The following is a 115,343-nucleotide window of genomic DNA, read 5'->3' on the forward strand; positions in this document are numbered from 1 at the left end:
TCCGCATATAAAGGCGCGGCTTCAGGAACGGTATATAAAGGCAGCAGATCGCTGCCAATTCGCATCATCCTCAGCGCGGGTGGCAGTTGCGCCAGCTGCTTAAACGTGGCTCCAAGCTGAGTTAAGTTGAGCCTGGCTATCTCAGAGATCAGTTTGGTTTTATCTTCATTATTCAGGCTGAGAAATCTCTTGCGCGTCGTGGCCCTGAACGGCAGAGGTTGCTCTAATGCTTCATTTAAAAATTTGCATGCAAAGCCTAATTTCATACTGCCTCCTGTTAAGCTCAATCCCTGAGTTTAACAGCTGACAGTGAAAAATCACTGACGGGCCAGTTCTAATTTGCTTTTCTCCGCATTGAATGAAATTTCCGCACCCACCTCTTTCTTTAGTCTGCGCGACTGATAATAAACTGATTTCCAGTAGGGATTATCAAGAGAAGAGCGCATCACTCCTTTACTGTAGGAAGCGTGCAAAAAATGATCTTTGGTATCATAAAAACCTACGTGGAGTTGTTTGTGGATGCGGAAAAAGACCAGATCGCCGGTCCTGAGCTGCTTTTTATCTACCCTGGTGCCCATTTTTATCAGCTCGGTGGTCGTCAACCTGCTCACAGGAAGATTAAAACGATCTTTCAGCGTTCGCCAGACGAAGCCAGAGCAGTCAACCCCTTTCAGGTTGGTTCCGCCCCAGTGATAGGGTGTTCCCTGCCAGGAGTGCATTTGATCGTGCAGTGCCGCCAGAACCGGAATAAGGTCCGGTTGCGCAGTCTGATCTGAAGAGGGTTGCGTTATATTCTGGAGATCCTGGCGTGCAGAGTCCGGTTCAGAAGCACACCCTGCAATAACGAGAAAGATAAGCGGGAACAGGGATTTTATAACGGCATATTGCTTCATTGGATACAGCCAGGAAGTAAATTTAAAGGGATGAAACTTATACCTTATTCACTCGCGCGTCTGAATCACGTAAAGCTATCATTACCTATCTTTACATCATATGTAATAACAGAAATATTTCTGGCGTGACATTTTTAGGCTGAAACTACATTATCACGCCAGAATATTTTCGCCCTTTATCTCCTCTCCCGATCTATTTATGAGGGGACTTTCCCGCTCTTATTTGCTGCGTAGAGGGGATTCCGGTAAAAACCAGGCTAAAATAAACGCCAAAACCATCACGCCGGTTGCCATTATAAAGGCAGCATGAATCGCGTCGCTGAAGGCCAGCAGGTAGTCATGGTGCAGGGCGGCGGGCAAATTCTGTATCGCCGCGGGATTCATACTGCGCGGCAGTTCGCTCCCGGCGGGGATCAGCCGCTCCAGCCCCCTTTCAAGCACCTGACTGAACACTGCACCAAATAACGCTACACCGATTGAACCGCCGACCGAACGGAACAGCGTCACCGCGGACGTGGCGACCCCAAGCAGATTTGGCGCTACCGTATTCTGCACCGCCAGCACCAGTACCTGCATTACCATGCCCAGCCCCATTCCCATGACGCAGGTAAAAAGATAGAGATGCCAGGTGGGCGAGTCGGTGGTAATGGTCGTCAGTAAGGCCATTCCCACGCTGGCGAAGAGAGTGCCCGCTATCGGGAAAAGACGATAGCGCCCTGTCCGGCTGATAATCCGTCCACTGACGATGGACGTTGTCAGTAAGCCCCCCATTAACGGCAGCAGCTGCATCCCCGCCTGCGTAGGCGTGGCCGCCTTGACCACCTGTAAATAGAGCGGCAGGAAGGTGACGCTGCCAAATAGCGACATGCCAATAATAAAACCGATCAGGCTGCTTAGCAGAAAGCTGCGGTCGCGAAACAGCGTCAGCGGAATAATGGGCTCAGCCGCCTGACGCTCTTCATGAATAAAACCAATCAGGCCCACCACGCCAAACGCGAGAATGCACCACAGCAGCGGATCCGACCACGCTTTTACGCTGCCGCCTTCGCTGGTAAACAGCGTAATACCCACCAGTGCCATACAGAGATAAAAGGCGCCAAGATAGTCGATCTCGTGCTGCGTTCTTTTCCCGCCCGGTTTCAGTACCGCACCAATCACTAACAGCGCAAAAAGCCCGAGCGGAATGTTGATGTAGAAGATCCAGCGCCATGATGCGTGCTGAACAATAAAGCCGCCTGTGAGCGGGCCGATGACCGTTGCCAGGCCAAACACGCCGCCAAACAGCCCCTGATAGCGTCCACGTTCGGCGGGCGGCACCACATCGGCAATAGCGGCCATGCTGACCACCATCAATCCCCCGCCGCCCAGCCCCTGCAGCGCACGGGTCAGCACCAGTTGATCCATATTCTGTGCGACGCCACACAGCGCAGAGCCAAGCAGGAAAAGCACAATCGAGATCTGCAGAACCTTTTTGCGGCCAAACAGATCGCCAAATTTGCCATATAACGGCACCACGATAGTAGAGGCTAAGGTGTAGGCGATAACCACCCATGAGAGCTGATTTAGTCCCCCCAACTCACCCACGATAGTGGGCAGCGCTGTGGAGACAATAGTCTGGTCAAGTGCCGCAAGCAGCATAACCAGTAACAGGGCGCTGAATAGCAGCCTTAACGGCGGGGCTTCCTGCAACGGCTGCTTTGAAGTAGTGCGTTCTGGCTCCATAAAGATACTCGCTTGTTAATATCTGAATACGCCATGGATAGTAAGGAGATAGCGGGAATGGCGCAACATAACGGCTGTGATGTTTTGCTAAAGGGGCAGGAAGAGTTGATGCAGTAACTGGATGATGAGGAAATTATCGCTCAGGAGGTCATTAAGCAGAGACAAAGAAGGCGGCTTGCGCCGCCTTCAGGGTTAATTCAGTACCGGTTTACCCACCGGCTGCCTGACGCCATCGGCAAGAGCAAACAACGCCTCTACCCGCGCCTTCTCTTCAGCCGATGATTTAATCATCACACCGCAAACAATAAATACCAGCACATTTCCGGCCAGACCAACGATGCCGCTGGTAAGCGATCCCAGCGCCGGGATGTCATCCGGGTAGAATACCGTCAGCACAATGGCGATAACGATCCCGGTCAGCATCCCCATCAGTGCGCCCTGCTTGTTGCCAAAGCGGCTGAAGATACCAAAGAACAGCGGCACCGCAAGCTGGATAATTCCCTGGTAAGAGATCTGCGCCAGCAGTTGCAGACGCGAATAGTTAAAGGTCAGGTAAGCCAGCACCGCCGCCGCGACGATAAACACCACCATGCCCGACTTCGCCAGCAAAGTGAGCTGGCGATCGCTGCGAGGTTTATTCCAGGTCGCCAGGTCGTTTGCAAACTGTGTACCGCATACCTGTACGCAGCCATCAACATGACCGATGCTTGCAGCCAGCACAATGACCAGCGCCAGACCAAGCAACCACGGACCGCCCTGGGTAAACAGGGCAGTAAAGAATCCCTGCTGAGGATTAGCCTGCACGCCCGGATCCTGACTGATGGCGGTGGCAAACAGCATCAGAATGGCATAGAACCCACCTACCAGCAGAATGGTCAGCAGCGTACCCTTCTTTACTGAACGAATGCCGCTGGCGGTATAAATGCGCTGGAAACTCATCGGCCAGCACATCGACCCCACCACGCCGGTGAAGATCAGGCTGAACATATACCAGCTGCCATAGTGGCTGCCCGCCGAACCCGGAATTTGCAGCATGGCGGGCGGGAGGCTGGCCAGCTGGCTGAATCCCTGTTCGCCGCCGCTGAACAGCAGCCAGAGGCAGACCAGCGAACCCAGGCCGTAGGCGACAATTCCCTGATACATATCGGTCATAATCAGCCCGCGCATCCCCATGCTGACGGTCCAATACTGACGCACCAGAATGAGTACCACGCCTGCAATCAGACAGGTAGTCACACTCCAGCGGCCAAAACTGGCGAACTCCACCAGCAGCGCCAGCGCCTGGATCCCCATCACCACCCATGGGAAGACGCAGATAATGCCGATAATCGACGCGACCCTTTTCACCGCCGGGCTGTTAAAACGCATTCCCAGCAGATCGGGCTGGGTGGTCAGGTTGAAATGCTGGCCCCACTTCCAGGCACGCCGCGCCATCAGGTACATGGCCGTTACGCCCAGCGTGGAGTAGACGGCACCATAAAATCCGATCACGCCGCTTACGGAGAGCGCAAAAAAGGCGGTAAAGGTTGCCCCTGGCCACCATGAGTTGGTGTAGCTCATGGCGATGTACCACGGACCATAAGAGCGTCCGCCAACAGCATAATCAGAAAAAGAGGTGCTTTTCTGATTGGTGAGGTAAAGTACGGCGATCATGATTGCCAGAAACAGGCCGATCAGACCAAAGGTAATAAAATAGTGGGGTTCAACGGCGGACATATTCATGCTATTTCCTCATCTTCAGGAATTTCCCCGAATGCACATTCAGCGAGATACATCACCCAAAGCCCGATACCCAGAAAAATGGCAATCGCAAGCCAGTAAATAATTGGCAAGGGAATGCCCATAATTAACGCGCGGCTGCCGCTGACGCTTAAATAAAGCGGCGGAAACAGAGCAAACAGCGCCAGAACCAGCAGGTACAGGGTAAAGATCTTATTTTTTAAACTGATCAGAGAGCGCTTATGCGGCGCAATAGTTATCGAACTCATCACCACCTCCTGAAATGATTAATATGGATTTAGCACTCCTTTACCTGCTGATAATCAGCGATTCCCCGGAATTGACGGACACACACATTCGTGGCGATGCTGCCACTTATTTAGTAAACAGGATTGGTTATTAAACCGCGCGTAACCAGTTTTCCCAGTCGGGATGATTAAGCACGCTTCGTGCACGCTGCGTTTTCCATGCACCATATTTTGAAAAGTCGAAATCGATATCCGCAACCTGATGTTGAATAATTGCCCATGTGGACCATTTCATATCAGCCAGAAATTTATGCAACTGCACGCGGGCAAAACTGGCGTTATCTACCTTGCCGAAATAGGCTTCCAGCAATTCCCGTTCAATTTCTGGCGTAAAGAACATTTCGCCAAACCATAAAGCCAGTTCGTAGCAACGGTCGTTATTTGAGGCATATTCAAAATCAACCAGCCGGATATCTCCGCTGGCATTAAGCATAAAATTACCCGCCAGCGTATCGTTCATGCATGGAACTATATCCAGCCCTGAAGCCCGAAGGGCTGCCTGCGCACGCTGGCCCTGTTTATGCAGCCAGGCGGCATCGGCAGAAAAGGTGCCGCCGAGACCAGTCACCTGGTCAATATGTTCATCCAGCATATCGAACACGGTTTTGCTTTCGGCCAGCAGCGACTTATCGTTAAAACTCTTCAGAGCATGAAGTGCCTTATGGCGCACGTCGCGTTGCTGAAAATCGTGATTTGAAGAGGTTCGCCACCCTTCCATAAATTCAAAAATCTCTACGCCCTGGTCACGCAAATAGGCCACCACCTGCGCACCATAGCCCGTTTCTGCGGCTTTCAGGCTGGCTTCATGGGCGGTATCGCGATTAATAAAACGCTCTGTGCCCTCACCGGGGATCTTCACAAAATAGGCACAGGGAGCGCCAGCAATCTCTACCCGCCAGTTGGCATTTGAGATCCCCCCACCCACCGGCTGGTAACGACTCTCAGCAGCCTGCCACGCCGGCACGGCTGCAATAGCCTTTTCAACACGCTGTTCCTGCCAGCTGACGGCTTCTCCCAGACGTTTGCTCATGCTGCTCTCCCCGCCACAAGGGCTAACCAACGTTCAAGACGCGGGTCACTGGCACTCTGGCGACAGCGCAGCAGCGTCCACTGACCAATCTTAGTAAATTCAAGCCCCCGTGGGCTGGTCTGGCCGCTCCAGAAGCCCCACAGCGTCCAGTAATAGTCGTCGGCCAGCGCATAGAGACGGCAGCGGGCAAAGTCCGCTTCACTGCATGACCCGTACCAGTTACGGATCGCTTCACGCCACTGGTCATCAAAAGAGAGTGTTTCATTCAGCAGCACAGCGGTGTCATACCAGGGGTCATCAAGCGCAGCGGAATCGAAGTCCAGCAGTTGCCACTCACCGCGTTCGTTAACCAGCCAGTTGCTGGCAATCGGATCGCCGTGGATCAGCACCGACGGTTTCGCCTGCACTGCAAGCGCCTCCCAGGCAAGGTCCACACACTCTCCCAGCCACAGCAGCTCATCAGGAAGCGTCACGCTGTCAGTTTCACAACGCTGACGCAGCTTCAGCATGGCGTCGTGTCGCCCCGGCAGAGGCAGTGAGATCTGATGCAGCCGATCAAGCATTTGCGTGATCTTCTGCAGGTTCTGCGGCCGGGTGAGCTGATCCAGCGTCGCCCAATGCCACCCCTCTTCCAGCGCGCTGTAGAGAGCCACACCCTGCTCGCTGTCAGTATGAAGAAGAGGCGGCGTCAGCCCCTGCTCTGCGGCGGCACGAGCGGCGGCAAAGACATTTTCAGCATCAATCAACGGCTTCTGATCGTCATGCAGAACCTTGGCATAATAGTGCCGCTCGCCCTGAGCAACCCGAAATCCTGCCCATTCGGTAGCTACGCGATGGGGTGACGCCACGCCTGCTGTACCTGGCTCAATGGACCAGAGAGCTTCCGGCTGCCAGGCGCTAAGGACCTGCTGTAAACGGGTTATCATGCTGTTTCCTCCACGTCCGGAAACAGGCAAATATCGGCCAGCAGCGCCAGCAGCAGATCCAACCCACGGTGCAACTCTTCCTGCGCGGTAAACTCGCGCTCGTTGTGCGACAGGCCGTCGCGGCTTGGCACAAACAACAGGCAGCTTGGACAGCTGGCGCTCAGGCTGACCGCATCGTGCCCCGCAACCGTTTGCATTTTTAGCGAGCTTAATCCCAGCTCATGCGCCAGCTTCTGCGCCCGTTGCGCCAGCCTTGCGTCAAGCTGCTGGCGCTGCCTGAACAGCGAAGAGATCAGGCTGACATCAGTAGCGGTCTCCTGCGCAATAGTTTGCAGCTTGTGGGAAAATAGCTCGCCGGTTGCTCTGAGTAACGCCTCATCTGCCGATCGAAACTCAATGTAAAGCGTCGCCTCAGAAGTCACCACATTAGGCGAGTTGGGCGAGGTTTCCAGACGTCCGACCGAGGTATGCAGTGCCAGTCCGTGCCTGTCGGCCTCTTCCCGTACCGCAACGATGGTTTTTGCCGCAGCCAGCAGCGCATCACGTCGGCTCGCCATCAGCGAAGGGCCGGTGTGGTTCTGTTCTCCCCGAAAGGCTACCTGCCACTTGAGTGCAGCCCAGGTTTCGCTTACCACACCCACCTGCTTCTGCTGTTGTTCAAGGTGCGGGCCCTGCTCAATGTGTATTTCAACATAGGCCGCCAGCGTCATAGGCGGTAACGGTTCGCCACGATAGCCGATCATCTCAAGAGCTTCCCCAAGCGTAATGCCCTCAGCATCCTTACAGGCGAGCGCTTTTTCCAGTGTGGTTGCGCCGGTAAACACCGCGCTGCCGATCAGGCTTGGCTGGAAGCGTGCGCCCTCTTCGTTGGTCCAGCTCACCACGGCGAGATTCAGCCTGGCGTCTTCATCGCGCTCTTTCAGCTGACGGGCCAGGCTGCTCAATGCTGTCGCCCCTGCCGTTACGCCATAGGCACCGTCGAAACGGCCTCCGGCGGGCTGGCTGTCGAGGTGAGAGCCGCAAAGCAGCCAGGGCGCTCCGGGGCATAGAGTCAGCAGACCAAAAACGTTGCCAATCTCATCGACGTGGACGCTGAAGCCCTGCTGGCGTAGCCAGTGGCAGAAAGCGTCGCGCATTGCGCCATCTTCTGCACTGGCCGTGAGCCGATGCAGCCCGCCTGCGGGCGTGGCACCAATATCACAACTCTGTGCAAACAGCGCGTCAAAGGCCTGATAATCGTTTTGCGTCATCCGCAGCGACGCCGGGATGGAGGATAGTGACATGGGCTTTCTCCAGACTCTCTACAAAATTCGGCGGAGGGGGCATGTTCGTCACCAGCGTATTCACAGCATTGAAAGGCAGCGTGTTAACAAAGGTGCGCAGGCCAAATTTCCCCTCATCGGCCAGAATCACGCTCCGACGACAATGTTGCGTCAGCACGCGGCGCAGCAGCGCTTCCGGCTCTTCGTAATCCATAAATCCGTGTTCTGCATCCACCGCCCCAATTCCCATAAAAGCGATGTCATAATGAAACTGCCGCGCAAACGCCAGCGCGTGAGGACCCGTCAGAGCGTTATCATTGCGCCGCACGCGGCCTGGCACCAGCGTGACTGCATTGTCACTTTGCTGTGTCAGCAGCCCGGCAATATCCAGCGAATTAGTAAAAACCTTCAGTCTGGAAAACGAGGTCAGCTGTTGCGCCAGCGCCAGCGTGGAGGTGCCGGTATCCAGAAACAGCGCCATTCCCTCTTCAACCAGATCGCTGGCCAGCTGTGCTATCCGCACTTTGGCTCGCGGCTTAATGCGGCTGCGGATTTGCAGCGGCTGCTCCTCACTCGGCACTGGCAAAATGGCTCCGCCGTGGACGCGACGCAGTACGCCGTGCTCTTCAAGATATTTCAGGTCCCGGCGAATGGTCTCTTCCGACACCACAAAACGCTGAGCCAGTTCGGTAACGCGCACCCGCTTTTCACTGCCCAGCACCCGTTTGATTTCATCCAGTCGCGGTTGATTGATCATGACTCCCCTTTTGATCTCTGAATAGTCGGCAAAAGAGCAGTATACCCGTGGCGATCATGCCTGTGGCGGAAGATGCTGCGACCAGGGCATCAGCGCTTCCAGCGCGGCGCAGAATTGCAGAACATCGCCTTCGGCATAGCGTCTGCCAATCACCTGCATGCCTACCGGTAAGCCCTCAGGAGTGAAACCGCACGGTATGGTGGCCGCCGGATTGCCGCTGAGGTTGAAGGGCCAGGTAAAGGGCGTCCAGCGGGCCCACTCTACGCCACTGTTCCCTTCCTGCTGCTCAGGTGGCGTCTGGCGATCGGCCGCAAATGGCAGCACCGGCAGAGTCGGCATCACCAGTAAATCAACTTCATCAAACAGTGCATGAACCTGCGTGGCAAAGGCGGCACGCTCTTTCTGAGCGCCGAGATAGTCAGCCAGGCCGATCTCTTTTGAACGGGCGATCAGCGTGGCGAATCCCGGGTCGAGTTTATCCAGCTGATCCTGCAACGCGGAACCATAGGCCACGCCCCGACCGCCGGTCCAGAGCGTATCAAACGCCTGAAACGGACTTTCCCAGTCAAGCTGGCGTGGCTGAAGATCAATGGGCAGTTGCTGCATCTTCTCCACCGCCTGCTCCACCAGGGATGCAATTTTTGGGTCAACCGGGACATTGAAAAGCGTGCTGGCATAAGCCACACGGAAGCGAGGCAGCGGAGTGTCGCAGCGAGCCAGCCAGGATTCCCCCTTTTCTGGCAGGGCCTGGTGGTCGCGCGCATCGGGACCCGAAAGCAGGTCGAACAGTAAGGCGCTGTCCCGGACGGTACGCGTTATCGGTCCGGCATGGCTCAACATTTCCGTGGCTGACCAGGGCCAGGTCGGGATGCGGCCCAGCGAGGCTTTCAGCGCAAAAAGACCGCAAAACGCGCCGGGTATGCGCACCGAACCGCCGCCATCCGATCCCAGAGATCCCGGCACCAGATGCGCCGCCACGCTGATTGCTGAACCAGAGCTGGAACCCCCACTGGTTAAGTCGCTGTTCCAGGGATTACGGCCATGGCCGAAAAGGCGGGAATAGCTGGAGCCGGTCCAGCCGAATTCAGTAGTGGCGGTTTTACCTAACAGAATGGCACCCGCTGCTTTCAGGCGAGCAATAATCGGCGCATCGCTCTCTGGCACATTCTCCAGCGCCGTAAGGGAACCTTTAGTGGTACGTAACCCAGCAGTAGAAAACAGATCTTTAATGCCAAACGGCACGCCATGCAGCGGGCCTCGCCACTGACCTTGTGCCGCTTCGCTGTCGCATGCCTCCGCTTCTTTAAGCGCTGAGGTTTCAAAGAGATCGCCGAAAGCGTGCAATGTGGGATTGTGGGTTTTTATGCGCTGAAGACAGAGGTTGACCAGCGAGACGCTGCTGCGTTTTTTGCTGCGTATCTGCTCCGCAGCCGTCAGAACATCTGGCATGATTTCTCTGTTTAACCGTTCATCCTGCTGCATGTTTTACACCTGATGCGGTGGACTCTGATGGCCTCATAGTGACCCTTGCATCCATACCGCGCAAGACGGATTTTTGTTGTTAATGTGGGATATGTGGTTTTGATGGCGTGTCAGTGATAGGAAAAAATGATGTGATAATTAAGAGTATTGTGCTGCAAGGGTTATATAAGCCAGAATAAAAAATCAGCAAAACCGAAATTTCACAGGCTTTTCCGGCGCCCCTGAAGATGAGTAAATGGGATTGGCCTCTGCCTGATAAGCCCGCGTTTATGGCTGCGGCGTCAGACTGTAATAATAAAGTCATATACATGCCTTTCGCGTTTTATTTCGCCACCGCTGTTGCTTTTTACTATCTTAAGATATAAAAATAGCACTATCTTACGATACTGTCGTAAGATATTAACCCCTACAGGAGAGTGCTATGTTTAAAGAAATGTTCCATGAACGCATGCATCGTCATGCCGAAAATCCGCGAGGCCACCATCACTGTTCCGCTCATCGTGGCGGTCACTCTGACGGTCATCGGGGGCATCGCGGCGGCCGTGATGATGCCGGACACCGCGATCGCCCTTCTTTCCTGCGCGGCCGTAAATTTGGCGCGGATGAGCTACAGCTGCTGTTACTGACGCTGCTGAAGGAGCAGGCCAGCTACGGCTATGAGCTGATCAAAATCCTCAGCGAGAAAAGCGGCGGATTCTATACCCCAAGCCCTGGCGTGATTTACCCGGCACTGACTTATCTTGAGGATGTCGGCCATGTTACCGTCCAGCCTGAAGGTAACCGTAAGCGTTTTGCGATCAACGCCGAAGGTGAGGCTTATCTGACTCAGAATCAGGAGGTGGCAGAGGCGTTAATGGCGAAGCTGGCGCTGTTTGCCAGTCAGAGCGACTCGGTCAATCAGGCAATGTCCGAGCACCGCCAGGCTTTCGCGCCGGCATTGATGGAGGCGATCCATTCGCTCCGGAGCGAGCTGCACCAGTTCCATAACAGTGATGAAGAGAGCCAGAGCAAAGCCGCCAAAATTATTCAGCAGGCGCTGGCAGAGCTTAAAGCATTAAAAGAGTAGTCGGACACGCTAACCACTGAGAACAGATTTTACAGGAGGAATACCATGAACGAGTCCCTTGTCCGTTTTACTCTCAGCCCTATTCCGCCCCCAAAGACCTTCTCCAACGTCAAAAGTACCGTAATCAGTGATGAGGTGATGGCGCATCGTCTGCAAAAAATTCTTACCGCCATGCAGCAGCACAATTTTGATGTGCTGGTCATTTATGCCGACAAAGAGCATGGGGGGAATTTCGAATATCTGTCAGGCTTTATTCCCCGCTTTGAAGAGGCGCTGCTGGTGGTGACGGCGCAGGGCAAGCTGACCTATATCATGGGCAATGAGAACCTCAAACTGGTGCCTCATGCCAGAAACCCGGGCGCCTGCCTTCATGCTCCGGCTTTTTCATTGCCCAATCAGCCAATGGATAATGACGCCCCGCTTGCCACGCTGCTAGCTAAGGCTGGCGTGACGCGGGCAAGCAAGACCGGGATTGCAGGCTGGAAGTTATTTACCTCTCAGCAGCAGAATAATGCTTACCGTTTTGATATTCCTGCTTTTATTCTGGATGAGGTGATTGATGCCGCTGGCGACAGGCAGCATGTGACTAACGCCACCGGCCTGTTTATCTCGCCGGACTATGGCGTGCGTTGTCTGAACAGCGCCAGCGAGATCGCCTGCTATGAGTATGGCGCAAACCTGGCCTCCACCCATATTCTCAGGGCACTGGATACGCTTGAGGTGGGCAAAAGCGAAAAAGAAATTGGCCAGCTGTTAGCGGGTGACGGCCAGCCTGGCAATGTGGTGACCATCGCGTCGACTGGTGAAAGATTTGCCCATGCCGGACTTTATCCTACCGACAAACAGATCCAGCGGGGAGATAAGTTTTCGCTGACCGGGGGCTACAAAGGTGGCCTGAGCAGCAGAGCGGCATGATTTTCCAGATCGATATCATCCCTTCGCTGCCGGGCTATGGCGGATGCAGCATCGAAGATACGGTCGCGCTGGCTGATAAAGCGCTGCGGGAAGAGCTGGCAGCCAGCTATCCGGAAGTGTGGCAGAGAATGGAAATCCGCAAGGCATATCTGCAGGATATATTGAATCTGCGGGTATCCGACGATCTGATCCTGCTCTCCAACACGGTTGGCTATCTGCGCCCTTTCCTGCTGGATAAACAGCGCGCTCTGGTTCGTCAGCTTTAAAGCTTCAATACGCTCTCCCATGCTGACTGTTTATCTGGCACGGCATACGCTAAGCACAAGCTTACGCAGCCAGCGATGTGCTGCATCGGCTTCCATTCTGGGGTGCCATAGCATGGATACCGTGATCGTCTGGGTTGCGACCGGCAGTTGAAACATGTGCAGCACTGTCTCTGCACCTCTGTCAGCCATTGCCGGGTTTTTCTTCAGGCAGGACAAAGGAACCAGTGCCACCAGGTCAGAAGCTTGAGCCACTGCTAACGCAGCGGAGAAGCCCGGCACTACGCCTGCAATTTTTCGCTCCAACCCCTTCCCGGCCAGTGCCTGATCAACCGGGCCACGAATTTTGCCTCTACGCGAGGTCACGACGTGGCCCCAGGAGACATACTCTTCAGCCGTTACCTGTTTCTTCTTCGCTAGTGGATGACCTTTCCTGACCACGCCAACAAATTTATCCCTGAATAACGCCTGCAGGCGAACTTCAGGCCCCATTTCACCGGCCACACCAATCTCAAGATCAATGATCCCCTCCCTTAACGGCGTACTGCTTTTCTCGGGTTTTGGAGCAAAACGCAGGAAAACATCCGGTGCGACGGCAGAAGCCGCTGCAATCAGCGCTGCGCCGTAGATTTCCACAAAGTCGTCGTTAGTACGGAGGATAAAGGTGCGGGACAGTGTAGCGAGGTTAAGTTCATTCAACACAGGCGTCAGCAACGAACGTGCCTCAATCAGGGCATGCGGAGTGCGCTCACGAAGTGTTTCCGCATAGGGTGTCAGCACCATTTTACGCCCAGCCCGAACCAGTAACGGGTCACCAGTTGAATTTCTCAACCGCGTCAATGTCCGGCTCATGGCGGAGGCACTTAATCCCAGACGGCGTGCAGCGCCAGCAACGCTGACTTCAGCCAGCAGCACATTCAACGCAATAAGGAGGTTCAGATCGGGTTCGTTCATGTCTCATCTTAGCCTCCGCCACGGTTTATGGGAAGGCGTCTGATGCAGATTAGTAATGCAATTGCTGCGTCTTCCGCCTCCTCTCCTTCCAGATTATATTTTCCTCATTCACAGGTTCAAACCTGTACCGACGCAAAATGGTGTTTCAACCCGGAGATTAAATTTATGCAATCGACTGCAACAGCGAAAACCGTCCTGCTTATTGGCGCTTCCCGTGGCCTGGGTTTTGCCATGGTGGAACAGTATCTCCAGCGAGGCTGGCAGGTCATCGCCACTGGCCGGACTTCCTCTACCACACCACTTAACAGGCTTGTGGAAAAATATCCCGACAGGCTGGAAGTGGAAACGGTAGATATCACCGAACCAGAAGAGGTAGCAGCACTTCATGCCCGACTAAAAAACCACCGTACTGACCTGCTGTTCGTAAATGCAGGCGTGAAAAACAGGGATGGCGAAACTATCGCCGACGTTTCTACAGAGGAATTTTTCAGGGTGATGCTGACCAATTCGCTTAGCCCAATGCGGGTCATTGAGACTTTTCAGGATCTGGTATTGCCGACAGGGACTATTGGCGTAATGTCTTCCGGCCAGGGGAGTCTGACTAACAATATCAATGGTAACTATGAACTTTATCGTGGCAGCAAAGCAGCGCTGAACATGTTTATGCGCAGTTTTGCTGCGCGGCATGCTAAAGGGAAAAAAACTTTGCTGCTGATGGCCCCAGGCTGGGTGCGTACGGATATGGGTGGGCCGGAAGCCCGCCTGAGCATTGGCGAAAGCATTCCTGCATTAATCAACACCATGGAAAATTATTCCGGACGCACGGGGCTTCACTATCTGGACTATCAGGGAAAGGTTTTGCCATGGTAAGCCGAAGGGGGGAAATGGCTCCTGAAAGGAGCCATTAACGTTATCAGAACTGATAGCTGGCGGTCAGCGAGAAGTTACGCGGCTCGCCGTAGACGGTATAGATGTTGTCCACCGTGGTGTCATATTCCTTGTCGAACAGGTTGTTGAGGTTAGCCTGCAGGGAGAGCTGTTTGGTGACCTGATAACGGCTGAAGAGGTTCACCAGCGCATAGCTACCCTGCTCTGCGCGAAGCGTGCCGTTGCCATCCGGGCCGGCAATATCGCTCCAGACGTGCGTCTGCCAGTTAACCCCACCGCCCACGGTGATCTCCTCAAGCATCGGCAAGCGGTAGCTGGTAAAGAGCTTAAGCTGGGTGCGGGGCAGCTGTGGATTCACCGCCGTACCATCCCGCTCTTCAGCAATATAGCGGGTGCCGCCAAAGGTCATCTGCCAGTTATCGGTAATGGCGCCGTTGATTTCAAACTCAACGCCGCGGCTGACGGTACCGTCCGTGGCTCTGTAGGCATCTTCGCCCGCCGTACCCGGTATTTTCTGGCCGGTAAGTTGCGCGACATTATCCAGCTCCGCACGGAAAACGGAGACGGAAGTGGTCAGGCGGCTGTTGAACCAGTCTGATTTAACACCAGCCTCGTAGTTCTTGCCGATAACCGGTGACAGGAAGCTGCGGTTGATATCGCGCTGAGTCTGCGGCTGGAAGACCGAAGTATAGCTGGCGTAGGTTGACCAGTTCTCATTGATATCAAACACCAGGCCCGCATAGGGCGAAACGTTATTTTTCTCAAACTCCTGAGTAAGGGAATGGGAGTTGTAGTTGGTATAACGTGCGCCCAGGATCAGGTGCAGCGGGTCGGCCAGCGAGAGGCGTGTTGCCATGTAGGCGGACTTCTTACGAATGATATCTTCCTGAGCCAGCGTGCGTGGCCCCCAGTCTGTTTCAGGGAAGCTGCTGTTATAGTTGTTGAAGTTCCCCAGCTCTGCAGAGGATATATTGGCAAAGGAGCTGTAATAGGTGTTTTTCTGTTTGGTGTAGCTCAGCCCCATCATCAGCTCATGCTGACGGCCAAGCAGCTCAAACGGACCGCTGGCATAGGCATCAACAGCATTAACCTTGCGCTTGCCGGAGTTGTAACCCGTTCCCGCCACTACATCGTAATCCTGATAGCGGGAAACGCCCAAACCGGTGGTTTTATCGAAATAGCCATCAATGTACATCTGTTTACTGTTGATCAGCGTTTCGTTGTGGGTGCCGGTAAGGTTCGCCTGCCAGCCGTTATCGAAGCTCTGCTTCAGATTAGCAAAGACTTTATTATTCTGTTTGTCGTTGTAAGCCCAGTCCGGCGCGGTGTTAAAGCCGCGACGATAGTCTGTTTTGCTACCGTCGGTATACCAGCGGGGAGCGCCACCCCAGGCCGGGCGGTTGGCGTTGGTCTCCTGATATTCATACCCCACGGTCAGCGTGGTGGAGTCTGTCAGGTCAGCATCGACAACGCCATAGAGGAATTTTTTCTCTGCGCTGTAGCGCTCGACAAAGCTGTCGCCATCCTGATAACCGGCGACAATCCGGCCACGCACGTTGCCAGACTCACTCAGCGGTGCAGAAAGATCGGCAACATAGCGCTGTTTATTCCAGCTGCCGTAAGAAGCGGAAACATTACCGGCAAATTCACGGCTGTCGGCATGTTTGTGGATCATATTGATCGAAGCGGAAGGATTGCCGGTGCCGGTCATCAGCCCTGACGCGCCGCGAACCACCTCAATACGCTCAAACATCGCCGTATCAGACTGGGAGTCGCCCAGGTTCCAGCGTGTCTCGAACACGGTTGGAATGCCATCTACCATGTAGTTATCGATCAGAAAACCGCGTGAATAGTAGGTACGACGATCCATATCCGCTACCCCTTCCTGGATAGCGGTGGTGTTATACAGCACCTGGCCCAGCGACTGCAGCTGCTGGTCCTCCATCCGTTGCTTGCTGATAATGCTGACCGATTGCGGAATATCGCGCGCAATCATCGACATTTTTGTGCCAGCGCTGGTCACCGGCACGCTGTAATCGGTCGCCGCGCTGCCGGTTGCGCTCTCTGCGGTTGCTTCTACCGTCAGCGTCTGTTCGTTAGCAGCAGGTACTGCCGTCTGTTCGGCAGCAAAAGTATGGGGGACCTGCAGGGCGACCGCGACCAGCACAGCCAGCGCGGAATAACGGGGAGCGTGAGCATATCCAGCTTCATGGCTGAAGCCCTTTTCTCTGGTACGGCCTGGTGCAAAAAACATCGTACTACCTCAGAAGATTATTTTATTTTTATGCCACTGATTCGCTGGCAACCCAAATGCGAATGAGAACTATAATTTTTTTTATTTCTTCTGTAAAAGATTATCAGGGAACTTTTCAGGATTTTGTAAGGACGGGGGAAAGTGTTTCAGGACGGGGGGAATGGCTAAAAATTTTCAGGGTGTGAAGAAAACTCCCTTTGCGGCAGAGAAGATCGCCTCTGCCTTACTCTTTCAGGCATCCACTACTCAGTGATAGCTACTCTTTCTTTTTCCAGTTTGCCCACGGACTCTCTGCCGGAACCTCAGGCTCTGCGGCACGCGGTTCCTCCAGCGAAGCGAGATAAAGCTCTTCCACCTCTTTACGCGCCCAGGGCGTGCGGCGGAGAAATTTCAGGCTCGATTTAACGCTGGGATCGCTCTTAAAACAGTTGATATTGATACGCCTGGCCAACTCTTCCCAGCCATATTGGGCCTGCAATGCGTTGAGCAGTGCTTCCAGCGTCACCCCATGCAGAGGATCTTTCGAGGTATGGTTTGTCATAATGCTTTCCGGTAACAAGACTGATGGCCGACAAGATACCTGAATGCCCGGCAAAAGTGCAATCAGCAAGGCTATATGTGACGTTGTCACCTGAAACGTTGTTGTACTACGGCGTCCGAAGACGCCGTAGAGTCACCAGGGCTGTTTACCGCAGTGCGCCATCCGTCTCCTCAACAGGCATTTCACATTTCTCCATATCTACCGGAATGTTTTTGTAAGCCGGAATACCGCTTCGCGTGTCATAACTGTCGAGCGGGATCATGACGTTTGCCTCCGGGTAATAAGCCCCAAGTGAGCCAGGCGCCATGTCCAGCACCACAATCGTCAGCTTATCCATACGGCGATCGGTACGCTTACCTTCAGGATCAAGGGCGATGATATTCACCTTATCCCCCACGCGCAGCTCCCGTTTCTCCGCCTCTTCCGCATTCATAAACAGCACATCCCTGCGGCCCGTTACGCCGCGATAACGGTCGTTAAGTCCGTACAACGTGGTGTTGTACTGATCGTGGCTGCGCAGCGTGGTCAGCACCAGGTCATGACATTTCAGCGAACGGGGATCTTCGTTGATGCCCTCCATAATCTTAAACTGCGCAAGGCCAGAAGGGGTATTCCAGACGCGTTCGCTGGCGCCGTTATAGAGACGGAAACCGCCAGGCTGTTTAATACGCTCGTTGTAATCTTTAAAGGCCGGGAAAACCGCCTCAATACTGTCGCGGATAAAACTGTAATCGCGGATCATTTTATCCCAGTCCACGCGGGTATTCGGCAGCGTAGCTTTCGCCAGCCCGGCAACAATGGCCGGTTCTGATTTCAGCCAGGGTGAAGCAGGCTTCAGCGATCCGCGAGAAGCGTGAACCATCGACATTGAGTCTTCCACGGTAATGCTCTGCGCGCCGGAAGCCTGTATGTCCTCTTCAGTGCGGCCTATAACCGGAAGGATATAGTTATGCTTGCCCAGCAGCAGATGAGAGCGGTTGAGTTTGGTGGCCATATGGACGACCAGATCGAGCTTGCGCATGGCGGCGAAAGTCGCCTGAGGATCGGAAATCGCTTCAGCCAGGTTCCCACCCAGACAGAGCAAGGCTTTTGCCTGCCCGTCACGCATCGCCTGGATCGCCGCAACGGCACCGTGGCCATGCTCCTGTGGCGGTTTAAAGCCAAACACATTCTCAATGCTGTCCAGCAGCGACTGTGGCGGGATCTCCGTGATGCCAACGGTGCGATCGCCCTGCACGTTGGAGTGCCCACGCAGCGGACAGATACCGGCGCCAGGTTTCCCCATGTTGCCGCGCATCAGCAGTAAATTAGCAATCTGCTGCACATTCTGCGTGCCGTACTGGTGCTGGGTAATGCCCATACCGTAGCAGATAATGGTTTTTTCCGAGTCGGCATAAAGCCGGGCAATATGCAAGATATCCTGATAATCGAGTCCAGAGACTTTCAGGATATGCTCCCACTCGGTGGCATCAAGATCGGCCTTCAGCTCTTCGAAGCCCTGGGTATGTTCATCAATAAACGCCTGGTCAATCACCCCCGGCTGCCCTTCCCGGATCGCCGTCTCATGCATTTTAAGCAGTAATTTCATCACCCCTTTCAGCAGTGCTGCGTCTCCGCCCACCCGAACCTTATAGTAGGTTGAAGCCAGCTCGGTTGAGCCCAGGGAGAGCATCTCAATCGGACTTTGCGGCGAAGTGAAACGCTCCAGTCCGCGCTCGCGTAGCGGATTGATTGCCACAATTTTTGCTCCCCGTTTCGCCACCTCTCTGAGGGTGCCGAGCATGCGGGGATGGTTGGTTCCGGGGTTATGGCCGATACAGATCACTAGATCACATTCGTCAAAATCATCCAGTTCAACCGTTCCTTTGCCAATGCCGATAGACTCCGGCAACCCTATGCTGGTAGGTTCGTGGCACATGTTTGAGCAGTCCGGGAAATTGTTGGTGCCATATTCGCGGGCAAAAAGCTGATAGAGGAAAGCAGCCTCGTTGGAAGCGCGTCCTGAAGTATAAAATTCGACGCTGTTGGGATCTTCATAACTTTGCAGCCGTTCGCCGATCTCCCTGAACGCGGTCTCCCACTCTACGGGCTGATAGGTATCGGTAGCGGCATCATATTTCATCGGGTGGGTCAGCCGCCCCTCTCCTTCAAGCTCAAACGCATTACGCTGCCACAGTTCAGTGACGGTATGCGCGGCAAAAAACTCCGGCGTGGTACGTTTACTGGTCGCTTCCCAGGAAACCGCTTTTGCACCATTTTCACAAAATTCAAAGGAGGAGCCATGACGGGGATCGGGCCATGCACAGCCGGGGCAGTCGAACCCCTGCGGTTGGTTAACCTTGAAAAGCGCAATGACATCCTGTTTAACCGACATTTGACCGCGAATTGCATCGGCAACCGCTTTTAGTGCTCCCCAGCCTCCTGCCGATCCGCCATAAGGTGCGATGCCTATTGTGCTGTTATTTTTTTTCATGAGTTCCTCGCATAGCAATATATTACTGAACTCAAAGCTTAGAATATCTGGCTGGAGGTGGCGGCGGAAAACCTGGCAAATGTTCAGGTATTTCGCTGCTAAATGTTACGGCGTAACAAATTTTGAGGGGGCTGTGCGTATTTTTTATTCGATTTTAAAAAGTGTAAGTCAGTGAACAGAAATAAGTTTATGTCAGGCGCAATCCATAAATGCTCTGGCGCAAATGCGCCAGAGCAGACAGCCACATCAGAAATCGGCTTTTAATACCACGCGGAAATTGGCCTTGCCGGCACGTACATGATCCAGCGCTTCATTGATTTTCGACATCGGGAAGAACTCAACCTGCGGGGCGATATTGGCCCGTGAAGCCAGTTTCAGCAGTGAACGCAGCTGGCCCGGAGAACCGGTAGAAGAGCCGGTCACCGCTTTATCACCCAGAATCAGGTCGAATGCATTGACCTCAATAGGTTTCAATACCGCGCCCACGGTGTGGAATTTGCCATGAGGAGCCAGCGCATCAAAGTAGGGTTTCCAGTCGAGATCCACAGCTACGGTACTGAGAATCAGGTCGAACCGCCCCGCCTGCGCTTTCAACGCTTCAGCATCGCGGCTGTTGACTACTTCATCGGCACCCATATCCAGAATGGACTGCTTTTTGTTCGGCGTGGAGCTGAACGCCACCACCTCTGCGCCCATAGCACGCAGAATTTTGATCGCAATGTGGCCCAGACCGCCAATGCCGATGACGCCTACGCGGCTCATTGCCGTGATGTTGCTCATCAGCAGAGGTTTGAATACGGTAATACCGCCACAGAGCAGCGGCCCGGCACTGGCAACATCAAGATTTTCCGGCAGCGGGATCACCCATTGCCAGTCAGCACGCAGTTTCTCGGCAAAGCCGCCTTTATTGAGAATAGTTGGCGTGGAACCCTGCTGACAGTTTACCTGCTCGCCATTGATGCAGGCATCGCAGTGCTGGCAGCTTTTAGCGGTCCAGCCAATACCGACGCGCTGTCCCACTTTCAGGCCTTTAGCTCCGGCAGCATCGCCAAGCGCAGAGACACGGCCAATAACTTCATGGCCAGCGATAGTTGGGTAGCTGGAGATGCCCCATTCGTTATCGATCATCGACAGGTCAGAATGGCAGACACCGCAGTACTCAACCTCAACTTCCACTTCTTCCGTGCCCAGCTCTCCTGCTTCATATTCATACAGTTCCAGCGCCTGGCCGGCTTGCATCGCTGCGTAGCTTTTGATTTTCACTCTTCACCTCGTTTCAGAATTGACCTGAGAGAGTTTAGCAAAGCCTGGCATTCAGCTATGAAGCGAAACGAGGTGAAGGCCAGCCTTCCTTTGTATCTGCATGTAAATATTGCTGTTTTTACGCTCATAATTAACCTGAGCGTAACAAAGCAGAGAACGAGGCAAAGCACACCCAGGTGACAACGTCACTTAAAGTGCGCCCTTTTTGCGGGTTACTGTGATGCTAACTGGTGAGATTTTGCTGAACGTGCCCAATCGCTTCAACAACTTGTGTCGAATTAGTCTGGATGTCCACAATGACATTTCCCGCTTCCCGTACCAGATGCACGCCTTCGTCGGCCCGCACCAGGTTCGCAGTAATATTTTTCTGCGCTGTCGCGGCCAGCTCATGATTGCGTTCTACCACACCGGTAATCTCCTGGCTGGCTGAATGGATATGGGCGGCAAGGCTACGAACTTCATTGGCCACGACGGCAAAACTTCGGCCGTGTGTTCCCGCGCGGGCCGCCTCTACCGCAGCATTAAGCGCCAGCAGATTGGTCTGACTGGCGATGGAGCGTATCGTCTCCACAATGATGCCGATCTGGGCAGACTGCGAGCTTAATCCATTAATGTCATCGGAGACTTTACGCAGCTCGCCCGCGATTTCATTCACCTTCGTGACGCTGTTTTCAATCACGCGAACCCCCGTCCGGGTGTTTTCGCTGGTCTCAAGCGCAGCCTGGAAAGCCTGCTCAGCGGCTTCGCGTTCCAGCTGGTTTTTCTGCACCTGTGCCGTGACATCAGTGGCAAATTTCACCACCTCATATAACTGATTATTCTCATCAAACACCGGGTTATAAGTAGCGCGTAACCAGATGGTTCTGCCCTGCTTGTTAACGCGTGGAAACTGGCCGGAAACAAAATCGCCGTGGCGTAGCTTTTTCCAGAACTCACTATATTCTTTGCTTGCAGCAAGTTCTGGTGTGCAGAACATGCTGTGATGTTGACCGATAATTTCGGCTGCCTGATAGCCCGTTGTTTTCAAGAAATTGTCATTAGCACGCAGGACCTGCCCGTTAAGGTTAAAGGCTATCACCGCCATTGAGCGATTAATCGCATTGGTCATAGCGCGCTGCTCCTGAGCATCCAGGATACGGTCAGTGATATCTGATGCCAGCTTAACAATTTTCACTACCCTGCCGCTGCGGTCCTGCACCGGGACATAGTTTGCTTCCAGCCAGATGGGGCGGCTGTTTTTTGCCACGCGCAGGAATTTATTGCTGAAGCTTTCGCCACGGCGCAGCCGTTGCCAGAAATGGCTGTACTCTGCCGAGCTGACTAACGCAGGCGGACAAAAGAGGCTGTGGTGTTTACCGACAATCTCAGAGAGCTCATAACCCATTTTTTCAAGGAAAAGCGCGTTGGCACCTAAAATTATGCCTTCAGCGGTAAATTCAATCATGGCTATCGCTCTGTTCATCGCACTGAGGGTTGCCGGCGATCGTCGGGAACGGTGTGAAAAGAGATGAGATAAAATCCCGGGTTTAGTGGTGCCATTCATGGTGTAACCTTTTTGTCATATTTATGGTATTTGTCACAAATACACTATCGGCATTTTGCAGCGAAAATTGAGCTGTACTTGAAAAGCAACTTTGTAAAAAAATGCTTTTAAATAAAAGGGCATCCGTTTGATTCTTCCGGTATCTCATGGTTATACTTTGCTCACCGAATAACCTTTAATGAAATCAAGGAGGCCCCATGCAGTATTGTGAAATGACCCATTTTTCACGTACTTTTGGTATTTGGCTTAGCTCAGGCATTTCCGGTATCGTGCTGCGATAACCTGAGCTTGAGCGAAGCTTTCTCACAGACTTTTTCTTCCCTCCGGCTTTCCGGGTTGTCGTCAGCGTTTAATGACGACGGGCATTCTCGTGCCTGTAACTCTGGATTAAGCAATGAGCACATTACTTTCTGCACATTCACTCTCTTTTGATAACGCCTTTGGTCCACTCTTTGAGCAACTCTCGTTCACGCTTTCACGAGGTGACCGGATTGGCCTGATTGGTCATAACGGCTGTGGTAAAAGCACTCTTCTCCGCCTGCTCTCCGGCGAGCTTGCGTCTGTTGCAGGAACCGTTACCCTGGCGAACCACTGCATAATGGCCCATATCGAGCAGCACCTTCCCGCCGCACTAATGCACTCCACGCTTATTGATGCCGTGATCGCCAGACTGCCAGTTTCAGAGCAGCAGAGTGATGGCTGGCAGGCTGAAATAATGCTGGATCAACTGGGGTTTGATCAGGCCACATGGCAGCAGCCTGTCAATACGCTGAGCGGAGGCGAACATACCCGCCTTCTGCTGGCCAGGGCACTGATACTTCAGCCCGACCTGCTGCTGCTGGACGAACCGAGTAATCATCTGGATCTTCCCACGCTGCTCTGGCTGGAGCAGTTTCTGGCGCAGTGGCACGGCAGTTTTGTGCTGGTCTCTCATGACCGCTATCTGCTGGACCGTGTGACGCAACGAAGCTGGATCCTGCGTGACAGAACGTTGCACAGCTTCCAGCTCCCCTGTTCACACGCCCTGGAAGCGCTGGATCGCCGTGATGAGACCGATGCGCTGCGTAATCAGGCAGAACAGCGTGAAATTGAACGTATCGCAAAGAGTGCTAAACGTCTTGCGGTCTGGGGAGCGGTTTACGACAACGAAGATCTCTCCCGTAAAGCCAAACAGATGGAGAAACGGATAGACAAGCTGAAGGATGAACAAACCGCCCTGACCGCAGGCGTTAAGTGGCGGCTGACGTTGCAGGGGGAACCCCTGCCTGCGGATCGCCTGCTTGAAGTGAATAATGCAGCGATATCGGCAGAGGTAAAAGGTCCGGCTCTGTTTACCCTCAACAGCCTCAAAGTGAAAAGCGGCGATCGCCTGGCCATTATCGGCGCTAATGGCGGCGGCAAATCTTCACTGTTGCGTGCGGTCTGGCGGGCTTTTCAGCAACCCCAGCCGGATATCCTTTTTCATCCTCGCGTCGAACCGGGCTATTACGATCAGCAACTGATGCAGCTTGAAGAGCAGGATACGCTGAGTGATGCGCTCTCCCGCTTTGCTCAGGTGAGCAGCGAGCAGCGTAAAATGGCGTTGATTAGCGCCGGTTTTGCCTGGGCCAGACATCAGCAACGGGTCAGCACATTGAGCGGCGGCGAGCGTTCACGGCTATTGTTCGTGGGGCTTTCCCTGGGCCGCTACTCGCTGCTGCTGCTTGATGAGCCTACCAATCATCTCGATCTTGATGGCAAGGAGCAGCTGGCACAAACCCTTAACCTCTACCCGGGAGCCGCCTTGATAGTCAGCCATGACCGCGATCTGATCGCCTCCAGCTGCAATCGTTTCCTGCTGATTAACGATCGCAAAATTGAAGAGTGGCACGATCCTGAAAAGCTCTATGCTGCATTAGGAGGCCTGAACGGGAAATAAATTTATGGCACTGAATATCCCTGTGCGGCTTTAAACACCGTAAATATCCTGATTCAAGAAGCAAACTTCCCCCGCACTCTGCTGTGCGGGGGGTTCAGATGGCGGCTACAGCGAATAACCGGGGGCGGAAGGCGTGCCAGACAGACAATTTTTTCCTGCTTTAACAGTTACTCACGACCATTACCCCTGACTTTCTGCAAACTCATTGCCAAAGTAATCGCCTCTTTACCCCCTTATTTCCGCCTTTGCTTTAAGTCAAATTGCGCTAAAGTATCGGCCAATCTGGAGAATTATTTACTTTCCACTTCTGAACTCTGACTAAAAGGTCTTTTTTGCGTGGCAAAATCATTCTTACGCAGCGGAAGTTTGGACGCGGTTCTGCCTCTTGGCGAGAACGGTCAGCCCGTTTATCTCTCGGCTCTGCAGCTGCGCGAAACGCTTCGCCTGAGAAAGCAGCAGCAAATTGCCGACTGCCTGGCGATCCCTCAGCCCAATGATGCGGGCGACCGGCTCGACTGGTATTCCCCCGTCACGGGTAAAGTCACCTCCTGGGCTGCAGCCAGCGACAGCGCCCGCAGCCACGCGTTAAACCAGCTTATTGCCTGCCAGCAGGCGGTGGCGGATATGTGCCAGAAGGCGCAACAGTCAGAGAAAACCAGCCAGAAGCTGTTTGGCGCCCTGCTCGCCAAGGCCCTGCAATTCCCCGATCAAAACTTTGTCTATCTGGTGGGTGGCAAACCGGTCCTGACCTTCTGGGGCTTTGTCTCGCTGGATAAAAAGTCCCGCCAGGACGCACTGGATTGTCTGCGCGCCACGGAAGAGGATGAGCCGCCGCTGAATTTATCAAAGCTGGCCGCCCCGGTTATTCCTGCTGTTCCTCCAGCCGCACCGGTTATCGCCTCTGCTCCGGTTAACGCCGCAGCGCTGCCGGAGCCGGATGCGCCGGTCGTTGTTGAGGCTCAGCCTGTGGCCGCAGCAGAACCCGTTGCTGCAGCGGTCCCGCCTGCTCCTGAAACAGCCGCCGCGGCGCCCTCGCCTGCGGCAAAAAATAAGCTGGTTCGCTATGGCTGGATGCTGCCGGCAGCAGCGCTGCTGATTGCTTTTGGCATCCAGCTCAAAGGCTGCGTTTCACAGCCAGAAAAACCGTCTGAAGAGAAAGCAACGCCGGCGCCCGCTAAAACTGTTGCCCCTGCGGTTAATGCTCCGGCGCCTGAGGTTAAAGCTCCCGCTGCGGTTGCTGAGGTTAAACCAACAGAACCGGCTGCCCCAGTACAGAATCACGATGCCGCATTACCTGTTGCACCAGCCAGCGTGAATCCTCCACAGGCGGAAGCTGCCCCTGCTGCCGCAGAAACCGCACCAGAAGTACCAGCGCCAGAGCCTGCTCCGGTCACCAAAGAAGATCTGGTGATGCCTGCCGATGCCGTCAAGCTGGGTTCGACCAAATTCCTGAACGGCAACTGGCGCGTTATTGTCGGCGGGAAAAACCCGATTACCGGCAAGCCGCCAAGCCTGCGTTACCAGCTTAAAAATGGCAAAGGTGTGGCCAAAATCACCCAGGGCGACGGCATCAGCTGCCGTGTGGATGTCTATGCCGGCCTGATGAGCTCGGGCAACCTGGTGATCAACAGCCGCACCAAAGCGAAATGCAGCGATGGCTCCCGCTATCAGATGCCGGAGCTGGTATGTAAGCAAGGCGCCACCGGCGCTGCAGAGTGTAGTGGCCAGTACGATGCCAATACGGTGTTACCGATGACGATGAAGCGTGAGAGTAAATAATGATGCTGGCGACCATAGCTGACTTTAAACCCAATATGACGCTGATTCAGAACAGTGGCATTCAGTTCCTCGACTTTGCGCTGACGCCAGAACTGGACGACAGCCTGCCGGGGAAATTTGTCCGGCAGACCGCTAACGGCCCGCTGCTGCGGCTGAATTTCAACGAACAGAACGGCAAATATCTGCTGCCCGTTAATGCTGGCACTACGCCAGAAGTGGTAAAGCCGGAATTCAGTTTCCCGCTCTCGCAGTCGCTTGATCTACTTAACGGCATCTGGCTGCCGCTGCCCTTTTTCCGCTTTAATCCGCCACGCACCTTTATTGGTGGGCCGGATAACTGGGCGCGCGTGCAGATTATCAAACTGGACAAGCCTGACCAGAACGGCAATTCCCACCGCATCTGTCTGGCATTTGAAACCCGCGTCTGGGCTGAAGGTGAAGATGAGTCGCTGGCGCTGAATGAGAGCGACGTGAAAAACGGCGTCAGCTTTGCGCTCGCGCACCGCAGCAACGAGCTGGGCGAGTTTCTTGACCACACCTGGATCGATGGCTGGCTGCGTGAAGTTTTCAGCCAGCAGGCGACCCTCGTTGAACAGCGCCCACAGGTAAACATCCGCACCGCGCTGCGCGAATTTGAGTATCAGGCACACTACCTGAATATTCTGCATATGCTCGGTCATCAGCTGGCGTTGCCGGAACTGAAGATCAGTACCGCCACGCTGTCGGCCCCTGCTATTCCGGTAGATTTGATTCTGGACGTGGGTAACTCACACACCTGCGGCATTATGGTGGAAGATCACGTTGACGATCATCATGGCCTGAAGCACACCTATGAACTGCATCTTCGCAACCTGAGCGAGCCTCACCAGCTGTTCAATGAACTGTTTGAAAGCCGCGTGGAGTTTGCGCAGGCTACATTTGGCAAGCAAAACTTCTCGGTGGAGAGCGGTCGTGATGACGCCTTTATCTGGCCTTCTATTACCCGCGTGGGCCGCGAGGCAAGCCATCTGGCGTTGCAACGTCTGGGTACTGAAGGCGCAACCGGCATCTCCAGCCCGCGTCGTTATCTGTGGGATGAGGAAGGCTACACGCCGGGCTGGCGCTTCAGCCGCACGCCGGGCAACGCCGCACAGGAGCCGCTGGCGACAGCCGCACCGATGACCAACCTGGTAAACGATGAAGGCCAGCCGCTCTATAACCAGCCGCTGGACGAACGTTTACCGGTGTTTTCTCCGCACTACAGCCGGAGTTCGGTGATGAGCTTTATGCTCTCTGAGCTGCTGGCCCAGGCGCTGATGCAGATGAACAGCGCGGTACAACGCCAGAAAATGCTGCACAGCAGCGCGCCTCGCCAGCTTCGCAATATCATTCTGACGCTGCCTTCCGCTATGCCAAAGCCGGAGCGGGAGATCTTCCGCCGCAGAATGCAGGAAGCGATTGCGCTGGTGTGGAAAGCGATGGGCTGGCATCCCGCCGATGAGGACTTCACCAGCGCTAAAGATAAGGCAAAAAGCCTGGTGCCGGTGCCGGAAGTGCAGATGGAGTGGGACGAAGCGACCTGCGGACAGATGGTCTATCTCTACAATGAAACCCAGGTTAATTTTGGTGGCCGCGCGGAAGCTTTCTTTGTCAGCATGGCGAGGCCGGACCGGGCACGGGCTGCCGATGAGCTGCCAGGCAAAACGCTGCGCATCGCCTCTATCGATATCGGCGGCGGCACCACTGACCTGGCGATCACGCAATATCGCCTCGACGACGGTGTAGGCAATAACGTTAAGATCATGCCGCGGTTGCTGTTCCGTGAAGGGTTCAAGCTGGCCGGTGATGACATTCTGCTGGACGTGATCCAGCTCTACGTCCTGCCTGCCCTGCAGGCGGCGTTCAAGCAGGCTGGCATGGTCAATCCTGAAGGGGTGATGACCCGCCTGTTCGGCCATGAAGGTCGCATTGACGGACACTCGACCCTGCGCCAGCAGGTAACGCTGCAGCTCTTTATTCCGGTTGGCCAGGCGATTCTGGAAGCCTATGAGCAGTTCGACCCGCTGGAACTGAACGCGGAGGTGGACGCCCGCTTTGAGGAGCTGCTGTCCCTGCCGCCAACGAAAAAATTGCTGGATTACATCAACCGTGAGATCCAGCGCGAGCTGCCAGGCGATGCGGAGGAGTTTGATATTCTGCGCGTACCGCTGATTGTGAAACTGAGCAAGTTGCACGCTGAGTTCCTGTCGCCACGCATGAACATTACCCAGAGCCTGCGCTCGATGTCTGAGGTGGTGGCGGTGTATGACTGTGACGTGCTGCTGCTGACCGGGCGTCCCTCACGCTTCCCGGGCGTGCAGGCGCTGTTCCGCCATCTGCAACCGCTGCCGGTGAGCCGAATTCTTTCGCTTGATGGCTACCACACCAACGACTGGTATCCCTTTAACAAACAGGGGCGGATTGAGAACCCAAAATCCACCGCCGCCGTCGGCGCGATGCTTTGCCTGCTCTCTCTGGATCTGCGCCTGGCCAATTTCTGGTTCAAAGCGGGCGATTTCCAGCCTTACTCCACCATCCGTTATCTGGGGATGCTGGACAGCAACGGCGCGCTGAGCAGCGATAATGTCTGGTACAGCGATATCGATCTTGATGATGAGAAGTTCACTCTGGATGCCCGCACCCGTTTTCAGGTGCGTGGCGCTCTGACGCTGGGCTTCCGTCAGCTCGATAACGATCGCTGGCCAGCCTCGCCGCTCTACACGCTGCAAATTGCCGACCCACAGCTGGCACGCAGCGTGGCGGGAGATAAAGTGCTTAAAATAAAACTGGCTGTAGCCAGACAAACCGGTGAGTTCGGCCCGGAACGATTTGAAATTGCGGATGCCACACTGGATGATGGCAGCCAGGTGCCGCTGGAGCACCTGCGTCTGAAGCTCAACACCCTGGCCAGCAACGGATCGGGATTAACCCATTACTGGATCGACAGTGGGAGCGTATACAAGAAATGAAACCGTTGACGCCTAAACAGTTGTCGGGCACGTTCGGCAAAAAACTCGACACGCTGAGCAAAAGCATCGATCACTCGCTTGCCTGGCTGGAGACCGCCCGCAAGAGCGCACCGCGTCTGGATATGGAGGCCGATCGCCTCAGCGTCCGGCTGCTGCGCCAGCGAAATAAAGCGGGCAATCTGCTGGAAGCAGCAGGCAAAGAGTGCGCCATCGGCTTCTTTGGACTCTCTCAGGCGGGAAAGTCCTATCTGATTACCGCGCTGGCGGCCAGCGACAAAGGCAGAATGGAGATTGCGCTGGGCAGCACCACGCTGGAGTACAGCCACCTTAACCCGCAACAGCAGACCAGCACCATGGTCACCCGTTACAGCGGTCAGCAGGTCCGCGTCGATAACGAATGGCCGGTGCAGATGGCGCTGTTAAGTGAAGAGGAGCTGGTGGCGATCCTGGCCGACGTCTGGGTCCGCCGGACAGAGGGTCGGGCCGTGATGCTGGATGAACAGCAGATCTCTGAGCGCCTGAAGACCGTGGCCATGTATCGCCAGTCCGAAGCGATTGAAGGCATGAAAGCGGGTGATGTGGTGGCACTCTGGGATCGCCTGACGACTTCCCAGCTTTGCGTCAGCAAGGCGCTGGAAACGCATTTCTGGCCGCTGGCCATTGAGCTGGCCCCGATGCTGGGCGTGGACGACCGTGCGCGGCTGTTTTCGCTGCTCTGGGGTGAAGACCGTGAGCTGACCGCGCTCTACCGCCAGCTGGCGCACGTTCTTCATCATGTATCGGGCGTACCTCGCGTGCTGGCGCCGCTCTCTGTGTTGGACGATCCCTCGCTTAGCGTACTCAACACCCACGGCCTGCGCTATTTTAACGCCTCCTCAGACCGGGTTATTCAGGTTGTGCCTCAGCACGGTGGTCGTAACCTCCAGCCGGTCAACCTGGCTTTAGCCGAACTGGCGCTGATGGGACGGGAAGTGCTGATGCCGCTCTACAGCGCCCCGCGTGAAAGCCTGTTCGAACAGGTTGATCTGCTGGATTACCCCGGCTTTGAAACCCCTTCCGTGCTGCCAGATGACGAGCATCATGCGCTGGCGCTGGCGTTTATGGCCGCCAAGCGCGCGTTCCTGTTAACCCGTGCGGCTGAACATCAGGATGTGAATCTGCTGATGGTGTGCAGCGCCGTGGGACATCGCTCGGAAACCCGTACCGTAGGCCGCGTGCTGGATAACTGGGTGAAGCAGACCCAGGGTGAAAACACCCAGGTTCGTAGCGGCCGTAAACCCGGCCTGATTTGGGCACTGACGCCCTTCGATCAGCGCATTACGCGCGGACAAAATTTTGATGCCGCAGTCCAACGCTATGTTGGCAATCCAGGGGATGCCTGGGGTTCGATGCTGGCGATGGATGAGAAAGGAGTTAAGCGTATGGCGGGCTGGCTGATGACGGAAATTCGTCGTGAAGCCAAAGTTGAACGTCTGCAGGAGCAGAGCGATGAGATCCGCCGTGAGCTGCGCGATAATCTGTTAGGCCGCTGGTATCTGGCGTCTGAAAAAGAGGAGCCGCAGGCACGCTTACGCATTGCGGAGACGCTGCTGAAATCGCTTCAGGCGCGGACAGGCGTGCACGGTGAGCTGTTGGAAAGACTGCTGCCCTCGCGCGAAACGTTGCGGCATCTTTTCCTGCAGCGTCAGAACCCAGGCGAGCGCCCGCTGGTTGAAGAGTATGCCCTCAGCGAAGAGGATCCTTTCGGCATCGGCATGAGTATCGACCTGCTCAGTGATGAGCCGGTACAGGGCTTGATCAACACCGAAGCGCACTCCGCCGCTGAAGAGCCGGAGGCGGAATTTGCCCAGCAGGTCTATCGCCACTGGATCAATATTCTGCGCCAGCTTCCCGATCAGGGCGCTCTGCTGGAGCTGCTGGGCATCAGTAAACCCACGCTGGAGATGCTGACGGAGGAGTTGGTAACGGCCAGCATTCGCCTGGATATTGAAGCGGCGCTGGTCAAAATGCTCACCGACCACGAAGCGCCGGGCACGCCGGTGGAGATGATGGCCGATCGCCAGGTTTCACGCGCGCTCAGCGTAATGGGCGATTTTGTCGCCTGGCTCGGCTTTCAGCATCTGCCCGAAGCGCAGCGTCCCGAGAGCAAGATCAATCGCGGGCAGAAGATTTTCGCCAAGCCGGAAACGCAGACTGCCAGCCTGGGTCCGGGTCAGCGCCTGACCAAACTGGCGCTCAAGCCCAATAATCATGCCGCCTACTATATCTATGACTGGCTGGTTGGGCTGAACGAAATGATTTTGCAAAATGCGGGCTACTCCGCAGCGCGGGAAATCGACACTGAACACCGCGACGCGCTGGCGGCGATCCTGAAGCAGGTTGGTCGTTGATAGCGACGAGCAGGAAAGATTGCGCAGAACTATTCCGGGGTGGCTTCAGCGCCACCCCTCTCCGGCGCGCTGTTTGCGCCGGGCATTTTACCGCTTAGCAGATCCGCAGGCTGAACTTCCCGGCGGAAGCCTCTTCGGCTTCACGCATTACTGCAATAATGCCCTTAAATTGCGCCGCATCAGGATGCGTTGCCAGATGACGGAAAGTCACGCGTGAGGGCAGTTCAATCATGCCGGTCAGCGCGTCCCATAACGCGTCAAGATTGTTACCAAAGTCGATATCAATAGCAAATTTGCGGCAAAATTGGCGATAAAAATCTTCAACACCCCCGATCCCGGCAAAATCGAAACTGATGCTTTTCATCTTAATATACCTGCTCAACGTGACGGTAATGATCGCGGGTGACAAAAATCATCCCGTCGCTGGAATAGAGCATGCGGTCACTGCCTCGCCGTCCGCAGTCGTAGTTGACATCCGCCTCAAACCAGCGCCGCCCCGCCTTTTCCGGCAGAACTTTTTCACGGTTGGAGAAATGGTCACCGCCTATCGCCCTGCCTGGCAGCGTCTGGCAAAGATTGCCCTGGCTCGGCTCCCAGCCGAGCTTTCTCGCCGCGCTTTTAGTGAGATAATAAGCAGGCAGACGCTGATGCTGATGGAGGTAATCCGCCACGCGCTGCTGCCGCGTGAGCGTGGCGATATCGGTTGCAGCAGCGCTTTGAGAAGCCTGCTGCTGAGCAGGCTGATGGGTGGGATGACGTAAACCGGCAAAGGTGGCAATCAGCGCCAGGATTGCCGCAATAATCAATTTTTTATTCATGCGCAGAGTTTACCCCGGCAGAATATTTAGCGTCTATTCCTTCTCTGCGTATTTCTGTAATGTCGCTGGCGTCACTAACTCAAAAGGGATCCAGTAATAGGGTTCCAGTTTTTCACCTTTGATCATCCGCTGCGCCACCTCTACCGAAGCTTTGCCCTGCCCGATAGCATCCTGGAATACGGTCACCTGCATTTTGCCTGACGACATCGCTTTCAGGCCATCTGGCGTGGCATCTATGCCGCCAATCAGGATTTTGCTCTCTTTTTTGCCAGCCTGCTGCAGTCCCATTATCGCGCCGATCGCCATTTCATCGTTGTTGGCCGCAACGATATCGATCTCCTCGCCGTTGGTCAGCCAGTTCAGCATCAAATCCATCCCTTCACTGCGCGAATAGTTGGCCGTCTGCTTCTGCACCACGCTCATTTTGGGGTATTTGGCGACAACCTGTTCGACATCTCTGGTGCGCTGAATAGCGCCAGCATCGGTCAGATTACCGATCATTATCGCCACTTTTCCCTGATAATTTGCCAGACGCGCCAGCTCCTCCATCTGCAGCGTGCCGGACTGCTTTTCATCCGAGCCGACAAAAACCACGCCCGAAGGTAACTTGATGTCACCAGGCGTGCGGTTGACGTAAACGAGGGGGATTTTCGCGGCTGTAACCAGTTTGGTAATGGCAGGCGTGCCCGCAGAGTTAACCGGATCAACAATAATGGCGTCCACGCCCGCGCTGATAAAACTTTGCACCTGATCGGTCTGTCTGCCTACGTCACCACGGGCATCCTCAAACTGTACGGTAAGCCCTCTGGCTTTCGCCTCCTTGTCGATAGAGTGACGAATAATCGTCAGAAAGTTTTGATCGAAATAGGCCATCGAGACGCCGATAGTTTCTGCCAGCGAGGAGGCAGAACAGCCGAGTGTGATTAACAACAGTAAAGTTTTGCAGGTTTTCATTATTCATCTCCAGAGGGGGATCGGCCTGCGCCGTTTTGCACGCAAAACGAAACAGAATTACCAACAAGAGAAGATAATGAAATAAACGGTTTTACCGCAAGCACTGCGCTTCCGTTACGCTGGTCGGTTCACATTTCCTGTCAGGCGATATCCATTAACATCAGCAGTAAAGGGGTGGTGACGGCGGAGAAGATTGTCGAGAGCAGCATGCTGGTGGCGGCCGGACCGGTTAAGGCATTAAATTGCTGTGACATCAGATAAACGTTGATCCCTAACGACATGGAGCCTAACAGCACCACGACTTTGCTCTCCAGCGGCGGCAGCCCAATCAGCCAGGCAAGTCCCCAAATCACCAGCGGTGAGATAATCAGCTTCAGCAGACAGATGGCATAGCTCTCGCGCAGCCCCTCCTTTATTTTATAAGCGGCAAGGCTCATGCCTAACGCCACCAGCGCCAGCGGCACGGCAATCTTGCCCAGCATACTCACGGGTTGATCGATCATCTGCGGCAAGGGGAGCCCCGTCAGGCTGAATAACGTGCCGGAAAGAATTGCGATAATCAGCGGGTTTTTCAGTACGCTTAAGGCCGTTTTGCCAAACCCTTTCAGGCTCAGGGAACCGTGCTTGTACCACTCCACCGAGACCGTGGCGAGCGTCCACAAAATCAGGCCATTAAAGACCAGTACCAGCGCCACAGCGGGGATCGCTTTCTCCCCCAGCATCACGGTAGCAATCGGCAGGCCCAGCATCACGTTGTTAGAGAAAATCCCGCCCAGCGCAAACACCGAACCCGATATGCCATCAAGGTGAAAAACGCGCGTGGCAATAATGCGCCCAAGGACAAAGACGATCAGGCATCCCCCAAAAAAAGCGATCAACAGGCGGGCATCCACAGGCGGGCTTTTACTGAAATCACTCATCAATTTGAACAGCATTGCTGGCAGCGCAATCTTAAAAACTACGCGGTTTAACGCTTCGCTGATGCTCGCTGGCCATTTGCGCCAGCGAACCAGCAGCCAGCCCAACGCGATAAGAATAAAAAGTGGCATAGAGAGCAGGATCTGGTGAAACAAGGTATCCAAAAGCGCAGGCATGTAAGGCTCATTCCTCAGTCGTTTTCTCTACCATAAGATCGATGTGATGCAACGTAAAGCCTTGAAGAGATTAAGGGGAGGAAAAGGCCGGGCGGACCCGGCCGTTTCTTAAGCTACGGGCGCAAGCTTGAAGACGCTTACGCTTTGCAGCAGATTTTGTGCCTGCGACTGAAGCGACTGGGCGGCAACGGTAGATTGTTGTGACAGCGAGGCGTTCTGCTGGGTGGCTGCATCCATCTGCGTCACCGCCAGGTTTACCTGATCGATGCCTGCACTCTGTTCGCCGCTTGCCAGAGAAATTTCCGCCACCAGCGAGCTGACGCGCTGCACGTTATCCACAATGTTTTCCATCGCTTCCCCGGCGCGGGCGACCAGGGCATTACCGGCATTGATACGGGTTACAGAGCTGTCAATCAACGCTTTAATATCACGTGCCGCAGAAGCGGAGCGTTGCGAAAGCGCCCGAACCTCAGAGGCCACAACCGCAAAACCTCGCCCTTCCGATCCTGCACGCGCCGCTTCAACCGCCGCGTTTAAGGCCAGAATATTGGTCTGGAAGGCAATGCCATCAATCAGAGCGATGATATTGCTTATCTGATGAGAAAAGTGATGGATTTCGCCCATCGTCTGCACCACCTGCTCCACTACGCTGCCGCCCTGGCGGGCAGCAGAGCTCGCCGTATGGGCGATATCGCTGGCATGACGTGCATTATCCGCATTCTTTTTCACCACCGACGTCAGCTCTTCCATGGAGGCAGCGGTCTCTTCCAGCGCGCTCGCCTGCGCTTCGTTGCGCGAAGAGAGATCCTGGCTGCCAAGCGCAATTTCCGCCGAAGCGGTGGCAATGGTTTCCGTCCCTTCACGCACATCGGAAACAATGCGGGTAAGATTGCCGTTCATCTCTTTCAGCGCGGCCATCAGCAGCGCCGTCTCGTCGCGCCCTTTCACCTCAATCTGAGTTTGCAAATCCCCTGCCGCTACGGTCTGGGCGATCCTGACCGCCTGCGCCAGCGGACGGGTAATGCTCCGCACCAGCCAGAAGGTTATGGTAATCCCTGCGATCAGCGCGAGCAGCATAGATATTGCCAGCAACAGGCGGGTATGCTGATAAGAGGCGTGATTCGCCGCCTCAATCTTCTGATGCATTTTTACCGTATGGGCAAGCACCTGGCTGACCACTTCATCGATCATCCGGGTTGGCTGGCGGTCAATTCCGGTCACCAGATGATCCACGCGCTGGGCACTGGTGATGTCGCCCACATGGTATTGCTGGAGTGCGGAAAGGTAATGCTGCTCCAGTTCGGCGTGCAGCTTTTTCGTCTCAATGACCGCTTTGTTGCTCATGTCGAGTGCGGGCATTGATAAAATAAGTTTGTCTAATAACGCCTGCGTAAGCTGGCTTTGTGCCACAAAAGCGGCGCGATATTTGTCGAAGCTTTGCTGATCCTCTGCGCCCCGCAGCAGCGTATTTTTCCACTCCTGCACCTGAATTTTGAACTGAACCTGCGCATTGCGGGCAGTATCAATGATCTCTTCGATCTGCATTTCCTGCTGCATAATCGCCCTGCTTTGCTGCAGGGCATCCTGGTTGATTATCAGGCCCCGCAGCCCGATAAACAGCGTTGCACTCAGCAGAATTGCGGCCAGTAAACCCAGCCTGATACCGATCTTATAATTGGATAATTTCATGGAAAACCCTGGTGACAGCGAGACCAGAAGCCGTTGTCTGGTCTCTCTTGTCAGGTTATCGGCGTGGGCAGTGAAGAACTTTATGGGGGAACGAGGCTCTCATCTGACATAAGGCGGGACCGCCATCGTCCCGCTGCTTCTATATCAGTCTGGCAAGACGCAGTTCACTTTTCAGATAGGCGTAATAAACCGGCGCGGCGACCACGCCAGCCAGCCCAAAAGCAGACTCAAATACCAGCATCGCCAGCAGGATCTCCCAGGTCTTGGCGTTGATGCGCGAGCCAAATATCCGCGCGTTGATAAAATACTCTAGTTTGTGCACCAGGATCAGGAACACCAGCGATATCACTGCCGCTTCCAGTGAGATGGAGAGGCCAATCAGCACAATCACCGTATTAGAGATCAAATTGCCAATGATCGGCAGCAGGCCCGCAACGAAGGTGAGCACCACCACGGTTTTGGCAAAAGGAAAATGCAGCCCAAACAGCGGTAACACGCCAAACAGGAAGCCGCAGGTCAGAAGAGTATTGACCAGTGAAACTTTGATTTGCGCAAAAACCACGTTATGGAAGGAGGCGGCCAGCACCGTCAGCCTGTCCAACAGCGCATGTTTCAACGGGGCGTCCAGCGTATTCAGGCTGCTGATGCGTAGAGAGATGATGGCGCCTAAAAGCATGCCGATCAGCATTGTGGCAAAGGTGTGCGCCGCTGTCCGACCAAAAGTCTGCACCACTACCAGATGCTCCCGCAACCAGGTCACCACCTGATGCTGAAGCTCATCAATATCGGCAGGCAGATAGCGGCTGACAACGGGCGAAAGAGTACGCTGCGCATCTTCCAGCAGTTTGCTCGCCGCGGCGTGAAATGCTGCAGGATTTTGGAAATCATGCAGCAGGAAGCCAATCAGCTTGGTGATACCGCCAACCAGCGCCAGCAGGATGAGAACCGTAAGGAAAAAGATGATGATCCAGCGAGCCAACGGCCCTTTAACCAGACGCTCCACCCACGGCGTTAACGCCAGAATAGTTTCATAAACAATGAATCCGGCCAGAAAGCAAGGCAGCAGACGCAGGGGGAAAATTAAAAACAGTGCGCCAAAGACCAGCAGATAACTGGCGGCTTCACACATACCCTGCTTGTTCAGGTTCCACATCGGCATGACAATTCCTGTCTTAAACGTAAGCGCAATTCAGACAGTATACAATGGGTTGGCGGAGTTTTGCGGATTAAACGAAAGCGGCAGAGATTCACAGCGGGCTAAACGCCCGCTATTGAAGAGGAGGTCTGGCTATTGTGCGCAGGCGCTGACCTGCACCTGACGACGCCACGCGCCCGGAGATTGTCCGAACTGGCGTTTGAAGCTGCGATTAAAGGACTGCTGTGAATCGAAGCCAAATGAGATAGCGACATCCAGGATCGGTTCGCCCCCTTTCGCCAGGCGTTCAGCGGATTTTTTCAGCCGGCGCGCACGAATATACTCACCTAAAGCATAGCCGGTGTGCTGCTTAAACATCCGTTGCAGATGCCATTTGGAGTAACCCGCCCGATCGGCTACGGTATCCAAATCCATCTTTCCTTCAATGTGGGTATCGATCCACTTTACCAGATCGTTAATAAAATCATCATGGCTCATTACTGTCCCCTTTGGCGCTTTTTGTTATCTGTCTGTCTTGACCTCTTGCCCACAGCAGGGTAAAAGGTAACTTTAATGAATGCACATATACGCTAAAGCACCCTCCCCTTTAATGCAAGTTTTATTGTTGCATTAAATGCGATTCGCAGGCATTCTTGCCACTGCCCTCTCCGCCCCTGTTCATATTTTGCTACGTTCGCTGACAAAAAAATGCTAAAAGCAACAATTATACTTGCACTTTATTAACCCTCTTCTTACAATCCAACCTGTTTAATGCAATTAACATAGTTGCATTTTATGCATTATGCCGTGCACTTTCACGTCGTCCAGCATCTGTAACAGGGATTAATCAAATGAGATCATTCACCGCTATGCGCCTGCGCACGTTAGCGCTTCCGCTCCTCTCCGCTTTCTGGCTGATGGGCTGTGATTCCAAAGGGGCCGAACAGAGCGCGCCACCTGCCCCACAGGTCAGCGTGGCAGAAGTTCAGCAACAAACGGTCAGCCAGTGGGATAACTTCAACGGACGGATTGAGGCGGTTCAGAGCGTTCAGCTCCGGCCCCGCGTAACCGGTTATATCGATAAAGTGAACTACACCGAAGGCCAGGAAGTTAAAAAAGGCGACGTGCTGTTCACCATTGATGACAGAACTTACCGGGCGGAACTTGAACGTGCGCAGGCCGATCTCGCCAGCGCACGGACTCAGGCTCAGCTGGCGCGTAGCGAATCGGGCAGGACGGAGAAACTGATTGGCAGCCAGGCTATCTCCCGTGAGGTGTGGGAACAGCGGCGCTCCGCCTCCACCCAGGCACAGGCCAGCGTGCTCTCTGCGCAGGCTGCTGTAGATATGGCGCGGCTGAACCTGGATTTTACCCGGGTGACCGCGCCTATTGATGGCCGCGCCAGTCGGGCGATGATCACCTCTGGCAATCTGGTAACCGCCGGTGACAGCAGTAGCGTCCTTACCACGCTGGTTTCCCTGAATACCGTTTACGTTTACTTCGACGTTGATGAAGCCACCTTCCTGCGTTATCAGCAAATGAGCCGTCAGGGCGAGAGTGCTGCGAATGCCCATCATGCCCTGCCGGTGAAAATCGGTCTGGTAGGTGAACAAGGCTACCCACATGAAGGCAAGGTCGATTTTACCGACAACCAGCTGACCGCCAGCACCGGAACTATCAGGATGCGGGCGTTGCTGGATAACAGCCAGCGTCTCTTTACCCCCGGCTTGTTTGCCCGCGTCCAGCTTCCGGGCCGTGCTGACTTCCCTGCTCTGCTGGTCAATGACAAAGCGGTGCTCACCGATCAGGATCGTAAGTATGTCTGGGTGCTTGATGCCCAGAACAAAGCGCAGCGGCGTGATATCCAGCCTGGTCAGATTGCCAACGGACTGCGTATCGTCCAGCAAGGTTTGCACTCTGGCGATCGGGTGATTGTGGATGGCGTCCAGAAAGTGTTTATGCCGGGGATGCCGGTAAATGCCAAAACGGTGCCTATGGCGCCTGCCCCCCTTTAATTTAAGCTGCGGATACTGATATGGATTTTTCCAGATTTTTCATCGACCGACCGATATTTGCGGCCGTACTGTCGATTCTGATCTTTGTCTCCGGGCTGATTGCTATTCCGTTGCTGCCCATCAGCGAATACCCGGACGTGGTACCGCCGAGCGTGCAGGTGCGGGCAGAATATCCCGGCGCTAACCCGAAGGTTATTGCAGAAACCGTGGCGACGCCGCTGGAAGAGGCCATTAACGGCGTCGAGAACATGATGTACATGAAATCGATTGCCGGTTCCGATGGCGTGCTGGTGACCACCGTTACCTTCCGTCCGGGTACCGATCCGGATCAGGCGCAGGTTCAGGTGCAGAACCGCGTTGCGCAGGCTGAGGCTCGTCTCCCGGAAGATGTCCGTCGTCAGGGTGTCACCACGCAGAAGCAGTCTCCAACTATGACGCTGGTTGTGCATCTGGACTCCCCTTCAGGCCGTTATGATTCGCTCTACCTGCGAAACTATGCGCAGCTGAAGGTGAAGGATGAGCTGGCGCGTCTGCCGGGCGTGGGTCAAGTGCAGATATTTGGTGCCGGTGAGTACGCAATGCGTATCTGGCTGGATCCCACCAAAGTGGCCGCTCGTGGTATGACGGCTGGCGATGTGGTAACCGCCATTCAGGAGCAGAACGTCCAGGTCTCTGCCGGACAGTTGGGTGCAGAGCCAATGCCCAACAAGAGTGATTTCCTGCTGTCGATCAATGCTCAGGGCCGCCTGACCAGTGAAGATGAGTTTGGCAATATTATCCTTAAAAGCGGCGAAGATGGACAAATTGTCCGCCTGCGCGACGTGGCGCGTATTGAGATGGGCTCGGGAAGTTATGCGTTGCGTTCCCAGCTAAATAACAAAGATGCGGTTGGGATCGGTGTTTTCCAGGCACCTGGCGCGAACGCTATCGACCTTTCCAATGCCGTACGGGCGAAAATGGCCGAGCTGGCGACCCGCTTCCCCGATGGCGTGGAGTGGAAAGCGCCTTACGATCCCACCATTTTTGTGCGTGATTCCATCAGCTCCGTGCTGCATACGCTGCTGGAAGCGATCCTGCTGGTTGTGCTGGTTGTGATCCTGTTCCTGCAAACCTGGCGTGCTTCCGTTATTCCACTGCTGGCAGTGCCAGTATCGGTGGTGGGGACCTTCTCCGTGCTCTACCTGCTGGGCTTTTCGCTTAACACCTTAAGCCTGTTCGGGCTGGTGCTGGCGATAGGTATTGTGGTGGATGATGCGATCGTGGTGGTGGAAAACGTCGAACGCAATATTGAAGAGGGACTGGAACCGCGGGCTGCAGCGCATCAGGCGATGCGCGAGGTATCAGGTCCGATTATCGCTATCGCGCTGGTGCTTTGTGCGGTATTTGTGCCGATGGCCTTCCTCTCTGGCGTGACCGGTCAGTTCTACAAGCAGTTTGCCGTCACCATCGCTATTTCCACCGTGATTTCGGCCATTAACTCGCTGACGCTTTCCCCGGCGCTGGCGGCGTTGCTGCTGAAGTCGCACGGGGCGCCGAAAGACCGTCCTACACGGATTATCGATTCCCTGTTTGGCTGGCTGTTCCGTCCCTTTAACCGCTTCTTTAACAAAAATTCTGAGCGCTATCAGGGTGGCGTTTCGCGCATTCTTAAGCGTCGCGGAGCGGTATTTGGCGTCTATGTGCTGCTGTTGATTGGCGCCGGCGTGATGTTTAAAGCCGTTCCCGCCGGGTTTATTCCTACCCAGGATAAGCTCTACCTGATTGGTGGCGTGAAGATGCCGGAAGGATCATCGCTGGAGCGCACCGATAAAGTGATCCGGCAGATGAGCGATATTGCGCTGCATACTGAAGGCGTAGCCGATGCGGTGGCTTTCCCTGGCCTGAACGCGTTGCAGTTCACCAATACCCCTAATACCGGCACGGTGTTCTTTGCGCTGAAGCCGCTGGATCAGCGTACGCGTTCTGCGGCGGAAATTAATGCCGAGATCAACGCTAAACTGGCGACGATTCAGGAAGGGTTCACCTTCTCGATTATGCCGCCGCCGATTTTAGGGCTGGGCCAGGGGGCGGGCTATTCCCTCTATATTCAGGATCGTGCTGGTCTGGGGTATGGCGCACTACAGGAAGCCGCCAATGCGATGGCGGGCACCATTATGCAAACGCCTGGCTTACACTTCCCTATCTCCACCTATCAGGCGAACGTGCCACAGCTGGACGCACAGGTTGACCGCGATAAAGCCAAGGCGCAGGGCGTGGCGTTAACCGATCTGTTTGGCACTCTACAAACTTATCTGGGGTCGTCATACGTCAACGACTTCAACCGCTTTGGCCGGACCTGGAAAGTCTATGCGCAGGCTGACGGCCAGTTCCGTGACAGCATTGAAGATATCGCCAATTTACGTACCCGTAATGCGGCCGGAGAAATGGTACCCATTGGCAGCATGGTGCATATCGGCACCACCTATGGACCGGATCCGGTTATCCGCTACAACGGTTTCCCGGCGGCTGACCTGATTGGCGATGCCGATCCGCGCATCCTTTCCTCAGCGGAAGCGATGCAGGCGGTGCAAGGCATCGCTGACCAGATCCTGCCAAACGGCATGAACATCCAGTGGACTGACCTGAGCTATCAACAGTCAACGCAGGGCAACGCGGCGATCATCGTCTTCCCGGTGGCCGTCCTGCTGGCGTTCCTGGTGCTCGCAGCGCTTTATGAAAGCTGGACGCTGCCGCTGGCGGTGATCCTGATTGTGCCGATGACCATGCTCTCTGCGCTGTTTGGCGTCTGGCTGACCGGAGGCGATAACAACGTGTTTGTGCAGGTTGGACTGGTGGTGCTGATGGGGCTGGCCTGTAAGAATGCCATTCTGATTGTGGAGTTTGCCCGTGAGCTGGAGATGCAGGGCCGCACGATTGTGCAGGCCGCGCTGGAATCGTGCCGCCTGCGTCTGCGTCCGATTGTCATGACCTCTATCGCCTTTATCGCCGGAACCGTTCCGCTGATGCTGGGCCACGGCGCAGGTGCTGAAGTTCGTACCGTAACCGGGATCACCGTGTTTGCCGGGATGTTAGGCGTGACGCTGTTCGGACTGTTCCTGACCCCGGTGTTCTATGTTGCCCTGCGTAAGCTGGTGAAAAAAGAGGAACCTGTGGCAGAGAGCAAACCTGTTTTCGAGGGCTGAGACTAAAGGATCCCGAAGTTAACCGACGTAAAGGTTAAGGGCATCAAAACAATGGGAAGCGATTTGCTTCCCATTTTTGATCTCAGGCCTTGCCGTAATAGCCATCTCAGATAGTGGCTATAGCGCCCTGCTTAAGTCGCTGGACATGGCTGATTCAGGATCAAAAAAGGGCGGACAACTGTGCGTTGTCCGCCCTTTAATGGGGGTAAGCAGATTTACGTATCTGCTGCTTCACGGGCTAATAATGCCTCGCAGCTTCCTTCCGGATTACGGCGGTCACGCTCATAAATCTCGGTCAACGCATCCGCTACCGTGCGTCTGGCCAGCACGTCGAGCGAAGCCTGCTCTGCTTCACGCGCCAGCTCTTTAAAGAACCAGCAGGTATTGGCGCTAACCAGGCAGCGGGCCGGCACTTCCGGACGCCCTGCCAGCAGCGGCTTATCTTCCAGAACGGAGAGATAGATATCACACAATGTGATCTCTTCAGCCGGGCGACCCAGGCGAATAGTGCCGGTGCGACCTAGCGTGGAGACAATAATGCCATCGCGGGTCAGCGGCACCATCATCTTGCGGACAAAGCTGGGATTGGCCTCAAGGCCCATTGCCAGAATTTTGCTGGTGCTGCGTTTACCTTCACGCTCCGCCTGGGCTACGCTGAGCACCATGTGTAAGGCTGTAGGAAAACGAATATCAAGCATGTTCAGATCCTTGCTTTTAGCTGTGCATCACCGTTTGAGCGGCGGTCTTAAAAAGCATTAAAAATCAGTCAACTAATAAAAACAGTACCCGATTAATATAACAAATATTGTTGCTTTTTAGAAGGATCGGCTTAAGCGATTACTGCTATTCCCTTTATCATTATGAAAAATATGGGATTATGGTCAAAGGTCGTTGGCGGCTATGATGCGGCTGAGTTCCGCACGTTGGCGGACGTTATCCGCCATAGCGGCAATCTTTGGCGTATGTTGCTGAAACCAGGCCTTCCGGGGACGCCAGCAGACGATCACCGGAAGATAAGCATCTAACAGGCTGATGCGGTCGCCAAACCAGTAAGGTCCCTCTCCCGCCTGAGATTCAAGCCAGAGATAGAGCGACTCCCGATAACGGTCGGTGCTCTGCGCTAACTCTGCTGGCGCCTGCTTTACCCAGCGCTCAGGATAGTCGCCATAGGTGAGCGTCGCATAGACATTGGCAACCATCCAGACCAGCAGCCGATAAAATTCCTGCCGCTGCGGAGTGCCAGGGAGAGGAGCGAGCTGCGGGTTTTCATCGAGAAGGGTTAATGCGATAGCGGCGCTCTCTGTGAGCACGGTGCCATCTTCTCTCAGGAGGGTGGGAACCTGACAAAGTGGATTGATTTTTTTCAGTATTTCTCGTGACGGGCCTGGCTGGTCAAAACCTTCAACGTTGACGAACTGATAAGATTCACCAGACAGAGCGAACATGATTTCTACAATAGCCGAACCCCAGCCCGGCGCGCCATAGAGCTTTTGCATAGTTCCTCCTGAGGGAAAGGCCGGTCACTGACCGGCTATGTTTGCTTTGCTTACTTTTCACTCAGGTAACGATAGACCACAGAGAGATCTTTTTCGCCATATCCAGCATCAACCGCTTCCTGCCAGACATCAGAGATCAGATTCAGGCCGGGCAGTTCGCTTTTTTTAGCCGCCTCCAGCGCCAGGTTGACATCTTTCAACGCCCAGGTGAGATGCATTTGCGGGTCATATGTGCCCTCTTTAATCATCTCCAGCTTACCTTTTACATAGGGAACTGCCAGCGGTCCGCCCTCCAGTACTGACCAGAGATCGTCAGGGCTGAAACCAAATTCTTTAGCCATCTGCGTGCTTTCTGACAGGCCCTGAACCATAGAGATCAGCCAGGCGTTGACCACCAGTTTCATCCTGGAAGCTTTACCCGCTTCTCCCAGCCATTTGGTTCCTTTTGCAATAGCAGCAAAGACGGTTTCCGCATCAGCAGCACGCTCACGATCGCCACTGGCGAGGATCACAATCTGAGCATTTTCAGCAGGGGTTTTGGTGCCTGACACCGGTGCATCGAGGAACACGACATCGGGGCGGTGCTGCTGAAAAGAAGCGATCAATTTCTCTGTTGCTTCCACGCCGATGGTGCCCATCTGCACCACAATCGCGCCCTGTTTCAAAGCGCTTTGCGCTTCAGCCAACACCGTTTCGGTGGTTTCACCGTTTGCCAGCATCGCTATCACTACATCAGCCTGGCTGACCGCTTCTTCAGGGCTGTCGGCCAGCTTCAAACCGGCGCTTATTAAGTCCTTACCACGGGATTTGGTGCGGTTCCAGCCAGAGGTTGTAAAGCCATTTTTTACTAAATTAGCAGCAAAGGCATGGCCCATTGCGCCTAATCCCAATACAGCAACAGAGGGACGTTGAGTCATCTGATGTCATCCTTATGGTTAGCTAAAAGGGGCTGCTTTTCAGCAGTCTGAACCCTTCCAGGGTAGCGCAATATACTCAGCAACAGTTAACTGCAGCCGTGAAAAACTGCAGTGAATTGGTAAGAGGTTATGAATTCGTCACTAAGGCTTAAAGAATCAGCTCTCCGGTTTTAATGGTTCAGCGGAGACGTCAGCGCCGGTGATCTGGCTTAAAGCCTGGGCGCTGTTTTCATCCTCAGGAATATAAACCAGCAGCCTTTCGCCATTTCTTGGTGCGGAGAACCAGTTGTTCTGCCGCAGGGTTAATGCGCCTGCCTCAGGATGGAAAAAGCGTTTAACCTGATTTTCAAATTCACGAATTTCATACCGCTGCCAAATCTCACGAAACTCTTCAGAGCAGGAGAGCAGCCGATCAACCATGGTTTTCCAGTGAGGATCTTCAAGGTTATCGCCCATTTGCGCCCGGAACCTGCCCACCATATGCGGCATCACGCTCTCCCAGTCCAGCATGGAGTCCCGCCAGCCCTGGTGGGTAAACGCCAGCAGAATACAGTTACGATCTTCCACAGGGATAGCCTGTAAATCGACGTTGATCAGCTTCTGCCAGGCGGCATTGTAGCCAAGAATATCAAAGCGGGCGGATTGTATGACGGCGGGCAACGGGTATAACGCATCCAGCATAATCTGTCCCTGCGCGGAGATTCTGGCGCACACTTTCGCCGCTGCCTGTACCGGATACTGATGACCTGCCAGCGAAAAAAGATGACGGGACTCCGCTTCGTTACACTGTAACGCAAGCGCAATTGCCGTCAGGGTTTTAGTGGAAGCTTTAATCTCTCTGCCCTGCTCCAGCCATGTATACCAGGTGACCCCCACCTCTGCCATCTGAGCCACCTCCTCACGGCGCAAACCGGGCGTACGGCGGTTGCGCATGCGCGGCAGACCCAGGCGGTCGGGATCAAGACTCTCACGTCTGCGGCGTAAAAACGCGCCCAGTAGCAGACGATTATTCTCTTTGACGGGAACAGGAAGAATTTCAGGCATAACAGGGGCTCCGGACCAGACAGGTAGCATTTATACTATGATAAGTAAGCACTGGTACCCGTTTTAATAATCATTGATGCTATGCCTCATTCTCTCTTATGACAAGGCGTCACCTGATGAAAAACGGTGCCAATGTTCCATCCCTGGGTAGCGGTGGCCTGCTGGTTTTACTGGCAGGACAGCTGCTGCCAATGATCGATTTTTCCATTGTGAATGTGGCGCTGGATGCGATCTCCACGGCGCTGCACGCCTCGCCCATCCAGCTTGAACTTATTGTGGCAGTGTATGGCATAGCCTTTGCCGTCAGCCTGGCGATGGGTGGCCGGTTGGGTGACAACTATGGTCGCCGCCGGGTATTCACGCTGGGCGTGGTTCTGTTCGGTGTGGCCTCTCTGCTGTGCGGCGTCGCCGGTTCAGTCTGGCTGCTGCTTGTTGCGAGAGGATTGCAGGGGATAGGTGCTGCGCTTGTGGTGCCGCAAATTCTCGCCACGCTGCACGTTTGCCTGCATGGCCGACCGCATGCCAGAGCAATAGGCCTCTATGGCGGCATTGGCGGACTGGCGTTTATTATTGGTCAGGTGCTGGGCGGTTTCCTGATCGCCGCCAACCTCGGTGGCTATGGCTGGCGCAGCGTTTTCCTGATTAATATCCCTCTTTGCATAATGATTGTACTGCTGGCGGCAAAAACTATTCCGGAAACAAAAAAGGCAGAAAAGGTCTCTGTTGATCTCTCAGGGACCCTGTTGCTGGCCAGCGCCATTGGCTGCCTACTGCTGGCGCTGGCGCTGGGGCCGCTGCTGCACTGGTCATGGCCCTGTATCGTATTGCTTGTCGCTTTCCCACTGCTGCTTAAACAGCTATGGCGGATTGAGGTCAAACTTGAGCAGCAGCAAGGCGCCCCGCTGCTGCCACCAGGCCTGATGCGGTTAAACGGCGTCCGCTTTGGCCTCTCCATCGCCGTACTGTTTTTCTCCTGCTGGAGCGGATTTATGTTTGCGGTTGCGTTGACGCTGCAATCCGGTCTTGGCATGACGCCATTCCAGTCCGGTAACGCTTTTATTGCCCTGGGCGTGGCCTATTTCATCGGCTCGCTTTTTTCAACGCGCGTGGTGGAAAAGTTGGGCAGGCTGGCAACGCTGTTAACCGGCTGTGGGATCCAGATGACCGGACTTCTGGTGTTAATGTTCACCTTTAATAATAGCTGGCCGGACGTAGGTATCCTTGCGCTGATCCCCGCTACGGCACTGACCGGATTTGGGCAATCTTTTATCGTCAGCTGTTTTTATCGTATCGGGCTTGCCGATGTGCCCAAAGATCATGCGGGAGCCGGCAGCGCGATGCTTTCAACCGTACAGCAGGCGGCCTTTGGTCTTGGGCCAATGCTGCTGGGCTCGGTCTACAGCCAGGTGTTGCAACAGCATGGAAGTTATAAAGAGGCCATATTAATTACCCTGGCCGCAGAGTGGATGCTGATGTTATTGCTGGTCGTCAGATCGGTAATGACGCGTAAACGTCTGGCCGTTCAACCCGGCTGTTAACTGATCCTGTTTACTATTCGCTCATTTGATCTGCAGCGGCCTGTTCTGGCCGCTGTTTTTTTAGCGCGCCTGACGCAGGTCGTGCATAATGGCTGCCGTTAAGCATTTAACTTCCCGATTCCCTTATATTGCCTGGAACATTCATTAAAGCTGTCTATACTCATCAGCCGACAGGTTACCTTGTGAAAATGGGTTTATCTCAGCATAAATAACCGGTCAGGAAGCGGAAGAGGTGACGATAAACGATCTGTTTGTTCTGATTTACAAAAAAGAGCATTTTTTCGATTTCTTCTGACAGCTAAATAAAACACACTATACGCTCTTTGATCTGGATTCCGCCCGCGGTGGAATTAACTTTCTACCAACAAGTCGTTAACTCCCATGCAATCTATTAATACCGTTTCACGCAAAACGGCGTGGCTACGCGTTGTGATGTTAGCCATCGCTGCGTTTATATTTAACACCACTGAATTCGCTCCGGTAGGTCTGCTGTCAGACATAGCGGCAAGCTTCTCTATGCATACCGCCCAGGTTGGGCTGATGCTGACTATTTATGCCTGGGTTGTGGCGCTGCTCTCGCTGCCCATGATGCTGCTAACGCGTCAGGTCGAGCGACGGTTCCTGCTGATTGCGATCTTCACGTTGTTTGTCGCCAGTCACGTACTGTCGACTTTTGCATGGAGTTTCAATATCCTGGTACTCTCCCGTATCGGTATTGCGCTCTCCCATGCCATTTTCTGGTCCATTACGGCTTCACTGGCCATACGCGTTGCCCCTGCCGGTAAAAAAACACAGGCGTTGAGCATGCTCGCCACCGGCACCGCGCTGGCTATGGTGCTGGGTTTACCGATTGGGCGCCTGATTGGCCAGTATCTGGGCTGGAGAATAACCTTTGGCGTAATAGGCGGCGTGGCCCTGATCACCATGCTCTGTCTGGCGAAATTACTGCCTAAGCTGCCAAGTGAACACACCGGCTCTTTAAAAAGCGTGCCGATGTTATTCAAGCGCCCTGCTTTGGTTTCGCTCTATTTACTGATTGCGATAGTGGTAACAGCCCATTATACCGCCTACAGCTATATTGAACCCTTTATTCAGAGCGTGGCGGCAATGGGCGGTAATTTTACTACCTTCCTGCTGCTGATATTTGGCGCTGCCGGAATTGTAGGCAGTGTGCTCTTCAGCACGCTGGGCAATAAATTCCCGGCAACGTTTTTGTTGGGTACCATCGCCTTAATTACGCTCTGTATGCTCTCATTATATGTTGCCGTAACGCACAGCCTGGCTATTTCCACGCTCTGTATTATCTGGGGCATGTCGATGATGGTTATCGGCCTGGCCGTTCAGGTTCGCGTACTGGCGCTGGCACCTGACGCTACGGACGTAGCGATGTCGCTGCTTTCGGGAATTTATAACCTGGGTATTGGCGGCGGAGCGCTGCTGGGCAATCAGGTGAGTTTACACCTGGGTATGCAGAATATAGGTTATGCCGGTGGCGCTATCGGCCTGCTCTCTTTTGTATGGTGTGCCTGGAGCATGCGTCGTTATCCTCAGCTGCGGATCAATGGGTAAGCAGACAGACAGATAAAGTTACGATAAATCAGATCAAAAGGGGCTAAGCAATTAGCCCCTTTTTTAATCTCTATTCCAGGTAAAATACGGGGAGCAGTTCAGCAGTGACCGGACTGCTATCGGGATTGGATGGCATCAGCGAACTCATCGACTGCCACCAGCGCTGACAAACCTCCGTTTGTGCCACCGCATTCCATTGCGCCTCTGACTCAATCTCCACCACGGCAAACAGTAAGTTACGCGGCGCATCCAGAAAAATAGAGTAATGATGCGCACCATGTTCCTTCAGCGTCTGCGCCAGTTCCGGCCAGATGGGGTTATGCCGCTGCTGGTATTCCTGATGTTTGTCCGGATAAACCTGCATAACAAAAGCTTTACGCAACATGGGGATGTTTTGCCTCCAGCGCAGCCTGCCACGGTTTCACCCCAAAGCGTTCGCCCAGGGCAATCAGCTCCTGCGTGGTGATGCTCTGCTTCATGCCGCCCATTGAGAGAACTTTAACCACCACTTCAGATGACTTTTCAGCGGTATCGATCAGGCCAAACGTCTCGTCCAGCGTCGGCCCGGCGCCAAATATGCCGTGGAAAGGCCACATCACCAGGCTGTGTGAGGCCATCTGTTCAGCGGTTTTTTCACCAATCCCGTCGGTGCCCGGCACCATCCACGGCACAATCCCCACGCCATCGGGGAAGACTACCAGACACTCTGTGCTCCCTTCCCACAGCAGGCGGGTAAAGGAGGCGGAATCAAGATCGACCACATAGCTCAGGGACATAAAATTGGTGGCATGGCAGTGCATGATCACACGGTCGGCACCCTGCGTCGCCTGCATACGCACGCTGTGAGACTGAAAATGTGAGGCCAGTTCAGAGGTAGGCAGCCCACCGTTGCTTAACCCCCAGTAGATGCTGTAAGCCCGTCCATCCTCACTAACCCGTAGCAGCACCAGACTGTCAGCAGGATCAAGCTGAACGTTACGGAAAAACTTCCCTGAGCCTGTCACCAAAAACCAGCAGTTAGCGAGTGCCGGGGCCGGTTGGGTCAGCTCTACCGTGCGGGGTTGAAAGTAGAAGTCCTGGGCGAAAGGTTGTACCTCTTCATCCAGCAGGCGCAGGCTGACATTGCCACCGTTGCGCTCATCCCAGCCCTTTAACCACATATCACTAGTGGCTTTTACCATTCCCTGCACAAACCAGGCATTCAGAATATTTTGCATGTTACGTCCTTAACGTTTGCTGAGAACTTGTTGTTCATAATGACGGACATCGCCTAACCAGCCGGCTCCGGCCGGGACATCGTGACGCAGGCAGTAGGCTTCCCATACGGCCTGCCACGGCAGAGATTTCTGCTCTTCAAGCAGCGCCAGACGAGTGGTGTAGTCCCCTTCCAGCTCCAGCTTTTTCAACTGATCTACCGGTTCCAGCAGGGCGCGCAGTAGCGCCTTTTTCGCATTACGGGTGCCAATCACCCAGGCGGCGATACGGTTGATAGAGGCGTCAAAGAAGTCCAGACCAATATGCACCTTGTCAAAAAGCTTCTGACGAACGATTTCGTTGGCGATCGCCTGTGTTTCATCGTCCAGTATCACGACGTGATCGCTGTCCCAGCGAACCGGCCGGCTGACATGCAGCAGCAGTCGCGGGACGTAGAGCATCGCCGTGGAGATTTTGTCGGAAATCACTTCAGTTGGATGGAAATGCCCGGCATCCAGGGTCAGTGCAGTCTGGCGGCTGCTGGCGTAGCCCAGGCAAAACTCATTAGAGCCCACGGTATAGCTCTCTGCGCCGATGCCGAAGAGTTTGCTTTCCACTGCATCAATATGGTGGGCGGGGTTAAGCTTCTCCTGGATGATCTCATCCAGTGAGTTCATCAGACGCTGGCGTGGGCCGAAGCGATCAACGGTCTGATCTTTCATGCCATCCGGCACCCAGATATTCATGATTGATGGAGTACCGAGCGCTTCACCAAACGACGCGGAGATTTTGCGGCTCGCTTTACAGTGCTCAATCCAGAACTGGCGGATTTCCGGATTTGCATGGGCAAGGGTGAAACCATCCTCACTCAGCGGATGAGAGAAACAGGTAGGATTGAAATCCAGCCCCAACCCACTCTTTTTTGCCCACTCAACCCACTGGCTGAAGTGTGCCGGCTTGATCTCTGTCCGCTCAACGGGGACGTCGCTTTCCAGATAGATTGCGTGCAGGTTAAGGCGCTTCGGCCCGGGGATCAGCGCCATAGCCTGATCCAGATCGGCCCGCAGTTCTGCAGCCGTCCTCGCCTTTCCCGGGTAATTACCGGTGGCCTGAATACCCCCGGTCAGCGCACCCTGTGGGTTCTCAAATCCTTTAACATCATCCCCCTGCCAGCAGTGCATGGAAATGGGCAGCTTATCCAACTGCGCCATCGCAGCGTTGACGTCAATACCGATATCAGCAAAGCGCTGCTTAGCCAGCTCAAACGCCTGTTCGATTGCTCGGGTCATATACATAGCTCCTTAGCCTGGTGTGTCAGTGACTGAAAGCGCGGCCAATTGCGGCGGTACGCGTCACTGGCGTGAGGGGTATAGGTTTTTAAAGCGAAATTCTGTTTAATCAGCTGCCTGAAGTGCGCCACATCCCGAACCTCCCCGCTGGCTATCAGCTGGCTGCCAATATTACCCAGCGTGGAAGCCTCTACGGGACCCGCAATGACCGGAATACCGCAGGCATCAGCACAAAGCTGATTGAGTAAAGGGTTTTGGCAACCGCCGCCGACGATGTGCAGCCAGCTAAACGCCGCTCCACGCAGATCCTGTAACTCATGCAGGACCTGGCGATAAAAGAGCGCAAGGCTGTCAAATATGCAGCGGGCGAGCGCGGCAGGCGTTGAGGGTGCAGGCATTCCCTGCCCGACGCAGGCATCCTGGATCTCCCGCACCATATTGACCGGATTGATAAAACGCTCATCGTTAGGGTTGATCAGCGACCGACAGGCGGGCTGCTTTTCCGCCTCATCCACCAGCCCACATAAATCCTCTATGGAGAGCTCTTTGCAAACCCGCTGCAGCAGCCAGAGCCCCATGATATTTTTCAGTACGCGATAGCGCCCCTCAGCCCCGCCCTCATTGGTAATATTCAGCGCCAGCGCGGCGTCATTAGCAAAGGGTTCAGCACTTTCAAAGCCCATCAGTGACCAGGTTCCGGAGCTGAGCCAGGCAGCATTGGTTCCGGCTACCGGCGCAGCGAGCACGGCGCTTGCCGTATCATGGGTGGCAACGGCAATAACCGGTACCGCGTAACCTTTAGCGGTTATCCATTCCCCCACGCGATGACCCGGTTGCGTGGGATGACCAAACCAGCTTGCCTTTGCACCCGCCCACGCCAGCAGCGTTTCATCCCACTCCCCGCTGCGTATGTCCAGCAGCTGCGTGGTGGTTGCGTTGGTGTATTCCCAGTTCAGCTTGCCGGTCAGGCGGTAATGGAAGTAATCAGGGATCAACAGCGCATGCCCGACGTCAGCCAGCCAGTCGGGTTCTGCCTGCGTCATCGCGCGCAGCTGATAGAGCGTATTGAACGGCAGAAACTGAATCCCCGTGCGCTGATAGATGGACTCACGAGAGAGTTGCGCGCAGGCCTGCTGCATGATTCCCTGCGTGCGACCATCCCGATAGGCGACGGGCAAACCTAACCGGTTTCCCTGCTTGTCCAGCAGGACGTAATCTACGCCCCAGGTATCAATGCCGATGCTGTCCGGCACAACACCCTGTTCATCCAGCTTATTAAGCGAACTGAGAATAAAGTGTTCCAGCGCGTCTAAATCCCAGCACTGACGATCCCCGACGGTGATGAGTTGATTCACGCAGCGGGCAATCTCTTCCAGCTCCAGAGTGCCCCTATCACTGTTAAAACGTGCCAGCATTACGCGGCCGCTGGATGCTCCCAGGTCGATGGCTACACAATTTCGCATGCTCATAGCATTGGCTTCCTGTCAGTTCGATAGCCACAGTCTAAGAGTCTGAGGATCCTGCACCTTCCCCTAACTGCCAGCCGCCGTGCAGGCCTGGCAACAAGGCAAAGATGAACGTGAATCAGCTCACAAAATCGGTTATCGCTCCTGCCTGGTCCTGATGTGATACGCCGCGCAATTCTGCTATTCGCTCCCCCTGATCTTAAAAAATGAGCCCGATTGCCGCAAAATAGGGTCAGAAATTCAAGGTGCGGCCACCTCATCCGGCAGTAGACTCCGTCGACACCTGGCAATGAGGAGAGAGATCATGACCGTTTTACACAGTTTCGATTTTTTCCCCAGCGGCGGAAGGCCGATAGCCATTGAGCCTCGCGCGCCTCAGGGGGCTTTCCCGGAACATCACCATGAAGATTTTCATGAAATTGTGATTGTTGAACAGGGAGCAGGCGTTCATATCTTTAATGGTGAGCCAAGGCCGCTTTGTGGCGGATGCGTCTGCTTTGTCCGCGATCATGATCGCCATATGTATGAGAATACCGAGGGGCTGATCCTGACTAATGTGCTCTATCGGGGGCCGGAGGCCTTTCGGTTTGTCACCGGTTTTCAGCATCTGCTGCCACAGGAGCGTGAAGGCAGTTACTCTTCTCACTGGCGCGTGGGCAGTAAAGTGCTGTGGCAGGCCAAAAAGCTGATTGATGAGATTCAGCTTCCTGCCGACAGCGCCTGCCTTGAAAGCCAGGCAGAACAGGAAATGCGCTTTATGCAGCTGCTGGTGCTGCTGCGCCGTGGATGCAGCGAGCTGCCTGCAGACGATCAGGATGGGCGGATGCGTGGGTTACTGAACTGGCTTTCGGAACATTTCAATGAAGAAATCGACTGGGAAGCGCTGGCAACCCGGTTTTCATTGTCCCTTCGTACGCTACACCGCCAGTTGAAACAGCAAACCGGGAGCACGCCGCAACGTTATCTCAACCGGTTACGCCTGCTACAGGCGCGCCATCTGCTGCGACACAGCGAGATGCGCATAACCGATATCGCTTTCCAGTGCGGTTTTGGTGACAGCAATCACTTTTCCACACTCTTTAAGCGTGAGTTTGGCACCTCCCCGCGTACCATCAGGCAAAATGACCTGTGAGGTGAATCGTGACTGTAACCGCCCCCCTGCGCCTGGCGAAAGCCGACTATTTTCCGTCTGAACTGATGCCGGTAGCGGTGGCTGACCGCGCGCCGCAACTCTGTTTTCCTCCCCATGTTCATGAGTTCAGTGAGCTGGTGATTGTCTGGCGCGGTAACGGACTTCATGTGATGAATGATAAGCCCTGGCTGATTACCTGTGGCGATCTCTTCTATCTGCGCCCCGATGATTGCCACAGCTTTGAATCGGTAAATGAGCTGATCCTGGATAACATCATTTTTTGCCCCGAGCGTTTCAGTCTGGGTCTGAACTGGAACCACTTTCTGCCTGGCAATCAGGGAACAAAATGGCGGCTTACCACCAGGGGGATGGCGCTGGCGCGAAGCGTGATCCAGCAGCTGAGGCTGGAGAGTCGTAAAAACGATCAGCTCTCTCGGCAGCTCACCGAAACGCTGTTTCTTCAGCTTGTATTGACGTTACAACGTCACCGATATTCATCCGAAAGCGTGAACCAGCTTCCAGAGGGGGAGCAGCTGGATCTGTTGATGTCAGCTATTCAGGGGCAGATCGCCACGAGTTTTGATCTGACCGCATTTTGTCATCAGCACCGGCTCTCTGAGCGAGCGTTGAAGCAGCTTTTCAGACAGCAAACCGGCATGACGCCAGGCCATTACATCCGTCAGCTGCAATTGTGCCAGGCTAAATATTTGCTACGCAGCAGCCATCTTCTTATCAGTGAAGTTGCCGCCAGATGCGGCTTCGATGACAGTAACTATTTCTCGGTAGTGTTTACCCGGGACACGGGGCTGACACCCAGTGCTTTCCGGCTGCAGTTTGAACCGGCTAATCTACGCAGGCTGCAGGTTGTGCGCGACGGCGAGTAATACTTCAGCTGCAATCCCTACTCTACTTAAACCACTCCGGTCCCGACCCCGCAGGCATGCTCTCAGCCAGAAGAAACGGGTAACGAAAAAAGCACCACGTAGTGTGGTGCTTCTCTTCAGAGCGTTTTCAGCCTGACGGAAATTCTTGTCAGGACATCATGCCCATGCCAACGATATTCGCCGCAATGATAATCACAAAGCAGCCGCCACAGAGCACGCTGACCGGTCGCCGACCTACGTTTTTCCACTCTTTTAATACCAGACCGACCAGCCCGCCACACAGCACATAGAAGCTCATATGCAGCATCCAGCTGATGAAGTCATACTGTGCCGGAATGCGCGCGTGCCCCCATGCGTAGAAGAAAAACTGCAGATACCACATCGTGCCTCCAAGCACAGAGAGCAACACGTTACTGATCAGCAGCGACTTCGCAACGGAGAAGTCGGTTTTAACCGAGAGGGTGGATTTGGTCGCCAGGCGGATAAAGCAGAAGCCCAGGTTGATTACCGCTCCTCCGCCCATGATCACCACATAGCTGGGTAATGCCGTGTAGAGCGGATCAATACCCAGCGCGGCAGCTGCCTCATGCATTGGCTTCGCCGCATTCATCGCAAACGACATTCCGGCAGAGAAGATGCCGCACATCACCGCCAGTATTAATCCCTTTTTCAGATTGAACTCTTCTGCGGTAATGCCCATGGCGCGCTCTTTGAGCAAGCCTGCACGGGAAACAATGGCTACCCCTGCCAGCGCAACCAGGACGCCGAGAAGCGTTAACCTGCCACCTGTAGAGCTGAACAGTTCAACAAATCGTCCCTGCAGCAGAGGGGTCATTAACGTTCCCACAACCAGGGTGATGCCGATAGCGATACCAATCCCCATCGACATGCCCAGATAGCGCATAGTCAGTCCGTAGTTGATGTTCCCTACGCCCCACATGGCGCCAAAGAGAAACACGGGCAACAGCTGAGAAAGCGTAAAGCTACTGTAATACCCCCAGAAGTTTGGCAGCAATACTGCACTGACCGCCCAGGGGAGGATGATCCACGATGCGATACCGCCCACCGACCACATAGTTTCCCATGACCAGTTTCGCACTTTTTTAAACGGAGCATAGAAGCAGGCGGCGCTTGCCGCGCCCACCAGATGCCACAGGATGCCTGAAAGGATTGCCTGACTCATTCTTATATTCCTTCGTAGGAGGGTGAGGTTCCCGGTAGAGGCAGTCTACGAAGGAATGAACCGGCGCCACCTTAGGCTGGCTGCCCCGGCAGCGGCAAATCTGGCAAAATAATGCACCTCACACCCTTCGCGATCACAATTTCCGCTTGTGATAAAAGTGAGCTTTGCGCTCTCTCTCATGCTTCCCTTCCCTCATTTCAGACCCGGATCCCTGCGTTCTTCTCATTTCTGCCATCTCCCCCCACTGCGTTGGCAGTCACAGAAAGGACATTCTGCCACGGCTGCGGCACTCTTTTATAGTGCAACATTTCATTAACCTAACCATAAAAAAGTGTTTACGGAGAAGCTACTATGACGCCACGCCAACATCGTTTTTATATCAATGGTCAGTTTGTTGAAAACCGCAGCGGCCGCTGGATTGAGGTGATCAACCCCGCCACAGAGCAGACGCTTTCTCAGATCCCGGAAGGCAGCTGTGAAGATGCCGACCGGGCTGTGGAGGCGGCACAAGCGGCGCAACCCGCATGGGAAGCGCTACCGGCCGCAGAGCGTGGTGCATGGTTGCGCAGAATCTCGGCGGGCATTCGCCAGCGAGAAGCGGAAATCACCGCCACAATCGTTGCTGAAGGAGGAAAGACCCAACAGCTGGCAAAAACGGAAGTTCTGTTTACTGCGGATTATCTTGATTACATGGCGGAATGGGCGCGGCGTTACGAGGGGGAAATCCTGCAGAGCGACCGCGTTAACGAAACCATCATGGTGTTTAAAAAAGCGATCGGTGTCACCGTCGGTATTCTCCCGTGGAATTTCCCCTTTTTCCTGATTGCACGCAAAGCGGCGCCAGCATTAATTACTGGCAACACTATTGTGATCAAACCCAGTGAATTAACGCCGAATAATGCGATCCTTTTCGCAGAAATTGTTGATGAAATCGGTTTACCGCCAGGCGTTTTTAACCTGGTAACGGGTTACGGCCCTGAAGTGGGACAGGCGCTGACAGCTAATCCTGGAGTCGGTCTGGTCAGTCTTACAGGAAGCGTAAATGCTGGTATTGCCACCCTTAAGGCTGCGGCGCCTAATATCACTAAAGTTTCTCTGGAGTTGGGCGGCAAAGCGCCTGCCATAGTAATGAATGACGCGGATTTAGATCTGGCGGTAAAAGCTATTGTAAGTTCGCGAATGATTAATACCGGGCAGGTCTGTAACTGTGCAGAGCGGCTCTATGTTCAGCGGGAGGTCTGTGATGAAGTGGTCGCCCGGCTGATAACCGCATTTGAGCAGGTAACCAGTGGCGATCCGGCGCTGAAAACGGATATTGATATGGGGCCGCTGATCTCCGCCGATGCCCTGGCTCGCCTCGAACAGAAGGTTGCGCTGGCGGTTAAACAGGGAGCCAGCATCGAGACTGGCGGTAAGCGTCTGGGCGATCGCGGATTCTTTTTTGCCCCAACGCTGCTGACCAACGTAAATCAGGATATGGCTATTGTGCAGGAGGAAACCTTTGGCCCTGTGCTGCCGGTGATCCCCTTTGCCACGCTTGATGAAGCGATCGCGCTGGCGAATGACAGTGAATATGGCCTCACTTCATCGCTGTTCACTCGCGATCTGAACACCACGATGAAAGCGCTGAGAGAGCTTAAGTTTGGTGAAACCTATGTTAACCGGGAGAATTTTGAAGCGATGCAAGGTTTCCATGCTGGCTGGCGCAAGTCGGGAATTGGCGGGGCTGACGGGCGCCACGGGCTGGAAGAGTATTTGCAAACCCACGTTGCTTATTTGCAATCTCATTAATTCTGATTCTCTTTCCAGTAATAATGCAGCCGGCCTTTTTTTGCCGGCTGAAACCGGCTATAACCGCCATGCCGCGGACATTCAGCCCTCTAATGCCGCTCTCCAGGAATAAGTCGATAGTTTATTATTGCTTATCAATATTGATTTACGGTTGTGAAAGCTTTCTGCTTTGCACGCCTGACTAATCATTCTCCCGGGTAAAAAAACCAGTTCTGAGGCTAACTTGCGAATAATAATGGGGTTAAGACGTAATGCACAGAAATGACTTATTAGCGCCATTAAATACTTTGTTCTCTTAACCAAAATTAATTAAAGCAACAGGTACAGGAAATTCTGAAACTTTGTAATGTTGCATTTTACATATGGTAATAAATGAATCACCCGGGTTAATGTATTACCTCACACAGAGCACGATTGTGCTAATGTGTCGAAAGAAAGACGCACACAGCAACCTTATTACAAAGAGGCCTTAAACAGGCCCAATAATTAAATTCTTATAAAAACATTATCAGATGGATATGCTCCCTCCCCCTCACCGCCTGCGGTGAGGGGTTTACTACACAGCACCGGGGTCATTTACATGAAAAATAATTTACTCGCCTCTACATGGCTGCAGGCTGTCGCCTGTCTGCTGATTGTTATCAGTAATGCCGAAAGCTTTGTTACTCAATTAAATCCGGTCAGAATTTCAGTATTGGGCGGCTACGGATCTTCACTGGGCCAGCTCGGCGTTTTTCTTTTTTTTATGACCAGCGGCTATCTGGCGGCCAGCCTTCACTGGAATGACTTTGGTGAAGGGAAAGTCATGGCATTTATTAAAGGCAGGCTGGTGAAAATAGTACCCGTCTATTATTTATTTACTTTGATAACGATCGTGTTTTGGGTTATTCATCCAGCCTGGTTTCCTTCAACGAAAGTGGAGCCTTCAGATAATCTGCTCTCCCTGATTTTCATTCCTTCGGTCTATATCAAAGAGCTGGATGCGTTAACGCCAGTGATCTCCGCAGGCTGGATATTCTGCTATCAGATGTTGTTTTATATGATTTTCTCCGCAGGCTTACTCCTTACGCGCCGTTCGGGCCTGACATTTATTTTCCTCAGCATCATTGTGCTGGCTGCTGCCAGTATCACGCTGCAGAGTGAAAATTTATGGGTTCAGTTTTATACCAATCCCGTTATGCTCTACTTTCTCAGCGGCGTTCTCTGCTTTGCGCTGCAGCCACGGCTTTCCACCCCCTGGTACCACACCGGCTATTCTTTACTGGTGGTAAGTTTTCTGGCGATCGTATCCATACTCTTTATGCACGGAATTGCGCAACTGAGCGTTCTGACCTTCAGCTTCTTTATTCTGACCTTCTTTAGCTTCCGTTTTGTCAGCGACTCTCCCGCCAGCAGAGTATTAACCGCAGTGGGATTAGCTTCTTATTCAATCTTTGTCAGTCATCGCCTGTTAATGGGGGCGCTGGAAAAAATAGTGCATGCCCTGCTTCCTGCTGAAAATGGTCAGGTAACGCTCTCTCTGGCGCTGCTGCTGTTGGTTATCACCTCTCTCACTCTGGGATACCTGATCTACTGGCTGATTGAACGGCGCGCTTCAATGATCCTTCGGGTTAAAGCTGGTTAGAACAATCAACAAAAAAAGCCCCTTTGCTCGCGCTAAGGGGCTTAATGGATTGATGATGCTTCACTGAATGAAGCCGTCGCATTAAAACATCGTGACATTCACCCTGCAGTAAATCAGTTTTGCAATCTGAACTGGCTTTTGAATAGTGCCCAGCCGCTGACCAGAGCTAACGCCATCAGGTAGTAGCTCGGTGCCAGACTGCTACCGGTGAAAGCGATCAACAGAGTACAGATTAACGGAGCGAACCCGCCAAATACGGTCACGGCTACGTTGTAACTGATAGCCATTCCGCTGGCGCGGGTGCTCACCGGAAAGAGATCGGCCATCATGGAAGGCACGGTAGAAAAATAGACCGATTTAAGCAGTGCCATCCACCCTACCAGCAGCAGCAGCATCCCGGACGTCGGGTGGTTCACCACCAGCAGGAATGCCGGATAGATAGTCAGGATCAGTAATCCCAGCGATGTCCACATTAGCGGCCTGCGGCCTATTTTCTCCGCCCATAATCCCATCACTGGCGTCACCACTGTCAGAATGACGCCCGCCAGTAATGTCGCACTGAAAGCTGCCGTTCCCGAAAGATGGAGGTTTTTTGTCGCATAGGTAGGGACATAGTTCAGCATATAGTTGATGCCGGTGGAGATCACCATCAGACCAATCGCCAGCAGCATCAGGCTTTTTTGCTGGCCCGCCAGCAGCCTGAGCGGTGAATGGGATTTTTCCTGTGCGATGAAGCTGGCTGGCTCGTGCACATGGCGACGGATATAGAGGCCAACCGGGCCGATCAGCAGGCCAAATGCAAACGGAATGCGCCAGCCCCACTCCTGAATTTGCGTCTCACTGAGCCAGTGCGTCAGCCCCAGCCCGAAAGCAGACGCCAGCAGCGTGCTTGCCCCCTGCGTCGCAAATTGCCAGCTGGCAATAAAGGCGCGACGATGAGGGAAATGCTCAACCAAAAAAGCAGTAGAGCTGCCAAACTCACCGCCCGCAGAGAACCCCTGGATCAGACGAGCCAGCAGGATCAAGATGGGAGCAACCAGTCCGATGGTGCCATAGGAAGGCATCACCACGATAATAAAGCCGCCGATCATCATCAGCGTGATCGAGAGCATCAGCGCCTTTTTCCGCCCCACGCGGTCAGCATAGGCACCCAGTACGATGGCGCCTAACGGTCTGATTAAAAATGAGACGCCAAAGCTGCCGAAGGTCAGCAACATGGAGACAGCAGGATCCTGGGTAGGGAAAAAAGCGTGCGCAATATAGGTGGCAAAAAAGCCGTAAACGGCAATATCGAACCACTCCAGCGCATTGCCCACGCAGGTAGCAAACAGCGTTTTATAAAGATTTGGCGCAGCTGTCGCCTGTGTCTGTGCAGAAGTTAACGTGCTCATTGCTGCTCCTTCTGCTGCTGGTAAAGCTGATGGCTGGCTATGAGCCGCCCGCCCTTTTCACCCAGTTCCCAGAACAGCTGGGTCATCATCTGTAGCCCTTCACGAGCGACAGATTTAAGCATGTGCTCATCAACCGCATGCTGACCACAGGCTGGATAGGAGTGCGGCACCCATAGAGTGGGCAGCCCGAGAGTATGCGCAAAGACATCATTGGGCAGCGAGCCGCCCAGATTGGGCAGCAGCGCCGGTTTTTTACCGCTGGTGGCCGCCATCGCTGTAAGAGCCCACTCTACCAGGGGATCGCAGGGATCGAGCCGTGTAGCAGGCGAGCCGCGCAGAACCTCAATTTCAACCTGCTGAAATCCGTGGCTGTCGAGATGCTGCCGCAGATGCTGCGCGATGTTTTCCCAGTCTGTCTCCACCACAAAGCGCAGTTGGCAGACAGCCGTGGCTTTGCCTGGGATAGCGTTCATCGGGCGGGCAGGATTCCCGGTTAAAAACGACAGCACTTCCAGCGTGTTCCAGCCATATAAACGTTCCGTCGGCGTTAAGCCAGCCTCGCCCCACTCTGTATCAATTTGCGGGCCGTCGCTGCTCTCCTCAACGGTAATGTCGCTGAGGATCTGACGAACCTGGTCAGAGATAGCTGGCGGCTTCAGGGCTGCCACCTGTAGCTGACCATGCTGATTAACCAGGCAGGCGACCGCACTGGCGAGCTGCGTGCCGGGATTACTCAGTAATCCTCCCCAGTTTCCGGAATGGTAATCGCGATCGCGGGCATGGATGCTCAGCCTGACGTTAACGGCACCGCGCGAGCCTAAAAACAGGGTGGGACGTTCAGCATTAAGACGCGGGCCATCAGAAGCGATAAAAATATCGGCGCTGAGCAGGGCCTGGTTCTCTTCACAGATTTGTGCCAGCCCTGGCGAACTGATCTCTTCGCCCATCTCAAACAGGAATTTGCAGTTGAAGCCCAACGATCCGCCGCGTACGGCAAAAATTTGTTCCAGCGCAGCGATATTCACCGAGTGCTGACCTTTGTTATCGGCGCTTCCCCGCCCATACCAGCGATCGCCCTCTTCACTCAGTTGCCAGGGATCCAGCCCGTCGCGCCAGTTTTCATCATCGCCAAAAACCACATCGCCGTGCCCATAACAAAGCAGCGTGGGCAGCGCTGCCTCTTCGATGCGCGTCGCCAGCAAAAAGGGCCGCGCCTCTGCTTTGGGGTTGGCAAGTTCGGTAAGCGTGAAGCCCATGGCACGCATTGCCGGAGAAATTTCTTCAGCCAGATAGCGCTGTAGTTCCTTATCGCGATCGTCCCGCTGGCTTTCCGAGCGGATAGCTACGCGCCGCGCCAGCACTTTTTTGAATTCCCCGCTGTCAAAATAGCTGGTTGCCTGCGCCACTGCCTGTTGTGCTGTCATAACCCTGCCTGTTCTGTTTGCTGTTTTGTTATGCAACCCATCTAAGCTAAAATCGCGCCTTGCCACAATTATCAAAATATCAAACAAGCCTTGCTTTCAGAGCAAAGCAAAATTGCACCTTCAGGCAGCATGCACCAGAAAGAGGCAACATCATGCAGAGTGCAGAGATCCGCTATTTTCTGGCGGTAGCGAATACCGGTTCGTTAAGCGCCGCCAGCCAGCAGCTCTATGTCGCGGTCTCGGCTCTCAGCCGCCAGATCCAGCGGCTTGAGAATGAGCTGGGTGCGCCTTTATTCGATCGTCACGCCAGGGGAATGGTGCTGAACGATGCCGGGAAAATTTTTGAAAACCACGTTCGCCGTACTCTTCTGGACCGGGAGCACGCGCTGGCTGAGATCAAAGGATTAAAAGCGGTCAGGCGAACCGCTTTGCGGGTTGTCTGCACAGACGGCATGGCTTTTGGGCTGTTACCGACCCTGTTCTCGCAGTTTCGTCAGTTGAATCCGGCGGTGAGCTTTACGCTGACGGTATGCAGCGCGCTGGAGGTGGCGGAGATCCTGCGACAGGGAGAGTGCGACGTCGCCTTCCAGTTCAGCCTTCATCCGGAACGGGGCGTCGATGTGGTGGCCTCTTTTCCGGCACCGGTATTTATTGTGATGCACAGCACGCATCCGTTGGCAGAGCGCGAATTCACGCTAAGCGATTTGACGGCTTTCCCGGTTGCGCTGCCCGATCAGGGCACTACCGTGCGGCAGCTGTTCGATCTCTCCTGTCAGATGAGCGGGACCTTTATTGAACCCGCCATTACCTGCAATAATTTCAGCACGCTCTATACCTTTCTGCAGCAAAACCCGCTGGCCGTGACCATCTGTAGCCAGTTCACCGTGCTCTATCAGGCCAGAGATCACAGGCTGGCGTTGCGTTCAATGGGTATCGATCAGCTTACGCAACGTACGCTGCAGGTACAGACGGTAAATGGCCGCCAGCGCTCGGCGGCACTCAATCTGTTCCTGAGCTTTGTCAGTGAGCAGTTGCAGCAGGAAGATGCGGCATTTCGCCAGCATTACGATTACTGAAAGAGGCTATCAAGCTGGCTAAGAGATAAACCACCACGAGATAGCCAGCCAAACACCGACTATCCCGGGCAGTTGGTAGCAACTGAAGCACCATGGTAATACTGGCCGTATCAGAACGCGCCGAAGATCACGCCTGCTGCCGCCACTAACAATAAAATAAGCATCGTTTTTACCGACGAAACGTTTTTCTTAGCCATCAGATACCAGGTACCGGTAACTACCAGCAACGGCAGCAGTTTGGGAAATATTCCGTCCAGCATAGTCTGGATGGTGATATTCACCCCATCCGATGAGACAAAACTCAATGGGGTAGAGAGTGTGATATAGCTTGCTGCCAGCCCGCCCATCACAAAAATGCCCAGTAACGACATCGCTTCACGTAATCGCGTTGAGCGGGAGCTGACTAACTCTTCAATTGAGCCGGTACCAAGCCGGTAACCTTTCATAAATAAGGACCAGGAGCTAATCAGGGCAATCGAGCACCAGGCAAAGATATAAAAAATTGGCCCCAGCATGCTTCCCCCGTCAGCCAGCGCCATGCCGATGCTGAGAAGTATCGGGATCAGCATACCCGGGATCATTGAGTCGCCTATCCCGGCAATGGGGCCCATCAATCCAACTTTTAAGGTATTGATGACTTCTCCATCAACCGGATCGCCATTGGCTCTTTTCTCTTCCAGCCCCACCACCAGACCATTAATAATGGCCCCAATCTGCGGCTCCGTATTATAGAAAGAGGTATGCCGTTTGAGTGCTTCTCTGTGCAGCGCCTCTTCCGGATAAAGCTTTTTTAATACCGGCATCATACTCAGGCAAAAACCAAAGGACTCGAAGCGTTCAAAACTCATAGAGGAAAGGTTGTACATAATCCAGCAGCGCCAGCAAGAGAAGAGATCTCTTTTTGTCAACGCAACCGTTTTTTTCGGGGTTAGGTTGGTCTGGTTTAGACTCATCAGAATTCATCCTCACTGTTATCTACCTTACTGGCGGACGGAACAGCTGTCGGTTCCTGTTTATAATTAAAATGGATCAGCGAAAATAGCGCCCCGACTATGACCAGAGCTACCATATTGAGTTTCATAAAAACGATGCAGACAAATCCCACTAAAAAATAGATCATCATGCCGTTACTTTTAATGATCTGTTTTAACAGAATAGCGATCCCTACGGCGGGTAACATGCCTCCTACCACTGACATTGTTTTAATAATCCATTCCGGCAATGCGTCCATCAGCCCCTGAATATATTGAGCCCCAAAATAGACTGCAATAAACGCAGGAGCAAAACGCAATAGAAAATGTACTGATTGTGGGTAGATAATACAGGTCAAAATAATCCCTCGTTCATCACCCCTGTTTACGGCTTTATCGGCCTGGTGATTCCAGTAAGAATTCAGCAGCATCATCAGATTGAATACCATCGTGCCAACAATCCCGATGGTTGCCGCAATCGCTACAGCAACCTCAGGGTTTTTGCCAGACAAAATACCCAGTGCAACAGCCGGATAGGCCACGAAATTAAGATCTGCAGGCATTGAACCGCCTGGCGTCACCATGGCTATATAAACCGCCTGCACGGAGACGCCGATCAGGATGCCGGTCTTAACATCACCGACAATCAGCCCAATAATCATTCCAGAGACAAGCGGACGGCTGAGGGTATACCAGCCGCCGGTTAAGCCCATAATCCAGGGGGTACTCAGTGCGCCCAGATAACAGAAAAGCCCGATTAATGCCGATTCAATAATCATTTTCAGCCTCCTGCCGTCAGCAGTTTTTTCTCTGCCGCTGGCCAGCTATAACTTTTGCCATCGGGTACCAGCCGAAAATCGATTTCATAACCCAGGCTTGCTAAAAAGCGGAAGGCCTTTATCTCTTGCTCCGTGACGGATTGATTAGGCCCAATTACCGTTGTGCCTTCCCTGGCACTCATCGGCCCGACATTGATGCAGTTATTGCCATTGTTCAGGCTTATTCCGGCTTCGATTAAGCGGGACAGGGTCACAGGTGATTTACTGATGATGAAATATTTTTTTTCACTGAGAATGACTTTGCTAAGTTTTTCAATGGCCGTTTCGGTAGTGAACAGCCAGACTTTGACATCTGAAACTGCCCCTTTCATCACCTGAGACAAAAAGGGATCGTTCGCTACATCATCGTCAATGGCAATAATACCTTCACAGGCATACTCTTTTGCCCAACGTGTAATTAACTGTCCATGAATGACCCGATCGTCAATGCGAATAAATGAGATAGCCATAACGTATCCTTAAAAGTCTTCAGAAGTTTGATGAATAACCGGCATAGCCTGAATAACCATTTCGGTGACCTGTTTGACCAGCTGCGTGGCCACAAAATGGGGATCGGCTTCTTCGCTATATTCTTGTGCAAGCAGTAATAAAGGCAGGTTTACGCCAGCAACGACTGCCACATTGCCTACTCTTTCAGGATGTAAAGCATGGGCACTGGCGACGTTCCAGGGCGTGCCGCTAAGCAGGTCACATAAAACTAGTACGCCATCATGATTTAGTAGCGCGTCATCTATTTTCTTGGTGATTTCAGTGCGAAAGGCCTCAATGCCGCCTTCATTGGTGAGTGAAACAGCCTTAATGCCGGTAAGTTCACCAAATATCATTTCTGCACTCTCAATAAGTGCCTGACAGAGCGGCCCGTGGGTTGCTACGATAAATTGAAGCATGGTTACCCCCTTACAAACGCTTTAATGGTGGCGAGGGTTTTGACGGTAGACTCGCCGCCAGGACGGATCTGGTAGCACGACACACCGGCAGGAATAATGAAGGTTTCAGCGTAGTGAACGATAAAAGGCTCAAAGGCTCCGGTCGGGCTTTCAACCACAGCTTCCTCTCCTTCAATCAGGTTAAGCACATTAACGGTGCTCCCGGTGTTATGCATTACGGGTTTACTGAACCAGTGCCTGCGAGTTTCAATAAATTCACGTTCATGCAGGCCTGTGCGCTCTTCTTTCCAGCCTTCTCCTTCTGCCAGGAGTTCAACCTGGTTAATCAGGTTCTGCTCCACCCAGCGTCTCTCCCTGTCCCACTGAATGGCTTCCTCTCCATGCTCTATATGCACCGGCCGCGGCAGGCCATCTAACCCTTTGCGTCCCCAGTCCCATAGTTTGAAGGTGAAAATGTAAGGCGTGGCGCTGATCTCTAACACCAGCGAACCGCTACCTGCACAGTGAACTGTGCCCGCAGGGATCAGGAAATGATCATGCTTTTTAGCCGGAAACCGGTTGATATATTTCTCATGGTCAAAAGGCTGGCGATCGTGCTGCGCCGCCCGCAGGGCTGAGATCATCTCTTGAGGATCGATATTGTCCTTTGTCCCCAGATAGACCCTGGCGTCCTCCGCGGCATCCAGCAGATAATAGCTTTCATCCTGGGTATAGTGCATACCGAATTCCTGCTGGATATATTCGGTCAGCGGATGCACCTGCAGGCTCAGGTTCTGGCCTTCGAAGGTATCCAGAAAATCAAACCGAATGGGGAACTCGGCGCCGAAACGTGCATGCACGTTGTTACCAAGCAGGGCCTGAGGCTCCAGTAAAACCAGGTTAATTGCTGGCGTCTGAACAGTTACCGTGCCAAATTTGAGGTTCAGGCTGTTCTCTTCAGGGACGCAATCAAAACCCCAGGCATAGTTTTCTTTCTGCCGATCCAGGCGACAAACATCTTTCATCCACTGCCCGCCCCAAACGCCCTCATCAAAAAACGGCACAAGGCGAAATGGTCTGCTGGTGACTTTTTTTAACGCCGACAGATAATCAGCCATATCCACCAAAACGGGTTCAAACGGTTTACTGGTATCCAGATAAAAGTCTGACTGCGGGAGGACTTTCACTTTAAAGCGATCAAAAACACGCCACTCAATAAAATAGGCACGCTTATAGCGGCGTAATATATCTTCTGAAAAGTTGCCTGCTCCCCAGTTATCCAGTTCTCCCCGGCGAAAACGCTGCTGGATTTCCCATCGCGGCATATCTGCGTAAATCCTGATATCTCCCTGATGAATAAGTGAGGCACCTGTTCCTGCCACGATAATAAGCCCCTGTTTGATAGAGGCTATTTGATGCCTGAGAGAATTCAGCCGTTCTGGTGAAAAGAAGTCGTTAAGCTTATGCGGTGCCAGGTAACCAAAAACGCGGTCATCAGTGATAAAACGGGCCAGCATCGCATCGATATCTTTTTGATCAAGCCGGGCTTCATCGGCGAAGAGTACCCTGTCCGGATTAAGCGGCTCAATCAGTGAAGCCTCTACCTCTTTTAGCGCTACGCCGTGGTAGCTCTCAAGGGTCAGTACACAACGGACTAATCCACGGCAGGCGATCTCCGCTTTAATCTGCTCAACCAGCGCTTGCCATCCCTGCTTAGCGGATCTATTAAACGCGCTGACCTGCACAACGGGTGATTTATCATAATTTCTTCTTTCCCTGCGATATGCCATAAATGCCCCCTTCGGTTAATCGATTAACCACAACAACATACCGCTCGTGTAAAAATTTTTATCAGCGTCTCGTCACAGAACAGGTTAATGGGTTAACCTGTATGAGCTCTTAACTCCTTAAGGAACTAATTTATGGCGAAAGTGACCGTTGCCGATCTGGCAAGGGAGTGCGGTGTTTCAACGGCTACTGTCTCAATGGTCTTGTCAAACAAGGGCAGAATTTCAGCCGGAACACGTCAAAAAGTGATGACTGCAATCGAGAAACTTGGCTACGTTTATAATCAACAGGCTGCAAATTTTCGCAGCCAGACCAGTAATCAGGTTGGGTTACTTTTGCAGGACATTACTAATCCATTTTACAGCGAACTGGTGGCAGGACTGAGTCACCAGACTGAAATGAATGGGATGATGATGTTTATTGGTAACAGCGAAGAATCCATAGAAAGACAGCAGAAGTTTGTCGAAGCCATCAGCAGAAACAGCGCCTGCGGGCTGATTTTGTGTCTTGCCCGAAACACGCCAGTATCCTTTATTACGCGGCTTAAGAAGCTGAGTTTTCCTGTGGTCCTGGTAGCCAGACCTTCGCCAGGGCTGCCGTTTGACTATGTGGGAACGGATAATGTTAGCGGGGCCCGACTTGCCACCGATCATCTGATCTCGCTGGGACACAGAAATATCGCTTTTATCGGCGGACTGCCCGACTCAGTGTCCCGTATACACCGTATTGAAGGTTACAGTAGCCGTTTACTGGAAGCGGGAATCGAACCCGATGCTAACTGGATTATTTCCTGCGAATCAACCAGAGCCGCTGGGGCTAAAGCTGTGACGGCGTTACTGACCCGCTACCCACAAATAACCGCCATTGTTTTTCACCAGGATATTATCGCTCTCGGCGCGGTTCAGGGACTGCGAAGGATGGGTCGGATAATTGGCAAAGATATTTCAATCGTAGGTTTTGATGATGTGCCGGAAGCCTCGCTGATTGAACCGTCTCTGACCACTATTTCTGTGGAGGCGCATGAAATAGGTCGTGTTGCCGGAGAAATTTTGCTGACCCGGCTGGCAGATAATCAGGCGCCACCGCAAACAATCATTCTTTACCCTACTCTGATTAAGCGTGATTCCAGTGGTTGCTGCCCGATAATTCCAGCTGAAACAGCTGACCGCACCTGAGGAAAAGATAGCCCTCTTGCAAAGAGGGCCAGCCTGCTATTTGATATCCACCTGATAGAAGATGTGTTTACCAAACGGATCGATCTCGTAACCCGTTACCTCTTTCCTCACCGGTTCAAAGATCGTTGAATGCGCAATCATGACCGCAGGTGCCTGATCGTGCATGATTTGCTGCGCCTCGCGATACATATCGATGCGCTTGTTATGGTCCTGCTCCGCACGCGCCTGAGCGATCAGATTATCGAACGGCTTATAGCACCATTTCGATGAGTTCGAGCCGCCATTAGCCGAGGTGCAGCTGAAGAGAGGGCCAAAGAAATTATCAGGATCGCCGGTGGCTGTGGTCCAGCCCATCAGGGCAGCCTGATGCTCGCCGTTTTTCACCCGCTTAAGGTATTCGCCCCATTCGAAGCTGACGATATTGGCTTTAATGCCCACTTTGGCCCAGTCAGCCTGGATCATTTCGGCCATACGTCGCGCATTAGGATTATAGGGCCGCTGTACCGGCATCGCCCACAGGTCGATAGCGGTTCCCGGCTTCAGACCCGCTTCTTTCAGCAGCGTTTTCGCTTTTTCCGGATCGTAATCATAATCCTTGAGATCTTTGTCAGCGCTCCAGACGCCAGGCGGCAGCAGATTTTTCGCCACCGTGCCGGTACCCTGGAACACCGCCTGGATAATTGCCGGTTTGTTGATAGCCATGGTCAGCGCCTGGCGAACCTTGACGTTATCCAGCGGCGGCTTCTGCGTGTTAAAGGCCAGGAAGCCGGTATTCAGTCCCGCTTTTTGCATCAGCGTCAGATCTTTATTTTCTTTCATGCGGGGCAGATCGGCAGGATTTGGGAACGGCATCACCTGACACTCACCCTTTTCCAGCTTGGCATAGCGCACGGAAGCGTCAGGCGTGATGGAAAATACCAGCCGATCCAGCTTCGCTTTTCCCTGCCAGTATTGCGGGAAGGCCTTAAACAAAATACGGGAGTCTTTCTGATACTGCGCCAGCTCGAAAGGTCCGGTACCGATGGGCACCTGGTCAACTTTCTCCGGCGTACCGGCTTTAAGCATCGCATCGGCATATTCAGCAGAGAGGATGGAAGCAAAATACCAGCCTAAATCGGCCAGAAACGGCGCTTCAGCATGGGCCAGCGTGAAGCGCACCGTATTCTCATCAACTTTGGTGATATCGGTTATCAGCGAGCCAAATTCCAGACTTTCGAAATTCGCATAGGTGCCGTTGGAAACGTTGTGGTAAGGGTTTTTGGCATCTTTCTGCCGCATAAAGGAGAAAATGACGTCATCTGCGTTAAAGTCGCGCGTGGGCTTAAACGCCTTATTACTCTGGAACTTCACGCCCTTACGCAGATGGAAAGTATAGCTCTTTCCATCGGGACTGATTTCCCAGCTTTCCGCCAGGCTGGGTACCAGTTCGGTGGTGCCCACTTTGAAGTCCACCAGCCGATTATAAATAGGGACAGCGCTTGCATCCACGCTGGTACCAGAGGTGTAGAGCTGAGGATTAAAATTTTCCGGTGACCCTTCCGAACAGAACACCAAAGTTTTCGCTGCGGCCCCTGTCGCCACCGTCAGCGTTAACGCAGCAATAGCCGTCCTTAAAAATGTTTTTTTCATTTCCATCCTCGCTAGAGTGTTGCTGATTGTTTTCCTGGTCCCAACAATCTAATCGCTAACGGCAGACAGAACCAGCCTTATGCTGTTTTTTTATTCATCACTTTTGGTTATATTTCAGCGAGTTGTTACGTACGGACAGAGATAGCGGCTTGGAGGCAGGCAAGGGTAACAGAGAGATTTCCCCGCCGGGCGGCAGGGAAATGTTTATACGCCAGCTGAAGATCAGTTCAGTTTATAGTCCAGCGTAATTTCAGCGTTCATCAGCTGAGAGACCGGGCAGCCAGCTTTCGCCTGATTGATGATTTCATCAAATTTGCTGCTGTCGATGCCGGGCAGTTTGATTTCGCTCTGCAGGGCGATTTTGGTGATTTTGAACCCTTCACCCGCCTTGTCCAGCGACACATCCGCTACGGTATCGATGCTTTCAGGCACAAAGCCTGCGTTGCCTAACATCAGCGAGAGTGCCATGGAGAAACAGGCTGAGTGAGCTGCGCCAATCAGCTCTTCCGGGTTAGTGCCTGGTTTGCCTTCAAAACGGGTATTGAATCCGTAGGGTTGCTCTTTCAGCGCGCCGCTTTCGGTGCTGATGGTGCCTTTACCCTGCTTGATATCGCCTTCCCAATGCGCGTGCCCTTTCTTATGAATGGTCATCACTGTCCTCCTGTTTGTTTATCATGAACATTCAGTATAGTGGCTTCTCAGCCGTTCGCTGGCGCAACCCGATCGATCGGTTATTCACTGACCACTCACCCTCCTGCCGCACGTCATCAGAGTTCCCTCTTTGACCTGGCTCTGCCACTCTGATAATTATGATAAATCAGTACGCTTTCCCTCAGACACAGGAAGACAGGATGAACCAGGAACTGGCCAGCCAGCTCAGCACACGCTTTTACCGTTACCTTGCCGTCACCAGCCAGAGCGATGCCGCTTCTCAGGTACTGCCGAGCACGCCAGAGCAGCACGCTATGGCGAAAATGCTGGCAGATGAGCTGCGTGAGATGGGGTTACAGGATGTGGTGATTGATGAGTTCGCCACCGTAACCGCGGTTAAACCGGGCAATCGTCCTTCCGCGCCGCGTATCGGGTTTATCACCCATATCGATACCGTGGATGTCGGCCTCTCCCCCCATATTCATCCACAGACTTTGCGTTTTGAAGGTGAAGACCTCTGCCTGAATCAGCGGGAGGATATCTGGCTGCGTACCGCAGAGCATCCTGAAATCAACGCCTACCACGGGCAGGAGATTATATTCAGCGATGGCACCAGCGTGCTGGGAGCAGATAACAAGGCGGCGGTCACAGTGGTGATGACGCTGATGGAAAACCTGACGCACGAGACGCCCCATGGCGATATCGTGGTCGCTTTTGTGCCGGATGAGGAGATTGGGCTGCGCGGCGCCAAAGCGCTGGATCTGAAAACGCGCTTTGCTGTGGATTTCGCCTACACCATCGACTGCTGTGAGCTGGGCGAAGTGGTGTATGAGAATTTCAACGGGGCTTCAGCCGATATTCGTCTGACCGGAGTCACGGCGCATCCGATGTCCGGGAAAGGCGTGCTGGTTAACCCGCTGCTGATGGCGCTCGATTTTGTCAGCCACTTTGACCGGATGGAGACGCCGGAGCACACGGAATGCCGCGAAGGTTATGTCTGGTTTAATGAGATGACCGCCAACGCAAACGAGGCGCGATTAAAGGCTTCGATCCGCGATTTCGATCTGGCCTCTTTTGCGCAGCGTAAGCAGAAAATTGCCGACGTCGCCGCTAAAATCCGCGAGCAGTATCCTACGGGCAACGTTGAATTTACCGTCACCGATATCTACAGCAATATCAGCAATGCGATTGGGGAAGATCGTCGCGCAATAGAGCTGATCTTTGCGGCGCTGGAAGAGTTAGATATTACGCCAAAAGTGACGCCGATGCGGGGCGGAACGGATGGGGCTGCGCTTTCGGCAAAAGGGCTGCTGACGCCAAACTTCTTTACCGGCGCGCATAATTTCCATTCGAAATTTGAATTCCTGCCGATCCCCTCGTTTGTGAAGTCCTATCTGGTTGCAGAAAAGCTTTGTCTGCTGGCCGCAAAGTAACAGTCACAAAAATGGGCGAATAAATTCGCCCATTTTTTCATAACCCGGCTTCTCAGCACGCCGGGAAATCGCCCTCTTACTCTTTCACCGCCACATCAATGCCCGGGAAGAATTTGGCGGCCAGTTTAGTCACGGTGCCGTCTGCCTGCACTTTGGTGATAGCGGCATCCAGCGCCTCTTTCAGCTTCGCATCATCCTTACGCAGTCCAAAACCGATCCCTACGCCCAGTACCTGAGTGTCTTCCACCGGTGCGCCCGCAAAAGCAAACCCTTTACCCTGCGGTTTTTCCAGGAAGCCGGACTGGCCCGCTGCCGACATCACCAGCGTACCGTCAAGGCGGCCTGCGACCATGTCGTTATAGACCTGATTCTGATCCTGGTAAGGCGTCACCGTCACGCCCTGAGGCTCCCAGTGCTTTTTGGCAAAGGTTTCCTGGACGGAACCCTGCAGAACACCAATGTTTTTACCCTTCAGTGACTCAAGCGTTGGCTGCAAGCCGGAACCGGTTTTGCCAATCAGCTGGCTTGGAATGCGGTAGATGGGTTTGGTGAAGCCAATGCTTTTCATGCGCGCTTCGGTAATGTTCATCGCCGAGTTAATGGCATCAAATTTCCTGGCAGCCAGCGCCGGGATCAGCGCATCAAAGCTGCTCTCGACCCAGCTGCATTTGAAATTACCCACCTGGCAAATCGCTTTGCCCAGTTCGACATCAAATCCTTCCAGCTCGCCTGACGCATTGCGGCTTTCAAAAGGCGGATACTGTGACTCAAGTCCGTAGCGCAGCGTTTCCTGCGCCATGATCGACATGGATGAGAACAGCCCAACCGCGACAAACAGTGCATTCAGTTTCTTCATCAACTTCCCCTCAGGAGTATTTTAGCGAGCTTTCACCTGGCAAAGCGCGCGTGCGCCCGCCTCAAGTGTGGCTTCGTCTTTTGCGAAAGAGAGACGGATCAATTTATTGTCGGTTCCATCCGTGTAGAACGCCGAAAGCGGGATAGTTGCTACACCGTGATCAACAATCAGACGTTTTACCATTTCGCTGTCAGCTTCGTCACTGAAATCTGCATAACTGGCCAACATAAAGAACGATCCGGCGGAAGGCAGCAGGCGGAACGGAGACTCCTTCAGCAGATCCGCCAGGGTGTCGCGCTTGCGCTGATAAAATTCACCCAGGCCCAGATAGTTAGCTGGCTCGCGCAGATAGCCGGCGAAAGCGACCTGCATCGGCGTATCGGCGGAATACATCATAAACTGGTGAACCTTAACCAGCTCATCCATCAGTTCCGCCGGCGCCAGACAGTAGCCCACGCGCCAGCCGGTCACATGGAAGGTTTTGCCAAAGGAGGAGATGATAATGCTGCGCTGCGCCAGCTCAGCATGGGTAGCCATTCCCTGATGCTGCCGCCCGTCAAACAGAATATGTTCGTACACCTCGTCTGAGAGCACCACGATATTGCTATTGCGGGTAATTGCCGCCAGCTCCTCAAGATCGGCGCGTGAGAGAACCTGCGCGCTGGGGTTATGCGGCGTGTTGATAATGATCATGCGAGTGCGGGAGGTGACTGCGGCACGCACCTGATCCCAGTTAATGGCGAAGTCAGGTACCTGAAGCTTCAGCCCCACCGGCACGCCGCCCTGCAGACGCACCACCGGCGCATAGCTGTCGAAGGCGGGTTCAAAGAAGATCACCTCATCGCCCGCATGAACCAGGCCCCCAATTGCCGCATAGATCCCCTGGCTGGCGCTACCGGTTATCAACACCTCGCTTGCCGGATCGTAACGCTGGCCATAAAGAGTCTCTACTTTGCTGGCGAGCACTTCCTTCAGCGCCGCCAGACCAGTCATTGGAGCATACTGGTTGTGGCCCTGCTCCATCGCCTGGGTTACGCCGTTGATCAGCGCCACGTCACAGGGGAAATTAGGCGCTCCCTGCGACAGGTTGATGGCGTTATGCTGAGCAGAAAGCTGCCCGATAACCGAGAAGATGGTGGTGCCAACGTCCGGTAATTTTGAGCGTTGTTGTACGCTGGATTTAATGGGCATGCTCTCTCCGCTGAAGGTGAATGGCGCGATTAGCCTATTCAACGTGAGCGCCCTTGAGCCGACAAGCGAATTGTTGTCATAATAGCCATGACTTTTAAACATAGCTCAGAGGGTAACAATGTCACGGCGCACCCTTCCTCTTAATGCCATCCATGCCTTTATTGTTACTGCCCGTCACCTGAACCTGACCCGTGCAGCGGGAGAGCTCTGTATTACCCAGGGCGCGGTGAGCCGTAAAATCGCCTCGCTCGAGAGCTGGCTGGGCTTTGCCCTTTTCGATCGGCATGCCCGGGGACTGACGCTGACTGCTCAGGGCGCGACTCTGTTACCGGCGATGAAAACGGCTTTTGAGCAGATGATGCAGGCAGCGGAACAGGCCAGCAAAACGCACGGGGCGATCCGACTGAAGGCGCCTACCTGCGCCATGCGCTGGCTGGTGCCGAAGCTGGTTGCGCTGGAACAGGCTCAGCCCGATCTCCACGTTTCGCTCACCACCACTCTCGACCACAGCACCCAGCTGGATAACCATGACGCGGCCATTTTATACGGCAGCGCCCCACCCGGTAGCCGGCATCTGTTTGATGAGGCATTAACGCCGGTGATGGCTGCCAGTTTACAGGGCGATACAGTCATCACGGCAGCGGAGTTATCCCGGTTCACCTTTTTGCATCCTACTGCGGATGGCCGCGACTGGAAGCTCTGGCTGGAGCAGCAGCAGGCAGAGGTGATTATGAAGCGTAATCAGCATTTTGATACGATGGATTTAGCGATCAGTGCCGCTATTCAGGGATTTGGCGTGACGGTAGCGGATGTGACGCTGATCGAGGCGGATCTGGCAATGAAGCGGCTGATCGCCCCTTTTAAGGAGACGGTAAAAACGGGCGAGGTCTACAGCTTGATCCAGCGCCCGCCTGAAGAAGCGCCACCGCAGCTTGCCGCTTTGGTGGCGTGGCTGTGTCAGCCGGTTTAGAAAGAAACCCACTCATCCGCAGAGGCGGCGGCAGGCCTGGCAGTCAGCGGACGGGCAGCCGTTGGCGCTGAACGTACTGGCGCTTTTGCTGTGGCGGTGGTGGTTGCCGAGAGGCGGAACTTCGATACGGAGAGCGTCAGCTCCTCGGTCTGGCGCTCAAGCGAACTTGCCGCAGCGGAGACCTGCTCCACCAGCGAGGCGTTCTGCTGCGTCACGCTGTCCATTTCGGTAATGGCGGTGCCGACCTGAGAGATCCCTTTGCTTTGCTCTTCAGAGGCGGAAGCGATCTGCTTCATGATTTCCGTCACTTCCCCTACCGCTTTCAGGATCTCATCCATGGTGCTGCCCGCTTCGCCCACCAGCCGCGAGCCGTTGCTGGCGCGCGTGACAGAATCCGCTATCAGCGTCTCAATCTCTTTTGCTGCACCGGCGCTGCGCTGGGCGAGGTTACGCACTTCGCTGGCTACCACAGCAAACCCGCGCCCCTGTTCGCCAGCGCGTGCGGCTTCAACCGCAGCGTTAAGCGCCAGGATGTTGGTCTGGAAAGCAATGCTGTTAATAACGCTGGTGATCTCAGCAATCTTGTTCGAGCTGCCGGCAATCCCCTGCATCGTTGTGACCACATCGCCCACCAGCTTGCCGCCTTTGCTGGCGGTGACGGATGCTGACTGCGCCAGCTCGCTCGCCTGCCGGGCGTTGTCGGCGTTGAATTTCACGGTAGCGGTGAGCTGCTCCATGCTGGCAGCCGTTTGCTCCAGCGCCGCAGCCTGCTCTTCGGTACGTGAGGCGAGATCGTTATTGCCTGATGAAATTTCCGCAGCGCCGCGATAGATGTTGTCGGTACCGCTGCGAATGGCACTCACTGCATCCCGCAGGCTGTCCTGCATGGTGCTTAACAGCGGGACCAGCTTGCCTACGCAGTTGCGACCGATATCCTGCAGAGGATGGCTGAGGTCACCTTCCGCAATCAGACGGAAATGTTCACGCATGCCGTCCAGCGGACGCACCAGCATTTTAACCAGATAACGGTCGGTAAAGAGCAGGATAAGCAGACCAATGATCACCGCCGCCACGATGACGATTTTAGTCATATCGGTAAGGTGGTCGACGGTGACGCGGGTAGCATCGAGCTTAGCGCCCGCTGCCAGATTAAATTTGTCGACGGATGAGCCAAATTCACGGCTCAGCGGCGGCGTTACGGTGGTGGCGTGGCGTCGGAAGTTATCCATATTGCCCTGCTGAGCCAGCTGCATTTGTGGCAGTACGCCCTGTTCGAGCAGTTTCTGCCAGCTGGCAATAACGTCGCCAGAATAGCTGGCGTCCATCGGGCCGGGGGCTTCCGCCTTGAAGTCGTCGAGCAGCTTCGCCATGTTATCAAGCGCTTTTTGCACCGATGCCATATCTGCCGCCGCCGAGGCGCTGCCCGCCTGACGGGATTCTACCGCGCGGGTCAGGCGGGTAATAAAGCGGAAATATTGATCGTTCCCTTTACTCAGGGTAGTCATCTGATTGACCAGTTCACGATCGACCTCATTGCCTTTGCCGAGGGCATTCAGAGAATAGACGCTGTACATGCCTACGGCGGACCACATCAGGCAGAACAGCCCGAGGATCCAGAGCATCACGCTGCGGATGGTAAAATTTCTTAACAAGTTCATAACTACTCCGTAACGGTATTGGACCGGATAACATCGCCTTGTGGATCGGGGGCTTATCCGGAGTTATCGGCACGAAGCGCTAAACCCTGAGAAATTATTGTTTGCTATTCAGAACGTTACCACTTTGTGAATTTCACTTAACTCTTTGCTAACGTTACCGATTTTAGCAGCCCGGCAGCAGCAACTCTTTTACCTGGGAAATTATTTTGTTAAGCAATTACTCTTTTAACCGCACCATGCCCTTCATTAACAGACGAAACAGCTGCGTACGTCGCCGCATAAAGCGTTTTTCCAGCTTCACTACCGCCTGGCCCTTTTCGCCAAACCGCATCACTTTGTCTTGCCAGGGACGCCACGCAGGCCAGCTCACTTCCCCCTCCAGATCGTGGGAAAACTCACTCGCATGACGGGCGAAATTCAACCAGTATTCGCTGACCACTCTGGCAAAACGACAATCGTTTTCAGTGAAGGGTCGTACGCTGCTCTCTGCATTCAACGCATCCAGCGTCTCCAGTACATAAGGGATCTCATTGCCATGCCAGGTGCCGTTCACGTACAGGTCACGCGCATTCTCAGAGACATAGTCAAAGTAATAGCGCCAGGCGGGCATACCGTTGCGATACTGCGCCAGCGCTGCAATGTAACCCATGGTGGTGAAGGTCATATCGCGGGCCACCTGGCGGCCCAGCTCGGCATCATCATAAACGCCATCATAGAGCAGACGTATCATCTTCAGCCGGAAACCCACTCGCTGCGTTTTTCTGACCTGCTCGATGACTTTCGCCGGATCCACGCCGAAATAGCTCAGAACGCTGGCTTCGTCACTGTTGTTGCCGATCAGTAAAGGGAGTTTAAGCTGCTTAGCCCCGGTAAAAACGCTGAGCACTGGCTCCGGCAGAACGCAGTCGCCGGAGATTGCCACAGGCCCGTTAGCCAGGGAGGTATCGAGCGACCAGAAGGCTTCTGCCGGCAAGGCGCGGAGCTGTTCCGCAGTCGCCTCTTTCAGCTTGAAGTGGCTGGCCAGCCGCACGCCCTTCTCTAACGCTTTTTCACGGGGAATATCGGGTAGCGTATAGGCGCTTTGCGCAATTCCTTTGTGGAAAAGCCCGGCCGCCAGCGGAGAGGAGAAGAGAGACAAGACGCTGCGAGCGCCGGATGACTCACCCATGATAGTGACGTTGCTGCTGTCGCCGCCAAAATTGGCAATGTTACGCTGGATCCATTGCAGGGCTGCTATCTGATCAAGCAGGGCGAAATTATTGACGATCTCACCCTCGCGATACTCTTTATCCAGCGCCGGATGAGCAAAGAAACCCAGATGTCCCAGGCGGTAGTTGAAGGTCACGACCACCACACCGCGCGAGGCCAGCGGCAGCCCCCCATAGGGAGTCAGGCTGCCCGCGCCCAGGGTAAACCCCCCACCGTGGATCCAGACCATAACCGGCATCGGGCGGGCAGGTTCCAGATCGGGCGTCCAGACATTAAGATAGAGGCAATCCTCGCTGAATACGCCGGGATCGCCGCCGCCCACCGCGATACAATATTCGCGGTTTTGCCAGCTTGCGTTTCCCCAGGTTGTGGCATCACGCTCCCCTTCCCACGGTGTGACCGGTTTCGGCGGTTGCCAGCGTAGTTCACCCGTGGGCGGCGAAGCATAAGGAACGCCCCGGAAGACAAAAACACCCTCTTCGAGACTCCCGCGAAGTGGTCCCTCTGCAGTAGCAGTCCTTAATAAACGATCGTGTTTCATCATCTCATCCTGAAGTATCTGCCGATCATTATTTGCAGCAGTGAGACGAAAGTCCAATCTTTCAGGCCATTTGCGGATTATGCTGAACGCCAGCAGAAAGCGGCGCTGACGCGAGAGTTTCTCTTCTCCCTGACGGGCCAGCCATTATTTTCCGCCCCCTTGTTACTTATTTAGTATTAAGGATTTGATCATGTTTGCGGCCCTGAATAATGGGTTTTCACGCCTCACTGACCATCCCGATTTTGCTAAACTGCTGCTGCGGCTGACCGTTGGTATTTTGCTGCTGTTCCACGGTGAGTTTAAAATTATGCATGGCACAGGCTGGATTGAGACATTGCTGAAAGCGCACGGTATAACGGGCTTTGTGGCTTATGGCGCTTATATCGGGGAAGCGATCGCCCCGCTGATGGTGATAATGGGTCTGCTGACCCGCCCCGCTGCATTTGTTATTGCGGTTAACCTGGTGGTAGCGACGCTGCTGGTCAAAACCGGCGCATTTTGGGGCCGCACTAACGTGGGAGCCTGGGCGCTGGAGGGAGAAGCTCTTTATCTGTTTGGCGCACTGGCCATCATGTTTTCAGGAGCGGGGAAATACGTGTTAATCCGCAATCCCCGCCTGCAATAAAAATTAAGGGGCAACTGCTTTGCCCCTTAATTTACTGCGCTGTTACGCCGCATCGGGCCAGGCTTGCAGCCTGCCGCTGCGCATACAAGGCAATTTCATCCTGGATTTTTGCCCCTAATGCCTTTTCAAACTCTGCCTGACTGCTTTGCCCCTGGCTGCGCGGCCTGGCGTCACTGCCAAGATTAGACTGGAAAATGCCTGCGGCGCTGACCGGCAGGAAATCTTCGTAAATCATCGGCGTCGCTTCAATCAACCCTTCGGCAAGCAACGATTCAACCGACTGCTGCTTTAGCCGTTCAGCCTCTGCACGGCCTTTGTCGGTGAGCCGGTAAGTGAACCAGGCCAGCTGCTCTTTGCGTAACAGATTGGCATCGTCCGGGAAATCCTGAAACGTGGCCGTCAGCTGCTGCTGATGCGTAAGATTATCCGCGCCGGTTTCACTCTGTGCCAGCAGCCGATCGTAGAGATCGCGTCCTTTAGCGGTCAGCGCAATCCCACGCTGCTCAATTTCACCGAAGCGGGCCGTGTGCGTGCCGGGACCATCCTGAAACCTGACCGGCTCATCCAGCGCTTTGAAGCTGGTCTGCCTGAGCAGAATAGGCACGCGGAGGCGGGGTGGCCCTTCGATAATCACTTTGGGGACGATCCCCGCTTCAGGCATCAACGCCTGCACCCGATCGATATCCAGCGTGCGCGGCGTCAGGTGGTTGATATGACAGCCAGGGAAGCACACCACGTCCGCTATCAGTCTGTGCTGCGCCAGCAACGCCTGATAGGTTTTGCCATCCACGGTGGTTTGCTGATGCCAGCGGAACGTTTCCAGCGCTTCCCGGATAAAGCTTTCTGCCTGTGCAGCGTCAAGACCGCCCTGCTTTTCACAGAGGCTGACCAGTTCCCGGCAGCGTGGAGTGAAGATATCGCGCGCTGCCAGAATCTCTGCCGCCTGCTGACGCAGCGCCGGATCGTCAATCAGTTCCAGCCGCAACAGCGAGGTAAACAACCGGAAAGGGTTGGCGTTAAGCGCCTCATCATCCAGCGGACGAAATGCCGTTGAGTGCACCGGCACACCAGCCTGAGAGAGATCGTAATAGCCCACCGGATACATGCCCATAACGGCAAACACCCGCCTGAGCATTGCCAGCTCTGCTGCCGTCCCCACGCGGATAGCGCCGTGGCGCTCCACGTCGAGCCGGGCGAGTTCATTGTCACGAGCCAACTGCTGTTTCAGCTGCGGATCCTGCGCCAGTACTTCCTCGTTTACCTGTGCCACCAGCCTCAGCAAGGTTCCATACTGCGGCACTTCCTGCTGATACATCGCCGACATCGCGCTGGCAAAGCTGGCGCGAATAACGTTAGCGGAAACCCATGCACTTTCCATTTCTTGCCTCCTGAAAGCCTGTTGCTGTCAGAGTACTGGAAAGTCACGGCTGCAGAGAAAATTATTGATAAAGTGTGATCGCGACAGATGTCAGGCTAGCGCCGGTAGCCATAACGGTATTTTGCCAGCAGCAGAAGTGAGGTCAGTACGGCGGGGATCGCCAGACTTGAGAAGACATCGGTAATGTCCCAGCCCATTGCCAGCATTTGTGCACCGGCAAATGCGCTGAGGATTGCGCCGATTCGGCCCATGCCATGCATCCAGCTTGAGCCGGTTGCCCGTGCGTGCGTGGGGTAGTAGCTGGCAGAGAGCGCATTCATTCCGGTATTCGCGCCGTTCAGGCAAAATCCGCTGCTGAAGGCCACCAGGCTCAGGATCAGCGTATGCGCAGGCGCAAAACCGATCGCGACGGTGGCAACAGCCCCGATAAAATAGATGGCGGCCAGCGCCAGATTGGCATTGAACCGGTCCATCATCCAGCCGGCAAACAGCGACCCAACCGTACCGCCCGCCTGATACATTGCGGTGACCAGCGCCGCCTGTGTCACCGTCATCCCCATATTTTTGATCAGCGTGGGCAGCCAACTGCCAATCAGATAGACCAGAAACAGCCCCATAAAATAGGCGCCCCATAATAAGGTGCTACCAAACAGATAGGGGCGGCTCAGCACCAGCCTGGCGGAACCCTGGCTTTGCGCCTTCAACGGCATGGCAAATTCGCGTCCGGTGAGGGGATAGTCCGGCGACATTTTAGCGACGATTTTACCTATCTGCTCGGTGGGAGCCTGACGGGAGATCAGGAAGCGAACGGATTCGGGCAGCCCTTTCAGCAACACCGGTACAATCAGCAGCGGCAGCAATCCGCCCATAATCAATATGGAATGCCAGCCAAAGGCGGGAATAAGCCAGGAGGCGGCAAAACCGCCCCCTGCCGCGCCAAAGGTGAAGCCGCAAAAGACCACGGTAATAATAAAAGCGCGTTTACGTTCCGGGGAATACTCGGCAACCAGCGTGCTGACATTCGGCATTGCTGCCCCCAGGCCCAGCCCGGTCAGGAAGCGAAACAGCATCATCTGCTCGCTGTTTTGTGACAGCGCGGTGGCCAGCGTCCAGAGTCCAAAGAAGAATACGCTGCTGATGATCACCACACGGCGGCCAAAACGGTCTGCCAGCGGCCCGGCCACCATCGCGCCGGAGGCAAGGCCAATCAGCGCTGCGCTGATCACTATGCCTAACTGATGGGTGGTGACGCCCCAGTCGCTTTTCAGCGCGGGTGCGATAAAGCCCATCAGAGCGATGTCCATGCCGTCCATGGCCACCACGGCAAAGCACAGGGCAATGATACGTTGCTGGTAACGGCTGATGCTGCCCTGGTTAATCAAGGCACGCACATCAATCGCAGCGGTACTCTCCACGTAAGCGCTCCATAAGCCAGTCTGTCGCGGGGCTGGCCCCGTATTCCTGAAAAAAGTGTGCGATATAATAACGGATTGTCCGTCACTGCACCTGACTAATTCGCGCTGCACGCTTAACAGAGAGCCTGACGGCGGTGGCTCGCAAGGCATTTAGATAATCAGTTGTGATGGTTATCTGTTCAGAGCGGCGTTAAAGGTGATGGAAAACTGTGCAAAAGCGGCAAATGTTAACTAAATTTTGCAATAAGGTTAACAAAACTCTCTTGTGCAGCTTGCCTGTTCAGCGGCCCGCTGCTTACGCTGGGGTATGGATAGAAATTATCAGTTTAATCAGCGCATTCGCCTGCGCCATCTGCACACCTTTGTCGCCGTTGCTCAGCAAGGGACGCTGGGGCGTGCCGCCGAAACGCTCTCCCTCAGCCAGCCAGCCCTGTCGAAAACGCTGAACGAGCTGGAGGAGCTGGCGGGTGCCAGATTATTTGAGCGCGGCCGGCTGGGTGCCCAGTTAACCACCATGGGCGAACAATTCCTGACGCACGCCGTGCGGATCCTGGACGCCCTCAACCATGCCGGGCAATCGTTTAAGCCCTCTGAGCTTGATGAACCTGCCGTGCTGCGCACCGGCGTTCTGACTACCGTGGCGTTGGGAATGCTGCCTTCGATCCTGGACTGCTTTCATCAGTTACAGCCGCAGGCGATTGTTCAGGTAGCGACCCTGCACAACAATGTGCTTCTTGCCGGACTCAGGGCGGGAGAATTTGATGTGGGCATTGGCCGGATGTCCGATCCCGATATGATGGCTGGATTAACCTATGAATTGCTGTTTATGGAGTCGCTGCGGTTAGTGGTCCGCCCCGGTCACCCCCTCTTAAGTGACAACGTCACACTTTCCAAAGCGCTGTCTTGGCCAGTGGTGATCTCTCCCGAAGGCACGGCACCCCGCAGGCTGGCCGATGAGATGATCAAAGAGCACGGCTGTCGGCTCCCCTCCACGCTGGTGGAAACCTCTGCCACCTCACTGGCCCGACAGCTTGCGCTGCGTTACAACTACGTCTGGTTTGTGCCATCAGGGGCGATTAAGGAAGATCTGCTGCATAACTCCCTTGCTGCCCTGCCCATTGCATCACACGGGCCGGGCGAGTCAGTAGGGATCATTACCCGCTCCGGCGCACCATTAAGCCTGAGTGCGGAGGTGTTTATGGCTACCGTGCGCAAATCTCACTCCGGCTAGCTGTGCTTCAGCGGCTGTGCTTGGCATGACGTTCCCTGTTCTCCAGTCGGGCCTGTTCGCTTTTACGCAATCCCACATAGCACGCGCCACTGCCGCCATGATGAGGTTGAGCCGTACAATAGGCCTGCACCTGCTCAAACTGCTGCAGCCAGCGGTCGAGATAGCTGCGTACAATATTCGCATGTGATCCCTCCTCACGGCCTTTGCCGTGTACAATCAGCAGGTTGCGGTAGTTCTCCTGCTCCGCCTGCAGCATAAAGTCAAAGAGCCGCTGCCGACAGGTTTCCACCGGCACCCTGATAAGATTGAGCGTGGCGTGTTGGGTATATTTCCCCATGCGAAGCTTATCCAGCACCCCCTGCTGAATACCTTCCGCTTTGAACTCAAGCGGCGTGGTAAGAGGCACGATAGTGAGATACCCCGTAGTCAGCGGATTATCGAGCTGCAGCTCATGCAGGGTAGCGCGGGTCGGTTTCGTTGCGGGGGATTTCAGCCAGTGAACGTTAGCGCAATCCTTAAGCGGTGTGACGTCTTCCATGGCATCTTTAAACAAATCCCAGTCGTCAAATTCCATCATGCAGGTCCCCCGTTGAGCCGGAAAAAGAGGAAAGCGAGTTACCCGGCAAGTTTAGCAAAACCAGGCCGGGATGCGATCTCCTTATTCATTTTGCCCGAGGGCAAAACGGGCGCTGGCCTCATCGGTCACCAGTCCCGACATCCATCCGCCACGCAGCGCTGCCGCGATCGCCCGATGTTTTTCTGCGCCCCCGGCGAAAGCGATAACGCTGCGTGACGTCTGCGCTGTGAGTTCGACGCTGGTTAACCTCTCATCCAGTTCACTTCGCACGCGCTCGCCATCCTCGCCAATAAAATGGCCCAGCATTTCTGCCACCACATGCTGTTTTACCAACTGACTGACCTGGCTGTCGCTGATGAATCCATCCGCATTAAGCGGACACCCTGCGGCAACCTGACCGATACCGACAAACATCACGTCAGCCTGCGCGGCCTTGTCGGTAACGGTGCGGTAGATACGGTGGTGACACCAGAGCGCACGATCCTCTGCGCTGTCGGCATAAAGCGGTGCAGGCAGAATGAAATAGCGGCCCTGGGTTTTTTCCGCCATCCAGAGCGGCACATCATAACGGGTACAGGAGCCGTCGCTGGCTATGGCACCAATCAGTGAGACACAGCTGTGCTGAGGGCGTTCGAACTCGGGTAGCTCATCAATGGTGGCGCGAAGCGTCCGGCCCGATCCCACCGCGATAATCTGCGGCTGCTCCTGCTTCAGGGTTTGCGCCATTACCTCTGCGCCAGCTACCGCGATCATCTGCTGCAAACCGGCCGACTCAACCCCCGTTGAAGGCACAACCTGGCAGTGTTGCAGCTGGAAACGGGCTTTAAGCTGCTCTGCCAGCGTCATACAGTCAGCCACCGGATGCGTGATATTGACGCTGACCAGCCCCTCCTCCACCGCCAGCGCCACCAGTCGCTGCGCGACCTGGCGCGACACGCCCAGTTTGTCGGCGATATCATGCTGCGTCTCGCCCGCTACGTAATACATCCAGGCGGCACGGGCAGCCTGATCCAGTTTCTTATTATGTTTGCTCATTCTCTTTTCCCCGCGTTTTACTCATCCTGGTCCGAATAATTGCCCGAATGGTGGGCAAAAGCAATTTTTGTGATCTCTCCCGCAGACACTTGCAGCAGAGATCACCAGGCTATAGCCATATCAGGCAAAAGCTCATAACGAGAGCAAAAGCCCAAATCAGGAGATAGTGATGACTTTAACCGCCCCCTCTGTCTGGCTGCACATTGGTGCAGGATCGTTCCACCGCGCCCATCAGGCCTGGTATCTTCACCGTTTGCTGATGGCAGGCGATAACCGCTGGGAAATTGCCTTAAGCAATATTCGCGATGACGCTGTGCCTCTGCTTACCACGCTTGCCGCACAAAACGGCGAATACACGCTGGAGACGGTAACGCCGGAAGGCGAACGGAGCTATGAAAAGATCACCTCCATTAAAAAACTGGTGCCCTGGGATGCTGAACTGCGGGGGCTGATCGATCAGGGCACCGACCCCCGCACTAAAGTGATCGCTTTTACCGTTACCGAGAGCGGTTACTACTTAGACACAGAGCATCAGCTTGATCCTCAGCATCCCGATATTAAAGCGGATATTGCCGGAGAAGCCCGAACTATTTATGGCGCGCTTACCCGTCTGTTACAGGCCCGAATGCAGGCGCATGGCGAACCTGTGACGCTGTTGAGCTGCGATAATTTACGTCACAACGGTGAGCGTTTCCGCCAGGGCTTCCTGACCTTTTTACAGCTGCGCAATGAAGAAGCTCTGCACGCCTGGGTAACCACGCAGACCACCTCCCCTGACACGATGGTTGACCGGATCACGCCACGCCCTACTGCCGATATCGCGCCGCGCGTGCTGGCCGCTACAGGATTTGCCGATAAAGCCCCGGTCATGGCCGAAGCCTTTATTCAGTGGGTAATTGAGGATGATTTTGCCGCAGGACGACCCGCGCTGGAAAACGTAGGCGTGGAGATGGTGGCGTCGGTGCTGCCGTGGGAGGAAGCCAAAATCCGCATACTCAACGCCAGCCACAGCTGCATCGCCTGGGCCGGGACGCTGGTCGGGCAGGAGTATATTCATCAGAGTACCCGGACTCAGGAGATCAGGGAGATGGCCTGGGAGTACGTTACCCGGGACGTTATCCCTTCGCTGATGCCAAGCCCGCTGGATCTGGAAGCCTACCGCGATGTGGTGCTGGCGCGCTTTGCCAACCCCTATATTCAGGATACTAATCAGCGAGTGGCGGCGGACGGACTCTCTAAAATCCCCGGCTTTATTACTCCGACCCTGACTGAAACCTACCAGCGCGGCGAGACGCCAGCCGCCACGGCGCTGCTGCCTGCGCTGTTTTTCCTCTTTCTCCAGCGCTGGCACGAGGGTGACCTTCCTTATGAATATCAGGATGGCGCGCTGGATGCTGAAGCCCTGCACGCCTTGCTAAGCCAGAAAGATGCGCTGGCGCAGTTTGCCGCGAGCAGCGCCCTGTTTGGTTCACTGGCCTCGCGCAGCGATTTTTCCCAGCTGTTGCATAACGCCGTTGCCAGCCTGCAGAGCTGGGCAAAACAGCCTCAGCCCGTCACTGATTAAGGAGTCACTATGTACCTTGGAATTGATGCCGGGACATCGGAAATCAAAACGCTGGTGATTGATGCGCAGGGTGGCATCGTCGCTACGGCAGGGGCAAAACTGACCCTGCAGCGCCCTCATCCGCACTGGAGTGAGCAGGATCCTGCCGAGTGGTGGCAGGCTTTGCAGCAGGCCATGACGGAATTACGGCAGAAGGTGGGCGAACAGTGGGGCGAGATCCGCGCCATTGGCCTCTCGGGACAGATGCACGGCGCCGTCCTGCTTGATAAAGAGAACAGAGTACTGCGCCCCTGCATTTTATGGAATGACACGCGCAGCGCGGCTGAGTGTGATGAACTCACCGCCCTGGCGGCCGATTTGCAGAGCATTACCGGCAATCTGGCGATGCCGGGCTTCACCGCCCCTAAATTGCTCTGGGTGGCTCGTCATGAACCCGCGATTTTCGAACAAACAGCCTGCGTGCTGCTGCCAAAAGATTATCTGCGCTGGAAAATGAGCGGCGAGAAGCTGAGCGATATGTCCGATGCCGCAGGCACACTCTGGCTGGACGTGGCGAAGCGTGACTGGTCTGACACGCTGTTATCCGCCTGCGGCCTGAGCCGAGACCAGATGCCGCGGCTGGTTGAAGGTTCAGAGCCTGCCGGCAAGCTCAGGGCCGAACTGGCCCGCCAGTGGGGACTGAGCGAGGAGGTGATTATTGCCGGTGGCGGCGGTGACAATGCGGCCAGCGCTGTGGGAATTGGCGCAGTGGATCCGGGTGATGCGTTTATCTCTCTGGGAACATCGGGCGTGCTGTTTACCGTGAACGATCGCTTTCGCCCCAATCCGGGATCGGCGGTACACGCTTTCTGCCACGCGTTACCCCACCGCTGGCATCAGATGAGCGTGATGCTGACTGCTGCCAGCGGCCTGCGCTGGCTGTGTGATCTGCTCGGCGCATCGGAAACCACGCTGCTCTCGGAAGTGGCGACGCTAAGTCAGGCTGACTGCAACAGCGCCCCGCTGTTCCTGCCTTATCTGTCGGGGGAAAGGACGCCGCACAACGATCCGCAGGCAACCGGTGCCTTTTATGGATTAACGCACACTACCCAGCGCGCCTCGCTGGCTTATGCCGTTCTGGAGGGAGTGACCTTTGGCATAGCGGACGGACTGAAAGTGCTGCAGGAAACAGGCACCTCACTGGCGAGCTGTTCGCTGATTGGCGGCGGCGCTCGCAGTCCATGGTGGGCGCAGCTGATGGCCGACGTGCTCAATATATCCATCGTTACCCATCAGGGCGGCGAAGCGGGCGGCGCGCTCGGTGCCGCCAGGCTGGGATGGCTGGCTGATGGCGGTGATGAGGCTGAGGTTTGCCAGAAACCGCCGGTGCTCAGGCGCTATCTTCCCGATGCTGGTCGCCATCACTCGCTGCAAAGACGGCTCGCCTGGTTCCGGCTGCTTTACCAACAACAGCGTGAGGCTCGCGCACTCGGCTTTTAATCCCCTCCGGAGACAACTGTCATCCGGCTGCCCTTAAGGAAATAAGATGAAATCAGCAAAAAACTGGTTCGGCCTCCCCATCTCTTTAATCTGGGGTTATATCGCCATCGCCATGTTTATGAGCGGTGATGGGTTTGAAATGGCGTTCCTGTCAAAACACATTACAGATTTAGGGTTTACCCCCGCGCAATCTGCGCTGGTCTTTACGATTTATGGTGCTGCCGCGGCGCTGGCAGCCTGGAGTTCCGGCGTGGTAGCGGAAATTATTACTCCTCAGCGCGCCATGCGGATCGGGTTTATTCTGTGGGTAGTGATGCATATCCTGTTTATGACGCTGGGACTCGGCATGCGTAACTATCCGCTGATGCTGCTGTTCTACGGCATTCGCGGGCTCGCCTATCCGCTCTTTATCTACTCCTTCGTGATGCTGGTGGTACAGAACGTGCCGAAACATCAGCTCTCCTCGGCTATGGGCTGGTTCTGGGCCATGTACTCTGTCGGCATTGGCTGCGTGGGGAGCTATCTGCCCAGTTTTACCATTCCCTGGATTGGCGAAACCGGCACGCTGTGGTTTGCGATTGCGTGGGTGGTGGTGGGAGGCGTGATGGCGATGACGCTGTTGCGTAATGTGGGTGGAGAGAGCGAAAAGGCTAACCTGACGAACCGGGAGAAGTTCACCGAACTCTCCAGAGCGGTCACCATCCTCTTTACTAACCGCAATATCTTCCTCGCCTGTCTGATCAGGATCATTAATACCCTGTCGCTGTTTGGCTTTGCGGTAGTGATGCCGATGCTGTTTGTTGGCCGGCTGGGCTTTACCATGTCGGAATGGCTGCAAATCTGGGCAGTCTTCTTTTTTGTCACCATTTTCACCAATATCATGTGGGGCGTGCTGGGCGAATATATCGGCTGGATCCGCCAGGTGCGCTGGTTTGGCTGCCTGGGCTGCGCCCTCTCCAGCCTGGCATTCTACTATCTGCCGGTGACCTTCGGGCACAACTACTGGGTTGCGATGATACCCGCCGTGATGCTGGGGATCACGGTGGCGGCCTTTGTACCGATGACGGCTGTTTTCCCGGTGCTGGAGCCTGAACACAAAGGCGCGGCTATCTCTATTTATAACCTCTCCGCCGGGTTAAGTAACTTCCTTGCGCCAGCCATCGCCTCAGTCGTTTTGCCGTTCTTTGATATCGTCGGGGTAGTCTGGACCTATACCGGCTTATACCTGGTGGCAGGTATTCTCACGCTGATCATCAAAGTAGAGCAACCTGCCCGTCTTTCAGAAAAAAGTAAAATAAAGCCCTGCTCTGCGGTGATTACTGCGGATAACAAATCATAAAGTTAACTAAAGTCATTATTTTCAACGGGATGCTGGCAGCAGAACAGCATCCCTGCTTTTTATGTGCCTAAAACTGCTCGGATCAGTTCCCTTCGTTAACAAAAAATTGTAAAATTGACCCCAATCAATAATCACTCGAGCGTATCACTATGATCCCGGAAAAGCGTGTTATCAACAGACGTATTCAGTCTGGCGGTTGTGCTATTCACTGTCAGGATTGCAGCATCAGCCAGCTCTGTATTCCCTTCACGCTGAACGAGCATGAGCTTGATCAGCTGGACAATATTATCGAACGCAAAAAGCCGATCCAGAAAGGCCAGACGCTGTTTAAAGCTGGGGATGAACTGAAGTCGCTGTACGCCATCCGCTCCGGGACCATCAAGAGCTACACCATTACCGAGCAGGGTGATGAACAGATTACCGGTTTCCACCTTGCGGGTGACCTGGTAGGGTTTGATGCCATTAATGGCGGTCAGCACCCGAGCTTCTCGCAGGCGCTGGAGACGGCGATGGTTTGCGAAATCCCGTTTGAAACCCTGGACGATCTCTCAGGCAAAATGCCCAGCCTGCGTCAGCAGATGATGCGTTTAATGAGCGGCGAGATTAAGGGCGATCAGGAGATGATCCTGTTACTCTCCAAGAAAAACGCGGAAGAGCGTCTGGCAGCCTTTATTTATGGCCTCTCCCGTCGCTTTGCTGAACGCGGCTTTTCACCGCGTGAGTTCAGGCTGACCATGACCCGCGGGGACATCGGTAACTATCTGGGCTTAACAGTTGAAACCATCAGCCGCCTGCTGGGCCGTTTCCAGAAAAGTGGGATGCTGGCCGTGAAAGGCAAGTACATCACCATTGAAGATCACGATGTGCTGTCGCAGCTGGCTGGCCAGAGCCGCGCCATCGCCTGATCCCTGATAACCGGGTTACGCTGTTAGCCCGGTTTTCTCCCCTTCATGCGCTTTCCGGCAATGTTTTTCTGAAACCTCCATGATAAAGCCTGCCATAAAATCCCGGTTCTCTTTTCCCTTTCCCTGCTGCCACTGAGCCGCCGTAAATAGTCTGCTTATTATTAGTTATAATATTGATCCAGCTATAACTTTTTCCTTCTGCGCGGCCTCTGATTGGGCTATCTTTAAGCTAACCAGCGTATGGAGATCCCGTTATGGCTAAATATCAAAATATTCTCGTGGCTGTCGATCCGCAGCAGGATGACCAGCCAGCGCTCCGCCGTGCTGTCTATCTGAACCAGCGCCTCGGCGGTCGGATCACGGCCTTTCTGCCTATCTATGATTTTTCCTATGAGATGACCACCCTGCTTTCCCCCGCCGAGCGAACCACCATGCGCAAAGGGGTGGTCAGCCAGCGTACCGAGTGGATCCGCGACCAGGCTCAGTCTTACCTGGATGCGGGCGTGGAGATTGATATCAAGGTTATCTGGCATAACCGCCCCTACGAGGCGATTATCCAGGAAGTGCTGAATGGCCGTTATGACCTGGTGCTGAAAATGGCGCACCAGCATGACCGCCTGCAGGCGGTGGTCTTCACCCCAACCGACTGGCACCTGCTGCGCAAATGCCCCTGCCCTGTCTGGATGGTGAAAGACCAACCCTGGCCCGAAGGTGGGCGCGCCGTTGTCGCCGTGAACCTGGCCAGCGAAGAGCCGCATCACGATCCGCTGAACACCAAGCTGGTGAAAGAGACGCTGGAGCTGGCTGATATGGTTAATCATACGGAGGTGCATCTGGTCGGCGCTTACCCGATTACGCCAATCAATATCGCCATTGAACTGCCCGACTTTGATCCCAGCGTCTATAACGATGCCATCCGCGGTCAGCATCTGCTGGCGATGAAAGCGTTACGGCAGAAATTCAGCATTGATGAGAAATTTACCCATGTGGACAAAGGGTTGCCGGAAGAGGTGATCCCGAACCTGGCGGAGCATCTTGATGCGGGCGTGGTGGTATTAGGGACTATAGGACGAACTGGTCTCTCGGCAGCTTTCCTCGGCAATACCGCAGAACAGGTTATCGACCATCTGCGCTGCGATCTGCTGGCGATCAAACCAGACGGATTTACCTCTCCGGTCGAACTGGATGATGACGAAGACGACTGAGCCAGCCGGCAGAAAATAAAAAGGCCGGCTTAGCCGACCCCGTTCATGCATAAACCCCACCGTATCGGTGGGGTTTATTTTTATAACGCCTTCAGAATGGCGTCGACGGTTGCTTTTGCATCGCCGAACAGCATCTGCGTGTTCTCTTTAAAGAACAGCGGATTTTGCACACCGGCATAGCCGGTATTCATAGAGCGTTTAAACACCACCACGTTCTGCGCCTTCCACACTTCCAGCACTGGCATTCCAGCGATTGGACTGCGCGGATCTTCCTGCGCGGCCGGGTTAACCGTGTCATTCGCGCCGATCACCAGAACCGTATCCGTTTCGCTGAAGTCTTCGTTGATTTCATCCATTTCCAGCACGATATCGTAAGGAACACGCGCCTCAGCCAGCAGGACGTTCATGTGACCCGGCAGACGACCGGCAACGGGATGGATGCCAAAGCGAACCTTGATGCCACGTGCACGCAGCTTCTCGGTAATTTCGGCTACCGGATACTGAGCCTGCGCTACCGCCATACCGTAGCCCGGCGTGATGATCACCGTGCTGGAGTTTTTCAGCAGCTCTGCCGTGCCCTGCGCATCAATCTCGCGGTGCTCGCCCACTTCATCGGTTTCACCGGTTGAACTGCTGTCGGTGCCAAAGCCACCGGCGATCACGCTGATAAACGAGCGGTTCATCGCCTTACACATAATGTAGGAGAGAATTGCCCCGCTTGACCCCACCAGCGCGCCGGTGACAATCAGCAGATCGTTGCTGAGCATAAAGCCTGCCGCCGCCGCCGCCCAACCTGAATAGGAGTTCAGCATAGAGACCACTACCGGCATATCTGCGCCGCCAATGGAGGCGACCAGATGCCAGCCGAAGGCCAGCGCAATCAGCGTCATAATCAGCAGAGCAAAGACCTGTACGCCAACGCTCTCCGTACGCACAAAGGCGATCAGCAGGCACAGTGAGACAACCAGCGCGAGCAGATTCAGCTTATGACGATGCGGCAGCATCAGCGGACGGGAGGAGATCTTCCCGCGCAGCTTACCAAACGCCACCAGCGATCCGGTGAAGGTCACCGCGCCAATAAAGATCCCGACAAACACTTCGGTAAGGTGGATATTTTCCAGCACGCTCTCCATGCCAGGGGCGTGATCGAGATAGCTGTTAAAGCCCACCAGCACCGCGGCCAGACCAACAAAGCTGTGCAGCACCGCAACCAGCTCAGGCATTTCGGTCATTTCGACCTTTTTCGCCAGCCGGGTGCCGATGGCGCCGCCAATAACCATCGCCGCCAGTACCCAGCCAACGTTGCCGCTGTCGGGACCCAGCAGGGTAGCCAGCAGCGCGATAGCCATCCCGCTCATGCCAAACAGGTTGCCCTGTTTAGAAGTTTCATGTTTTGACAACCCAGCCAGGCTGCATATAAAAAGAATTGCGGCAACAATGTATGCTGCAGTCACTAATCCGCCAGACATTGATTACCCCTTAGTTCTTACGAAACATTTTCAGCATGCGCTGAGTTACGGTGAAGCCACCGAAAATATTGATACTGGCAATCAGCACCGCGATAAATGACAGGAAGCTGACCCAGCCGCCGTGTCCGATTTGCAGCACCGCGCCGACCACGATAATCCCGGAGATCGCATTGGTTACCGACATCAGCGGCGTATGCAATGCATGACTCACGTTCCAGACCACGTAGTAACCCACTACGCAGGAGAGCGCGAACACCGTAAAGTGAGAGAGGAAGGCGGCGGGAGCCGCATTGGCGAACCAGCCAAAGAGGATGATCGCCAGCGCAAACAGTGCGTACTTGCGGAACGGAGAGGCGGGTTTTTTCTCCTCTTTCTCGACCATTTTTGCTGCTGCTGGCGCCGCTTTAGGGGCTGCAGAGACCTGAATCGGTGGCGCAGGCCAGGTGACTTCGCCGTCACGAATAACCGTCACGCCGCGAATTACCACATCGTCGAAATCAACGCTGATTTCACCGTTTTTCTCTTTACAGAGCAGCTTCAGCAGATTGACAAGGTTAGTGCCGTAGAGCTGTGAAGACTGGGTAGGCAGGCGACTTGGCAGATCGGTATAGCCGATAATTTTTACGCCGTTGTCGGTAGTGGTCACCCGATCGGCTACCGTGAGTTCACAGTTGCCGCCGGTTTGCGCCGCCAGATCGACAATCACGCTGCCAGGCTTCATCGAAGCCACCATTTCGGCAGTAATCAGCTTCGGTGCGGGCCGACCCGGGATCAGCGCGGTGGTGACGATGATGTCCACTTCTTCTGCCTGTGCGGCAAACAGCGCCATCTCAGCTTTGATAAAGGCTTCTGACATCACTTTTGCATAGCCGTCGCCGCTGCCCGCTTCCTCTTCAAAATCGAGCTCCAGGAATTCGGCGCCCATGCTCTGGACCTGCTCTTTAACTTCCGGACGGGTATCAAAAGCACGGACGATAGCACCAAGACTGCCTGCTGCGCCGATCGCCGCAAGGCCAGCTACGCCCGCGCCAATCACCATCACTTTTGCTGGCGGTACTTTGCCTGCGGCGGTGATTTGCCCGGTAAAGAAACGGCCAAACTCATGGGCTGCCTCAACAATCGCGCGATAACCGGCAATGTTGGCCATTGAACTTAAGGCATCCAGTGACTGTGCGCGGGAGATACGGGGCACCGCATCCATGGACATCACGGTGACCTTGCGGGCCGCCAGCTTTTCCAGTAAATCGGGATTCTGCGCAGGCCAGATAAAGCTGACCAGCGTGCTGCCCTCACGGGTTAAGGCAATCTCTTCTTCATCGGGCGCATTGACCTTCAGAATGATGTCTGACTGCCAGACGGTGGCGGTATCCACCAGCGTGGCACCTGCTGCGGCATAAGCGGCATCATCAAAGCTCGCCAGTTTCCCCGCGTCGCGTTCTATCGCGACGGTAAAACCAAGTCCCAGCAGCTGCTCTACCGTTTTTGGCGTTGCGGCAACCCGGGCTTCGTTGGGCAACCGCTCTTTGGTTATTCCAATTAGCATAATATTCCCTTTCATCAGAGGTAATTTGATGGTTGGTCCTGACTGTCACGGCCCGGATGACCGCGACAGGAACTGTTTCAAACTGTTTATAACCTACTGAAAATATGTGCTGCGATCCAGCCACTGCGGGAAGGTTCGCAACTTTTCATATAATAATTCAGAGGCAAGCGGCAAAAGCAGCACGTTGAGGCTGAATTTATTTGATATTAGCGCATAATCTGCTGGCTAAAAAAGCGCATTAACCAATTAATGAAATAGAAAAAACACTATTTAACAATGAATTAACTTTATTAGTGGTATCAATAACCAGCTTAAGTGGTAAGCGGCGCGCTAACAGCGTAATTTAACAATTTATTAATACTGTTAAGCTCTCCGGCAAAGCGAAGCGCGATTGATGACTCAAAATGGCTGAGACAGCAGGCATTATTACATGTAATAATCGGCAGCTAATCTGTTACACATCAAGAGTCCAGCACGTTTTCGTACTCATTTTTTGCGTAAGGCGAAGGATTATTTTTATGAAGCTGAAGAACACCCTTCTGGCATCAGCCCTGCTGTCACTGACATCACTCTCCGCTTTTGCGGCACAGGAGCTGGCCCCGGAAAAAGCGGCCTCGCTGAAACCGTTTGATCGTATTGCGGTTTCCGGTCGTTTTAATGCTATCAATGACGCCAGCGCAGCGGTGTCAAAACGTGCCGATGAAATGGGCGCGGCTTCTTATTACATTCAGAATATCTCTGATACCAACGGAAACGGCGGGAACTGGCGCGTAGTGGCAGATCTCTATCATGCGGATGCACCCAAAGCGGCGCCATCGGATGATCGTATCATTAATGGTATACGCGAATTGAAAAAGGCAGAAGCCTACAAACTTGAACCGTTCGATACGGTTTCGATTAGTGGTTTCTACCGCAGCCAGCCGGAAGTGAATGACGCTATTACCAAAGCGGCAAAAGCTAAAGATGCGGCTTCCTTCTATATCATTCGCCAGGTCGATGCTAACAGCGGCGGCAACCAGTACATCACTGCCTACATTTATAAGGCTGACGCGAAAGAGCGTAAAGTTCAGTCTCCCGATCTGATCCCGGCCGATTCTCAGGCTGGTAAAGCGGCGCTGGCTGCCGGCGGCGCTGCGGCGAAAACCGTACAGATCCCGGGCGTGGCTTCTTCAGAAACCCCAAGCGCTAACGTAGGTCGTTTCTTTGAAACGCAGTCTTCTTCTGGTCAGCGTTACACCATTAAAACGCCGGACGGCAAAAGCGTGCAGGAAGTTAACGCCATTACGGCAGCACAGATGCAGCCGTTTGACAGCGTCACCTTTACCGGCCACTTCGGTACGCCTACAGAGGTGTCTGAAGCTGTAGGTCAGGCCGCCATTAAAAAAGGCGCGAAGTACTACCACGTTACCCGCCAGTGGTCTAATCAGAGCGGGGGTAACCTTACCGTCTCCGCAGACCTCTTTAAGTAATTCTTCAGGGACGGCGCCCGCCGTCCCTGCTCTTTTGCATAGTGAAGGCGGTTATTTTGCATAACCACTCACAATCCTCGCTAATCGCATTGCATCTCCCGTTCTCACTCCGTAGAATCGCCGCCGACTTCAGGGTATTCCTTCATCTCACTCGCCCTTTCCCGGCATGAAAAGCGAAGGTTTACCATTGGTTTGGTTTTTTATTCTGCTATTGGGACCTTTCTTTGGACAAAAAATTAGGCCTTACTGCCCTTACCGCGCTGGTGCTCAGTTCAATGCTCGGCGCAGGCGTTTTCAGTCTGCCGCAAAATATGGCGATGGTAGCCAGCCCGGCCGCCCTGCTGATTGGCTGGGCCATTACGGGAGGCGGCATTATTCTGCTATCGCTCGCTTTGCTGCTGCTGACGCGGCTGAAGCCAGAGCTGGACGGCGGCATATTCACCTATGCCAGAGCCGGATTTGGTGAGCTTGTCGGCTTCTGCTCCGCCTGGGGTTACTGGCTCTGTGCGGTCATTGCTAACGTCTCCTATCTGGTCATCGTTTTTTCTGCGCTGAGCTTCTTTACCGACTCCCCGGGTCATGTGGTGTTTGGTGATGGCAATACCTGGCAGGCGATGCTGGGCGCCTCTCTGCTGCTGTGGCTGGTTCACTGGCTGGTGTTGCGGGGAGTACAAACCGCAGCCAGCATTAATATCGTGGCGACGCTGGGCAAACTTATCCCACTGGGTCTGTTTGTAGTGCTGGCGCTGCTGGCGTTTAACTACGACCGTTTCCGTTTTGATTTCAACGGACTGGCGCTGGGTAAACCCGTCTGGCAGCAGGTGAAAGACACCATGCTGATAACGTTATGGGTGTTTATTGGCGTCGAGGGTGCGGTGGTGGTATCGGCTCGCGCCCGCAACAAAAGGGATGTGGGGCGAGCGACGATGCTGGCGGTGATCGCGGCGCTGATCGTTTATCTGCTGGTCACGCTACTGTCGCTGGGGATTGTGCCGCGCGCAGAACTGGCAGAGATGCGTAATCCCTCAATGGCTGGGTTAATGACCCGTCTGATCGGCTCCTGGGGCAATCTGATCATCGCCGTTGGCCTGGTGGTCTCGGTTTGTGGTGCCTATCTGAGCTGGACAATTATGGCGGCAGAAGTGCCCCTGCTTGCCGCAGATCAGGGTGCGTTTCCTCGTTCGCTGGCCCGACAAAATGCCCGCGGTGCCCCCGCTGCCTCGCTCTGGCTGACCAACGGCAGTGTTCAGCTCTGCCTGGTGCTCATCTGGCTGACCGGTTCAGACTACAACACGCTGCTGACTATCGCCTCGGAGATGATTCTGGTGCCCTATTTCCTGGTGGGTGCTTATCTGTTTAAGGTGGCCAAATCGCTTGAACGCCCTGGCGTGATGGCTATCGCCTGCGGTGCCAGCGCTTACGGCCTCTGGCTGCTTTACGCTTCCGGGCCTCTGCATTTGCTGCTTTCCGTGGTGCTTTACGCGCCCGGCATGATGCTGTTCCTGTTTGCCCGTCGGGGTGGACGAGGCGTGGAGAAACTCAGCATGCTGGAAAAAGGTTCGATGGCGCTGCTGGTGGTGGGAATGGCACCGGCGTTGTGGGTACTGCTGCGGTAGTGCGAAAAGGCAGGGATGGTGACCGTCAGGCGGTCATCATACTGCTGCGACCGGCCCGGAATGCTGATGGGATAAGGCGGTGTTAATGCGACCAGGCGGGAATGCTGACCGTCAGTCGGTCATCATGCTGCTGAAGAGTAAGGGGTTTAACGTACTCCTGACGGACGAGATCAAGCTGCGGCTCTGAGAGCGTATAGGGCAGCAGAATATCAAACTTTTCGATATGTTGTTGTTCAGCCAGCGTTATCAGTCGGGCGATGTTGATTTCGTCACTGACCTGAGTAGAGATGATTTGTAACGCGAGGGCTTTCAACCGTTCTGATGGCGCCTGGGGCAAATTGCGGGAGTTCCTGGTGACCACGCCAAAGATAGGCAACACGCCATAGATAGCGTCGACAAAACTCCAGCGCTTTTTACAGGAAGCAGCGAGGAAATCGATATAATTGAGGCAGATATAGTCACTGTGCCCGGCAGAAGCCAGCTTTTTATCAGACACTCTTACTCTCCTTTCTCTGATGATTAGTCCTCGCGGGCTGCCCCGGCAGGCCGGCGGCTATAATGGCATAAATAAGGGTGCTTATACTATACATCTGACGTTATTTCGCGGCGGGTAATAGTAGTTAAGTTTAACAAAGAGTAATCTTGCCCTCTCCTCACAGAAAAACAGCGCTATGAACAAAATTGTATTCGTTGAAGATGACCAGGAGGTTGGCGAACTGATTGCTGCCTACCTGAACCGTCATGATATTGAAGTGATTGTTGAGAGCCGTGGCGATCGAGCTGAAGCAACGATTGCGGCAGCCCGACCAGATTTAGTGATGCTGGATATTATGCTACCCGGCAAAGATGGCATGACGCTCTGCCGTGATTTGCGCGCCGGTCAAACCTGGTCTGGCCCCATCGTGCTGCTGACCTCGCTGGACAGCGACATGAATCATATTCTCTCTCTTGAAATGGGCGCTAACGACTACATTCTGAAAACCACCCCGCCGGCTGTGCTGCTGGCACGTTTACGGCTGCATTTGCGTCAGGCTGGCAGCAGCAGCCAGAGCGATGAAATTGCGCCTAAAGTGGCGGGACAGAACGCGCTCCGTTTTGGCACGCTCTCTGTGGATCCGGTCAACCGGCAAGTCACGCTCGGCAGTGAGGTCATTGCCCTTTCCACCGCCGATTTTGACCTGCTGTGGGAGCTGGCCACCCACGCTGGTTCGATCCTGAATCGTGATGCGCTGTTAAAAACCCTGCGCGGCGTCAGCTACGATGGCCTGGATCGCAGTATCGACGTGGCTATCTCCCGACTGCGTAAAAAACTGCTGGATAGCGCCACTGAACCCTATCGCATCAAAACCATCCGTAACAAAGGCTACCTCTTCGCTCCCCATGCGTGGGACGCAAAATGAAAAAACTCTTTATCCAGTTCTATCTTTTGCTGTTTGTCTGCTTTCTCGTAATGGCGATGCTGGTTGGCCTGGTGTACAAATTCACCGCCGAACGGGCCGGACGACAGTCGATGGACGATCTGATGAAAAGCTCGCTCTATCTGATGCGCAGCGAGCTGCGTGAGATCCCGCCGCGCGACTGGAATAAGACCATCGATAATCTGGAGCTGAACCTTTCGTTTAAGCTGCATATTGAACCGATGAGCAAATATCAGCTCGATCCCGTTACCCTGCGGCACCTGCGCGCCGGTGAGATAGTGGCGCTGGACGATGAGTACACTTTTCTTCAGCATATCCCCCGCAGCCACTATGTGCTGGCGGTAGGCCCAATCCCCTATCTGTTTTTCCTGCATGAGATGCGCATTCTGGATATCGTGCTGCTGGCTTTTATCGGTATTTCGCTGGCGCTGCCGGTGTTCATCTGGATGCGGCCGCACTGGAAAGATATGCTGCGACTGGAAACGGCCGCCCAGCGTTTTGGTCAGGGGCATCTTAACGAGCGCATCCATTTTGACAGCGCCTCCAGCCTGCTGCGGCTTGGCGTGGCCTTTAACCAGATGGCGGACAATATCAACACCCTGGTGGCCAGTAAAAAACAGCTGATTGACGGGATTGCTCACGAGCTGCGCACCCCGCTGGTGCGGTTGCGCTACCGGCTGGAGATGAGCGATAACTTAACGGAGAGTGAGGCTGCGGCCCTGAATCGCGATATTGGTCAGCTTGAATCACTGATCGAAGAGTTGCTGACCTATGCGCGGCTCGACCGGCCCAAAGTCGATCTTAACCTTCACTCTCTGGATCTGGCTGAATGGCTGCAGGAGCGGCTTGACGATATCCGCACCCTCCACCCTGACTTTACGATTGACCTTGATATGCCGCAACGGCATAACACGGGCGTTGCCGATACCCGCCTGATGGAACGCGTGCTGGACAATCTGGTGAACAATGCGTTGCGCTACGCCAGTGAACGGCTGCGCGTCAGCCTCTGGTTTGATGGCAATACCGCCTGCCTGCAGGTGGAGGATGACGGACCGGGCATTCCGCCGGACGAGCGGGAGCGGGTATTTGAACCCTTTGTACGCCTCGACCCCAGCCGTGACCGCGCCACCGGCGGGTGCGGTCTTGGTCTGGCGATTGTTCACTCTGTCGCCCAGGCCTTTAATGGCTATGTGTTAATTGATGCCAGCCCGCTCGGCGGTGCCAGCGTTCGCTTTTGCTGGCCTGTTGATTTACCCTTATCATCCTCTACAGGCGCTGCCTGACAGCGCAAAAACTTTCCAGGGAGCCTCATGTCAACTGCCTACGCTAACTTAACCCGTACCTTCACCCGCCTTTCACGCTTTGGCCATCTTGCCGCCATTACCGGCTGGGATATGATGACCATGATGCCGCCCGGCGGCAGCAGCGCCCGGGGGGCGGCCCTTGCTGAACTCAGCGTGCTGCAGCATGAAATCCTGACGGCAAAAGAGGTGGGAGAGTGGCTGAATGAAGCGGAACAGGCTTCTTTAAACGACGTTGAACGCACCAACCTGTTTGAGATGCGCCGCGCCTGGCAGCAGGCCGCCCTGCTTCCCGCCTCGCTGGTGGAAGCGAAATCCGTGGCCGGTTCGCGTTGTGAACACGCCTGGCGCCAGCAGCGGCCCGCCAATGACTGGCAGGGTTTTTCAGCGAACCTGAAAGAGGTGGTCAAACTCAGCCGCCAGGAAGCGGAAATCCGCTCTCAGGCCAACGGCTGCTCGCGCTACGATGCGCTGCTCGATATTTATGAGCCGGGCATGACCAGTGCGAAGCTGGATAAAACCTTCGGCGACATCAAAGCCTGGCTGCCAGATTTACTGCAACGTATCGTAGAGAAACAGGCGCAGGAAACCGTGGACGTCCCGGTCGGGCCTTTTGCCGTAGAGTCGCAAAAGCAGCTTGGCCTGGCGATCATGAAGCAGCTCGGTTTTGACTTTAACGCCGGGCGGCTTGACGTCAGTGCGCACCCCTTCTGCGGCGGCGTGCCGGAAGATGTTCGCATTACCACGCGTTATAACGAGAATGAATTTATCAGCGCCATGATGGGCGTGATCCACGAAACGGGCCACGCGCGCTATGAGCAGAATCTGCCGAAGCAGTGGGCAGGCCAGCCGGTTTCGCTGGCGCGTTCGACGGCGATCCATGAATCCCAGAGTCTGTTCTTTGAAAAACAGCTTGGACGCAGCGCCGATTTCCTCAGCCTGATCCTGCCGCAGGTTAAGCTGCTGATTGGCGACGGCCCTGCGCTGGAAGAGTCTAACTTTATCGCTCTGAACCAGCGGGTGAAGCCGGGCCTGATCCGCGTCGACGCGGACGAGGTGAGCTATCCGGCCCATATTATTCTGCGCTATGAAATTGAACGTGCGCTGATTGCCGGGGATATTGAGGTCGACGACATTCCTGCCCTGTGGCAGGAAAAAATGCAGGCGCTGCTGGGGCTGGATACCACTGGCAACTACCGCGACGGCTGCATGCAGGATATTCACTGGACCGATGGCGCATTTGGTTACTTCCCTACCTACACGCTGGGAGCGATGTATGCCGCACAGCTCTTCCAGAGCGTGAAAAAAGCGCTGCCGCAGGTCGACGAACTGCTGCGCGAGGGCAATCTGGAGCCGGTATTTGCGTGGCTGCAGCAAAACATCTGGCAGCACGGCAGCCGTTTCAGCACCCGTCAGCTGATGGAGAACGCGACCGGCGAAGATCTCAACCCTGCTTATTTCCGCCAGCATCTGGAAAACCGCTACCTTAACGGTTATTGATCCCCTTAAGAGCAGGCGATCCCGCCTGCTCTTCCCGGTTGTACAATCCGTTACACGCCGATACCAATCACTCACTGAAAGCCCTCACGCCTTCTCATATAGTTGCTCTACCGGCCCCGCAGTGGGCTGATACATGAACTAAACATTTGAGGGTTTTGCAATGAAAAAATTATTTGCTCTGGTTGTAGCCGCTGCAATGGGTATCTCTTCAATGGCTTTCGCTGCGGAGACTACCGCTGCTCCAGCCGCAACTGCTACCACCGCTGCTCCGGCAAAAGCGACCACGCACCACAAAAAACATCATAAAGCCGCCGTACAGAAAGCCCAGGCTGCTAAAAAGCACCACAAAAAAGCCGCTAAAAAACCGGCAGAGCAGAAAGCCCAGGCTGCTAAAAAAGTGCATCACAAAAAAGCAGCTAAGCCAGTAGCGCAGAAAGCTCAGGCAGCTAAAAAAGTGCACCACAAGAAAGCCGCTAAGCCAGTAGCGCAGAAAGCTCAGGCAGCTAAAAAAGTGCACCACAAGAAAGCCGCTAAGCCAGTAGCACAGAAAGCTCAGGCAGCTAAAAAAGTACACCACAAGAAAATGGCTAAGAAAGCCGCTGCGCCTAAAGCGTAATTAATGAAGCGGGAGCCTGGCTCCCCCCTCAACATGATTTAATACAAACACCCGGATTATTCCGGGTGTTTCTTTCCTGGAGATCGGATGATGGTACGCCGCTATTTATTCGAAATTATCCTGGGCTTTATGATCGTCTGCGGGGTTATTGCCGCCAGCTTTTATCTTTAACTTGCGTAGCGTGCTGATATTCCAAATTAAACTCCCTTTTTTACCGCTATCCGTCTATAGTTATTATCACGCCGTGGTTAACCCTTACTCTTCATTCTCCACTCAGAGAGAAACATGCGCCTGACAGCTGTTTTTTTAATTGGATGCTTAGCCTGTTCTTTTTATTCCCATGCTGACGATGATGATGAAAGTCCGAGCGCAGCTGATGTCAAAACGCTCTTCTTTGGTCATGACGATCGAAAAGCGGTGGCTGATACCGCCAGCCAACCCTGGGAGGCTATTGGTCAACTGGAAACCGCCAGCGGCAATCTCTGTAGCGCCACGCTGATCTCGGCCCACCTGGTGCTGACCGCCGGCCACTGTCTGTTGGCGCCACCGGGTAAAATAGACAAAGCTATCGCCCTGCGCTTTATTTCAACCAATAAAGGCCACTGGCGTTACGAAATTCATGATATTGAAACACGTGTCGATGCTGAATTAGGTCATAAGCTGAAAGCTGACGGCGACGGCTGGATCGTGCCCTCTTCCGCCGCGCCTTACGATTATGGCCTGGTGATATTACATAATCCGCCCTCGGGTATTACCCCCATCCCGCTGTTCGACGGCAGCCGCAGCGATTTAACTGCCGCGCTGAAAGCAGAAGATCGCAAAGTGACGCAGGCAGGCTACCCGCTGGATCACCTTGAAACGCTCTACTCTCACAGCAACTGTCTGGTGACCGGATGGGCGCAGAAAGGGGTGCTGTCGCACCAGTGCGATACGTTACCCGGTGACAGCGGATCGCCGCTACTGTTGCAGGTGGATAACGTCTGGCAGCTGATTGCCGTGCAAAGCTCGGCGCCGGCGGCTAAAGATCGCTATCAGGCGGATAACCGCGCCATCGCCGTCACCGCGTTTCGCGATAATCTGGAAGCGTTAGCGCAGGAATAAACACCAGAGCGTAATACCTTCTGCTCTTATGCAGCCATGCGGCGCGGCTGTATTTACCAATACCACAGCGCGTCGGCTATTTACGCGGCATGTAAAAAAAGGCAGCAGATGAAAATCTGCTGCCTTTTTGCGATCAACGTTTAGCTTGCCGTTATACTACGATCTCATCCATTGCCTGCTGGATACGCTTCTCTGAAACCGGATAGGGCGTACCAAGCTGCTGGGCGAAGTAGCTGACGCGAAGCTCCTCAATCATCCAGCGGACATCTTTCACATCTTCATCCTCACGGCGAAGCGGCGGCAGCTTGTTGTACCAGGTGTTCCACGCCTGCTGTATGTTCTCCACCTTCAGCATTCTGGCACGATCGCTGTGCGGATCGACCGGCAGCTTTTCCAGACGGCGTTCAATCGCGTTCAGGTAACGTAGCGTATCTGAAAGACGCTTCCAGCCGTTCTGGGTCACAAACCCTTTGTAGACCAGCCCGGACATCTGCGCTTTGATATCAGAGAGGGCCAGCGCCATGGTCATATCCACGCGCCCTTTCAGTCGCTTGTTGATGTTGAAGACCGCAGTGAGGATCTGCTCCACCTTTTTCGCAATATCAACCACTGTATCGTTCAGCTCTGCGCGTACTTTTTCGTGCAGGGCTGCAAAACCCGCTTCCTGCCAGCTTGGACCGCCATGTTCAGCAATCAGCTTATCCACGCCGCAGGCGATGCAGTCATCAATCAGATCCAGCACCTTGCCGTAAGGGTTAAAGTAGAGCCCCAGCTTGGCTTTGTTCGGCAGCTTTTCATGCAGATATTTAATCGGCGACGGGATATTCAGCAGCAGCAAACGGCGCTGCCCGCGCCACATCGCTTTCCTCTGCTCGTGTTGAGAATCAAACAGCCGGATGGCGACGCTATCCTTTTCATCCACCAGCGCAGGCCAGGCCTTCATGCTGTAATTACCGCGCTTTTGCTCGAAATGGTCGGGCAGATCGCCAAAGCTCCAGATATGCAGCCCGCTCTGTTCCAGCCCGTCATCCGCCACCAGCGACAGCGTCTCCTGCACCTTGCCTTTCAGCTGCAGCTTGAGTGCGGCAAGGTCGCGCCCCTCATTCAGCTTGCGGTTGTTTTCATCCACTACCCGGAAGGTGATTTTAAGGTGATCGGGCACCTGATCCCACTGCCAGGCCTCCCGATCAATGGTGATGCCGGTCATGCGCCGGAACTCGCGCTCCAGCGCTTCCAGCAGGGGCAGCGCCAGCGGCGTAACGCGGCCTAAAAATGCTTCAGCATAGTTAGGTGCTGGTACCAGATTACGGCGCACCGGTTTTGGCAGCGATTTGATCAGGGCAATAATCAACTCACGGCGCAGGCCGGGGATCTGCCACTCAAAGCCGCCCTCTTCAACCTGATTCAGCAACGGCAGCGGAATATGTACCGTCACTCCGTCCGCATCCGTTCCCGGCTCGAACTGATAACTCAGACGCAGTTTAAGATTGCCCTGCTGCCAGAAGTTCGGGTAATCGAGCTTGCTGACGTCGTTAGCACCCTCTTTAATCAGCATCTCTTTAGCGAAATTCAGCCGCTCCGGCTCTTCACGGCTCGCCTGCTTCCACCAGCTGTCGAAATGGCGTGCCGAGACAACTTCATGCGGAATACGCCGATCGTAAAAGGTAAACAGCGTCTCGTCATCCACCAGAATATCGCGACGGCGGGACTTATGCTCCAGCTCCTCCACTTCCTCACGCAGTTTCAGGTTGGCGCGGAAAAAGGCGTGGCGAGTCTGCCAGTCGCCTTCGACCAGCGCATGGCGAATAAACAGTTCGCGGGACAGAACCGGATCGATCTGGCTGTAATTAACCTTGCGGGCGGCCACGATGGGCAGCCCGTACAGCGTCACTTTTTCACTGGCCATCACCGCGCCCTGCGCTTTTTCCCAGTGTGGCTCGCTGTAGCTGCGCTTAATCAGATGCTGGGCGACCGGCTCAATCCATTCCGGGTCGATGCGGGCGGCAATGCGCCCCCACAACCGGCTGGTCTCGACCAGTTCTGCCACAATGGTCCATTTAGGCGGCTTCTTGAATAGCCCGGATCCGGGGAAAATAGCAAAACGGGCATTACGCGCGCCGGTATACTCCTGCTTATCGGCATCTTTCTGGCCGATATGGGAGAGGAGTCCGGTAAGCAGCGCCGTGTGCACGCCGCGGAAATCCGCCGGCTCACTGTTTAGCGGGATGCCCTGCTCACGCACGACCTGACGCAGCTGGGTGTAGATATCCTGCCATTCGCGCACGCGCAGATAATTAAGATACTCCATCTTGCAGAGGCGGCGGAACTGGCTGGAGGAGAGCGCCTTTTGCTGCTCTTGCAGATAGTCCCACAGGTTTACGAACGACAGGAAATCGGACTCTTTATCCGCAAAGCGGGCATGCTTTTCATCAGAAGCCTGCTTCTTCTCCGCCGGCCGCTCACGCGGGTCCTGAATAGAGAGCGCCGCGGTGATGATCATCACCTCCCGCGTACAGGCGTAGCGCTGGGCTTCCAGCACCATTTTGGCCAGACGGGGATCCACCGGCAGCTGCGCCAGCGAGCGGCCCGCGGGGGTTAACTTGTAGTGCTGATTTTCACTCTGGGTAATGGCGCCCAGCTCTTCCAGCAGCTTGACGCCATCCTGAATATTGCGCTTATCTGGCGCCTCCACAAAGGGGAACGCGCCGATATCGCCCAGACCCAGCGCGGTCATTTGCAGAATGACCGAGGCCAGATTGGTGCGCAGAATTTCCGGGTCGGTAAACGCCGGACGATTGATGAAATCCTCTTCTGAATAGAGACGAATGCAGATCCCTTCAGAGACACGGCCACAGCGGCCTTTACGCTGATTAGCCGAAGCCTGAGAAACCGGTTCGATAGGCAGGCGCTGCACCTTGGTGCGGAAGCTGTAGCGGCTGATACGCGCCGTGCCCGGATCGATAACATATTTGATGCCCGGCACGGTCAGCGAGGTTTCTGCCACGTTGGTCGCCAGCACGATACGCCTGCCGGTGTGGGACTGGAACACGCGGTTTTGCTCGGCATTCGACAGACGGGCGTAGAGCGGCAGGATCTCGGTATGAGCCAGATCGCGCCGGTTGAGCGCATCGGCCGTATCGCGAATTTCGCGCTCGCCGCTCATAAAGATCAGAATATCGCCGCGGCTCTCTTTACCCAGCTCGTCCACCGCATCAAAAATCGCCTGGAGCTGATCGCGATCGGTATCATCAGCCTCTTCCACCACCGGACGGTAACGCACCTCAACCGGATAAGTTCTGCCGGAAACTTCAATCACCGGTGCATTGTTGAAATGCTTCGAGAAGCGCTGTGGGTCGATGGTCGCGGAGGTGATGATCACTTTTAAATCGGGGCGACGCGGCAACAGCTCCCGCAGATAACCGAGCAAGAAATCGATATTCAGGCTGCGTTCGTGCGCCTCATCGATAATGATGGTGTCGTACTGCATCAGCAGCCGGTCCTGCTGAATTTCAGCCAGCAGAATACCGTCGGTCATCAACTTGACCTGGGTGGTTTCACTCACCTGGTCGTTAAAACGGACTTTATAACCGATGCAGCCACCAAGGCTGGTCTCCAGCTCCTCGGCAATGCGGTCTGCCACGGTGCGCGCAGCCAGGCGGCGCGGCTGGGTGTGGCCAATCAGCCCGGTGATGCCCCTGCCCAGTTCCAGACAAATTTTGGGTAGCTGAGTGGTTTTACCTGAGCCTGTTTCACCAGCAACAATCACCACCTGATTATCGCGAATGGCGTCCGCAATATCCTGTTTCTTCTGGCTGACCGGCAGGTTTTCCGGATAGCGAATGGTCGGCGTAGCGGCGCGACGCTGAGCTACCCGCGCTTCAGCCAGGGTGATTTCTGCAGCCAGTTCATCAGCAATAGCCTGCAGGGCGGCTGGCTTACTCACTTTTTTAGCCCCGTGCAGACGCTTCAGCAACCGCTGGCGATCGCGCAGCATAACGGCGTCCAGACGGGGAAAGAGCGTGGCAAGGGGCGATTGCGGTGTTATCGACATAAAATTCAAAACTCGCTAACTGCCGGGCGTGCGGCAGACGATGGGGATAAAAATTTTGCCTATTGTAGCACAGACAAACACTTAGCTCTGGCTCTGCGCGGGTAAGCTTGTTCAGTAATTTCGAACATAGCCCTCAGAATATTGCACTATCACTGAGAATCGATTATCCCTAGAGTGTAAAGCATTGAGCGGAACATCTTTCGCATCCCAAACAGGAAATTAACATGAGCAAAGTTTTAGTTCTGAAATCCAGTATTCTTGCCGGTTACTCTCAGTCAAATCAGCTGGCCGATCACTTTGTTGAAGAGTGGAAAGCGGCGCACGGCAGCGACGAAATTACCGTCCGCGACCTGGCTGCAAACCCAATTCCAGTACTGGATGGCGAGCTGGTTGGTGCGCTGCGTCCTTCAGATGCCACGTTGACTCCTCGTCAGCAGGAAGCGCTGGATCTCTCCAACGAGCTGATTGCAGAAATCCAGGCTCATGACACCATTGTTATGACGGCGCCGATGTACAATTTCAACATCCCAACCCAGTTGAAGAACTACTTTGACCTGGTTGCCCGTGCTGGCGTGACTTTCCGTTACAGCGAAAACGGTCCTGAAGGCCTGATCACCGGTAAGAAAGTGGTAGTGATCTCCAGCCGTGGCGGCATCCATAAAGATACCCCAAGCGATCTGCTGACTCCTTACCTGAAGCTGTTCCTGGGCTTCCTGGGGATGTCCGACGTGAAATTTGTCTTCGCAGAAGGCATTGCTTACGGTCCGGAAGTGGCGACCAAAGCGGCCAACGATGCCAAAGACGTTCTGAAGCAGATCGTTGCAGCTTAACGCCAGAGATGACAGAGAAGCAGCCTGCGGGCTGCTTTTTTATTGCCCTTTTTGCAGCCACTCTCCGTTAATGCCGCGCACATATTCCCCTGCCGCTGCGCGTTCAACCAGCTTTTGCCCCGCTATTCTGCCGACCGCCGCGGTGGTCATATTATTTCGCTCTGCCAGGATCTGATACTGCTGTTTACGCCCCTGATTGATGCGTTCTGCCAGCTCCAGCGTCTCTTTGTCCTGCTTGAGCGGTGCTATATAGCCCGTTAGCGTTTCGCCTACCCGCCCCTGGCTACGCGCTTCGTCCAGGGTGAGTGCCATTGCTGCCGGAGAGAGTAACAGCAGCACCAGCAGGAGACTTTTTAGTTGCATGCTGAACTCCTCAGAACAGACCGCTCTGGTTCTTTAACAGCGCCTCGACATCCTTATCAACCTTGATATGGATCTCATGTTCAATCTTAACGTTCATATTGATGGTGATCGGCTCTTTTGGTGCCGCTATTTCAATACGCGGTATACAGCCGCTCAGCAGCAATATTCCGGCAGGCATCAGCAGGCTAATGCGTTTCATCAGTCGTTTCCTTTTGCGTCGGCAGCGTGGCGTTTTGTTCCACCCAGGATTGCAAATTATCGCCAAAGCGCAGGCTGCGCCAGAGCTGAAAGAGGTTTTCCTGCTGCGTGTAATTCAGCGACACGCGCTGGTTTTTATCACTGAAGCGGCTGATGCCGTTGACCTGCGCCTTCATGGTCATCGCCCCAAGATTATCAATATCTATCGTCGCCCAGCTGCGGGAGATCTCCATATAGCGCAGCCAGTCCATCGCGGCTCCGGCGGCAATGTTACTGCTGGCGATAGCATCCGCAAAATCTTTATCCAGCCGTACGGTAAGCGGCCCGTTGTTGGCGATCCAGCCATCTTTAATCAGCCAGCGGGAATTGGTCAGCCACAGCGGCATCGCGCCGTTGATATGCCCGGACATGGCGATCTGTTTGGGCTTCACCGCCGTCACCAGCTCACTCATGCTGATATTGCGCAGCCGTACTGTTGCGGCTTCTTGCTGGGGCATCTGCAGGCTCTCCATACTCAACTGCCCGCCCAGTACATCGACAGAGACGTTGCTGAGGCGCAGCGGCTCTCTGGCGTTCCACGGATACCAGCCCTGCAAATCAGCCGTGATATTCTTTAGCGCAAACTGGTTCTTCACCTCTTTGATTCGCAGCGAAACCGGCCCTTTTGCGCCGAAATACCACTGATGCGCCCTGAGCCGGAACGGCAGAGAGAAATCGATGCCGTTGATCTCATTGTCCGGCATCCACACGCTGCCCTCGCTGACCACCCAGTGCCCACCCGCTTCGAACCCCTGATCGGCAGCAGCGGAAAAGGCGACCTGCGCTTTTAGCCTGCCACCCTGAATCTTCATTTTAAGGTCGTCACTCAGTAGCGGCTGGAAAACGGTCAGCGACTGTTCCGGCCACCAGGCCTGGCCGCGCAGGCGCACCCCATCCCACCGACCCTGCAGACGCACCGGGCCAATCTCCTGCGCATTAAGCGTGCCATTATAAAGAAACGCGGCAGGATCGCGCCCTTTCAGGGTGACGCTGAGCGTGGCGGGCGGTAAAAAACCGCCGCTGCTGAAGGTGGTTTGCTGCGCATCCAGCCGGAATTTGCCATCAAACGCCGGCTTTTCGCTATCACGTTGCCAGTGGACTGGTTCTGCCAGACTCAGGCGTGGCGCCTGTACGTTAACGCTGCCGTAACTTATCTGGTCAAAACCTGTGGAAAGGGAGGAAAGCTCAATCAGCGACGCTTCCCAACGCCCCCGGCCGCTGACATCCCATCTGGCCGACAGCGGCGCCATATACCCCTCGCCCCAGTAGCGCCAGCCCCATTTGCCTTTATCAGGCCAGAAGTCAGCAGCGCGACCATCCAGATGGAGCCTGAAACGGCCCCACTGCGGATCGTGAGCCGTAAGGATGGCCTGCAGACGGCCAGAGATCCCCTTTGATGAGAGCGTCACCCCCGCCAGCGGCCAGCGGGCTTCATCAACCTCCAGCGTGGAAAGCAGGCGACCACGAAGCCGCAGCAGTGCGCCAGGCTTGAGCTGCAGTACCGGATCCAGCAGCGGGCCCTGCAGCTCGCCGGGGAGACCGGCATAGAACTGCAGCTGAGCGAGTTTGCTCTCACCGGTCAAACGAAACGGTAGCTGACTGTTCTGCCAGTCAAGATGGCCTGGCCCCAGTGAAAGCACTACGTTTCCTTTCCCGCCGCGCCCTTGCGTGAGTACGTTCAGCCGCCCGGTTATCTCTGTGGCCGGGATCCCCTGCTGCCAGTTTTTCAGGGCCAGGGTAACGCCGCCGGAGAGAGGCTGCGAAGCATAGGGCCAGCACCACTGGCCCTGCTGGATCAGGATCTGTTGTTCGGAGATGGCCCACGGCAGGCTCACCAGCGGCGTCTCATCCCCCTGAGGGTGGATAACCAGTTCTCCCGCCTGCTGTTGCCACGCCAGGTTAACGGTCAATGGCGCGGGAATGCCCTGAAGCGTCATTGCCCCTTTCAGTTTACCGCTATCAGGTAACGTATTGGGAACAGTCGGTAAGCGTAACGTACCGGCAATATTCACCGGCTCAGGCACACCCGGTACGTTGAGGGTCAGCGAATTGAGCGTCAGCGTCTGGCCATTAAGCTGTGCATTCAGCAGCAAATTCTGGCTGCGGTAACGAAGCGTTTGCTGCTGACGATCGGTGCTCAGCTCCAGCGCACCTGCCCAGGTTTGCCAGGGAGAGACAGTGAGATTAGTGATGGCTATATCCGCAGCGGGCAGCATGGCCTGCCAGTCGGCCAGGGTGCGCGGGGTGTCAGGCTGCTCGCTGGCCGGGAGTTTGCTGCTACAGCTGCTCTCTATGGTCACACTGCCCGCCTTTAACACCCAACGCCCGGCCTTGCGCCCTAGTGAGAGATCGCGAATGTCCGCCAGATCGCACTCTGCCACACGATACCGCAGGCCCGACAGCGTCAGTTTACCCGAGCGCCATTGCGGACTCCCCGCCATTACCAGAGAGGTGTTGGCAGGCAGCCACAACCCAACCAGCCGGGGCAGCCAGTGGGGTAGAGTCAGCAGCAGGGCCGCGAGCGACAGCACCACGATCGCTATAATCGCAGTGACGACTTTCCAGCCGCGTGAGAGGCCAGTCAACATTCTGTTCCATCCGTGAAGAGCATAGGGTGAAATGATGGCATGGAATCCCCTGGCGGAGAAGTTTTTAACTAATAATCATGATTCTGCGCAAATCTGTGCGACGGTCCCGCGCCTGTTAAGAATTATTGTTACTATGATGGAAGCAGCATTCCCTTAGGGTCACAGGAGAGAGATGATGAAACTTGCGGTATACAGCACCAAACAGTATGACCGGAAATACCTTGAGCAGGTCAATGAGCAGTATGGTTATGAACTGGAGTTCTTCGACTTCCTGCTGACCGAACGCACCGCGAAAAACGCCGTGGGCTGCGACGGCATCTGCATTTTTGTTAACGATGATGGCAGCCGCGTGGTGCTGGAGGAGCTGGCCGAACTGGGGATTAAATTTATCGCCCTGCGCTGCGCTGGCTTCAATAATGTCGATCTTGCGGCTGCAAAAGAGCTGGGGATCAAAGTGGTTCGTGTGCCGGCCTATTCGCCTGAGGCGGTGGCAGAGCATGCGGTGGGCATGATGATGACCCTTAACCGTCGCATTCATCGCGCTTATCAGCGTACGCGTGATGCCAACTTCTCTCTGGAAGGCTTGATCGGGTTTAATATGCATGGCCGCACCGCTGGCATAGTGGGAACCGGAAAAATTGGTCTTGCCACGCTGCGGATCCTGAAAGGGTTTGGCATGCGCCTGCTGGCCTTTGACCCTTACCCTAACCCCGCCGCGCTGGAGCTGGGCGCCGAATATGTCGATATTCATACGCTGTTCAGAGAGTCTGATGTGATCTCTTTGCACTGCCCGCTCACGCCGGAAAATCACCATCTGTTAAATATGACCGCGTTCGAACAGATGAAGGATGGCGTGATGATCATCAATACCAGTCGGGGCGGCTTAATCGATTCACAGGCGGCGATTGACGCGCTGAAGCTGCAAAAGATTGGCTCTCTGGGAATGGATGTCTACGAAAACGAGCGGGATCTCTTTTTTGAAGATAAATCGAACGATGTGATTCAGGATGATGTTTTCCGTCGCCTTTCAGCCTGCCATAACGTGCTGTTTACCGGCCATCAGGCTTTCCTGACGGCGGAAGCGCTGACCAGCATTGCTGAAACCACGCTGGAAAACCTGAAACAATTAACAACCGGTCAGCCCTGCCAGAACGAACTGACTGCATAATTTGCAGAATGCTGGCCGGTTATTATTCTGCCGGCCGGTTTTAGCGGGCGCAGGTCCCGCCAGCCAGCGCGCTCTCGCCGCAGCGACGGCCGTTGGCTAACTGACACATGCCTACTGCACTGCCATCCAGCTGGCGGGAGAGAGCCAGGGTTCCCCCCGCACTGGCACAGGTGCTGGCGGCTAAATCTGACATCACAACATGCGGCGGCACGTGGGCGCTGGTTGCCTGTTGCGGCGGTTCGTTGTCGGTTTCACTGCTGCTGCAGGCGGACAGCAACAGCGCACAACCTACAAGCAGAAAGGTCGCTGCTTTCATCTCTTCTCCGGGAACGGTAATTATGCAGAAAGCCAGCATAGGCTACGAACTCAGGCGGGTCGAGAGCTGTCACGAATATTTACCAAATTAAAAGCCTTAAAATAGCAATAGTCCGGCGTCTCATTTTTTTAACCGTAAAAGGAAGCCTGTAAAACCCCTTCCTTTCAAATGGTTAAGACGCACTGCTTAATCCGTTCTTACTGACCCGGTGCAGAGAGTTAACCGCTGCATTTTGTGACATTGTCACGCCTAAGCCCTCTTTTCTCTGTTGTAAGAGGCGGGGTTATCTTAATTCCTGCCTTTTTTATCCCTCCCGGAGAAGAGACTACCTGAAGTGATCTGGCGTTTATGGCATGATGCCATCAGTGAGGTGCAACGGAAGACTCGTTCTGGCTGCCATAGCCTGCACGGTCTGACGCTGGCGCTATCCTGTCCGGTTACAGGGCCGATTTTCGGCCTGGATATGCAGAAACTAGAGGGAGAAGTCGATGAGCGATAAAACGATTATTATTGTGGCGAAATTTACCGCCAGGCCTGGCAAGGCTGATGAATTAAAGAAAGTGCTGAATCACGGCGTGAAGCCTGCCCGTGAGGAAGCGGGCTGCCTGCACTATGACCTCTACCGCAGCGTGGAGGATGGCAATGTCTTCCTGTTTCATGAAACCTGGCGCAATGCCGAAGCGGTTGAGATCCATGGTGGCCAGCCGCATTTCCAGACGCTGATGGCCGATGCAGAGCCCCTTCTGGCCAAACCGCCGGAAGTCCATAAAATCTGAGCGCGCTGATAAGCTGATAAAAAAAGGCCAGACAAGCTGGCCTTTTCTCATTCTACAACAGGAAGGTTTATTTCACTAACCGTGCACGGCACGATTTCCCTTTGATTTTGACCTGCTGCAGCTGCTTCATCACCTGACGGGCGCTCTCCTGACGAATAGCGACGTAAGCCTGAGTCGGCGCGATATCAATCTTACCGATCATTTCACTACTTAATCCCGCTTCGCCAGTTAACGCGCCCAGAATATCTCCCGGGCGGATTTTCGCTTTTTTACCGCCATCCAGGCTCAGGGTGACCATCTCCGCCGGCAGCGGCTGCGAAGCCACAGACTTCAGCTCCGAGACGCTATGCCAGCTCAGCTTCTTCTGCAGATAATCTTCCAGCGCATGGGCACGGATCATCTCGTCAGGTGCAACCAGACTGATGGCGATCCCCTCTGCGCCCGCGCGGGCAGTACGACCAATGCGGTGGACATGCACTTCCGGATCAAAAGAGAGCTGGTAGTTCACCACCATCGCCAGCGCTTTAATATCAAGGCCACGCGCCGCAACGTCAGTTGCCACCAGCACCCGGCAGCTGCCGTTAGCGAAGCGAATAAGCACCTGGTCGCGGTCACGCTGCTCTAAATCGCCATGCAGCGCCAGCGCGCTGATATTCTCTTTTTCCAGCGCATAAGCAACGTCATCGCATTCCCGTCGGGTATTGCAGAACACCACGCATGATGAGGGCTTACGGTCGCTCAGCAAGCCGATAAGCGCCGTCAGCTTTTCGCGCGGACCCGCTTCATAAAAGCGCTGTTCAATGGCGGGGAGATCGGAGACCACATCGGTTTCAACGGTGACAGGGTCACGTTGCACCGACTGGCTGATTTGCGCAATATCCTGCGGCCAGGTTGCAGAGAACAACAGCGTCTGACGGGAGGCAGGAGAATAGCGAATAATCGCGTCGATATCTTCGCGGAAGCCCATTTCCAACATCCTGTCCGCTTCATCCAGCACCAGAGTAGTGATCTGACCTAACTGCAACGTTTCACGCTTCAGGTGATCAAGAATACGCCCGGGCGTCCCCACCACAATATGCGGCGCATGTACCAGCGAGTCACGCTGTGCACCCATGGGCTGACCGCCACACAAGGTTAAGATTTTTATATTTGCGGTAAAGCGCGCCAGACGACGCAGCTCTTTGGCTACCTGATCGGCCAGTTCACGCGTCGG

94 protein-coding genes and 1 pseudogene (2 of these 95 cut by a window edge) are annotated in these 115,343 nt (G+C 54.6%); 37 read left to right on the forward strand and 58 right to left on the reverse strand.

Going from position 1 to position 115,343, the window contains the following annotated elements; genetic code table 11:
* The 10 genes from Q3V30_RS10360 to Q3V30_RS10405 all read right to left on the reverse strand — a co-directional run.
* Positions 1-266: the 5' portion of an apurinic/apyrimidinic endonuclease family protein gene (locus Q3V30_RS10360; RefSeq protein WP_306213001.1), read on the reverse strand. The gene continues 697 nt to the left of window position 1, outside the view; the window shows 266 of its 963 coding nt (coding positions 1-266); it begins with the start codon at positions 264-266; its stop codon lies off the left edge, out of view.
* A 51-nt stretch (positions 267-317) separates the two neighbouring features.
* Positions 318-893, reverse strand: coding sequence for a C40 family peptidase (locus Q3V30_RS10365; RefSeq protein WP_306213003.1), 576 nt, complete (start codon positions 891-893; stop codon positions 318-320).
* Positions 894-1,112: 219 nt separating this feature from the next.
* Positions 1,113-2,615, reverse strand: coding sequence for an MDR family MFS transporter (locus tag Q3V30_RS10370; protein WP_306213005.1), 1,503 nt, complete (start codon positions 2,613-2,615; stop codon positions 1,113-1,115).
* Positions 2,616-2,807: 192 nt separating this feature from the next.
* Positions 2,808-4,337 carry a sodium:solute symporter family protein gene (locus Q3V30_RS10375; protein WP_306213007.1) on the reverse strand — a complete coding sequence of 510 codons (1,530 nt, stop codon included), beginning with the start codon at positions 4,335-4,337 and terminating at the stop codon, positions 2,808-2,810.
* Positions 4,334-4,603, reverse strand: coding sequence for a hypothetical protein (locus tag Q3V30_RS10380; protein ID WP_306213182.1), 270 nt, complete (start codon positions 4,601-4,603; stop codon positions 4,334-4,336). The genes Q3V30_RS10375 and Q3V30_RS10380 overlap by 4 nt, the downstream gene beginning before the upstream one ends.
* A 130-nt stretch (positions 4,604-4,733) precedes the next feature.
* Positions 4,734-5,672, reverse strand: a complete 939-nt coding sequence (locus tag Q3V30_RS10385; protein WP_306213009.1) for a choline kinase family protein — start codon at positions 5,670-5,672, stop codon at positions 4,734-4,736.
* Positions 5,669-6,598: an aminoglycoside phosphotransferase family protein gene (locus Q3V30_RS10390; RefSeq protein WP_306213010.1), complete on the reverse strand. Its 930-nt coding sequence runs from the start codon at positions 6,596-6,598 to the stop codon at positions 5,669-5,671. Before Q3V30_RS10390 ends, Q3V30_RS10385 begins: the two co-directional genes overlap by 4 nt.
* Entirely contained in the window at positions 6,595-7,881 is a 1,287-nt protein-coding gene (locus tag Q3V30_RS10395; protein WP_306213012.1) for a M20 family metallo-hydrolase, read from the reverse strand. Before Q3V30_RS10395 ends, Q3V30_RS10390 begins: the two co-directional genes overlap by 4 nt.
* Positions 7,820-8,617, reverse strand: a complete 798-nt coding sequence (locus tag Q3V30_RS10400; protein WP_306213014.1) for a DeoR/GlpR family DNA-binding transcription regulator — start codon at positions 8,615-8,617, stop codon at positions 7,820-7,822. Before Q3V30_RS10400 ends, Q3V30_RS10395 begins: the two co-directional genes overlap by 62 nt.
* A 54-nt stretch (positions 8,618-8,671) precedes the next feature.
* Complete coding sequence (locus Q3V30_RS10405) at positions 8,672-10,099, reverse strand: amidase (protein ID WP_306213016.1); 1,428 nt, start codon at positions 10,097-10,099, stop codon at positions 8,672-8,674.
* Between the two features lie 421 nt (positions 10,100-10,520).
* On the opposite strand from Q3V30_RS10405, the gene Q3V30_RS10410 reads away from it, so the two are divergent.
* Both Q3V30_RS10410 and Q3V30_RS10415 read left to right on the forward strand, forming a co-directional pair.
* Complete coding sequence (locus tag Q3V30_RS10410; RefSeq protein WP_306213018.1) at positions 10,521-11,165, forward strand: PadR family transcriptional regulator; 645 nt, start codon at positions 10,521-10,523, stop codon at positions 11,163-11,165.
* Positions 11,166-11,210: 45 nt separating this feature from the next.
* A pseudogene (locus tag Q3V30_RS10415) lies at positions 11,211-12,346 on the forward strand (aminopeptidase P family N-terminal domain-containing protein).
* Positions 12,347-12,376: 30 nt separating this feature from the next.
* On the opposite strand, the gene Q3V30_RS10420 reads toward Q3V30_RS10415, so the two are convergent.
* Positions 12,377-13,297: a LysR family transcriptional regulator gene (locus tag Q3V30_RS10420; protein WP_306213019.1), complete on the reverse strand. Its 921-nt coding sequence runs from the start codon at positions 13,295-13,297 to the stop codon at positions 12,377-12,379.
* Between the two features lie 165 nt (positions 13,298-13,462).
* Here Q3V30_RS10420 and Q3V30_RS10425 point away from each other — a divergent pair, with 165 nt between their 5' ends.
* Complete coding sequence (locus Q3V30_RS10425) at positions 13,463-14,167, forward strand: SDR family NAD(P)-dependent oxidoreductase (RefSeq protein WP_306213020.1); 705 nt, start codon at positions 13,463-13,465, stop codon at positions 14,165-14,167.
* A gap of 43 nt (positions 14,168-14,210) precedes the next feature.
* On the opposite strand, the gene fhuE is transcribed toward Q3V30_RS10425, so the two are convergent.
* The 5 genes from fhuE to Q3V30_RS10450 form a co-directional block, all read right to left on the reverse strand.
* The gene (gene fhuE, locus Q3V30_RS10430) at positions 14,211-16,439 is read right to left on the reverse strand and encodes a ferric-rhodotorulic acid/ferric-coprogen receptor FhuE (protein WP_306213022.1); all 2,229 of its coding nucleotides are present in this window, start codon (positions 16,437-16,439) and stop codon (positions 14,211-14,213) included.
* Positions 16,440-16,695: 256 nt separating this feature from the next.
* Complete coding sequence (locus tag Q3V30_RS10435) at positions 16,696-16,980, reverse strand: VF530 family protein (protein WP_306213024.1); 285 nt, start codon at positions 16,978-16,980, stop codon at positions 16,696-16,698.
* A 145-nt stretch (positions 16,981-17,125) separates the two neighbouring features.
* The gene (locus Q3V30_RS10440) at positions 17,126-19,453 is read right to left on the reverse strand and encodes an FdhF/YdeP family oxidoreductase (RefSeq protein WP_306213026.1); all 2,328 of its coding nucleotides are present in this window, start codon (positions 19,451-19,453) and stop codon (positions 17,126-17,128) included.
* Between the two features lie 246 nt (positions 19,454-19,699).
* Positions 19,700-20,716, reverse strand: coding sequence for an NADPH-dependent aldehyde reductase Ahr (ahr, locus tag Q3V30_RS10445; protein ID WP_306213028.1), 1,017 nt, complete (start codon positions 20,714-20,716; stop codon positions 19,700-19,702).
* Between the two features lie 223 nt (positions 20,717-20,939).
* A complete protein-coding gene (locus tag Q3V30_RS10450) occupies positions 20,940-22,259 on the reverse strand; it encodes a methyl-accepting chemotaxis protein (protein WP_306213030.1) in 1,320 nt (439 codons plus the stop codon).
* Positions 22,260-22,653: 394 nt separating this feature from the next.
* On the opposite strand from Q3V30_RS10450, the gene Q3V30_RS10455 reads away from it, so the two are divergent.
* From Q3V30_RS10455 to Q3V30_RS10470, 4 genes are all read left to right on the forward strand, one after another.
* Positions 22,654-24,177: an ABC-F family ATP-binding cassette domain-containing protein gene (locus tag Q3V30_RS10455; RefSeq protein WP_306213032.1), complete on the forward strand. Its 1,524-nt coding sequence runs from the start codon at positions 22,654-22,656 to the stop codon at positions 24,175-24,177.
* 336 nt (positions 24,178-24,513) lie between these two features.
* Positions 24,514-25,956 carry an SrfA family protein gene (locus Q3V30_RS10460; protein ID WP_306213034.1) on the forward strand — a complete coding sequence of 481 codons (1,443 nt, stop codon included), beginning with the start codon at positions 24,514-24,516 and terminating at the stop codon, positions 25,954-25,956.
* Between the two features lie 2 nt (positions 25,957-25,958).
* On the forward strand, positions 25,959-28,943 hold the full coding sequence (locus Q3V30_RS10465) for a virulence factor SrfB (RefSeq protein WP_306213185.1): 2,985 nt from the start codon (positions 25,959-25,961) through the stop codon (positions 28,941-28,943).
* Positions 28,940-31,333, forward strand: a complete 2,394-nt coding sequence (locus Q3V30_RS10470) for a virulence factor SrfC family protein (RefSeq protein WP_306205362.1) — start codon at positions 28,940-28,942, stop codon at positions 31,331-31,333. The genes Q3V30_RS10465 and Q3V30_RS10470 overlap by 4 nt, the downstream gene beginning before the upstream one ends.
* Before the next feature lie 94 nt (positions 31,334-31,427).
* Here Q3V30_RS10470 and Q3V30_RS10475 read toward each other — a convergent pair whose 3' ends face one another.
* The 7 genes from Q3V30_RS10475 to Q3V30_RS10505 form a co-directional block, all read right to left on the reverse strand.
* Positions 31,428-31,697, reverse strand: coding sequence for a barstar family protein (locus Q3V30_RS10475; RefSeq protein ID WP_306205364.1), 270 nt, complete (start codon positions 31,695-31,697; stop codon positions 31,428-31,430).
* A gap of 1 nt (position 31,698) precedes the next feature.
* Positions 31,699-32,151, reverse strand: a complete 453-nt coding sequence (locus Q3V30_RS10480; protein ID WP_306205366.1) for a ribonuclease domain-containing protein — start codon at positions 32,149-32,151, stop codon at positions 31,699-31,701.
* Positions 32,152-32,184: 33 nt separating this feature from the next.
* Positions 32,185-33,105: a sugar ABC transporter substrate-binding protein gene (locus Q3V30_RS10485; protein WP_306205368.1), complete on the reverse strand. Its 921-nt coding sequence runs from the start codon at positions 33,103-33,105 to the stop codon at positions 32,185-32,187.
* A 140-nt stretch (positions 33,106-33,245) separates the two neighbouring features.
* The gene (locus Q3V30_RS10490) at positions 33,246-34,199 is read right to left on the reverse strand and encodes an AEC family transporter (protein ID WP_306205370.1); all 954 of its coding nucleotides are present in this window, start codon (positions 34,197-34,199) and stop codon (positions 33,246-33,248) included.
* 108 nt (positions 34,200-34,307) lie between these two features.
* A complete protein-coding gene (locus tag Q3V30_RS10495) occupies positions 34,308-35,888 on the reverse strand; it encodes a methyl-accepting chemotaxis protein (protein WP_306205372.1) in 1,581 nt (526 codons plus the stop codon).
* 139 nt (positions 35,889-36,027) lie between these two features.
* Entirely contained in the window at positions 36,028-37,041 is a 1,014-nt protein-coding gene (locus tag Q3V30_RS10500) for an AI-2E family transporter (protein ID WP_428979261.1), read from the reverse strand.
* 135 nt (positions 37,042-37,176) lie between these two features.
* Positions 37,177-37,521, reverse strand: coding sequence for a helix-turn-helix domain-containing protein (locus Q3V30_RS10505; protein WP_306205376.1), 345 nt, complete (start codon positions 37,519-37,521; stop codon positions 37,177-37,179).
* 353 nt (positions 37,522-37,874) lie between these two features.
* Between Q3V30_RS10505 and Q3V30_RS10510 the strand changes: the two genes are divergently transcribed.
* Both Q3V30_RS10510 and Q3V30_RS10515 read left to right on the forward strand, forming a co-directional pair.
* Entirely contained in the window at positions 37,875-39,038 is a 1,164-nt protein-coding gene (locus Q3V30_RS10510; protein ID WP_306205378.1) for an efflux RND transporter periplasmic adaptor subunit, read from the forward strand.
* Between the two features lie 20 nt (positions 39,039-39,058).
* Positions 39,059-42,220 carry an efflux RND transporter permease subunit gene (locus Q3V30_RS10515; RefSeq protein ID WP_306205379.1) on the forward strand — a complete coding sequence of 1,054 codons (3,162 nt, stop codon included), beginning with the start codon at positions 39,059-39,061 and terminating at the stop codon, positions 42,218-42,220.
* Positions 42,221-42,435: 215 nt separating this feature from the next.
* Here Q3V30_RS10515 and Q3V30_RS10520 read toward each other — a convergent pair whose 3' ends face one another.
* The 4 genes from Q3V30_RS10520 to Q3V30_RS10535 all read right to left on the reverse strand — a co-directional run bounded on the left by Q3V30_RS10520 (position 42,436) and on the right by Q3V30_RS10535 (position 45,677).
* Positions 42,436-42,918 (reverse strand): RrF2 family transcriptional regulator, encoded by a 483-nt coding sequence (locus Q3V30_RS10520; protein ID WP_306205381.1) that lies wholly within the window; start codon positions 42,916-42,918, stop codon positions 42,436-42,438.
* Between the two features lie 183 nt (positions 42,919-43,101).
* On the reverse strand, positions 43,102-43,716 hold the full coding sequence (locus Q3V30_RS10525) for a glutathione S-transferase family protein (protein WP_306205384.1): 615 nt from the start codon (positions 43,714-43,716) through the stop codon (positions 43,102-43,104).
* A 50-nt stretch (positions 43,717-43,766) separates the two neighbouring features.
* Positions 43,767-44,633 (reverse strand): NAD(P)-dependent oxidoreductase, encoded by an 867-nt coding sequence (locus Q3V30_RS10530; RefSeq protein ID WP_306205386.1) that lies wholly within the window; start codon positions 44,631-44,633, stop codon positions 43,767-43,769.
* Positions 44,634-44,789: 156 nt separating this feature from the next.
* Entirely contained in the window at positions 44,790-45,677 is an 888-nt protein-coding gene (locus Q3V30_RS10535) for a helix-turn-helix transcriptional regulator (protein WP_306205388.1), read from the reverse strand.
* A gap of 116 nt (positions 45,678-45,793) precedes the next feature.
* On the opposite strand from Q3V30_RS10535, the gene Q3V30_RS10540 reads away from it, so the two are divergent.
* Positions 45,794-47,215: an MFS transporter gene (locus tag Q3V30_RS10540; protein WP_306205389.1), complete on the forward strand. Its 1,422-nt coding sequence runs from the start codon at positions 45,794-45,796 to the stop codon at positions 47,213-47,215.
* A gap of 381 nt (positions 47,216-47,596) precedes the next feature.
* Positions 47,597-48,784 (forward strand): sugar transporter, encoded by a 1,188-nt coding sequence (locus Q3V30_RS10545; RefSeq protein ID WP_306205391.1) that lies wholly within the window; start codon positions 47,597-47,599, stop codon positions 48,782-48,784.
* 70 nt (positions 48,785-48,854) lie between these two features.
* Here Q3V30_RS10545 and rhaM read toward each other — a convergent pair whose 3' ends face one another.
* From rhaM to rhaB, 4 genes are read right to left on the reverse strand one after another with little or no spacing between them, the layout of a single operon-like run.
* Positions 48,855-49,169: an L-rhamnose mutarotase gene (rhaM, locus tag Q3V30_RS10550; protein WP_306205393.1), complete on the reverse strand. Its 315-nt coding sequence runs from the start codon at positions 49,167-49,169 to the stop codon at positions 48,855-48,857.
* Entirely contained in the window at positions 49,159-50,001 is an 843-nt protein-coding gene (rhaD, locus tag Q3V30_RS10555; RefSeq protein ID WP_306205395.1) for a rhamnulose-1-phosphate aldolase, read from the reverse strand. The genes rhaM and rhaD overlap by 11 nt, the downstream gene beginning before the upstream one ends.
* Positions 50,002-50,010: 9 nt before the next feature.
* Positions 50,011-51,267: an L-rhamnose isomerase gene (locus tag Q3V30_RS10560; RefSeq protein WP_306205397.1), complete on the reverse strand. Its 1,257-nt coding sequence runs from the start codon at positions 51,265-51,267 to the stop codon at positions 50,011-50,013.
* The gene (gene rhaB / locus Q3V30_RS10565) at positions 51,264-52,736 is read right to left on the reverse strand and encodes a rhamnulokinase (protein ID WP_306205399.1); all 1,473 of its coding nucleotides are present in this window, start codon (positions 52,734-52,736) and stop codon (positions 51,264-51,266) included. The genes Q3V30_RS10560 and rhaB overlap by 4 nt, the downstream gene beginning before the upstream one ends.
* A gap of 301 nt (positions 52,737-53,037) precedes the next feature.
* Here rhaB and rhaS point away from each other — a divergent pair, with 301 nt between their 5' ends.
* Entirely contained in the window at positions 53,038-53,865 is an 828-nt protein-coding gene (rhaS, locus tag Q3V30_RS10570) for an HTH-type transcriptional activator RhaS (RefSeq protein ID WP_306205401.1), read from the forward strand.
* Between the two features lie 8 nt (positions 53,866-53,873).
* Complete coding sequence (gene rhaR / locus Q3V30_RS10575; protein WP_306205403.1) at positions 53,874-54,749, forward strand: HTH-type transcriptional activator RhaR; 876 nt, start codon at positions 53,874-53,876, stop codon at positions 54,747-54,749.
* 148 nt (positions 54,750-54,897) lie between these two features.
* Here the strand turns inward: rhaR and rhaT are convergent, their stop codons facing one another.
* Positions 54,898-55,932, reverse strand: a complete 1,035-nt coding sequence (gene rhaT, locus Q3V30_RS10580; RefSeq protein WP_306205405.1) for an L-rhamnose/proton symporter RhaT — start codon at positions 55,930-55,932, stop codon at positions 54,898-54,900.
* Between the two features lie 351 nt (positions 55,933-56,283).
* Here rhaT and aldA point away from each other — a divergent pair, with 351 nt between their 5' ends.
* Both aldA and Q3V30_RS10590 read left to right on the forward strand, forming a co-directional pair.
* Positions 56,284-57,723, forward strand: a complete 1,440-nt coding sequence (gene aldA / locus Q3V30_RS10585) for an aldehyde dehydrogenase (protein WP_306205407.1) — start codon at positions 56,284-56,286, stop codon at positions 57,721-57,723.
* Between the two features lie 580 nt (positions 57,724-58,303).
* Positions 58,304-59,347, forward strand: coding sequence for an acyltransferase family protein (locus tag Q3V30_RS10590; RefSeq protein WP_306205409.1), 1,044 nt, complete (start codon positions 58,304-58,306; stop codon positions 59,345-59,347).
* A 113-nt stretch (positions 59,348-59,460) separates the two neighbouring features.
* Here the strand turns inward: Q3V30_RS10590 and Q3V30_RS10595 are convergent, their stop codons facing one another.
* On the reverse strand, positions 59,461-60,738 hold the full coding sequence (locus tag Q3V30_RS10595; RefSeq protein WP_306205411.1) for an MFS transporter: 1,278 nt from the start codon (positions 60,736-60,738) through the stop codon (positions 59,461-59,463).
* Complete coding sequence (locus Q3V30_RS10600; RefSeq protein ID WP_306205413.1) at positions 60,735-62,162, reverse strand: M20 family metallopeptidase; 1,428 nt, start codon at positions 62,160-62,162, stop codon at positions 60,735-60,737. Before Q3V30_RS10600 ends, Q3V30_RS10595 begins: the two co-directional genes overlap by 4 nt.
* Positions 62,163-62,314: 152 nt before the next feature.
* Between Q3V30_RS10600 and Q3V30_RS10605 the strand changes: the two genes are divergently transcribed.
* Entirely contained in the window at positions 62,315-63,238 is a 924-nt protein-coding gene (locus tag Q3V30_RS10605; protein ID WP_306205415.1) for a LysR family transcriptional regulator, read from the forward strand.
* A 110-nt stretch (positions 63,239-63,348) separates the two neighbouring features.
* On the opposite strand, the gene Q3V30_RS10610 is transcribed toward Q3V30_RS10605, so the two are convergent.
* From Q3V30_RS10610 to Q3V30_RS10630, 5 genes are read right to left on the reverse strand one after another with little or no spacing between them, the layout of a single operon-like run.
* Positions 63,349-64,191, reverse strand: a complete 843-nt coding sequence (locus tag Q3V30_RS10610) for a PTS system mannose/fructose/sorbose family transporter subunit IID (RefSeq protein WP_306205417.1) — start codon at positions 64,189-64,191, stop codon at positions 63,349-63,351.
* Complete coding sequence (locus Q3V30_RS10615) at positions 64,191-64,988, reverse strand: PTS mannose/fructose/sorbose/N-acetylgalactosamine transporter subunit IIC (RefSeq protein WP_306205419.1); 798 nt, start codon at positions 64,986-64,988, stop codon at positions 64,191-64,193. Before Q3V30_RS10615 ends, Q3V30_RS10610 begins: the two co-directional genes overlap by 1 nt.
* Positions 64,989-64,990: 2 nt before the next feature.
* Positions 64,991-65,497 carry a PTS sugar transporter subunit IIB gene (locus Q3V30_RS10620; RefSeq protein WP_306205420.1) on the reverse strand — a complete coding sequence of 169 codons (507 nt, stop codon included), beginning with the start codon at positions 65,495-65,497 and terminating at the stop codon, positions 64,991-64,993.
* A 9-nt stretch (positions 65,498-65,506) separates the two neighbouring features.
* Positions 65,507-65,935, reverse strand: a complete 429-nt coding sequence (locus tag Q3V30_RS10625) for a PTS sugar transporter subunit IIA (protein ID WP_306205422.1) — start codon at positions 65,933-65,935, stop codon at positions 65,507-65,509.
* A gap of 2 nt (positions 65,936-65,937) precedes the next feature.
* Entirely contained in the window at positions 65,938-67,704 is a 1,767-nt protein-coding gene (locus Q3V30_RS10630; protein ID WP_306205424.1) for a class I mannose-6-phosphate isomerase, read from the reverse strand.
* 132 nt (positions 67,705-67,836) lie between these two features.
* Here Q3V30_RS10630 and Q3V30_RS10635 point away from each other — a divergent pair, with 132 nt between their 5' ends.
* On the forward strand, positions 67,837-68,877 hold the full coding sequence (locus tag Q3V30_RS10635) for a LacI family DNA-binding transcriptional regulator (protein ID WP_306205426.1): 1,041 nt from the start codon (positions 67,837-67,839) through the stop codon (positions 68,875-68,877).
* A gap of 36 nt (positions 68,878-68,913) precedes the next feature.
* Here the strand turns inward: Q3V30_RS10635 and Q3V30_RS10640 are convergent, their stop codons facing one another.
* On the reverse strand, positions 68,914-70,512 hold the full coding sequence (locus Q3V30_RS10640; RefSeq protein ID WP_428979202.1) for an ABC transporter substrate-binding protein: 1,599 nt from the start codon (positions 70,510-70,512) through the stop codon (positions 68,914-68,916).
* Between the two features lie 216 nt (positions 70,513-70,728).
* Positions 70,729-71,157: an OsmC family protein gene (locus Q3V30_RS10645; RefSeq protein ID WP_306205429.1), complete on the reverse strand. Its 429-nt coding sequence runs from the start codon at positions 71,155-71,157 to the stop codon at positions 70,729-70,731.
* Positions 71,158-71,357: 200 nt separating this feature from the next.
* Between Q3V30_RS10645 and pepT the strand changes: the two genes are divergently transcribed.
* On the forward strand, positions 71,358-72,590 hold the full coding sequence (gene pepT, locus Q3V30_RS10650; RefSeq protein ID WP_306205431.1) for a peptidase T: 1,233 nt from the start codon (positions 71,358-71,360) through the stop codon (positions 72,588-72,590).
* A 76-nt stretch (positions 72,591-72,666) separates the two neighbouring features.
* Here the strand turns inward: pepT and Q3V30_RS10655 are convergent, their stop codons facing one another.
* A complete protein-coding gene (locus Q3V30_RS10655) occupies positions 72,667-73,446 on the reverse strand; it encodes a transporter substrate-binding domain-containing protein (RefSeq protein WP_306205433.1) in 780 nt (259 codons plus the stop codon).
* Positions 73,447-73,467: 21 nt separating this feature from the next.
* Positions 73,468-74,637: a methionine aminotransferase gene (locus Q3V30_RS10660; RefSeq protein ID WP_306205435.1), complete on the reverse strand. Its 1,170-nt coding sequence runs from the start codon at positions 74,635-74,637 to the stop codon at positions 73,468-73,470.
* A gap of 118 nt (positions 74,638-74,755) precedes the next feature.
* Here Q3V30_RS10660 and Q3V30_RS10665 point away from each other — a divergent pair, with 118 nt between their 5' ends.
* Positions 74,756-75,607: a LysR substrate-binding domain-containing protein gene (locus Q3V30_RS10665; RefSeq protein ID WP_306205437.1), complete on the forward strand. Its 852-nt coding sequence runs from the start codon at positions 74,756-74,758 to the stop codon at positions 75,605-75,607.
* Here Q3V30_RS10665 and Q3V30_RS10670 read toward each other — a convergent pair.
* Entirely contained in the window at positions 75,604-77,265 is a 1,662-nt protein-coding gene (locus tag Q3V30_RS10670) for a methyl-accepting chemotaxis protein (RefSeq protein ID WP_306205439.1), read from the reverse strand. The two genes, Q3V30_RS10665 and Q3V30_RS10670, sit on opposite strands and share 4 nt — an antisense overlap.
* Before the next feature lie 217 nt (positions 77,266-77,482).
* A complete protein-coding gene (locus Q3V30_RS10675; protein WP_306213187.1) occupies positions 77,483-79,015 on the reverse strand; it encodes a carboxylesterase/lipase family protein in 1,533 nt (510 codons plus the stop codon).
* A gap of 190 nt (positions 79,016-79,205) precedes the next feature.
* On the opposite strand from Q3V30_RS10675, the gene Q3V30_RS10680 reads away from it, so the two are divergent.
* Positions 79,206-79,640 carry a DoxX family protein gene (locus tag Q3V30_RS10680; RefSeq protein ID WP_306205441.1) on the forward strand — a complete coding sequence of 145 codons (435 nt, stop codon included), beginning with the start codon at positions 79,206-79,208 and terminating at the stop codon, positions 79,638-79,640.
* A 31-nt stretch (positions 79,641-79,671) separates the two neighbouring features.
* On the opposite strand, the gene hglS is transcribed toward Q3V30_RS10680, so the two are convergent.
* Together hglS and Q3V30_RS10690 are read right to left on the reverse strand one after the other, a co-directional pair.
* Positions 79,672-81,018, reverse strand: coding sequence for a 2-oxoadipate dioxygenase/decarboxylase HglS (gene hglS, locus Q3V30_RS10685; protein WP_306205443.1), 1,347 nt, complete (start codon positions 81,016-81,018; stop codon positions 79,672-79,674).
* 95 nt (positions 81,019-81,113) lie between these two features.
* A complete protein-coding gene (locus Q3V30_RS10690; RefSeq protein ID WP_306205445.1) occupies positions 81,114-82,433 on the reverse strand; it encodes an MFS transporter in 1,320 nt (439 codons plus the stop codon).
* 307 nt (positions 82,434-82,740) lie between these two features.
* On the opposite strand from Q3V30_RS10690, the gene Q3V30_RS10695 reads away from it, so the two are divergent.
* A complete protein-coding gene (locus tag Q3V30_RS10695) occupies positions 82,741-83,664 on the forward strand; it encodes a LysR substrate-binding domain-containing protein (protein WP_306205447.1) in 924 nt (307 codons plus the stop codon).
* Between the two features lie 7 nt (positions 83,665-83,671).
* Here the strand turns inward: Q3V30_RS10695 and smrA are convergent, their stop codons facing one another.
* Together smrA and Q3V30_RS10705 are read right to left on the reverse strand one after the other, a co-directional pair.
* Positions 83,672-84,238 carry a DNA endonuclease SmrA gene (gene smrA, locus Q3V30_RS10700; protein ID WP_306213188.1) on the reverse strand — a complete coding sequence of 189 codons (567 nt, stop codon included), beginning with the start codon at positions 84,236-84,238 and terminating at the stop codon, positions 83,672-83,674.
* Positions 84,239-84,322: 84 nt separating this feature from the next.
* Positions 84,323-85,276: a sugar-binding transcriptional regulator gene (locus Q3V30_RS10705; protein WP_306205449.1), complete on the reverse strand. Its 954-nt coding sequence runs from the start codon at positions 85,274-85,276 to the stop codon at positions 84,323-84,325.
* Positions 85,277-85,445: 169 nt separating this feature from the next.
* On the opposite strand from Q3V30_RS10705, the gene dalD reads away from it, so the two are divergent.
* From dalD to uspE, 5 genes are all read left to right on the forward strand, one after another.
* Positions 85,446-86,840, forward strand: coding sequence for a D-arabinitol 4-dehydrogenase (gene dalD, locus Q3V30_RS10710; protein ID WP_306205451.1), 1,395 nt, complete (start codon positions 85,446-85,448; stop codon positions 86,838-86,840).
* Positions 86,841-86,849: 9 nt separating this feature from the next.
* Positions 86,850-88,319 carry a xylulokinase gene (xylB, locus tag Q3V30_RS10715; RefSeq protein ID WP_306205453.1) on the forward strand — a complete coding sequence of 490 codons (1,470 nt, stop codon included), beginning with the start codon at positions 86,850-86,852 and terminating at the stop codon, positions 88,317-88,319.
* Positions 88,320-88,365: 46 nt separating this feature from the next.
* A complete protein-coding gene (locus tag Q3V30_RS10720; RefSeq protein WP_306205455.1) occupies positions 88,366-89,658 on the forward strand; it encodes an MFS transporter in 1,293 nt (430 codons plus the stop codon).
* A gap of 149 nt (positions 89,659-89,807) precedes the next feature.
* The gene (gene fnr, locus Q3V30_RS10725) at positions 89,808-90,563 is read left to right on the forward strand and encodes a fumarate/nitrate reduction transcriptional regulator Fnr (protein ID WP_013202029.1); all 756 of its coding nucleotides are present in this window, start codon (positions 89,808-89,810) and stop codon (positions 90,561-90,563) included.
* 254 nt (positions 90,564-90,817) lie between these two features.
* Entirely contained in the window at positions 90,818-91,768 is a 951-nt protein-coding gene (gene uspE, locus Q3V30_RS10730) for a universal stress protein UspE (RefSeq protein ID WP_306205462.1), read from the forward strand.
* A gap of 80 nt (positions 91,769-91,848) precedes the next feature.
* Here uspE and pntB read toward each other — a convergent pair whose 3' ends face one another.
* Together pntB and pntA are read right to left on the reverse strand one after the other, a co-directional pair.
* Positions 91,849-93,237 carry a Re/Si-specific NAD(P)(+) transhydrogenase subunit beta gene (pntB, locus tag Q3V30_RS10735; RefSeq protein WP_306205465.1) on the reverse strand — a complete coding sequence of 463 codons (1,389 nt, stop codon included), beginning with the start codon at positions 93,235-93,237 and terminating at the stop codon, positions 91,849-91,851.
* Between the two features lie 10 nt (positions 93,238-93,247).
* Complete coding sequence (pntA, locus tag Q3V30_RS10740; RefSeq protein WP_306205467.1) at positions 93,248-94,780, reverse strand: Re/Si-specific NAD(P)(+) transhydrogenase subunit alpha; 1,533 nt, start codon at positions 94,778-94,780, stop codon at positions 93,248-93,250.
* A 518-nt stretch (positions 94,781-95,298) separates the two neighbouring features.
* Here pntA and ydgH point away from each other — a divergent pair.
* Together ydgH and Q3V30_RS10750 are read left to right on the forward strand one after the other, a co-directional pair.
* The gene (gene ydgH / locus Q3V30_RS10745) at positions 95,299-96,249 is read left to right on the forward strand and encodes a DUF1471 family protein YdgH (protein ID WP_306205469.1); all 951 of its coding nucleotides are present in this window, start codon (positions 95,299-95,301) and stop codon (positions 96,247-96,249) included.
* Positions 96,250-96,473: 224 nt separating this feature from the next.
* A complete protein-coding gene (locus Q3V30_RS10750) occupies positions 96,474-97,865 on the forward strand; it encodes an amino acid permease (protein ID WP_306205471.1) in 1,392 nt (463 codons plus the stop codon).
* Positions 97,866-97,947: 82 nt separating this feature from the next.
* Here Q3V30_RS10750 and Q3V30_RS10755 read toward each other — a convergent pair whose 3' ends face one another.
* Positions 97,948-98,361, reverse strand: coding sequence for a hypothetical protein (locus tag Q3V30_RS10755; protein ID WP_306205473.1), 414 nt, complete (start codon positions 98,359-98,361; stop codon positions 97,948-97,950).
* A gap of 175 nt (positions 98,362-98,536) precedes the next feature.
* Here Q3V30_RS10755 and rstA point away from each other — a divergent pair, with 175 nt between their 5' ends.
* The 6 genes from rstA to Q3V30_RS10780 all read left to right on the forward strand — a co-directional run bounded on the left by rstA (position 98,537) and on the right by Q3V30_RS10780 (position 103,801).
* Positions 98,537-99,265 carry a two-component system response regulator RstA gene (rstA, locus tag Q3V30_RS10760; RefSeq protein ID WP_306205475.1) on the forward strand — a complete coding sequence of 243 codons (729 nt, stop codon included), beginning with the start codon at positions 98,537-98,539 and terminating at the stop codon, positions 99,263-99,265.
* On the forward strand, positions 99,262-100,566 hold the full coding sequence (gene rstB, locus Q3V30_RS10765) for a two-component system sensor histidine kinase RstB (protein WP_306205477.1): 1,305 nt from the start codon (positions 99,262-99,264) through the stop codon (positions 100,564-100,566). Before rstA ends, rstB begins: the two co-directional genes overlap by 4 nt.
* 27 nt (positions 100,567-100,593) lie before the next feature.
* Entirely contained in the window at positions 100,594-102,084 is a 1,491-nt protein-coding gene (locus Q3V30_RS10770) for a carboxypeptidase M32 (RefSeq protein WP_306205479.1), read from the forward strand.
* 160 nt (positions 102,085-102,244) lie between these two features.
* The gene (asr, locus tag Q3V30_RS10775) at positions 102,245-102,700 is read left to right on the forward strand and encodes an acid resistance repetitive basic protein Asr (protein ID WP_306205482.1); all 456 of its coding nucleotides are present in this window, start codon (positions 102,245-102,247) and stop codon (positions 102,698-102,700) included.
* Between the two features lie 90 nt (positions 102,701-102,790).
* Positions 102,791-102,871, forward strand: coding sequence for a small membrane protein YdgU (ydgU, locus tag Q3V30_RS22810; RefSeq protein WP_463322711.1), 81 nt, complete (start codon positions 102,791-102,793; stop codon positions 102,869-102,871).
* A gap of 114 nt (positions 102,872-102,985) precedes the next feature.
* Positions 102,986-103,801, forward strand: a complete 816-nt coding sequence (locus Q3V30_RS10780) for a trypsin-like serine peptidase (protein ID WP_306205484.1) — start codon at positions 102,986-102,988, stop codon at positions 103,799-103,801.
* A 151-nt stretch (positions 103,802-103,952) separates the two neighbouring features.
* Here the strand turns inward: Q3V30_RS10780 and hrpA are convergent, their stop codons facing one another.
* Positions 103,953-107,852 (reverse strand): ATP-dependent RNA helicase HrpA, encoded by a 3,900-nt coding sequence (gene hrpA, locus Q3V30_RS10785; RefSeq protein WP_306205485.1) that lies wholly within the window; start codon positions 107,850-107,852, stop codon positions 103,953-103,955.
* A 224-nt stretch (positions 107,853-108,076) separates the two neighbouring features.
* Between hrpA and Q3V30_RS10790 the strand changes: the two genes are divergently transcribed.
* A complete protein-coding gene (locus Q3V30_RS10790) occupies positions 108,077-108,682 on the forward strand; it encodes an FMN-dependent NADH-azoreductase (RefSeq protein WP_306205487.1) in 606 nt (201 codons plus the stop codon).
* 39 nt (positions 108,683-108,721) lie between these two features.
* Here Q3V30_RS10790 and Q3V30_RS10795 read toward each other — a convergent pair whose 3' ends face one another.
* Genes Q3V30_RS10795 through Q3V30_RS10805 form a run of 3 tightly spaced genes read right to left on the reverse strand, consistent with a single transcriptional unit; the run spans position 108,722 to position 111,870 of the window.
* Positions 108,722-109,045, reverse strand: a complete 324-nt coding sequence (locus Q3V30_RS10795; RefSeq protein ID WP_306205489.1) for a YdbL family probable chaperone protein — start codon at positions 109,043-109,045, stop codon at positions 108,722-108,724.
* Between the two features lie 10 nt (positions 109,046-109,055).
* Positions 109,056-109,244 carry a YnbE family lipoprotein gene (locus tag Q3V30_RS10800; RefSeq protein WP_306205491.1) on the reverse strand — a complete coding sequence of 63 codons (189 nt, stop codon included), beginning with the start codon at positions 109,242-109,244 and terminating at the stop codon, positions 109,056-109,058.
* Positions 109,231-111,870 carry a YdbH family protein gene (locus Q3V30_RS10805; protein ID WP_306205493.1) on the reverse strand — a complete coding sequence of 880 codons (2,640 nt, stop codon included), beginning with the start codon at positions 111,868-111,870 and terminating at the stop codon, positions 109,231-109,233. The genes Q3V30_RS10800 and Q3V30_RS10805 overlap by 14 nt, the downstream gene beginning before the upstream one ends.
* Before the next feature lie 175 nt (positions 111,871-112,045).
* Between Q3V30_RS10805 and Q3V30_RS10810 the strand changes: the two genes are divergently transcribed.
* Positions 112,046-113,038, forward strand: a complete 993-nt coding sequence (locus Q3V30_RS10810) for a 2-hydroxyacid dehydrogenase (protein ID WP_306213189.1) — start codon at positions 112,046-112,048, stop codon at positions 113,036-113,038.
* A 40-nt stretch (positions 113,039-113,078) separates the two neighbouring features.
* Here Q3V30_RS10810 and Q3V30_RS10815 read toward each other — a convergent pair whose 3' ends face one another.
* A complete protein-coding gene (locus Q3V30_RS10815; protein ID WP_306205495.1) occupies positions 113,079-113,354 on the reverse strand; it encodes a putative hemolysin in 276 nt (91 codons plus the stop codon).
* 488 nt (positions 113,355-113,842) lie between these two features.
* On the opposite strand from Q3V30_RS10815, the gene Q3V30_RS10820 reads away from it, so the two are divergent.
* Positions 113,843-114,130 (forward strand): putative quinol monooxygenase, encoded by a 288-nt coding sequence (locus Q3V30_RS10820; RefSeq protein WP_306205497.1) that lies wholly within the window; start codon positions 113,843-113,845, stop codon positions 114,128-114,130.
* 67 nt (positions 114,131-114,197) lie between these two features.
* Here Q3V30_RS10820 and dbpA read toward each other — a convergent pair whose 3' ends face one another.
* Positions 114,198-115,343 carry the 3' portion of an ATP-dependent RNA helicase DbpA gene (dbpA, locus tag Q3V30_RS10825; RefSeq protein ID WP_306205498.1) on the reverse strand. Its footprint extends 234 nt past the window's final position, so only the last 1,146 of its 1,380 coding nucleotides appear in the window; its start codon lies off the right edge, out of view — the gene reads right to left on this strand; it ends in the stop codon at positions 114,198-114,200.

This window comes from Erwinia pyri, from assembly GCF_030758455.1.
GTDB lineage: Bacteria > Pseudomonadota > Gammaproteobacteria > Enterobacterales > Enterobacteriaceae > Erwinia > Erwinia pyri.

Excerpts from the sequence above, each read along its gene's own strand:
- Q3V30_RS10465 (WP_306213185.1), top strand. The coding sequence starts at position 25,959 with ATGCTGGCGACCATAGCTGACTTTAAACCCAATATGACGCTGATTCAG.
- Q3V30_RS10620 (WP_306205420.1), bottom strand. The coding sequence starts at position 65,497 with ATGGCTATCTCATTTATTCGCATTGACGATCGGGTCATTCATGGACAG.
- Q3V30_RS10595 (WP_306205411.1), bottom strand. The coding sequence starts at position 60,738 with ATGAGCACGTTAACTTCTGCACAGACACAGGCGACAGCTGCGCCAAAT.
- Q3V30_RS10560 (WP_306205397.1), bottom strand. The coding sequence starts at position 51,267 with ATGACCCGAGCAATCGAACAGGCGTTTGAGCTGGCTAAGCAGCGCTTT.
- hrpA (WP_306205485.1), bottom strand. The coding sequence starts at position 107,852 with ATGTCGATAACACCGCAATCGCCCCTTGCCACGCTCTTTCCCCGTCTG.
- Q3V30_RS10645 (WP_306205429.1), bottom strand. The coding sequence starts at position 71,157 with ATGACCATTCATAAGAAAGGGCACGCGCATTGGGAAGGCGATATCAAG.
- Q3V30_RS10410 (WP_306213018.1), top strand. The coding sequence starts at position 10,521 with ATGTTTAAAGAAATGTTCCATGAACGCATGCATCGTCATGCCGAAAAT.
- Q3V30_RS10420 (WP_306213019.1), bottom strand. The coding sequence starts at position 13,297 with ATGAACGAACCCGATCTGAACCTCCTTATTGCGTTGAATGTGCTGCTG.
- Q3V30_RS10395 (WP_306213012.1), bottom strand. The coding sequence starts at position 7,881 with ATGTCACTATCCTCCATCCCGGCGTCGCTGCGGATGACGCAAAACGAT.
- Q3V30_RS10795 (WP_306205489.1), bottom strand. The coding sequence starts at position 109,045 with ATGCAACTAAAAAGTCTCCTGCTGGTGCTGCTGTTACTCTCTCCGGCA.
- Q3V30_RS10515 (WP_306205379.1), top strand. The coding sequence starts at position 39,059 with ATGGATTTTTCCAGATTTTTCATCGACCGACCGATATTTGCGGCCGTA.
- Q3V30_RS10535 (WP_306205388.1), bottom strand. The coding sequence starts at position 45,677 with ATGCCTGAAATTCTTCCTGTTCCCGTCAAAGAGAATAATCGTCTGCTA.
- Q3V30_RS10640 (WP_428979202.1), bottom strand. The coding sequence starts at position 70,512 with ATGGAAATGAAAAAAACATTTTTAAGGACGGCTATTGCTGCGTTAACG.
- rhaM (WP_306205393.1), bottom strand. The coding sequence starts at position 49,169 with ATGTTGCGTAAAGCTTTTGTTATGCAGGTTTATCCGGACAAACATCAG.
- asr (WP_306205482.1), top strand. The coding sequence starts at position 102,245 with ATGAAAAAATTATTTGCTCTGGTTGTAGCCGCTGCAATGGGTATCTCT.
- Q3V30_RS10820 (WP_306205497.1), top strand. The coding sequence starts at position 113,843 with ATGAGCGATAAAACGATTATTATTGTGGCGAAATTTACCGCCAGGCCT.
- aldA (WP_306205407.1), top strand. The coding sequence starts at position 56,284 with ATGACGCCACGCCAACATCGTTTTTATATCAATGGTCAGTTTGTTGAA.
- Q3V30_RS10370 (WP_306213005.1), bottom strand. The coding sequence starts at position 2,615 with ATGGAGCCAGAACGCACTACTTCAAAGCAGCCGTTGCAGGAAGCCCCG.
- pntA (WP_306205467.1), bottom strand. The coding sequence starts at position 94,780 with ATGCTAATTGGAATAACCAAAGAGCGGTTGCCCAACGAAGCCCGGGTT.
- Q3V30_RS10530 (WP_306205386.1), bottom strand. The coding sequence starts at position 44,633 with ATGACTCAACGTCCCTCTGTTGCTGTATTGGGATTAGGCGCAATGGGC.
- Q3V30_RS10815 (WP_306205495.1), bottom strand. The coding sequence starts at position 113,354 with ATGAAAGCAGCGACCTTTCTGCTTGTAGGTTGTGCGCTGTTGCTGTCC.
- Q3V30_RS10510 (WP_306205378.1), top strand. The coding sequence starts at position 37,875 with ATGAGATCATTCACCGCTATGCGCCTGCGCACGTTAGCGCTTCCGCTC.
- Q3V30_RS10475 (WP_306205364.1), bottom strand. The coding sequence starts at position 31,697 with ATGAAAAGCATCAGTTTCGATTTTGCCGGGATCGGGGGTGTTGAAGAT.
- Q3V30_RS10385 (WP_306213009.1), bottom strand. The coding sequence starts at position 5,672 with ATGAGCAAACGTCTGGGAGAAGCCGTCAGCTGGCAGGAACAGCGTGTT.
- Q3V30_RS10590 (WP_306205409.1), top strand. The coding sequence starts at position 58,304 with ATGAAAAATAATTTACTCGCCTCTACATGGCTGCAGGCTGTCGCCTGT.
- Q3V30_RS10400 (WP_306213014.1), bottom strand. The coding sequence starts at position 8,617 with ATGATCAATCAACCGCGACTGGATGAAATCAAACGGGTGCTGGGCAGT.
- Q3V30_RS10520 (WP_306205381.1), bottom strand. The coding sequence starts at position 42,918 with ATGCTTGATATTCGTTTTCCTACAGCCTTACACATGGTGCTCAGCGTA.
- Q3V30_RS10780 (WP_306205484.1), top strand. The coding sequence starts at position 102,986 with ATGCGCCTGACAGCTGTTTTTTTAATTGGATGCTTAGCCTGTTCTTTT.
- Q3V30_RS10670 (WP_306205439.1), bottom strand. The coding sequence starts at position 77,265 with ATGAACTTGTTAAGAAATTTTACCATCCGCAGCGTGATGCTCTGGATC.
- Q3V30_RS10485 (WP_306205368.1), bottom strand. The coding sequence starts at position 33,105 with ATGAAAACCTGCAAAACTTTACTGTTGTTAATCACACTCGGCTGTTCT.
- Q3V30_RS10425 (WP_306213020.1), top strand. The coding sequence starts at position 13,463 with ATGCAATCGACTGCAACAGCGAAAACCGTCCTGCTTATTGGCGCTTCC.
- Q3V30_RS10665 (WP_306205437.1), top strand. The coding sequence starts at position 74,756 with ATGTCACGGCGCACCCTTCCTCTTAATGCCATCCATGCCTTTATTGTT.
- pntB (WP_306205465.1), bottom strand. The coding sequence starts at position 93,237 with ATGTCTGGCGGATTAGTGACTGCAGCATACATTGTTGCCGCAATTCTT.
- Q3V30_RS10805 (WP_306205493.1), bottom strand. The coding sequence starts at position 111,870 with ATGTTGACTGGCCTCTCACGCGGCTGGAAAGTCGTCACTGCGATTATA.
- fhuE (WP_306213022.1), bottom strand. The coding sequence starts at position 16,439 with ATGTTTTTTGCACCAGGCCGTACCAGAGAAAAGGGCTTCAGCCATGAA.
- rhaD (WP_306205395.1), bottom strand. The coding sequence starts at position 50,001 with ATGCAAAATATTCTGAATGCCTGGTTTGTGCAGGGAATGGTAAAAGCC.
- Q3V30_RS10480 (WP_306205366.1), bottom strand. The coding sequence starts at position 32,151 with ATGAATAAAAAATTGATTATTGCGGCAATCCTGGCGCTGATTGCCACC.
- Q3V30_RS10455 (WP_306213032.1), top strand. The coding sequence starts at position 22,654 with ATGAGCACATTACTTTCTGCACATTCACTCTCTTTTGATAACGCCTTT.
- rstB (WP_306205477.1), top strand. The coding sequence starts at position 99,262 with ATGAAAAAACTCTTTATCCAGTTCTATCTTTTGCTGTTTGTCTGCTTT.
- pepT (WP_306205431.1), top strand. The coding sequence starts at position 71,358 with ATGAACCAGGAACTGGCCAGCCAGCTCAGCACACGCTTTTACCGTTAC.
- uspE (WP_306205462.1), top strand. The coding sequence starts at position 90,818 with ATGGCTAAATATCAAAATATTCTCGTGGCTGTCGATCCGCAGCAGGAT.
- Q3V30_RS10500 (WP_428979261.1), bottom strand. The coding sequence starts at position 37,041 with ATGTGGAACCTGAACAAGCAGGGTATGTGTGAAGCCGCCAGTTATCTG.
- Q3V30_RS10495 (WP_306205372.1), bottom strand. The coding sequence starts at position 35,888 with ATGAAATTATCCAATTATAAGATCGGTATCAGGCTGGGTTTACTGGCC.
- Q3V30_RS10655 (WP_306205433.1), bottom strand. The coding sequence starts at position 73,446 with ATGAAGAAACTGAATGCACTGTTTGTCGCGGTTGGGCTGTTCTCATCC.
- Q3V30_RS10600 (WP_306205413.1), bottom strand. The coding sequence starts at position 62,162 with ATGACAGCACAACAGGCAGTGGCGCAGGCAACCAGCTATTTTGACAGC.
- Q3V30_RS10790 (WP_306205487.1), top strand. The coding sequence starts at position 108,077 with ATGAGCAAAGTTTTAGTTCTGAAATCCAGTATTCTTGCCGGTTACTCT.
- fnr (WP_013202029.1), top strand. The coding sequence starts at position 89,808 with ATGATCCCGGAAAAGCGTGTTATCAACAGACGTATTCAGTCTGGCGGT.
- Q3V30_RS10695 (WP_306205447.1), top strand. The coding sequence starts at position 82,741 with ATGGATAGAAATTATCAGTTTAATCAGCGCATTCGCCTGCGCCATCTG.
- Q3V30_RS10605 (WP_306205415.1), top strand. The coding sequence starts at position 62,315 with ATGCAGAGTGCAGAGATCCGCTATTTTCTGGCGGTAGCGAATACCGGT.
- Q3V30_RS10545 (WP_306205391.1), top strand. The coding sequence starts at position 47,597 with ATGCAATCTATTAATACCGTTTCACGCAAAACGGCGTGGCTACGCGTT.
- xylB (WP_306205453.1), top strand. The coding sequence starts at position 86,850 with ATGTACCTTGGAATTGATGCCGGGACATCGGAAATCAAAACGCTGGTG.
- Q3V30_RS10635 (WP_306205426.1), top strand. The coding sequence starts at position 67,837 with ATGGCGAAAGTGACCGTTGCCGATCTGGCAAGGGAGTGCGGTGTTTCA.
- Q3V30_RS10490 (WP_306205370.1), bottom strand. The coding sequence starts at position 34,199 with ATGCCTGCGCTTTTGGATACCTTGTTTCACCAGATCCTGCTCTCTATG.
- Q3V30_RS10630 (WP_306205424.1), bottom strand. The coding sequence starts at position 67,704 with ATGGCATATCGCAGGGAAAGAAGAAATTATGATAAATCACCCGTTGTG.
- Q3V30_RS10675 (WP_306213187.1), bottom strand. The coding sequence starts at position 79,015 with ATGAAACACGATCGTTTATTAAGGACTGCTACTGCAGAGGGACCACTT.
- hglS (WP_306205443.1), bottom strand. The coding sequence starts at position 81,018 with ATGGAAAGTGCATGGGTTTCCGCTAACGTTATTCGCGCCAGCTTTGCC.
- Q3V30_RS10705 (WP_306205449.1), bottom strand. The coding sequence starts at position 85,276 with ATGAGCAAACATAATAAGAAACTGGATCAGGCTGCCCGTGCCGCCTGG.
- Q3V30_RS10390 (WP_306213010.1), bottom strand. The coding sequence starts at position 6,598 with ATGATAACCCGTTTACAGCAGGTCCTTAGCGCCTGGCAGCCGGAAGCT.
- Q3V30_RS10450 (WP_306213030.1), bottom strand. The coding sequence starts at position 22,259 with ATGAATGGCACCACTAAACCCGGGATTTTATCTCATCTCTTTTCACAC.
- ydgH (WP_306205469.1), top strand. The coding sequence starts at position 95,299 with ATGAAGCTGAAGAACACCCTTCTGGCATCAGCCCTGCTGTCACTGACA.
- Q3V30_RS10380 (WP_306213182.1), bottom strand. The coding sequence starts at position 4,603 with ATGAGTTCGATAACTATTGCGCCGCATAAGCGCTCTCTGATCAGTTTA.
- rhaS (WP_306205401.1), top strand. The coding sequence starts at position 53,038 with ATGACCGTTTTACACAGTTTCGATTTTTTCCCCAGCGGCGGAAGGCCG.
- ydgU (WP_463322711.1), top strand. The coding sequence starts at position 102,791 with ATGGTACGCCGCTATTTATTCGAAATTATCCTGGGCTTTATGATCGTC.
- Q3V30_RS10660 (WP_306205435.1), bottom strand. The coding sequence starts at position 74,637 with ATGCCCATTAAATCCAGCGTACAACAACGCTCAAAATTACCGGACGTT.
- Q3V30_RS10770 (WP_306205479.1), top strand. The coding sequence starts at position 100,594 with ATGTCAACTGCCTACGCTAACTTAACCCGTACCTTCACCCGCCTTTCA.
- rhaT (WP_306205405.1), bottom strand. The coding sequence starts at position 55,932 with ATGAGTCAGGCAATCCTTTCAGGCATCCTGTGGCATCTGGTGGGCGCG.
- Q3V30_RS10610 (WP_306205417.1), bottom strand. The coding sequence starts at position 64,191 with ATGAGTCTAAACCAGACCAACCTAACCCCGAAAAAAACGGTTGCGTTG.
- Q3V30_RS10720 (WP_306205455.1), top strand. The coding sequence starts at position 88,366 with ATGAAATCAGCAAAAAACTGGTTCGGCCTCCCCATCTCTTTAATCTGG.
- Q3V30_RS10405 (WP_306213016.1), bottom strand. The coding sequence starts at position 10,099 with ATGCAGCAGGATGAACGGTTAAACAGAGAAATCATGCCAGATGTTCTG.
- rstA (WP_306205475.1), top strand. The coding sequence starts at position 98,537 with ATGAACAAAATTGTATTCGTTGAAGATGACCAGGAGGTTGGCGAACTG.
- Q3V30_RS10800 (WP_306205491.1), bottom strand. The coding sequence starts at position 109,244 with ATGAAACGCATTAGCCTGCTGATGCCTGCCGGAATATTGCTGCTGAGC.
- smrA (WP_306213188.1), bottom strand. The coding sequence starts at position 84,238 with ATGGAATTTGACGACTGGGATTTGTTTAAAGATGCCATGGAAGACGTC.
- Q3V30_RS10615 (WP_306205419.1), bottom strand. The coding sequence starts at position 64,988 with ATGATTATTGAATCGGCATTAATCGGGCTTTTCTGTTATCTGGGCGCA.
- dalD (WP_306205451.1), top strand. The coding sequence starts at position 85,446 with ATGACTTTAACCGCCCCCTCTGTCTGGCTGCACATTGGTGCAGGATCG.
- Q3V30_RS10435 (WP_306213024.1), bottom strand. The coding sequence starts at position 16,980 with ATGACAAACCATACCTCGAAAGATCCTCTGCATGGGGTGACGCTGGAA.
- Q3V30_RS10375 (WP_306213007.1), bottom strand. The coding sequence starts at position 4,337 with ATGAATATGTCCGCCGTTGAACCCCACTATTTTATTACCTTTGGTCTG.
- Q3V30_RS10540 (WP_306205389.1), top strand. The coding sequence starts at position 45,794 with ATGAAAAACGGTGCCAATGTTCCATCCCTGGGTAGCGGTGGCCTGCTG.
- Q3V30_RS10365 (WP_306213003.1), bottom strand. The coding sequence starts at position 893 with ATGAAGCAATATGCCGTTATAAAATCCCTGTTCCCGCTTATCTTTCTC.
- Q3V30_RS10470 (WP_306205362.1), top strand. The coding sequence starts at position 28,940 with ATGAAACCGTTGACGCCTAAACAGTTGTCGGGCACGTTCGGCAAAAAA.
- Q3V30_RS10680 (WP_306205441.1), top strand. The coding sequence starts at position 79,206 with ATGTTTGCGGCCCTGAATAATGGGTTTTCACGCCTCACTGACCATCCC.
- rhaB (WP_306205399.1), bottom strand. The coding sequence starts at position 52,736 with ATGAGCATGCGAAATTGTGTAGCCATCGACCTGGGAGCATCCAGCGGC.
- Q3V30_RS10525 (WP_306205384.1), bottom strand. The coding sequence starts at position 43,716 with ATGCAAAAGCTCTATGGCGCGCCGGGCTGGGGTTCGGCTATTGTAGAA.
- Q3V30_RS10440 (WP_306213026.1), bottom strand. The coding sequence starts at position 19,453 with ATGAAAAAAAATAACAGCACAATAGGCATCGCACCTTATGGCGGATCG.
- Q3V30_RS10810 (WP_306213189.1), top strand. The coding sequence starts at position 112,046 with ATGAAACTTGCGGTATACAGCACCAAACAGTATGACCGGAAATACCTT.
- Q3V30_RS10625 (WP_306205422.1), bottom strand. The coding sequence starts at position 65,935 with ATGCTTCAATTTATCGTAGCAACCCACGGGCCGCTCTGTCAGGCACTT.
- Q3V30_RS10505 (WP_306205376.1), bottom strand. The coding sequence starts at position 37,521 with ATGAGCCATGATGATTTTATTAACGATCTGGTAAAGTGGATCGATACC.